Here is a 115,343-nt window from a genome sequence, read left to right as displayed (position 1 = left end):
GAGGGACGCAGCACCGTGACCGGGAAGCCGCGGTCGCGATAGGCGGCGGTGAGCAGGTCTTCACACGCGATCTTGTCTCGCGAGTACTGCCAGTACGGGTTGCGCAGCGGCGTCGACTCGGTGATCGGCAGGCGGGCGACGGGCTTCTGATAGGCGGATGCCGAGCTGATGAAGACGTACTGCCCCGTGCGACCCTCGAAGCGGTCGATGTCGCGCTGCACCTGGTCAGGCGTGAACGCGATCATGTCGGCGACGACGTCGAACTCGCGCCCGGCGAGCGCGGCGTCGACCGCGGCGGCATCCGTGATGTCGGCCGTCAGCACCTCGACGCCCTCCGCGGGCTCCCGGCGCGACTGCCCGCGATTCAGCAGCGTCACCTCCATGCCTCGGGATGCGGCGAGCGCACTCGCCGCCGAGGAGATGATTCCGGTTCCACCGATGAACAACACCTTCGTCGCAGCCATGCATCGACTCTATCGACGGGTCAGGCAGGGGGCTCCGAACCGCTGAGGTCATGCTCCCCTGATCTCCGCAACGAGCCGCGGATCAGACGAGGTGCTCGAAAAGGGCGCGAACGGCTGTCTCGACGGCATCCCGGTCGCCCGCGCGCATCGCGTGCGCGGCGGCTTCGGCCGCGACGGATCGCGCCTGAGCCACGCCGTCACCGCGGGTGATCCCGGAGAACTGCAGGGCGCACTGGGCCAGGATCGTTGCCTCGACGAGATGGATCGCCTGGCGAGGATGCTCGATGAGGTCGGTCACGGCAGTGAGGAACCCGATGACTGCCGCGTTGCGGCTGGTGTCCCCGACGGCGCCGCCGATCTCTTCGACGTGGACCGCGAGTTCTGAGCGCACGCCCTCGGCGGTGGTCGGCAGTGCCTTCTTGAGCGCTGTGCCCGCGAGCACCCCGGCATAGCTGAGGGCGGCGCAGGAATCGGACGCCGAGAAATCGGCGACCTTGGTGTAGCGGGCGGGAGTGACCTCGACCAATCCGATGTCGCGGAGCCGGATGATCGCTTCGCGGATCGGGTTCAGCGACATGTGCAGCTCCTGAGCGAAGCGTGCGGTGTCGAGCCGGTCACCGGACACGTACTCGCCCCGGAGAATCGCCGCGAGGATGTGCTGGAAAGCGAGTTCGGGCAGCGGAACAGGGCTGCGATGACTCCACTGGTGCGTCCGTAGCTCGACGTGGGCGATGGTCATCTGAGGCTCCTCGGGATCCGTTGCGGACGCTCCCGTTCGCAGGGGCGTCCACTAACCAGACCCGCTGGCGCACGGAATATTACGCGACGGCGTCAGAAAGGTCCGAGAAGCCCCGCCTGACAGCGTGTGCGGGGCAGCACGCCACCACGGAATCCCGATCCCTGCACTGTTCAGACCACGCTGGTGCCGGGTTCTGCGGCGAACTCCTCGAGAGCGGCGATGACGTCATCCGACAGCTCGACCTGGCTCGCAGCCACGGCGTCGTCGATCTGGCCGGTGCGCGAGGCTCCGATGATCGCGGTCGTCACCACGGGGTCGCGCAGCACCCACGCCACGGCGAGCTGCGGGATCGACAGACCCGCCTCCTTCGCGACGCGGTCGATGCCGCGGATGCGCTCGAGGTAGCTGTCGGTGAGGGCCGATCCGTCGAGGAAGTGGCTGTTGGCCGCGCGCGAGTCGGCGGGGACGTCGCCGTCGATGTACTTGCCGGTGAGCAGGCCCTGAGCGAGCGGCGAGAAGACCGCGCTGCCGACCTTCAGCCCACGCAACGCCGGGAACAGCTCGGCCTCGGGAGTGCGGTCGAACAGCGAGTACCGGGGCTGATGCAGCAGCAGCTTCACTCCCTGGTCCGCCAGCAGCTCATAGGCCTGCCGAGCGAGATCCGCCGGGTAGTTCGAGATGCCGACGTAGAGCGCCTTCCCGCTGCGCACGATGTCGACGAGCGCCGTCACCGTCTCCTCGAGCGGCGTCTCGGAGTCGGGGCGGTGCGAGTAGAACACGTCGACATAGTCGGTGTTCATGCGCTGCAGGCTCTGCTCGAGGGAGCGCGTGAGGTATTTGCGCGAGCCGCCGTCGCCGAACGGGCCCGGCCACATGTCGTACCCCGCCTTGGTCGTGACGAACAGCTCGTCGCGATAGCGGGCCAGGCCGCTGTCGAGCACGGCGCCGAACGTCGACTCGGCCGATCCGTAGGGCGGACCGTAGTTGTTGGCGAGGTCGATGTGCACGACCCCGCGGTCGAAGGCGTGCAGGACGATCTCGCGCTGGCTGTCGAACGAGCGATCGCGTCCGAAGTTCTGCCAGAGGCCCAGCGACACCTTGGGCAGCTGGATGCCGCTCGCGCCCGCGCGCTGGAACGGCACGTCGGTGTAGCGGGTGGACGCGGCCTCGTAGGCGTGCGTCAGGCGGGGGTCATCAGCGGCGATGGGCATGGACGATGCTCCTCTGCAGGCGGGGGAAGTTCTCCAGGATAGCGTTTTCTGGCGGCCGACCGAGGGCATGGATCGCGGTCGCCAGCGCCATCCGGGAAGCCTTCGTGCGACTCGGCTGATCGGTCCGCCTTCCCGATCGACCGACCGCTGTCAAGCACCCCCGCGAAGTCGACGGGCGGGGTAGCGTGGCGCAGAGACGGCGATCGCCGCATCCACCCCCGCTCTTCGCGGGAGACGAGAAGAGGTCCATGATGGGCAGGACCCTACCGTCGAAGCGCTCGGGCACGTCGAACTCCATCGTCGTGACCGGCGCACGTGTGCACAACCTTCGCGATGTCGACGTCGCGATTCCTCGTGACGCCCTCGTCGCCTTCACGGGCGTCTCGGGCTCGGGCAAGAGCTCGCTCGCGTTCGGCACGCTGTACGCCGAAGCCCAGCGTCGGTACTTCGAATCGGTGGCGCCCTATGCGCGGCGCCTGATGAGCCAGGTCGACATCCCCGACGTCGATGCCATCGAGGGGCTGCCCCCTGCCGTCGCCCTCCCCCAGCAGCGCACCGCCGGCAGCGCCCGATCGACCGTCGGCAGCGCCACGTCCATCGGCAACGTCGTGCGCATGCTGTACTCGCGCGTCGGGACCTACCCGCCTGGCGCCGACCCGCTGTTCGCCGAGGACTTCTCCGCGAACACCGTGCAGGGCGCCTGCCCGCGGTGCCACGGGATCGGGCAGGTGTATGACGTGCCCCTGCACCTCATGGTGCCCGACGAGTCGCTGACGATCCGCGACCGTGCTCTCGATGCCTGGCCCCGGGCGTGGCACGGCAAGCAGCTCATCGACAGCCTGATCTCCCTCGGCTACGACATCGACATCCCGTGGCGCGATCTGCCGGAGGAGCAGCGTGAGTGGGTGCTGTACACCGAGGAGTCCCCGCAGGTGCCGGTGTTCACCGACCGCGGCCCGGCGCAGGTGCGCAAGGCCGTCGCCGCCGGCATCGAGCCGTCGTACATGAGCACGTTCGTCGGGGTGAAGCAGTACGTGCTCAACACGTTCGCCCACTCGAAGAGCGCGAAGATGCGCGAGAAGGCGGCGGGCTTCATGGTCAGCGTCCGCTGTCCGATGTGCGAGGGACGCCGACTGAAGCCCGAGGCGCTCGCCGTGACGTTCGCCGGTCTCGACATCACACAGATGGCCGCGTTGCCGCTGGCCGACCTCTCGGCTCTCCTCGAGACGGCCCTCAACCCGTCCGACGGCGGGTCGGCCGCCGAATCCGACAGCGAAGCGCTCTCGCCCGAGAAACAGCTCGCCGCGCAGCGTCTGGTCGACGAGCTGCGCGATCGGGTCTCTCCGATCATCGAGCTCGGTCTGGGATACCTCTCGCTGGATCGGTCGACTCCCACCCTCTCGTCCGGGGAGCTGCAGCGCATGCGCCTCGCGACCCAGGTGCTCTCGCAGCTGTTCGGGGTCATGTTCGTGCTCGACGAGCCGTCTGCCGGGCTGCATCCCGCCGACGGCGAAGCGCTCGTGCGCATCCTCCGCTCGCTCAGGGACTCGGGCAACACCGTCTTCTTCGTCGAGCACTCACTCGACGTGATCCGGCATGCGGACTGGATCGTCGACATCGGCCCCGGCGCGGGAGCCACGGGGGGCGAGATCGTCTACTCGGGTCCGATCGACGGGCTCCGCGAGGCGGAGCACTCCCAGACCCGGCGCTACCTGTTCGCCGATGCCCCGCGCGCCGAACAGCAGACGCCGAAGGCGGGCCCTCGCGAGCCCGACGGCGAACTCGTGCTCACCGACGTCTCACGGAACAACCTCCGCAGCGTCTCGGTGTCGATCCCCCTGGGCTGTCTCACCGCCGTCACCGGCGTCTCCGGATCGGGCAAGACGTCTCTCGTCACCCAGGCCCTGCCCGATCTGCTGCAGAAGAGCCTCTCCAGCGAGGTGGACGGCTCGACGATCGACACGTCGGGAGACGAGCGGAGCGTCGCGTCAGCTGATCCGCTGTTCTCCTCTCCGACGGCGGAGACGGCGGGGCGCGCGTCCGGTCCCGCCGGCCGCGTGCGCCGGGTCGTGCAGGTCAGCCAGAAGCCGATCGGCCGCACGTCACGATCGAACGTGGCGACGTACACGGGGCTCTTCGACCGCGTCCGGGCTCTGTTCGCCGCGACTCCGGAAGCACGCCGGCGGCGGTACGCCGCGAGCCGGTTCTCGTTCAATCTGCCGAGCGGACGATGCCCCACCTGCAAGGGCGAGGGAACGGTGGAGGTGGAGCTGCTCTTCCTCCCCACCGTCCATGCGCCCTGCAGCACGTGCGGCGGCACCCGCTACAACCCGGACACCCTCGAGATCGAACTCCACGGGCACACCATCGCCGACGTGCTCGCCCTGAGCGTGAACGACGCGCGTGTTCTCTTCGCCGACGATGCCGACGTCGCTCGACACCTCGACGCGCTTCTCGACGTGGGACTGGGGTATCTGCCGCTGGGTCAGTCGGCGACCGAACTCTCCGGCGGCGAGGCGCAGCGAGTGAAGCTGGCGTCCGAGCTGCGGCGTGCCCAGCACGGCGACACCCTCTACCTGCTCGACGAGCCCACCTCGGGACTGCATCCGTCGGACACCGATCGGCTGCTCGTGCATCTTCAGCATCTGGTGGACGCCGGCAACACGGTCGTCATGGTCGAGCACGACATGCGCGTGGTCGCGCAGGCCGACTGGGTGATCGACATGGGCCCCGGCGCAGGAGACCTCGGAGGCACGGTCGTGGCGCAGGGGACCCCGGGCTCGATCGCCTCGGCGAGCGGGAGCACGACGGCGTCATACCTTGCGGATGCCCTCGCAGCACGGTGATTCCGGACCAGGTGACTGAAACAGAAAATCCCTGCGTGAGCAGGGATTTCTACTGCGGAGACGAGGGGATTTGAACCCCTGGTCCCCGTGAGGGGACTCCACCTTAGCAGGGTGGTGCACTCGGCCGGACTATGCGACGTCTCCAGGCATCCGCTCCGTGAAGATCGGATGCACCTTGCAAGCATAACGGGTTACCGCGGCAGTCACGAATCGCCGTACCGATCGTTGAGCGAGGCCCGCGAAGCGGCCCGAGACGAAACGTGGCAGGTTCCGCTGAAGGGGTCGCGACGTTTCGTCTCAGTCGACTTGGTCGTCTTCGCTCAACGACCGGGGTCGCGTCAGGCTGCGCCGGAGCTCGACTCCCGCACCACGAGTTCGGGCTGGAACCGCACGCGGCGGTCGTGCTCGACCCCGTCGAGCTCTTTCAACAGCAGGTCGACCCCGGTCCAGCCGAGCAGCCTGGCCGGCTGGCGCACCGAGCTCAGCGGCACGACGGTGGCGGAGGCGAAGTCGATGTCGTCATATCCGACCATCGCGATGTCGTGGGGCACGCGGATGCCGGAGCCGAAGCTGAACGCCTGCAGAAGCCCGACGGCGAGCAGGTCGTTCGCGGCGAAGACGGCATCTGGACGCGACTCTGCCGGACGCGCCGCGATCGCTTCACCCGCCGCCCGCCCCTGGAGAACGGAGAGAGCGGACTGCTCGACGATCTCGAGCGTCACATCGGGGTGGGCCGCGACCGCCGCCTGCACTCCGCGAAGACGATCGGCGACCTGCTGCACCGATTGCGGCCCGCCGACGAAGGCCAGACGACGACGCCCGGATGCGAGCAGGTGCTCGGCCGCGAGACGGCCGCCCTCGACGTCGTCGACGGAGACCGACGGAAGAAGCCCCTCCTCCACCTCACGGTCGACGAGGATCACCGGCATCCCCCCGGCGGCGAAACGATGCACGGCCGAGAGATCCTCGGAGGCGGGGGTCAGCAGCACGCCGTTGACCCGCTGCTCCTGGAAGAGCTCGAGATGCGCCAGCTGGCGCTCGTCTCGTTCGTCGCTGTTGCCGAGCAGCACGGTCATTCCGGCATCCGCTGCTCTGTCTTCCGCTCCCCTGACCACCTCGGCGAAGAACGGGTTGCCGATATCGGGCACCACGAGGCCGATGCTGCGGCTGCGACCGGCGCGCAACTGCCTGGCAGCGTCGTTGCGCACGAAGCCGAGCTCCTGGATGGCCCGCTGCACGCGTTCGACCGTCTTGGCTGACACGCGCTCCGGCTGATTGAGGACATTCGAGACGGTGCCGACCGAGACGCCGGCCGCAGCCGCGACGTCCTTCACCCCTACCGCCATCGCCTGCCTCCGTCTGTTCGCGCGTGCGCCAACGACTACCTTCTCATTCCGTGCGGTGCACTCCGCGCCTGCGACGCGCGGGCACGGCGACGACGGCGAGCGCCGCACAGCCGATCCCGGCGATGAACAGCGGCGCGAGCGCCCAGGTCACGACGCCGGTGAAGACCGCGGCGGCCGCGATGTAGGCGGCGCCTGCGGCATCCGCTCGGATGGCTGCCGGCACCTCGCGAACCGCTGCGCGCCACCCCTGCTGAGGAGACCAGGCACCCGCGGCCATCAGGATCGCGACGGCGAGAACGAGAAGCCCGGCCCAGCCGACGACCGCGATGACCTCACCCCCGGGCAAGGCACCAGACCCGGCCAGCACGACGTCGAGCGTGAGCACTCCCGCGATCAGCGCGGCCGCAACACCGACCACGAGCGAGGGCAGGATGCCGGCACGCACGTCATCCCAGAAGAGACCTGCCCGCGAGTCCTCCGCGGCGACGAAGCGACGCAGATGACGGATGCCGGCGGCGAGCGCGATCGGCAGGGTGACGACGCCGAGGGCCACGACGGTCATCATCAGACCGATCGTGAGCACCTCGCCGAACAGACCGAACTTGGCGGTCGCCCCGGGGTTGACGCCCGGTTCGATGCCGGCGACCGTCGGGCCGGCGCCCGAGCGCGCCTCGCGCTTCGCCGCCCGGTGCTCCCGGCGGTCTCCGCTGATGACCGACATGGCTATCCCTTCAGACCCTGCGTCGCCACACCGTCGACGAGGAAGCGCTGGAACACCACGAAGAAGAGCAGCACCGGCAACAGGGCCACGAACGAGGCCGTGACCGTGGCCCCGTAGTCCGACGTCGACGACTGGTCGTTGTACAGACGCAGCGCGATGGGCAGCGGATAGTTCTCGGGGCTCGTCAGGTAGAGCAGCGGCCCGAGGAAGTCGTTCCACGCCCAGATGAACGAGAAGATCGCGCAGGTGATCAGGGCGGGCTTGATCAGCGGCAGGATGATCGCCCAGAAGATCCGGAAGTGACCGGCGCCGTCGATGCGTGCCGCTTCGTCCATGTCGCGCGGCATCTGACGGATGAACTGCACGAGCAGGAAGACGAAGAACGCCTCGGTGGCCAGGAACTTCGGCAGGATCAGCGGGATGAAGGTGTCGACCCATCCGAGCTGATTGAAGATGATGTACTGCGGGATGATCACGACGTGGAACGGCAGCAGCAGTGTGCCGATCATCGCGGCGAACAGCACCCCGAGACCCTTGAACTGCACCCGGGCGAACGCGTAGGCGGCGAGAGCCGACGAGAGCACGGTGCCGACCACGGCGGATGCCGCGAGGATCAGCGAGTTCAGGAAGAAGCGCCACATCGGCACTCCGGCGATGCCCTCCATGACCTTGCCGTAGTTCTCGATCGTCGGCGCCTGCGGGAACAGACCGGGGTTCTGACCGAACTCGGAGTTCGGCTTGAACGTCGACAGGAACAGCCAGAGCAGCGGGTAGAGCACGACCGCGGTCAGCACGAGAAGGCCGACGAACCAGATGACGGTCTGCCAGGTCTTGCGCTTCACGCGCCGGCGAGGCGAGGGGGCGGATGCCGTGACGACGGCTTCTGTGATGCTCATTTGTCGTCTCCCGAGTAGTGCACCCACGACCGCTGGGTGCGGAACAGGATGAAGGCGATGATCGCGACGACGATCAGCAGGACCCACGCGATCGCTGCCGCGTAGCCCATCTGTCCGTCGGAGAATCCGCGCTTGTACAGGTACACGGTGATGAAGTTCGTCATGCCGGCGGGTCCGCCGGTGCCGTTGGAGATGATGTACGCCGAGGCGAACACCTGGAAGGCGCCGATCAGGCCCAGCAGCAGGTTGAAGAACATCACCGGGGAGAGCATCGGGATGGTGACGGCACGGAAGCGGCGGTAGGCGTTGGCCCCGTCCATCTCGGCCGCCTCGTACAGCTCCTTCGGAATCTGCTTGAGACCGGCGAGGAAGATCACCATCGTGGCCCCGAACTGCCACACGGCGAGCAGGATCATCATCGGGAGCACGAGGCTCGGGTTTCCGATCCACCCTCCGAGGTCGACGCCGAAGACCTGCAGACCGCTGTCGACCGGACCGTCGGACGAGAACATCGCGCGCCACACGATCGCGACCGACACGGAACCGCCGATGAGCGACGGAGCGTAGAAGGCCGAGCGGAAGAAGCCGGCGCCCTTGTCGCGATAGTTCAGGAGCATCGCGACGCCGAGCGCCGCGGCGAGGGTGATCGGGGTGCCGATGAACACGTAGACCAGGGTGATCTGCGCCGACTGGATGAAGTTCGGGTCGCTCGTGAAGAGACGGATGTAGTTGTCCAGCCCGATCCACTTGGGCGGCTGGAAGATGTTGTACTTCGTGAAGGAGAGGTACAGAGAGTAGATCATCGGCACGGCGGTCAGGCCGAAGAAGCCGATGAGCCAGGGGGTGAGGAACGCATACCCCGTCGCGGTCTCGCGGCGCAGACGTGCGCGCTGACCCGGTCGTGCCAGTTCCTTCTCGGGGCGTCGGCCGCTGCGCAGCGTTCGTCCTCGTCCGGACTTCTCGTCCGTGACGATCGTCCTCGTCGCCGTCGTGCTCATGACAGCTCCTTCCGAAGTGTGCGGGGTGCGGTGGGCCGGGTGGAGATCACCCGGCCCACCGACGGAATCACTGGTTGAGGACGACGTCCATCTCGGAGAAGAACTGCGTCACGGCCTCGTCGACCGTCGTCGTGCCGAAGTTGAGCTCGGTGCCCAGCACGCGGAACTTCTCCTCGAGGGTGCCGTAGCCGACGATCGGCACGGGCGGGGCGTCGCCGAGGCGGTCGGCGATCGACTCCTCGTAGTCCTTGACGATCTGGCTCATCGGGTCGAGCTCAGCTGCCTCGAGAGCGGTCTCGGAGGCGGGAAGACCACGGTTGGTTCCGAAGATCTCGCCGGACTCGGGCGAGTTGACCAGGAAGTTGACGAGCGTCGCGGCCGCCTCCGGGTGCTCGGTCTTGGCCGAGATCGTGTGCAGCATCGACGGCTTCAGGTAGAGGTCCTTCTCGCCTTCCTTCGTCACGGGCGGGGCGACGAGGCCCAGCTCGGTGTAGCTCTCGCCGAGGTTGGCGAGGTAGCCCGCACCGAAGTTGTCCCACGTCATCTCGCTGGCGTTCTTCGCCGCGTCGAATGCCGTGAGCGGGTTGAGCTCCTCGACGACCTGCTGCGGCACCACGACGCCGTCGCGGATGTCATCGCCGGACTCCCAGAACTCCTTGAGGCGGTCCTCGTCGAAGCCGGGGGTGCCGTCTTCGTCGAACAGGTTCTTGCCCTCGCTGCGCAGCTGCAGCTCGAAGTTCTGGATGCGGCCGGTCCAGTCGGACCCGCCCCAGAAGTCGCCAGCGCCCGCCTCGGTGACCTCATCCATCCAGTCGTCGTAGTCCTCCCAGTCGCCTCCGGCGAACTCCTCGACACCCGCGGTCTCGAGCAGCGTCGGGTTCGTGAAGACACCCCAGGCGTTGGTCGACGTGGCGATGCCGTAGGTCGTGTCGTCGACCACGCCGATGCTGAGGATGTTCTCGGGCAGCGGGTCGGTCTCGATGACGGATCCGAGGTAGGGCTCGAGGTCGAGCAGCAGTCCGTTCTCGGAGTACTGACGAAGGTAGGAGTAGTCGAACTGCATGACGTCGGGGAGACCGCCACCGGCCGCCTCGGTCTGACGCTTCTCCCAGAACTCCGGGAATCCGAGGAAGGTCGCGTTGACCGTGATGTTCGGGTACTCCTCGTTGAACGCCTCGATCGCCTGGTTGTAGAGGTCGGCGCGGACGTCGTTGCCCCAGAACGCGAGGTCGAGGGTGACCTTCTCGTCGGGGTCGTAGGTGGGCTCGCCCTCAGGGCTGCCGCCGCCGGCGCAGCCGGCGAGTACCAGCGCTGCGCTGGTGGCGACGGCCGCTGCGGCCGCCAGACGCTTCTTGCTGAACATCGTTGTCCTCTCTGGTGAACGTCCTCGTTCGGCAATGCCGCGGAACGCCTGTGTCCATGTGGTGCGGGGAGCGATCTCCATAGTGCGGGGAAAACGCTTACCTGCACGCTAATCCAGATTGAAACGTTTCGCAACCGGCAATTCGCGGCGCCAATTACATCGATTACCGCGGGATCTTCCAGTCTTTCACGACGAGGTTCCCGGCCTCGACCTCGAGACCCAACCGATATACCGCCGCGCGCCTCCGCTCACCCGTCGCGGCGTGCACCGGTGCTGCCTCCGCGGTGGCGAAGAGGTAGAACCAGAGGTCGTCTCCGTGGTGCACCTGAGCGCCGTGATTGCCGTGCCCTCCCCCGGGAGCATGGGCGAGGATGACGGCATCCTCACCACCCTGACGGGCCCACCGGATGCCGTCTTCGGAGCGGTACACACCCATCCCTCGCCATTCGTCGACGATCATCCACCAGAATCCGCCGAGGTCGAAGACCGTCGGCCCCTCATGGGGACGTCCGCCGATCGCGACGCCGTCGAGACGCCAATCGTCGAGGTCGACGGATGACGCGACCATCGTGACCGAGTCCGCCGCCTCATCCTTGTACCAGAGGCGCCACAGTCCGTCGGGGGTGCGCGCGACCGCTGCGTCGATGACCCGATCGCTGCTCAACGCGAGCGGACCGCGTCGTTCCCAATGACGGAGGTCATCTGAGAGGTACTCGACGATCGAGCGCGCGAAACCGGGCCAGCGATCGGGGATGCCGTCGATCTCGGTCAGGTACATGCGCCAGTGCTCACCGTCCCAGACGACCTCGGGCGCCCAGTGGGTGCGGTCGACCTCGCGGGGCGGTGGCCCGGGCACGAGACCGAGGCCGGATGCCGCCGGCTCCAGAGTGCCGTCGTAGCGCCAGTCCACTCCGTCTTCCGAGGTCGCGACGCCGATGCGACTTCCGTGGATCCATGAGACCCCCGGCCCGGCGTCCTCGACGCTCGCCCGGCGCTGTGTGTAGAACATCCACCACAGTCCGTCCGCGTCGATCACGACTCTCGGATCGGTGACGCCGTCGTAGACGGGGTCGCGATAGAGCTCTCTCATCGGCGCAGATCGGTGACCGGGCTCGCGAAACCGGCGCGGTGGGTGGGGTGTGCGGCCAGGATCTCGGGGGTGATCACGGCGCCGTCAGCCGCGGCCGAAGCGTAGATCCCCGCCACGATCTCGAGCGAACGAGCAGGCGCGTCCGCGGTCGCCGGCAGCGGCCCGCCGTCGAGCAGAGCGTCGAAGACGTCACGCAGCAGCGGCTCGTGATCGCTGCGCTCCTCGGCATCCGGGAATCCCCACCCCTCGGCCTCGGATTCGAAGCCCGGCGCCGGGGTGATCCGCCAGTTCTCGTGGCCGTGCCCGTAGACATGATCGACCGTGATCGTGGCCTTCTGCGTGTCGATGCGGATCGAGCTCGCCTCTCGGGGCGACACCGCACTGGTGATCAGCTGAGCGACCACTCCCCGGTCGAACACGATCGTCGCAGTCGAGACGTCTTCGGTCTCGGTCTCGCGGTCGAGGCGCCAGAGCCTGCCCTGCACCGACGACCAGTCGCCCAGCAGGTGCGCGAGCAAGTCGATCTGATGGATGCCGTGTCCGAGCGTCGTGCCACCGCCCTCGGTCGCCCATTTGCCGCGCCACGGCACCGCGAAGTAGTCGGCGTCGCGGAACCAGAGCGTCTGACACACGGCGACCAGGGGGCGTCCGAGCGCGCCGCTCTGCAGCAGCGAGCGCACGTGTGCGGCGGCCGTTCCGGTGCGCTGCTGGAAGACGACCGCAAGCTGTCTGCCGGCGGCATCGGCGGCGGCCCGCATGTCGTCGAGCTCATCGAGCGACGGCGCCGGCGGCTTCTCGACGATCACGTGCGCGCCCGATGCGAACGCGGCGAGCGACTGCTCGCGGTGCGGAGCCGGCGGCGTGCAGATGAGCACGACGTCGGGCTGCTCGGCGGCGAGCATGTCGTCGAGGTCGCCGTAGGCGGCAGCGATGCCGTATCTGCCGGCGAACTCCTGGGCCTTCTCGAGGCTGAGATCGGCGACGGCGACGAGCTCTGCGCGCGGGTACGCGGCGACGGCGCGGGCGTGCGAGTTGGCCACGGCTCCGGTGCCCACCAGGGCAGCGCGAAGTCTCTTGTCTGACGTCATGGGTCCTCCTCAGGACGGAGAGTCGGGGTCATCTCATGCCGTTCTGCACCAGGTGCAACCGAGCGTATCGCCCGTCTGCGGCGAGCAGCTCGTCGTGCGAACCCTGCTCGACGATGCGTCCGCGTTCGAGCACGACGATGCGGTCGGCCTGGCGGATCGTCGACAGGCGGTGCGCGACCACGAGCGTCGTGCGACCGCGCATGAGCCTTTCGAGCGCCTCCTTGACGAGTCCTTCGGACTCGGGGTCGAGGGCGCTCGTCGCCTCGTCGAGCAGCAGGATCCGCGGGTCGCGCACGAGGGCGCGGGCGATCGCCAGCCGCTGCCGCTGACCACCCGAGAGGCGCGCGCCTCGCTCGCCGACGACGGTGTGCCACCCCTGCGGCTGCTCGTTCACGAACTCCCACGCGTTGGCGTCTCGCAGAGCCCGTTCCACCCGATCCGGCGTGACATCCGGCATGCCGTAGGCGATGTTGTCGAAGACCGAGCCCTCGAACAGCACCGACTCCTGAGGGACGACCGAGATCGATCGGCGCACTGTCCGCAGGTCGAGCTCCTGCATGTCCTGACCGTCGAGCCTGATGCGACCGCTCGTGGGTCGGACGAACCCGAGCACGAGGTTGAGGAGCGTCGACTTCCCCGATCCCGACGACCCGACGAACGCGACCGTCTCGCCGGGAGCGATGCGCAGATCGATCTCGAACAGGGCGTCATCGTCGGCGTCCGCATACCGGTGGCTCGCCGCATCCAGCACGATCTCGCCCGCCACCGTCGAGACCATGCGCTTGCCGGAGTTCTGCTCGACGTCGGGCTCCTGAAGCACCTCGGCGATCGAGCGCACCGACTCGAGGCCGCGGGCTCCGACCGGAATGAGCATCAGCAGCTGGGTGAGCCCGCCGGTCAACAGGGTGAAGTAGCTCGAGAGCATCACGACCTCGCCGGGCGTGATCGGCAGGAAGCCGGTGAGCGCGCACACGGCCGCGAGCATGAGGCAGGCGACGCCGAGCAGCTGCATCGCCACCCACGAGATCGACGCCACTCTGCCGTTCAGAAGGTCGAGGTCGAGACCCGCCTTGCGGACTCCGTCTGCACCGCCCGCGACACGGCTGATCGCCGTCTCCTCGAGTCCGTGAGCGCGGGTCACCGGGATCAGCGACGCCATCTCGCCGACCCGGGCAGACAGCGTCTCGATCTCGCGGCGGAAGACCTCGTTGCGACTCTGCGAGCGATTGCGCATGCCATAGCGGATGCCGATGGCGATCGGCACGGCGAGGGCGTAGACGGGAAGGAACTGCGGCACCGTGATCGCCGTCATCCCGAGTGCACCGAGCATCACCATGGTCGATGACAGCAGCGGATGCGTGACCTGCTGCAGCATCAGCTCGACGTTCTCGACGTCGCGCACGACCTTCGTCTGCACGATCGACGAGCTCATCCGCGTGTGATATCCGATCGAGAGACTCTGCAGTCGGGCGGTGAGCGCGTTGCGCAGGTCGGCGCCGAGGTCTCGCACCACGGTCATGAAGTTGCGCGTGTAGATGATGTGGTTGGGGTAGTTCTGCAGCAGGAGCACCGCGGCGAGCGCGAACCACCACAGCACCTCGGTCACCTCGCCGTCGCTCGCCACCACGTCGATGATCGCCGCGGTGATCACCGGCAGGAACCAGAGCGGAATCTCCTTGATCGCGAACGCGGTGATCGCGAAGGTCAGCCGCCAGGGCCGGCGGGCGATGAGGCGCAGCACAGAGCGAGTCGGGTGATTCCCATCGATGAGCGCGGTCGGATGGGAAAGCGCTTTCTGTGCCATGGTCCTATCGTAGAGTCACCGCACCTCTCACGGAAGCGCGACCCCCGGATCGACAGGAGCACACATGACCTTCGACGCAGCATTCGACTGGGCGCGCCGTCACGTGCAGGCGGAACACCTGCCGACAGCGGTGCTCGGCATGGCGACCGCCGACGGGATCGTCGACCTCGAGGGATTCGGGGCAGCGACCGATGCCGTGTACCCGCTGTTCTCGATCACGAAGGTGCTCACCGGCATCACCGCGACGAGAGCCATCGAGCGCGGTCTGCTCACACCGGACACTGCCCTCACTGATGCGCTGCCCGATTTCGGATCGTCCCGCGACGACATCGTGCGACTCCGGCATCTCGCATCGCACACCTCCGGGATCTCCGAGCCCGCCCTCGACACGGCGCTGCCGCTGCGCCAGGAGCTGCTCACGAGAGGGCGGGACTTCGCTGCGGGAACAGCCTCGCGCTACTCGACGATCGCCTTCGAGGGCATCGCCGCGCTGATCGAACACGCGACCGACACGACGTGGGATGCCGGGACCCTCGAGTGGGCCCACCGCATCGGCGCGATCGGACTGACCCTCGACACCGCGCAGTCGGTCGGCGTCCCTGATGCCGCGGCGGGCGGGCTCGACCTCGACCGGTTCCACGCGACGCGTGCGCCCGGTGCGGGGATGCTGGGTCGCGCAGAGGACCTGCTCCATCTCGGCGCCGAACTGCTGCGCATCGGCCGCGGCGAGCGCGACGGCATCCTGTCTCCCCCCGGCCTGGCGATGATGCTGCGCCCGCTGACCGGCGACATCCCCCGCCTCGACCCCTACCCCGACGGGCGCGGTCAGGACTGGGGGTTCACGTTCAACCTGCGCTCGCGGGCGCCCGGGCTCGTCGACCGCGACGTCTACGGCCACGGCGGCTGGGCCGGCACCGAGTTCTGGGTGCACCCCGGTGCGGGGATCTGCTGGGTGCTGCTCACGAACGCGGCGGTGCGCCCCGGCGTCGACGCCGACGAGCTCGACAACGCGATCGTCGCGGCCCTGTAGGCCGCCGACCTTCACTTGACACGGCCATCGGCCCTGTCTAGTGTTGAGACATTGAATGAAACGATTCAAAACCTCGATGAAGAGAGACCACCCATGACCCGCGTCGCGTTCCAGTTGCAGGTGCGTCCTGAACTGCTCGACGAATACCTCGCCCGTCACTCCCCCGTCTGGCCGGAGATGCTGGAGGAGATCGCGGCCGCAGGCCGGCGCAACTACTCGCTGTTCCTGGCGGAGGGCGGCACGCTCGTCGGCTACTACGAGACCGACGACGATGCCGCAGCGCAGGCCTACCTCGCCGCATCCTCCGTCGCCGCGCGCTGGGAGGCCGAGATGGGGCGCTTCTTCGTCGATCTCGAGGGCCGCCCCGACCAGGCAGCCACCGCGCTCACCGAGGTGTTCCACCTCGAAGACCAGCTCGCCCACGCCGGCGGCTCCCCCGAACCCGACACCGACAACCGCAACGACACCGAAGGCAGCGCCTCATGAGCATCCTCTCGTCCGACAACCTCGCCGCTCTCGAGCAGCAGGGCATCGAACTCCCCAGCTGGGCGTTCGGCAACTCCGGCACCCGGTTCAAGGTGTTCGGCACGCCCGGCACGCCGCGCGACCCGTGGGAGAAGATCGCGGATGCCGCGCAGGTCAACAAGTACACCGCGCTCGCCCCCTCGGTGGCCCTGCACATCCCGTGGGACCTCGTCGACTCGTTCTCCGACCTCCGCAAGCACGCCGAAGACCTCGGCGTCACCCTCGGCACGGTCAACTCGAACACGTTCCAGGACGACGACTACAAGTTCGGAGCCCTGACCCATGAGGACCCCACGATCCGTCAGAAGGCGATCGACCACCACCTCGCCTGCATCGATGTGATGGATGCCACGGGCAGCCGCGACCTGAAGATCTGGCTCGCCGAGGGCTCGAACTACCCGGGCCAGGCCGACCTCCGCGGCCGTCAGGACCGCCTGCAGGAGTCGCTCCAGCAGATCTACGCGCGCCTCGGCGACGACCAGCGCCTCGTGCTCGAGTACAAGTTCTTCGAGCCGGCTTTCTACCACACCGATGTTCCCGACTGGGGCACGTCGTACGCCCAGGTCTCGTCGCTCGGCGACAAGGCCATGGTGTGCCTCGACACCGGCCACCACGCCCCCGGCACGAACATCGAGTTCATCGTCATGCAGCTGCTGCGCCTGGGCAAGCTCGGCTCGTTCGACTTCAACTCGCGCTTCTACGCCGACGACGACCTGATCGTGGGCGCAGCCGACCCGTTCCAGCTGTTCCGCATCCTGTTCGAGGTCGTCCGCGGCGGCGGCCTGAACAACCCCGACGTGGCGTTCATGCTCGATCAGTGCCACAACGTCGAAGACAAGATCCCCGGTCAGATCCGCTCGGTGCTCAACGTGCAGGAGATGACGGCCCGCGCGCTGATCGTCGACCGCGATGCGCTGACCGCCGCGCAGAAGTCGGGCGACGTGCTGGCCGCGAACGCCGTGTTCATGGACGCGTTCTACACCGATGTGCGCCCGGCCCTGGCCGAGTGGCGCGAGTCGCGCGGACTCGCCGCCGACCCGATGAAGGCCTACGCCGAGTCGGGCTACCAGCAGAAGATCGCTGCCGACCGCGTCGGCGGCGTGCAGGCCGGCTGGGGCGCCTGAGCGCGCATCCTGACTCGTCGGGGTGCGGGAGCCGATCCCCGCGCCCCGACGTCCCATCGACAGAACGGATGACGCTGTGAGAGACCAGGTGCTCGACGGTCCGCATGGACCGTTGCGCGTGCGCGTGTACGAGCCGGAGAACCGCGCGGGGCCCGGGCTGGTCTGGGTGCACGGCGGTGGATTCGCCGCGGGCGAGATCGACATGCCCGAAGCCGACTGGGTCGCGCGGAGCTTCGCCGATCGCGGCATCGTCGTGGTCTCGGTGGACTACGCCCTCGCTCCGTTCCCTCGTGTCTGGGCCGCTGCGGCGGACGCACCCGAACGCGAAGGCGTGCACTACCCCGTCGCCTCCGACGAAGTGGAGCACGCGTTCCGCTGGGCAGTCGCCTCCGATCTCGCGGAAGGCCCGTGGTCGATCGGCGGTGCGAGTGCCGGCGGCAACCTCGCGACCGGTGCGGCACTCCGTCTCAGCCATGGCGCAGGCCCTTTCGCGGCACTCGCAGTGCTCGCCTACCCGACGCTGCATGCCGTGCAGGGCGCACCGGATGCTGCACTTCGCGCCGCACTCGATGCCGACCCCGAGGCCGACACCTTCGGCCCCGAGGCCGTTCGTGGAATGTATGAGAACTATCTCGGAGGCCCGGTCTCGGCTGCCGAGGTCTACGCCGTTCCGGGCACGGCATCCCCCGCTCAGCTCTCGCACTTCCCCGCCACGATCATGATCAACGGCGAGGTCGACGAGCTCCGCGTCTCGGGCGAGGCGTTCGGCGCCTTGCTGCGCGACGCCGGCATCGCCCTCGACATCTCCACCGAGCCCGGCACCCGCCACGGCCACCTCAACCAGCCAGAACTCGCGGCGGCGACCGCATCGATCGATCGCTTCGCCGCCCGCATCCTCGCCACGTCTCCCGAGCACAAGGAACAGTCATGACCAATCCCACCGCCGCCGCCCTCATCGAGCGGTCGAACCGCCTGGGCGCCGATCCCAAGAACACCAACTACGCGGGCGGCAACACGTCGGCCAAGGGCACCGAGACCGACCCGGTCACGGGCCAGCCGGTCGAGCTGATGTGGGTCAAGGGATCGGGCGGAGACCTGGGGACCCTCACGGAGCAGGGCCTGGCTGTGCTGCGCCTCGACCGCATGCGCGCGCTCGTCGACGTGTATCCCGGCCTCGACCGAGAAGACGAGATGGTCGCCGCGTTCGACTACTGCCTGCACGGCAAGGGCGGCGCCGCCCCGTCGATCGACACCGCGATGCACGGCCTCGTCGATGCCGCACACGTCGACCACCTGCACCCCGACTCGGGCATCGCGATCGCCACCGCCGCCGACGGCGAAGAGCTGACCGCGAAGATCTTCGGCGACAAGGTCGTGTGGGTGCCGTGGCGTCGCCCGGGCTTCCAGCTCGGACTCGACATCGCCGCGATCAAGGCGAAGAACCCGCAGGCGATCGGCACCATTCTGGGCGGACACGGCATCACGGCCTGGGGTGACACGTCGGAGGAGGCCGAGGCCAACTCGCTGTGGATCATCGACACCGCCGCCGCCTACATCGAGGCCAACGGCAAGGCCGACCCGTTCGGCGGTGTCCGCGCCGGCTTCGAGGCCCTCCCCGAAGCCGAGCGCCGTGAGCGCGCCGCCGCCCTCGCCGGCACCGTCCGCGGCATCGCGTCGACCGACAAGCCGATGGTCGGCCACTTCACCGACTCCGACGTCGTGCTCGACTTCCTCGCCTCCGACCGGGCCCCCGAGCTCGCCGCTCTCGGCACCAGCTGCCCCGACCACTTCCTGCGCACCAAGGTCAAGCCGCTGATCCTCGACCTGCCCGTCACGGCATCCCTCGACGAGCAGATCGCCCGCCTGCACGAGCTGCACACCGAGTACCGCGCCGACTACCAGGCCTACTACGACGCGCACGCGACGGCCGAGTCTCCGGCGATCCGCGGCGCCGACCCGCTCATCGTGCTCGTTCCCGGCATCGGCATGTTCTCGTACGGGGCGAACAAGCAGACAGCCCGCGTCGCCGGCGAGTTCTACGTCAACGCGATCAACGTCATGCGCGGGGCCGAGGCGCTGTCGACCTACTCCCCCATCTCCGACGCCGAGAAGTTCGACATCGAGTACTGGGCGCTCGAAGAGGCGAAGCTGCAGCGCATGCCGAAGCCGAAGTCGCACCAGGGCCGCATCGCGTTCGTCACCGGGGCTGCCAGCGGCATCGGCAAGGCCATCGCCACCCGCCTCGCGGCCGAGGGCGCCTGCGTCGTCATCGCCGACCTCGACCTCGAGAAGGCCCAGGCCGCCGCGGCCGAGCTCGGCAACACCGACGTCGCGATCGGCGTCGCGGCGAACGTCGCCGACGCCGACGCGATCCAGGCCGCGCTGAACGACGCCGTGCTCGCGTTCGGCGGCGTCGACCTCGTCGTCAACAACGCCGGACTCTCGCTCTCGAAGCCGCTGCTCGAGACCACTGAGAAGGACTGGGACCTGCAGCACGATGTCATGGCCAAGGGCTCGTTCCTCGTGTCGAAGGCGGCAGCCCGCGTGCTGATCGACCAGAAGCTCGGCGGAGACATCATCTACATCTCGTCGAAGAACTCCGTCTTCGCCGGCCCGAACAACATCGCGTACTCGGCGACCAAGGCCGACCAGGCCCACCAGGTGCGACTGCTGGCCGTCGAGCTCGGCGAGTTCGGCATCCGCGTCAACGGCATCAACCCCGACGGCGTCGTGCGCGGCTCTGGCATCTTCGCCTCGGGCTGGGGCGCGAACCGCGCCGCGACCTACGGCGTCGCCGAGGAGGACCTCGGTCAGTTCTACGCCAACCGCACGATCCTCAAGCGCGAGGTCGTTCCCGAGAACGTCGCGGATGCCGTCTATGTGCTGACGGGCCCCGAGCTCAGCCGCACGACCGGTCTGCACATCCCGGTCGACTCCGGCGTCGCCGCGGCGTTCCTGCGATGACTGTCCGCGCCGTCGCCGCCGTCGACCTCGGGGCGACCAGCGGTCGCGTCATGATCGGGCGGATCGGCGACGGCCGGCTCGACCTCGAGCTCGTCTCACGGTTCCCGAACGGGCCCGTCGAGCGCGAAGACGGACTGCACTGGGACTTCGGCGCACTCTATGAGCACGTCATCGAGGGCCTCGCCGAGGCCGTGCGTCGCGAGCCGGGCATCGAGAGCATCGGCATCGATTCGTGGGCCGTCGACTACGGCCTCGTGAAGGACGGCGAGCTTCTCGCTGAGCCGTTCCACTATCGCGACGACCGCACCGTGCGCGGCGTCGCGGAGGTGCACGCCGAGGCGCCTTTCGCCGAGCTGTATCAGCGCAACGGGCTGCAGTTCCTGCCGTTCAACACGCTCTATCAGTACCGCGTCGACGCGCGTCTCACCGACGCCGACACGGCGCTGCTGATCCCCGACCTCATCGCCCTCCTGCTCACCGGAACGTCCGTCGCCGAACGCACGAATGCCTCGACCACCGGACTGCTCGGCGTCGAATCGGGCGAGTGGGACAGCGAGCTGGCCGAGCGCCTCGGCATCCCGTCGAGCATCCTGCCGACGCTCGTCGATCCGGGCGAGACGATCGGCACCCTGCGACCCGAGCTCGCTGAACGAGTCGGCAAGGAGCTGCCCGTGATCGCGGTCGGCTCGCACGACACGGCATCCGCCGTCGTCGCCGCTCCGCTGTCGACCCCGCACTCCGCGTACATCTCGTGCGGCACCTGGGGCTTGGTCGGCGTCGAGCTGACCGAACCGGTGCTGACGGATGCTGCGCGCGAGGCCAACTTCACCCACGAGCTCGGCGTCGACGGCCGCTACCGGTTCCTGCACAACGTCACCGGGCTCTGGCTGCTCAGCGAGACCGTGCGCGCGTGGGAGACGGAAGACGGAACGTCGATCGACCTGTCCGAGCTGCTGACTGCGGCATCCGCGGTCACGGGCGACGTGCCGATCTTCGACGCCGACGACTCATCGCTCAGCGCACCGGGAGACATGCCCGCGCGCATCACGGCGCTGCTCGGGTCGGAAGCGCCGTCATCGAGGCCCGCGTTCGCACGGTCGATCGTCGAGTCGATCGCCACGGCCTTCGCGGATGCCGTGCAGACGGCATCCGATCTGTCACGGCGCGAGCTCGACAGCGTCCACCTGGTCGGAGGCGGCTCGCTGAACCGCCTGCTGTGCCAGGCGACGGCCGATCGCACCGGTCTTCCCGTGCTCGCAGGCCCCGTCGAGGCGACCGCTCTCGGCAACGTGCTCGTGCAGGCGCGCGCTCTGGGCGCCGCTCCCGACTCCCTCGAGGAGCTGCGAGCACTCGTCGCCGCGACCCACGAGCCCGAGCGCTTCGACCCGCGCTGACCCGCTCGCACCTCTCGGGCGGCTGACGCCACTGTGCGCAGTCGGCTGCCCGGATCACGGATGGATGCCGAGAACACCCTTTCTCGGCATCCATCCGTGCTTTCGGCATGCACGTGTGTCGCGCGGGGCACTCGCAGGACGGGCGGAGAGCTGCGCCCTGCCCCCGGACACACGAAAGGGCGCCGGGCCGAAGCCCGACGCCCCCGACGAACCCGACTCAGAAGTCGAACTCGCCGATGTTCTCTGCGTTGAACTCGAACGGGTCGCCGAGCAGCACGACGCCGTCAGCGCCGACCGTGTACTCGCCGAGCTCGCCGGCTTCGAAGGTGTCGCCCTCTTCGCCGGTGATCTCGCCCTCGATCAGCGCCTTGGACGCGAAGGCCGCCAGGTAGCCGAGGTCGGCCGGGTTCCACAGCGCGAACGCGGTGACGGTGCCGTCTTCGACGTACTCGCGCATCTGGTTCGGGGTGCCGAGACCGGTGATCGCGACCTTGCCCTTGTAGTCCGAGGTCGAGACGTAGCGCGCAGCAGCCGCGATGCCGACCGTGGTGGGCGAGATGATGCCCTTCAGGTTCGGGTGGCTCTGCAGCAGGGCCGCAGTCTTGTCGAACGACGTCTGGTCGTCGTCGTCGCCGTAGACGGTCTCGACGATGGTGATGTCGGGGTACTCGCTGGCGACGTACTCCTCCATGAGTTCGATCCACGCGTTCTGGTTGGTCGCGTTGGCGGATGCCGACAGGATCGCGACCTCGCCCGCTCCACCGATCTGGTCGGCGATCAGATCGACCTGCACCTTGGCGATGCCCTCGGAGTCGGCCTGGTTGATGAACAGGTCACGGCACTCGGGGTTCGTGTCGGAGTCGAAGGTGACGACCTTGACGCCGGCGTCGCGAGCCTCGTTCAGCGCATCGCAGATCGCCTTGGGGTCGTTGGCCGAGACGACCAGCGCACCGACGGCCTGCTGCGTCGCGGTGTTGATGTAGCTGACCTGCGCGTCGGGCGTGGCCTCGGCCGGGCCGACCTCGGCGAACGTGCCGCCGAACTCGTCGACGGCCGTCTTGCCGCCCTCGCTCGAGGTGTCGAAGTAGGGGTTTCCGAGGTTCTTGGGCAGGAACGTGATCGACAGGTTGTCGGACCCGCCGCCTTCGCCCTCGCCCGAACCCGAGCCGCCGGTGCCGCCGCTGGTGTCGGCGCAGCCGCTCAGCACGAGCGCTGCGGCCACGGCGACCGCCGCGAACCCCGCGATCTTCTTGCGTGCAAACGTCATTGTTCTTCCTTTCGTGATGATCACCGCTGGCGGGTGCCGACGATGAGAGGCTGCCTCATGGTGCGGGAGAGGCCGCTACGCGGAGGGGCGGGCCGGCCTTCGACCTGACGCGCTGCGCCCAGGCGAGGACGCTGGCTGCGACGACCGAGAAGATCAGCAGACCGCCGGTGATGATGTTGATGACGTCGGAGGTGACGCCGGCGAGGCGCAGGCTGCTGCCGAGCACCCCGATCAGGAGCACCGCGGCGACGACGCCGTGCAGGTGACCCCGCCCGCCGAAGACCGAGACTCCGCCGAGCACGACGGCCGCGATCACCTGCAGTTCGAGGCCGGTGGCGTTGTCTCCGCGGGCGCTGCCGAACCGCAGCGTGTAGAAGATGCCGGCGAACGCGGCGACGACACCCGAGAGCACGAACAGGATGAACTTCGTGCGTTCGACATCGACGCCCGAGAAGCGCGCTGCGTCCTTCGAGAGTCCGATCGCGAAGATGCCCCGACCGAAGGGGGTGAGGTGCAGCAGCACGGCGAACAGCACCAGCAGGATCAGGAACGGGATGACGATGTACGGGATCGTCGTGCCGGCGATCTTCGCCTTCGCCAGCGCCGTCCATGTCTCCGGGAAGTCGGTGACCGCGGTGGTGCCGAGCAGGCCGACCGCGAGGCCGCGGAAGAGCGCGAGCGTGCCGATCGTGACGGCGAGCGAGGGCAGGCCGACGACCGTGACGAGGAAGCCGTTGAAGGCCCCTCCCACGACTCCGACCAACAGCGCCGCCAGGGCTGCGACCTCGAACGGCGCACCCGACTCGGTGAGCACACCGGTCACGACGCTGGCGAGTCCGACCATGGAGCCGACCGACAGGTCGATCTCGCCGGTGATCATCACGAGCGTCATCGGCAGCGCGATCAGCAGAATGGGCGCGACATCGAGCAGGAGGTAGTTCGCCGTGATCGGCTGCGCGAAGCCGCGGATCGTGACGGCCGCGACGATCGCCACCAGCACGAGCAGCGCGAGGATCGCGAACTCGCGGTTGACGAAGATGCGACGCCACAGGGGCCGGTCGTAGTCGCGGATGACGCGCGTCGACGTGGTCGTCGTTGCCGTGGTCATGATTCGTCCCTCGCTTCGATGAGCTGGCGTCTCTGTCTGACCGCGAGCACCCGGTCGAGCACGATGGCCCCGATGATGAGCACACCGACCACGGCGCGCTGCCAGAAGTCGGGGATGCCGAGAATCGGCAGTGCGCGGTTGATGGTCATCAGGAGCATGGCGCCGATGGCCGCACCCCAGACCGTGCCGACACCGCCGGTGATCGCGATGCCGCCGATCACGGCCGCGCCGACCGCATCCAACTCCCAGCCGCTGCCGGCCTGTGAGCTGATCGATCCGTAGCGCGCGGCGTAGAAGACGCCGGCCAGCCCGGCGAGCGCGCCGGAGAGGACGAACGCGGAGAGCACCCGGCGGGTGACCTTGAGGCCGTAGAGCTCGGCGGCCGAGGGGTCGGATCCGATCGCGTAGTACTCGCGGCCGCCCCTGGTGTTGCGCAGATACCAGGCGGCCAGTGCGAGCACGATCACCGCGACGATCGACAGCACCGGGATGAAGAGGATCTGCTGGGTGCCGAGCGCGAGGAAGTCCTTCGGCATGTCGGAGGCGTTGATGCGGTCGCTGCCGGTCCACAGCACGTTGATGCCGCGGTAGGCATAGAGCGTGCCGAGCGTGATCACCATCGCCGGCACCTTGGCGAATGCGACCAGGGCGCCGTTCACGAGACCGAGGAAGGCTCCGAGCAGCACGGCTGCGATCACGACGACGACGATCGGGATGCCGGGCACGTCGACGAAGAGGCGTCCGGTGAGATATGCCGTCAGGCCCATGACCGAGCCGACCGAGAGGTCGACGTTGCGGGTGATGATCACGATGGCCTGGCCGACCGCGACGAGCATGAGGATCGACGGCGTCAGCAGCAGATCGCGCCAGCCGTCGGCGCTGAACAGGAAGTTGGGGTTCTTCACCGTGGCGGCGATCACGACGAGCACGAGGGCGGCGAGGATACCGAACTCCCGTGCACGGCCGATGCCGCCCGGCTTCTTGGCGATCGCCGGAGCGGCGGCCGCCGGCGCGGTGGTGAGGCTCATGACTGCAGCTCCGATGAGTGGGTGGCGGCGAACATGACGTTCTCGCTGGTGGCGTCGTCGCGGGAGATCTCGGCGGTGATGCGCCCTTCGCGCATCACGAGCACGCGGTCTGCCATGCCGAGGACTTCGGGGAGTTCCGACGAGATCATCAGGATCCCGAGGCCCTCGCCCGCGAGCTGCGAGAGCAGGCGGTGCACCTCGGACTTCGTGCCGACATCGATGCCTCGTGTCGGCTCGTCGATGATCAGCACCCGCGGGTCGGTTGCCAGCCACTTGGCCAGCACGACCTTCTGCTGGTTTCCGCCCGAGAGGGTGGCTGCGACGGTGTCGAGCGCGTGCGTCTTGACCTCGAGGCGCGATGCCCACTCCTTCGCCGCACGGTTCTCGATGCCGCTGGTGATCAGACCCCACTTCGACAGGCGCCGACGGATCGCGAGAGTGATGTTGCCGCCGACACCCGCATCGATGACGAGCCCCTGCTTGCGGCGGTCCTCGGGGACGAGCGCGAGGCCGCTGCGCATCGCCGCGGTGGGGTTGCGGCGTGCGACGCCTGCGCCGAGCATCCGCACCTCTCCGTCGCTGTACGGATCGACGCCGAAGACGGCACGGGCGACTTCGGAGCGCCCTGCCCCGACGAGGCCGGCCAGGGCGACGATCTCGCCCGCGCGAACGGTGAAGGAGATTTCGTGGAAGACACCGGGGCGGGTGAGGCCGGTGACCTCGAGCAGCGGTTCGCCGATCGCGGCCTCCTGCTTGGGGAAGAGCTCGGTGACGTCGCGACCGACCATCTGCCTGACCAGGTCGTCGACCGTGGTCTCGGCGATCGGGGTCGTGTCGATGTAGGCGCCGTCGCGCATCACGGTCACCGTGTCGCACAGGTCGAACACCTCGTCGAAGCGGTGCGAGATGAAGAGGATCGCTCGGCCCTCGTCGCGGAGGCTCCGCGCGACGGCGAACAGACGGTCGACCTCGACGCCGCTGAGCGCCGCGGTCGGCTCGTCCATGATCAGCACGCTCGCGTCGAGCGAGATGGCCTTGGCGATCTCGATGATCTGCTGGTCGGCGATCGAGAGACCCTCGGTGATGCGGTCGGGGTCGAGCGTCACTCCCAGGCGACGGAAGATCTGGTCGACCTCGGTGCGCATGGCTTTGCGGTCGATGCGTCCGAGGAGTCCGGTGGGCTGACGCCCCATGAAGATGTTCTCGGTCACCGAGAGATCGGGGAACAGGGTCGGCTCCTGGTAGATGACCGCGATGCCTGCGGCCTTCGACTGGGCCGTGCTGGTGAAGTCGACGTCTTCGCCGTGCAGGCGGAAGTCCCCCGAGTCACGGCGGTAGAGACCGGCCATGATCTTCACGAGCGTGGACTTGCCCGCTCCGTTCTCGCCGATGAGGGCGTGGATGGAACCGGGGCGGAGCGTCAGGCTGCCGGAGCGGAGCGCGACGACGGGGCCGAAGGACTTCACGACCCGATGCAGCTCGAGCGCGGTGGGGGGAGCGCTGCGGGCGGAGGCTGCGTCTACCACTGGCTTTCCTCTCCGTTGAGGGGGATGATGATCGGAATGAACTTTACCTGAATCGATTCAAGCTCGTTTCAGGCTAGTGTATGTGATGCCGGTCTCAGGTCAACCCCCGATGCCGAAGCGTGATCCGCCCGACGACGAGAGGACAGCCGAATGCCGATCAGCATCCGCGATGTCGCCGTCCGTGCGGGCGTCTCCGTCGGCACGGTCTCGAATGTGCTGAATCGGCCGGACGAGGTCTCCAGCGACTCGGTCGAACGCGTCACGCAGGCGATCGAAGAACTCGGCTATGTGCGCAATGACGCGGCTCGCAAGCTGCGAGCCGGTGTCAGCACGACCGTGGGATTCGTGGTGCTCGACGGGCAGAACCCCTTCTACAACGACGTCGTGCGCGGGGCGGAGGACGAGGCATCGAGCCACGGCATCGCGATCCTCTACGGCAACACCGACGACGACCCCTCGCGGGAGAAGGTCTACCTCGATCTGTTCCGCGAGCAGCAGGTGCGCGGTCTGCTCATCGCCCCCTACGGCGACGTCATGACGCAGCTGCGCAGGTTCCGCGCGAGCGGCATCGCGACGGTGCTCGTCGACCGGTTCAGCGCCGACAGCGGGTTCTCGTCGGTCTCGGTCGACAGCGTCGCGGGCGGACGACTCGCGGTCGAGCATCTGATCGAGGGAGGTCGGCGGCACATCGCCTTCGTCGGCGGCCCCTTCGACATGCGCCAGGTCACCGACCGTCTCGCCGGCGCTCGTGCCGCGGCCGAGAACGCGGCCGTGCACGTCGAGCTCGAGGTCGTGCCGACTGCGGCGATGACCGTCGAGGAGGGCGTCGCCGCGGGCGCGCGCCTGCTCACCCGCCCGCGCCGCGAGTGGCCGGATGCTCTCTTCGCCGCGAACGACCTGCTCGCCCTCGGCCTGCTGCAGTCGCTCGTGGCCGGCGGACGCCTGCTCGTGCCGCAGGAGATCGCTCTGATCGGCTTCGACGACAACCCGTTCGCCGCGGCCGCCGCAGTCCCGCTGTCATCGATCCGCCAGCCCAGCCGCATGATCGGGCGCACCGCGCTGCGGATCGTGCTCGAAGAGGCGGCCGACCCTGAGAGCATCCCCCGGCAGACCGTGTTCCCGCCCGAGCTGATCATGCGCAGCTCGACGAGCGGCTGACGGTCCGTCCGCGGCGCAGCGTTGCGGGACGGATGGCTGACCGATTCCCGGTTGGCGGCCGCCTGACACGCGGATGACCAGCCGTCCGTGGTCCGCGCAGCCATCCGTCCCGCAGGAGCCGCCCTCAGCGAGCCTCGTACGCCCTCGCGACCGGACGCCGCAGTCCCTCATATTCGACGGACGGCCAGCGGTCGTCGACCGTCAGCACATCCCAGCCCTCCGCCGTGCGCAGCATGGTGTCCTCGACCTTGAGCCCCGGTGCGGTCGGGTTCCACGCGAACGCCTGATTCTCGACGAGACGATCGACCGTGGATGCTGTAGCGCGGGGGTCGCGTCCGGCATAGCCGCTCGGCCCACCCTGGTGGTGCCGCTGCCACTCGTCGGCGTCGAAGCCGAAGCGGGCGTACGCCGCCGTGCCCGCGGCGAACGCCTCGTCGAGGCGAGCGCCCGGCACCGATGCGTCGAGGAAAGCACGCTCCACGCCGAGCAGCGGTTCCTCGTCGACAGGTGCTCCGATCCAGCGGGTGGCGTTGGCGATCAGCCCGTCGCGGCGACCGCACACCACGACCATGGCCCGATCTCCGAGCACGCCCGCGGTCGGAAGCGGATGCTGGAACGCACCTCGATCAGCGCCGGCGACGAGCACGACGAGCGGATCGATCCCCCGGGCGATGAACTCCGCGGCGACCATCGCCGCGACCGCGCGCTCGGTCTGATCCGACCCGACGCGGCCCAGCACATCGGTCAAGGTCTCGGCCGTCTCGCGCCCGAGGACTCGGTACCTCTCGGTCTCGGCGGGCAGCATCCGCGCTCGCGCTGCGCGGAGCTCTGCCGCCACCTGCGACTCCGGAACGCCCGACCGCTCGGCCGCCACGACCGACGGCGGGATCCACCACGGCACCCGCACCACGCGCTCGGCATCCTCCGGCAGCAGCTCTTCGGCTATCAGTCGATCCGCCTCGTTCGCGGCGACGAACAGCACATCCCCGTGCGTCTCCGCGCGCACCGCGAGCACCGGCGGACCCGCGAGCGACACATGCGTGCGCGCTCCCTCGAGATACCACGACACCGCCTCGTGCGACGTGAGCACGAGCGTCGCACCATCGACGTCGCGCCGCACTCGCGCGAGACGATCCTGCTTCTCGATGCGGTCTTCGGATGCTCCGGCCACGCGACCCTCCTCGTAGAACGTTTTCTCGTAGTATGACGACAGCCGTGACCGATCGCGGAATGGAGGGATGCTGATGGCACGCGAATCCTCTCGCCCCGGCATCACCGACGTCGCGAAGCTCGCCGGCGTCTCGCTGTCGACCGTGTCGCGGGCGATGAACGGAAACCCCACGGTCGACCCCGCTCTCGCGGAGCGCGTGCGGGCCGCCGCCGCCGAACTCGGCTACACCGCGAACCCGGTGGCTCGGAGTCTGGTGCTCGGCCGCACCCAGACGGTCGCGGTCGTCATCCCGGATCTCGAGAACCCGACCTTCCAGGCGATCCTCCGTGGGCTCAGCCGTGCAGCGACTGCCGATGGATACCACGTGCTCGTCGCCGATTCCCGCGAAGATCTCGACGAGGAGCACGCGCTCGCCAGGGCGACACGACTGCGCACAGACGGCGTGATCCTGTGCGCTCCTCGAATGCCCGAAGAGGAGCTCGCGGCGCTGCTGCCCGCGCTCTCCCCCGCCGTCGTGATCAACCGCGGACCGCAGGCCAGTGGTCCCGTCGTCGGCGCCGACTACGGCTCCGGCATGCGCGAGATCGTCGACCATCTGACGTCTCTCGGCCACCGCCGGCTGGTCTATCTCGCCGGAGCGACGCGCAGCGTGACGCACAAGGCGCGACAGGAGGCGATCGCCGCGGCGGTCTCCCGGCTCGACCGGCTCGAGGTCGAGGAGATCACCGCGGGGGTCGACTTCGACAGCGGCACGGCCGTCGCCGATCAGGTGCTCGCGAGCGGTGCGACCGCCGTGATCGCCTACAACGACCTCGTCGCGATGGGCCTCCTCTCGGCGCTGACCGTGCGCCGAGTCGAGGTACCGGGCCAGCTGTCGATCACCGGCTTCGACGACATCCCGTTCGCCGCCTACACGTCGCCACCGCTCACGACCGCGGCGGTGCCGGCTGTCGATCTGGGCGCAGCAGCCTGGGCCGCCATGCACGCCCAACTCACCGGCGGCGAACCCACTCCGGCGCTCACGCTGACGCCGACCCTGGTCGTGCGCGGAAGCACCTCCGCCCCGCGCGAGGACTGAGCCGCCTCCGCCCGAGTGCTCGGCTTCCGCCCTGTGCTATCGTCGAGAAAACGTTTCCTGAGTTCGAGATCAAAGAAGGATCACGATGACGAAGACCCGTTATGCCCTGGCCGGTGCCGGAGTCCGCGCGCAGATGTATGTCGATGCGATCACCGGAGCGCATCGGGACCGCGCCGAACTGGTCGCGATCGTCGAGCCCAACCCCGTGCGCGCCGCCTTCCATTCCGGACGCGCGGTCGACGCAGGCGCCTCCGCTCCCCGCCTCGCGACCCCCGACGAGCTCGAACAGGTGATCCGCGACGAACGCGTCGACCGGGTCATCATCTGCTCGCGCGACGATCTGCATGCCGAGCTGATCGTCCGCTCGCTCGAGGCCGGTGCCGATGTCGTGGTCGAGAAGCCGCTGACGATCGACGCGGCGAGCGCGGCCCGCATCGAAGAGGTCGTCGAACGCACCGGCCGACAGGTGGTGCTGACGTTCAACTACCGGTACTCTCCCCGCAACAGCGCGCTGCGCCGGATCATCCAGGACGGCACGATCGGGCAGGTCACCTCCGTCGACTTCCAGTGGATGCTCGACACCAACCACGGCGCCGACTACTTCCGCCGCTGGCACCGGGACAAGAAGAACTCGGGCGGTCTTCTCGTGCACAAGTCGAGCCATCACTTCGACCTCGTCAACTGGTGGATCCGCTCGCAGCCGACCCGTGTCTACGCGTCGGGCGGTCTGCGCTTCTACGGCGCCGAGGCCGCGGCCAGCCGCGGCCTCGGCGAGCGGCCGGCGCGAGGAACCCACGACGGGGGCGACCTCTTCGAACTCGACCTCCGCACCGACGAACGCCTGACCGCGCTCTACCTCGATGCCGAGCAGCACGACGGCTACGTGCGCGATCTCGACGTGTTCAGCGAGGGCATCACGATCGAGGACAACCTCGCGCTCGTCGTCGACTACGTCTCGGGCGCGACCATGTCGTACTCGCTGAACGCGCACTCGCCGTGGGAGGGCTATCGCGTCGCCGTCAACGGCACGCTCGGCCGTGTCGAGCTCGAGGTCGTCGAACGCGGAGCCGTGCTGGCCGGTGAGGGCCTGCATCCCCACATCGACCCGAGCCTCTCGGGCGGCGACGGCACCACCGCACTGCGCCCTGAAGGCGAGCGCATACTCGTGCAGCGGCACTGGGAAGCGGCCTACGAGGTACCTATCGACGGCGGCGACGGCGGACACGGCGGCGGCGACGCCCTGCTCCTGTCCGATGTCTTCGAAGGTCCGGGCGATGACCCGCTCGCGCGGCCGGCGGACTGGACAGACGGCATCCGCTCCATCGCCGTCGGCATCGCGGGCAACCGCTCGCTCGAGACCGGACTCCCCGTGAGGGTCGACGAGCTCGGGATCGCCCTGCTCGCACGCCGATGAGGATCGTCGTCACCGGCGGGTCCGGGCGACTCGGGCGCACGCTCGTGACAGGACTCGCGGATGCCGGACACGAGCTCATCTCCGTCGACAGAGAGCCGATCGCACACCTCGACCGCGCCGGGATCACTCAGTTCTCCCTCGATCTGACCGATGCGGATGCCACGGCGTCGGCGCTCGCGGGCACACGAGCTGACGCGGTGATCCACCTCGCGGCGATCGCGGTGCCCTTCAGCGCACCCGAAGACGTGATCCTGAGCACGAACGCCGCCCTCGCGCAGTCGGTGCTCGGCGGAGCCATGCGTGCAGGCATCCGCCGCGTGGTGGCAGCGTCGAGCCCGACGGTGATCGGCTACGGCGCACCCCGCGGCTGGACTCCCGAGCGCCTCCCCCTCGACGAGACATCGCCCACCGAACCGTGGAACGCCTACGCCCTGTCGAAGCTGCTGATCGAGCAGACGATCGACATGCTGCGGCGCCAGGCGGGCGACGACGTGCGGTTCGCATCCTTCCGCCCCTGCTACGTGATCGCCCCCGAGGAATGGGCCGGCGCTCCGACCCAGCAGGGGCACACCGTGCTCGAACGCCTCGATGACCCCGCCCTGTCGGCACCGGCGCTCTTCAACTACATCGATGCCCGCGACGTCGCAGCCTTCGCCGACGCCCTGCTCGACGCCCTCGACGACATCCCGAACGGCGAGCGGTTCTTCGTCGGCGCCGATGACGCGCTCGCCCGCCGCCCGCTGAGCGAGCTGCTGCCGCAGTTCCACCCCGGCACCGCGCGGGCGGCGGCCGAGATCACCGGCACCGCGCCCGCGTTCTCCTCCGCCAAAGCCGCTCGCCTGCTCGGCTGGCGCGCCGCGCGCACCTGGCGCACGGAGCTCGCCGCAGGACGCGCGCTGCCGTGACCACCATCCGGAGTCTGACGTCGCGCCTCCAGCGGGTGCCGCTGACGCGTCCGTGGGCTGCAGACGTGACGTCGGTCGGTATCATCGCGACCCACGTCGTGCGCTCAGACGGCGGCGAAGGATGGGGTTTCTCGTGGAGCCCCCAGATCGGCGCACCCGCAGTGCAGTCGCTGCTGCAGCACGACATCGCTCCCGCTTCCGTGGGTCGACCCGCTCTTCCCGGCGAGGCCTGGCAGAGCCTGTGGGAGCACCTGCACGAAGCGGGCGGCGGTGGCATCACGACGATCGCGCTGGCAGGGCTCGACCTCGCGCTGTGGGATGCCGAGGCACGCGCTGCCGCCACCTCGGTGTCGCGCCTGATCGGCCGCCGCCGTGAGCGCGTGCGCGCCTACGGATCGGGCGTGAACCTGCACTACCCGCTCGACGAGCTGCTCGCCCAGGTGCAGCGCTGGATCGATGCGGGATTCGATGCCGTGAAGATCAAGGTCGGAAAGCCCGATCTCTCGGAGGACATCGAGCGCGTCGCCGCGGTGCGCGCGCTGCTCGGACCCGATCGCGCGCTGATGATCGACGCGAACCAACGCTGGGATCTCGACCGCGCGACGACGTCGATCGACGCACTGTCGCGCTTCGATCTCGCCTGGATCGAGGAGCCGCTGCGGGCCGACGACCTTGACGGCCACACCGAGCTCGCCCGTCGCATCGACGTGCCCATCGCCGTCGGCGAGAACCTGCACACGGTGCACCGCTTCGCAGACTTCCTCCGGGCAGGCGCCGCGCAGATCGTGCAGCCCAACATCGTGCGCGTCGGCGGCATCACCCCGTTGCTCCGCATCGCCGGGCTCGCCGCCTCGCATGGCGTCGCCCTGCATCCTCACCTGCTGCCAGAGCTCTCGGGCCAGCTCGCCCTGACGCTGCCCGACACCGCGTTCGAACCACTGGTCGAGGATGTGGAGGATGCCGGATTCGGTGCGCTCGGCGCTCTGGTCGATCCCTCGCCCGTGACCGTCGCCGACGGCTTCCTCACGGAGAACGAGCATCACGGCCTCGGCATCCGCTTCTCCCCCGTTCTCGGAGACGAGGGTGGACGCGACCTGACGACCTGACGCACAGCCCCGCACACGACAGCGCCCTCCCCGTCGCAGGACGGAGAGGGCGCTTCGTCGTTCGGACGGTCTGAGATCAGGCCGGCGTCAGCACTCCTGCGTTCGCGCCCTCGAGCAGCTGCTCGACCTGCTCGTGCGTGACGTCGACACCGGGGAATCCGATCAGTCGGCCGATCGGGAACGACGCCATCATCTTCTGCATCGCCTCGTCGTTCGGCATCATCGAGGCGGCCGACGAGTCCGCACCGGTCAGCTCTCCCAGGAATCCGCCGAGGGCGCCCATGACGGTCGGGCCAGCTACGGGGTGCGCGAGGACATCGCCGATCGACGAGTTCATCGTGAGGGGAAGCGAGACGGCATCGCCCTCGACCTGCACGGTCGCGGAAGAACGGATGTCGCGGCTCGACGCGGCGACCTCGACCGTGTACTCGCCGCTCTCGACGATCCAGCGGTCGACGCGCACGTCCCAATAGGCGAGGTCCTCTCGGCGCACGACGAGCTCGACGGTACGGGTCTCACCCGCAGCGAGCGCCACCGATGCGAAGGCCTTGAGCTCGCGCGGCGCGCGCTGCACGGCGGAGGCGACCGGGGCCGCATACACCTGCACGATCTCGCGGCCGTCGCGGGCTCCGGTGTTGGTCACATCGACCCGCACGACGATGTCGCCGCTCTCGCTCGCTGCGACCGACGCCTCGCCATATGAGAACGTCGTGTACGAGAGGCCGTACCCGAAGGGGAAGGTGACGTCGAGGCCCTTCGCGTCGTACCAGCGGTAGCCGACCAGCACGCCCTCGCCGTAGCGGACGTGACCGAACTCACCGGGGAAGCTGCCGAACGAGGGGTTGTCCTCCAGCCGCACCGGAACGGTCTCGGTGAGCTTTCCCGACGGGTTCACCGCTCCGTAGAGCACGTCGGCGACAGCGCCGCCGCCGGCCTGGCCGAGCAGCCACGTCTCGACGATCGCCGGCACCCGCTCGGCGAAGGGCAGCGCGACGACGCCGCCGTTCGAGAGCACGACCACCGTGGTGGGGTTCGCCGCGATCACGGCATCGAGCACCTCCAGCTGCGCAGCGGGCAGATCGATGTGCTCGCGGTCGAAGCCCTCGGATTCCTCGGCAGCGGGAAGGCCGAGGAACACGACGGCGACGTCGGCTGCGGATGCGACGGCGACGGCCTCGGCGCGCAGGTCGTCGGCCGAACGGCCGGATGCCGCGATGTCGCCACCTTCGACCACGAAGCCGGCGGCGTACGTGACGTTGTCTCCGCCCACGGCACGCAGCTCGTCCCACGCGGTGTCGACGCGGGTGGGGTTGATGAGCGAGGATCCGGCTCCCTGGAAGCGCGGCTCGGTCGCGAAGGCTCCGATGACGGCGATCCTCTGCTCGGCGGCGAGCGGCAGCACGTCGCCGTCGTTCTTCAACAGCACGATCGAGCGTCCGGCCGCTTCCCTCGCGAGCGCATGGTGCGCGTCGACGTCAAGGGGGCCTGCGACGGCAGGGCGCCGCTGCGCCTTGCGCACGAGATCGATCGCACGGTCGGCTGCGGTGTCGAGCACGCTCTCGTCGAGCTCGCCGGCGCGCACCGCAGCCACGAGCTGAGCATCCGTCCGCCCGCCCGACGACGGCATCTCGAGGTCGAGACCGGCGGCGACGCCGGCCACGCGGTCGTTCACAGCACCCCAGTCCGAGACGACCACGCCGTCGAAGCCCCAGTCATCGCGCAGCACCTGTGTGAGCAGCCACGGGTCCTCCGAGGCGTAGACCCCGTTGATGCGGTTGTACGAGCACATGACGGTCCACGGCTCGGCATCCTTGACCACGCGCTCGAAGCCGCGCAGGTAGATCTCGTGCAGCGGACGCGGGTCCACGTCGGAGCTCGCGCGCATGCGATCGAACTCCTGGTTGTTGGCCGCGAAGTGCTTGAGCGAGGTGCCGACGCCCTGCGACTGCACTCCACGCACCGAGGCCGCACCGAGGATCCCCGAGACGATCGGGTCTTCGGAGAAGTACTCGAAGTTGCGACCGCACAGGGGCGACCGCTTGATGTTGATGCCGGGACCGAGCACGATGGCGACGTCCTCGATGGCCGCCTCGACGCCGATGGCCGCGCCGACGCGCTCGACGATCTCGGGATCGAACGACGAGCCGATGCCGACAGCGGGAGGGAAGCAGGTCGCCGGCACACTGCTCGAGAGACCGAGGTGATCGGTGCCGCCTGCTTGCTTGCGCAGGCCGTGCGGGCCGTCGGTCATCATGATCGACGGCAGACCGACGCGCTCGATGGCCTTCGTCGTCCAGAAGTCCGCACCGCTGGTGAGCGATGCCTTCTCCTCGAGGGTGAGATCGGATGCCGATGTATCGGTCATGATGTTCCTTTCGCGGCGACGGCGGTGTCCTGCGAAAACTATATGCCAGTAAGTATTGGATCTCAAACGTCGTTCAGGATTACTCTCGAGGGATGGCACGACGAGGTTCATACGCGAAGGGCGTCGCCAGACGCGAGGAGATCCTCGAGAGCGCTCTCGATGTGATCGGCCGCAAGGGCTACCAGAACGCCTCGCTCAGGCAGATCGCCGAGCTGGTCGGCGTCACCCCCGCCGCGCTCCTGCACTACTTCGGCAGCAAGGAGGAGCTCTTCACCGAGGTGCTGCGCAAGCGCGACGAGCACGACGGCATGATGCCGCAGACGCTGAATCCGGTCGACGGCAAGTCCGCGTTCATCGATGTCATCCGCCACAACACCGAGGTCCCCGGAGTCGTCGAACTGTTCTCACGCCTCTCGGTCGACGCCGTCGACCCCGCGCATCCGGCCCATCGGTACTTCCTCGAGCGCAGCGAGAAGCTCCGCGAGAGCATCACCGACAGCTTCGTCCACGACGCCGCCCACCGGGCGACGCTCGACCCGGACACCATGGCACGGGTGATCCAGGCGGTCGCCGACGGACTGCAGCTGCAGTGGATGATCGACCGCTCCGTCGACATGCCGGGCATCATCGGAGCCCTCATGGACGTGCTCTACCCGCCGACCGATCAGCCGGAGACGCCTACGCGCTGAACGCGGAGAACCGCCCACACCCTGACAGGCAGGAGGGGCGGTTCTTCGGGATGGTCCGTGCGGTCGGCGTGGACGTCAGCGGACGTTTCCGTTCGAGCAGGTCTGCTGCGCGGCCGAGTTGCCCTTGATCGTGTCAGGCAGCGCCACGACGTTCTCAGGTGTCGCCGCAGGATCAGGCGTCGCCGCCTCGGCACCCGCGTCGGCGGGCGTCTGCGTGGCCGGATCCGTCACGACGACTCCGTCGTTCTCGGTGTTCTGATGCGTGACCTGCAGCTGGGCGTTCTCGTTGATCGCGTTCCACATGGCCTCGGCGGACTCCTTGTCCGGCACGACGCGGTTGGGGTCGGCCGGGTCCGCGAACGTCGGGTACTGCAGGAAGACGATGTCCTCGAACGGCACGGACTTCACCGCGAGCGCGATCTGCACGATCTTCATCGGGTCGGCGAGCGAGGTGCTCGCCTCGACGTTGTCGAGACCGGTGGTCGCGAGCTTCAACATCATGGGGACGTTGCCGAGCGTCTCGCCGCTGATCAGCGTGCGCGCCAGGCTCGACATGTACTGCTGCTGGTTGCCGATGCGTCCGAGGTCGCTGCCGTCTCCGACGCCGTGGCGGGTGCGGAGGAACTGCAGAGCGGTGATGCCCTCGATCACGTGGTTTCCGGCTGCCAGATCGAGGCCCGTGTAGCGGTCCTTGATCGGAGAGGCGAGGCACACCTCGACGCCGCCGATCGCGTTCGTGATCTCGATCACACCGCCGAACGTGACCGATGCCGCGAACTGGATCTCCTGCCCGGTGAGGTCGGAGACGGTCTTGGCGACGCAGTTGAGTCCGCCGTCGGTGTAGGCGGTGTTGATCTGCTGCTTGCTCATCGCGGAGTGCACGTCGCCCTCGGCGTCTTCGCACTCGGGGATCGGCACCATCATGTCTCGGGGCAGGCTGACGACGGTGATGCGGCGGGGCTCCTCCGACACGTGCAGGAGGAGATTCACGTCATTGAGCGTGCCTTCGGAGTCGGCGCCGGTGCAGCGTTCGCCGAAGTACTGCGCATAGGCCTCTTCGCACGTGTCGACACCGGTGAGGAGCATGTTGAATCCGCCCTCGTACTCGCTGATGTCCGGCGGCAGCTCCTCGGTGCTGTCCAGCTCGACCGCGTTGGCCGAGACCGTGCTCGAGAGGTCGTAGACGATGTACGAGACGACGCCGAAGCCGCTCACCAGGACGACGGCGAGACCGATCGCGATGAACGTCAGAAGCTGGCTGACGGGGCCCGGCGAGTGGAGCTGTCCGTGTCGCGCGATGGTACGACGGCGTCGGGTGTGAGGACTCACTCGGTGCCTTTCGGTTTCAGCGTGCGGTGCGGGGGGACACCGTTCCCTGGAATGCGGAGGGTGTGGGATTCGAACCCACGAGACATCTCTGCCCACTGGTTTTCAAGACCAGCTCCATCGGCCACTCGGACAACCCTCCCGACAGACGAATCTGCCGACAAGCCGTGAGTCTAGCCGAGTTCTATTCTCTCGCGCTGACCTGGGCGGCCGCTGGAAGCGTGTTCAGTGCCATTGCGAGCCCGCCGTCCTCGACGTCGCCGGTCACCTCGCCCGCGGCATCCTTGACCTCTGCGGGCGCCTGCCCCATGGCGACGGCACGGCCGTCGAGCCCCAGCGCCCACCCGAACATGCCGATGTCGTTGCGTCCGTCGCCGGCCACGAAGACCTGCCCGCGCTCGAAGCCGAGCTCGGTGCGCACGCGCTCGAGCGCCGTGCCCTTGTCGACGCCCTGCGGCGCGATGTCGAGCCACGCCGTCCAGCCGATCGCGTACGAGACCTCGTTGAGTCCTGCGTCCGCGACGAGGCGGTGGAAGTCCTCCTCGTCGTGCCCCGGCGACACGACGACGACACGGGAGACCGGCTCGGCGACCAGCTCTTCGAAGCCGACCTGTCGTCCGCCGTCGAGCGTCCAGTCGTCCAGGTGCTCGGTGTACAGCCTGAGACCCGAGCCGAGCTCGACCATGTACCGGGCCTCCGGCAGGCGGTCGCGCAGAAGAGCGAGCACAGGAGACGGATCGAACGTCTCGATGTGCCACCGCTCCCACTCGTCGCCCACCCGACGCATGGTCACCGCTCCGTTCGAGCACACCACGAACTGCGGGGTCAGCTCGAGCTGCTCGACCCAGCGACGCGTGGCCATCCAGCTGCGTCCGGTGGCGATCGTCACCTCATGACCGGCATCCCGCAGCCGCGCGACGGCCTCGGGCACCCCGGGGCTCATCGTCTCGTCCTGCAGGATGATCGTGCCGTCGACGTCGAGCCCGACGAGCCAGGGGGCCGTCACGCGGTCGGCTCCAGAACCTCGAGTCCGCCGAGGTAGGGCCGAAGCACCTCCGGCACGCGCACAGAACCGTCGGCCTGCTGATGCGTCTCGAGCAGCGCGACGATCCAGCGGGTCGTCGCGAGCGTGCCGTTGAGGGTCGCCACCGGCTGCGTCTTCGCGGTCTGGCCCTCGTGAGCCTCGGGCCGGTGTCGGATGTCGAGGCGGCGCGCCTGATACGTCGTGCAGTTCGAGGTGGAGGTGAGCTCGCGGAAAGCACCCTGCGTCGGCACCCACGCCTCGATGTCGTACTTGCGCGCTGCACTGGAGCCGAGGTCGCCTGCTGCGACGTCGATCACGCGATAGGCGAGGCCGAGCGAGGTCAGCATCTCCTCCTGCAGCGCCACGAGACGCAGGTGCTCAGCTTCCGCATCCTCCGGGGTCGTGTAGACGAACATCTCGAGCTTGTTGAACTGGTGCACCCGGATGATGCCGCGGGTGTCCTTGCCGTGCGAGCCCGCCTCGCGGCGATAGCAGGTCGACCAGCCGGCGTACCGCAGCGCGCCCTTGCCCAGATCGAGGATCTCGTCCTTGTGGTATCCGGCGAGCGCGACCTCGCTGGTGCCCACGAGGTACAGGTCGTCGTCCTTGTCGAGGTGGTAGACCTCGTCTGCGTGCTCGCCGAGGAATCCGGTGCCCTGCATGATCTCCGGCCGCACCAGGGTGGGCGTGATCAGCGGGACGAAGTCGTTCTGCAGCGCCTTGTCGAGCGCGAGGTTCATGAGCGCGATCTCGAGACGAGCCCCGACGCCGCGCAGGAAGTAGAAGCGAGCACCAGACACCTTCGCGCCGCGCTCCATGTCGATCGCACCGAGTATCTCACCGAGCTCGAGGTGATCACGGGGTTCGAAGTCGAATGCGGGCACCTCACCGACTCGGCGCAGCTCGACGAAGTCGGCCTCGCCCCCGGCGGGGACGCCGTCGATGACGACGTTCTCGATGCGTGCGAGAGCAGCGGCCAGGGCCTCGGCAGCCTCATTGGCCGCCTGCTGCGCCTGCTTGACGCGCTCGGCGAGATCCTTGGCCTGCGCCACGAGCGCCGCCTTCTCGTCTTTCGGCGCCTTCGCGACCTGCTTGCCGAACGCGTTCTGCTCGGCCCTCAGCTCCTCGAACGCGGCGAGCGCCGCGCGGCGCGATCGGTCGGCCTCGAGCGCGATGTCGACGGTGCCCTGGTCGTTGCCACGGGCGGCCTGAGAACGGCGGACGATCTCCGGATTTTCGCGGAGGAGTGCGAGGTCGATCATCCACCAAGTCTATGGTGCGGCCCGGGCGCGTCCGCCGCGACCGGGTGGGTCGACGCCCGGGTTAGAGTAGCGCCATGACCACGAGCGCCACCGGCCGACGCCAGGCGGCGCTCATCTACAACCCGATCAAAGTCGACGAGAAGCATCTGCGGGCCAGAGTCCGCGCGCTCTCGAGCGAGGCCGGGTGGGAGCACCCGGCCTTCTATCCGACCACGATCGAAGACCCCGGCCAGGCTGCGACGGCCCAAGCCCTCGCCCGCGCCGTGGATGTCGTGCTCGTGGCCGGCGGCGACGGCACGGTGCGCGCGGTCTCCGAAGCCATCGCGAACACCGGGGTGCCACTCGCGATCCTGCCGAGCGGCACCGGAAACCTGCTGGCGCGCAACCTGGGGCTCCCGCTGGCCGACCCGGACGAGATGATCCGCGCGGCGCTGGGCGAGTTCCGCCACGCGATCGACATCGGCTGGGCGCGCCTGACGCGGGAGAACGGCGAGCACGAGGAGCACGCCTACGTCGTTCTCGCGGGCGTCGGGCTGGATGCCGACATGATCGCCAACACCCGCCCAGACCTGAAGAAGTCGGTGGGATGGATCGCCTACGTCGACGGAGCCGCGAGGTCGCTCGTGACCGCCGAGCCGTTCCGCTCCGTGTTCCAGATCGACGACGGCCGCCTGCACTCGACCAAGGTGCACAGCATCCTGTTCGCCAACTGCGGCACTCTGCCGGCGGGCATCTCTCTGATCCCCGACGCGTCGATCACAGACGGCGTCCTCGACGTCGCCGTGATCCAGCCCACCGGCATGTGGGGCTGGCTCGGGGTCTGGCGCAAGATCTGGTGGGACAACTCGGTGCTGCGGCGCTCACGCGCCGGTCGCCGGGTGCTCGAACGTCGGGGCCGGGATGCCTCGGTGCACTACTTCCGCGGAGCCGCCGCCGAAGCGGCCGTGACCGCCCCCACCCCGATCGAACTCGACGGCGATGAGTTCGGGACCGCGGTGCGCATCACCTGCCGCGTCGACCCCGGGGCGCTCCTGCTGGCCCTTCCCGCCGACCATCCGGTCGCGTCGTTCTGATCGCTGCGGCTCGGGCGTCCGAATGCTGCGTCAGCCCCGAACGTCGACCGTGCCGTCGAGGCCGCCGCCGACGAGCGTGAGAGTGAAGGCGTCGTCATCGACGGCATCTTCGCCGAACTCCAGGATCGTCGCACGCGGCGCCATGTCCATGGTGCACACCTGGTCGTCGTCGGTCGCGAAAGTCGCCGTGCCCGAGGCGCCAGAGCCCTCGAGATCCTCGACCACGGGGGCGCAGCTCGACGAGCCCCAGGTGAGCAGGACCAGCGAGCCGTCGTCGAACCAGCCGGCGGTCGGCGCGTACTCGGTCGATGAGCCGGGAGTGCCGGTGAACGAGGGGTCGCCGTCGAGATCGACGTCGTCGACGACGTCGCCGTAGGTCACCTGCAGGGTGATCTCCTTCGTCGGGTCGACACCTTCCGGCAGCGCACCGACGCTCGCACGCGACGCCAGGTCGGCCGTGCATGCCTTCTCGCCGTCTCCCTCGGACTCCGGCTCGACGAGTGTCACCGAGACGGTCTGCCCTTCGGCCGTCACCGTGTCGACCTGCGGAACGCAGGTGGAGGATCCCCAGGTGACGACGGCGAACATCCGGCCGTCGTCGAGCAGCGTGCCTTCGACGTCATCCGAGTCGTCCGTGCTCTGGCCGGGCCCGCTCGAGGGGTTCGAGGTCGCCTGCGACCCGGTGGCCCCAGGACCGATCGTGCACCCTGCGACGAGCAGCACGGCGGCCAAGGACGAGAGTGCGGCGATGACACGCGATGGGGATTCCATGCACACAGGGTACCGGCCGCGGTCTGCGGAGGGCACCCCCGCCGTGCCGCCCTACTGCAGCGCCGAGGTGAGGCGCGCGAGGTTGTCGAGGACGGTCGAGCGCAGAGGCTGCTGCATCCACTCCTCGAGAGTCAGCTCCCTGCTGAGGGAGCGGTAGACGTCTTCGACGGCGCGCATCTCGGAGACGAACTCCTCGCCCCGCACCAGCATCGACACCTCGAGGTTCAGACCGAACGAACGCATGTCCATGTTGCTCGAGCCGATCACGGCGACCTGGTCGTCGATGGTGAGGCTCTTCGTGTGCAGGATGTAGGGCTTGCGGTACATCCAGATCCGCACCCCGGCCTTGAGCAGCGCCTCGTAGTAGCTGCGCTGCGCGTGATAGACCATCGCCTGGTCTCCCTCTTCGGAGACGAACAGCTCGACCGCGACTCCACGGTCGACCGCGGCGGTGACGGCGAGCAGCAGCGCCTCATCCGGCACGAAGTACGGGCTGACGATCATGATCTTCTCTTTGGCCGCGTAGAGCAGCCCGAGGAAGAGACGCAGGTTGTTCTCGACCTCGAACCCGGGCCCCGACGGCACGACCTGGCAGTCGAGATCTCCCGACCCGGTCTCGGCGTGCGAGATGTCGATCTCCTGCAGAACCTCGTCGGTCTCGCTGTACCAGTCGCTGAGGAAGATGGCGTTCACACTCAGCACGACGGGGCCGTCGATGCGGACCATGAGGTCGACCCAGTGCAGACCGCGCTTGATGTTCTTGGGCAGGTTGTAGGTCGAGTCCGTGACGTTCTGCGAGCCGAGGAAGGCTACTTTGCCGTCGACGACGAGGAGCTTGCGGTGGTTGCGCAGGTCGGGCCGCTGCATGCGCCCCTTCAGCGGCTGCACCGGCAGCATCAGATGCCAGTTCGCGCCCATGCGATCGAGCCGCCTGACGGTCTGCCGATACTTCGGCTTCCATCTGTTCGCCCAGTGGTCGAGGAGCACGCGGACGTGCACGCCGCGCTCTGCGACCTCTTCCATCGCGCGGAAGAAGTTGTCTGTCGAGGCGTCGGCCTGGAGGATGTAGAACTCGATGTGGACGTAGTCCTCGGCCTTGCGGATCTCGTCGGCCATCGCGTCCAGCGACTCCTGATAGTCCGCGATCAGATGCGCGCCGTTGTCCCCCGAGATCGGCAGTGCTCCGAGCCTGTGGTTCATCTCGACGAGCGGGGGGAACCAGCTCGGCGCATCCGGTCGCAGGGTGCCGAAGTGCAGGTGCTCGCTCGTCTCGGCGATGTACTCGTTGATCTGATCCTGCTTGCGGCGGCGGGCGCGCGGCAGGCGCGGGTTCCCGATGAGCAGGAAGAGGAAGACGCCGATGAACGGGATGAAGAAGACCGCGAGCAGCCACGCCATCGCCGCAGTGGGTCGCCGGTTGCGCGGGATCACGATGATCGCCGTGATGCGGATCGTCAGGTCGAGGGCGATCAGGAACGCCGCGGTCCACCAAGCCCAGATCTCGGGCGTCATCCCTCGTCCTCTCGGCCGGTCGGCACTGCGACGCCGGGCGCGTCAGTGGGCACCGCGGACGGTGCGCTGGCTACACAGTAGCCGATGGTGCCGACGCCGCTCAGGAGCGCGGCGGCAGACCGCGCGCGGCCCGCTCCTCGGCCTCGATCCGTGCGTGCACCTTGCGTTCGGTGCGATCGAACCGCAGGATTCCGCGGAGCACGAAGAAGAACACGACGCTCACCCCGATGGTCGGGATGATCGACCATGCGGCTGCGAGCCAGAAGTTCTCCATGGCTCCATGGTACGCGACCCACTGCTCCTCCACACTCGGGGGCCTGCAGCGGATCGACGATCGGCGCTGTGGAATCGGACCGTCACGACAGTGGTGCGATGAGACTCGCCGGATGACAACACTGCTCCGTGCTTCCGGCTCCGCTGAGTTCCTCAGCATCGTCCCCTCCCTCGCAGGCTTCACCCCGACCGAGAGCCTCGTCCTGCTGCCGTTCCGAGGCACACGCACCTACGGTGCGATGAGACTCGACCTCCCCCGCGACGACGTCGTGCTCGAGGACTACGCGGATGCCGCGGTCGGTCTGGTCTCACGAGTCGAGCGAACGGATGCGGTCGCGCTCGTCGTCTACACGGACGAGGCTGCGCAGCAGACGCGCGATGGGCTCGTCCTCCCTTTCGCCGTGGAGGTCGACGAACTCCTCGGGCGCGCGGAGGACGCGGGACTGCGAATCGTGGACGCGCTCTGCGTGACCCCCGGCGGCTGGTCGAGCTATCTCGTCGGCGACCCGCAGCTCCGCGCTCTCGATCGCACGGCCCCTGAGGTGCCCGGCGTCGGCGACGTCTCAGGCGACCAGCGTGCCGGCGCAGTTCTGCCGACGGCAGGCTTCGCCGATAAGGAGAGGGTGGGGCGAGCGCTGCGTGACGTCACCGACCTCCTCGCGCGGGGCGGAGAGGCCGGGCCGACGGGCGCCGAGAACCCTCAGGCGATCGCTGCGCTCGTGCTCCTCGAAGACATCCCGGCATTCTTCGAAGCCGTGCTCGCGTCACCCGATGATCTGCCGCCCTTCGCCACCGCCGCACTCCTCTGGTGCCTCGAGCGCCCGCTGTTCAGAGATGTGGCACTGACGCAGTGGGCGACCGATGTCCGCGGCGGCGAACGCACACTCGAGGCGCAGCTCACCTTCGCCGACTCGGGTTCCACGGTGCCGGACGACCTCGGCGAGGTCTTCCTCGGTCGAGGGCCCACTCCCGATCCGGAGCGGCTCGGGGTCGCCCTCTCACTCGTCCGGACCGCCGCAGCGCTCGCGCCGCGAGACACCAGACCCGCACCGCTCACCGCTGCGGCATGGCTCTCGTGGGCGCTCGGCCGATCGAGTCACGCCGGGCAGTACCTCGATCTCGTGCGGGCGATCGACCCCGAATACGGCCTCGCCGCCCTGCTCGAGACGATGATCAGCGCGGCGATGCTGCCGGAGTGGGCTTTCAGACGCGGCGCGACGCCCGCTACTTGACCAGCGGGAACAGGATGGTCTCGCGAATGCCGAGCCCCGTGATCGCCATGAGCAGGCGATCGATCCCCATGCCCATTCCCCCGGACGGCGGCATGCCGTGCTCAAGTGCCCGCAGGAACTCCTCGTCGACGGGCATCGCCTCGACATCTCCCCGAGCGGCGAGCTTCGCCTGTTCGACGAAGCGCTCGCGCTGGATGACGGGGTCGACGAGCTCGGAGTATCCGGTCGCCAGCTCGAAGCCGCGGATGTACAGGTCCCACTTCTCCACCACGCCCTCGATCGAGCGGTGCTCGCGCACGAGCGGCGAGGTGTCGACGGGGAAGTCCATCACGAAGGTGGGGCGCACGAGGTCACCCTTCACGAAGTGCTCCCACAGTTCTTCGACCAGCTTGCCGTGCGTCGCCTGAGCGGGCAGGTCCACACCGTTCGCCTCGGCGAACGCGATCAGGTCCTCGACCGAGTCGCTCGGCGTGATCGTGCGACCGGAGGCCGCCGACAGCGACTCGTACATCGAGATGCGATCCCATTCGCCGCCGAGGTCGTACTCGGTGCCGTCAGCCCAGGTCACCGTGGTCGAACCGGCCACCGCGATCGCCGCCTGCTGCACGAGCTCCTGCGTCAGGGCGGCCATCTGGTTGTAGTCGCCGTAGGCCTGGTAGGCCTCGAGCATCGCGAACTCCGGGCTGTGCGTCGAGTCAGCGCCCTCGTTGCGGAAGTTGCGGTTGATCTCGTACACCCGCTCGATGCCGCCGACGACGGCGCGCTTCAGGTAGAGCTCGGGCGCGATGCGCAGATAGAGCTCGGTGTCGAAGGCGTTCGAGTGCGTGACGAACGGACGAGCGGATGCTCCACCGTGCTGCACCTGCAGCATGGGCGTCTCGACCTCAAGATAGTCGTGGCTGCCGAACGTCGCCCGAAGGCTCGCGTTGACCGCGGCGCGGGCGCGCACGGTCGTACGCGCCTGCTCGCGGACGATCAGATCGAGGTAGCGGCTGCGCACACGCCCCTCCTCGCTGAGCTCGGAGTAAGCATTGGGCAGCGGCAGGATCGCCTTCGAGGCGATCGCCCACGCATCGGCCATGATCGACAACTCGCCTCGGCGGCTGGAGATCACCTCGCCGTGCACGAACACGTGATCACCGAGGTCGACGTACTCCTTCCAGTCGGCGAGCGACTCCTCCCCGACGTTCGCGAGCGAGATCATCGCCTGGATCCGCGAGCCGTCGCCGGCCTGCAACGTCGCGAAGCACAGCTTGCCGGTGTTGCGGCTGAAAACCACGCGACCGGCGACGCCGACGACGACACCCGTCTCGGCACCGGCTTCGAGCTCGCCGTACTCGGCGCGCAGCGCGGGGATCTGGTGGGTCACGGGCACACTGACCGGGAAGGCTCCCCCGCCGGCGTCCGCTCGGTTCGCGACCAGACGCTCGCGCTTGGCCAGGCGCACGGCCTTCTGCTCGTGCACGTCTTCTTCGGTGGCGGCGGTGGTCGTGTCGGGCGCGGCAGACGCGTCAGTCATTCGGGGCTCCTTGAAAAGTCGTGTCCAGTTTACCGAGGTCGCGTCCCTCGCCCCGCGGTCGAGTCTGGGTAGCCTCGAAGCATGGCAGCCTCCAGACTCGCCCACGTTCTCGTCACGACCGGTCTCGCCGCCGCTGCGCTGCTCATGTCAGCGGCTCCCGCTGCCGCAGCAGCGCCACCCGCGGCCCCCGCGTCCGGTGCGACGGCGGTCCGCGCCGATGTCGACGACTTCGCGTACGCGTCGTGGGACGCGCGCTACGAGGTGGGACTCGACGACGACGGGCGCGCCCGCATGCACGTCACCGAGACCCTCACGGCGCGCTTCCCCGACATCGACCAGAACAAGGGGATCGTCCGCGGACTGCCGACCAGCTACGAGAATGCGTGGCTCGATCCGCGTGTGCTGTCCGTGACCGACGAGACCGGCGCCGACGTGCCGTACGAGACCGAGAACGAGGACGGACTGCTGCTGGTCCTCACCGGCGACGACGACTACGTGCGCGGACTCACGACCTACGTCATCGAATACGAGATGCGCGACGTGATCCTCGCCGCCGACTCCGGCGTCGACGAGTTCTACTGGGACCTGCTGCCGCTCGACAGCACTCAGCGCATCGAGGCCTTCCATGCTGAGGTCGCGTTCGACGAGGCGATGACGGATCGGATGACCGGCGACGCGCGCTGCTACGCCGGCTACCAGGGCTCGACAGACGAGTGCGACCTGGTCGCATCCTCGGACGGCTCGCAGCTCGGTGTCGAGGCGACGGAGCTCTCCCCCGGCGAGGGCATCACGATCGCCGTCGGATTCGAGTCGAACACCGCCGCGCAGCCCTCGGCTCGGCAGCCCAACCCCGTGACCGACACAGTGCCCGCTGTCGCCGCGCTCGGTGGACTCGCGCTCTCGGTCGCCAGCTGGTTCACCGTCTCTGCCTTCAAGAGGAACCGGCGCAAGGCCAGCGGCATCATCGTGGCCCAGTACGACGTGCCGGACTCCCTGCCGCCGCTGCTCGCCGCCGCGATCGTGCCCGGAGCCAAGGATCCGATCCCGGCCGAGATCATCCACCTCGCTGTGCGCGGCACGCTCCGCATCGAAGAGGGGACGGACGCCGAACAGCCGCGGCTGCGGCGCCTTCCGGGAGGCCGGATCCCCGACCAGCTCGATGTCGAGGCGCTGGACGCGCTGTTCGCCGGCGCGGACTCCTCGGGTGTCGCCGAACTCCCCCACGCGAGCGAGGAGTTCGCCGCTCGCATGAAGACCCTGTCGCAGCACGGCATCGAGGCGGCTGTCTCACGCGGGCTCACCACGAAGGCCCGCAGCAGGGGCGCGATGATCGTGCAGTGGTGCGCGATCGGCATCGTGCTGGTCGGCTTCGCCCTGGGCATGTCGGGGATCATCGCGGGGAGGGTCTCGGCGATTCCCGCGTTCGTGGCGATCGCCTTCGGCGCGTTCCTCGTCTTCCTGTCATCCTTCTACAGCTTCTCGAGGCACACGGTGCTCTCTGCCGAAGGGGCTCGGCAGTACGAGTACCTCATGGGCGTGCGGGAGTTCATCCGCGTCGCTGAAGCCGATCGGCTGCAGATGCTCCAGTCGTACTCCGGCGCCGAGCGGCGGCAGGACGGCAGCGCGAACGTGATCGTCGTCTACGAGCGCCTGCTCCCCTACGCGATGCTGTTCGGCATGGAGAACGAATGGGGAGCCCTGCTCGAGCAGGTGTACGCCTTCGAGCAGCGCGGGGCGACGTGGATCGGCGACCCCAGCACACCGTTCGTCCACGGCCAGCTCATCGCATTCGCCGCCTCTTCGCAGGCTTCCGCGACGTACTCGGCGCCGAGCGCCAGCAGCTCGTCGAGCGCAGGCGGATCGTTCGGCGGCGGCTTCTCGGGCGGCGGCGGGGGCGGCGGTTTCTCGGGCGGTCGCTGACCTCAGAGGAGCGGCTGCGGGCCGGACGCGTCTCGGAGCGCCCGCTCGACGGTCGATTGCACGAGTGCAGAGAGATAGCCGCCCGGGTTCTCGATGCCGAGTTCGCCGAGGCGCGAGGTGGACTGCGCGATGATCGAGCGCGAGAACTCGGTGACGGTCTGGATCGCGTCGGCATAGGCCTCACGATCCGCCTCCGATATCACCACCGGCTCGCACCCCATCTCGACGGCCAGTGCCTGCGCGATGGGCAGCACTGCGGCGGGAGCGGTGACCGCCGCATAGCTCGCCTGCAACTGACGCAGATCGACCGAGGTGCCCGTGAAGGCGATCGCCGGATGCACAGCGAGCGGGATGGCTCCGCTCGCGGCCGCAGGTCGCAGCACCTCGATGCCGTGACCGGGATCGGTGTGCAGCACGAGCTGGCCGAGCTGCCAGCCTCCGACCTCGGCGATGCCTGTGATCAGAGCGGGCAGCTGGTCATGCGGCACGGCCACCACGACGAGCTCGCTGCGACGCACGACCTCCAGAGCATCGAGGATCGGCACGTCCGGCAGCACCGCTGATGCCCGGTCATCGTCCGAACCGCTGGTGATTCCCGTGATCGCGTGTCCCGCTCCGGCGAGAGCCGCACCGATGACGGGCCCCACGCGCCCGGCCCCGATGATGCCGACCCCGAGGCGCCCGTCACGGCGCAGCGGATCACTCACCGTTCGGAGCCGGCGGCGCCGGAGGTGCCGGAGAGACGGGCGGCGCAGGAGGCGGCGAGACCGGCGGCGCGGGAGGCGGCGAGACCGGTGGCGCAGGAGGCGGCGAGACCGGCGGCGCGGGCGGTGCCGGAGCCACGGCCGGCCGAGCAAGAGGCGCCTGCGGAGCCGCAGGAGGTGCCGGAGGTGCCGGAGGTGCCGGAGGCCCAGTCGGAGAACCGACCGGAGCAGCAAGCGGCGCGGGAGGCGGAGGAACGGGAGCCGCGAGATCGGGAGCCGCGGTGTCCGCCCCGGCGCCCGGGTACCCGGGAACCTGCGCCCCCTCGGCATCCGTCACGTACTCACCCCATCGATGGGTGTGATCGCGCGCTGCGGCGGCGACCGCTGCCGAGCTCACGCCATCGAGGAGATACAGGGCGTCGTCGCGCTCGAGACCTGACAGATACCCCGTGATGAGGCCCTGCACGGAGTGCACCTGCGCACCTGAGACACGCTGCGCGCGATCGATCGGCCCCTGAGAGAGCGACACGCCCTGCAATCGTGCGAGCGGGAAGATGGCCAGCTTGCGCCAGACGACTCCGCGCCTGAGCAGCAGTCCGAACTCGGTCAGCGCGAAGCCGTGCCGCTTCCACGACACAGGTCGGCGCCACCATGCGCGCCGCGGCATCGTCCGATAGGGATCGCCCTCGACCGGACCGAGGATGCCGTGCTCCCAGACGAGCGGGATGTCGGCGACCGGAGCATCCGGCAGGATGAGTGCGAGCACCCGTTCGACGTCGGCGCGCTTGCCGACAGGCAGCACGACGTTGAACTGCTGTGCGGAGCCCGACGACTGCTGCGCGGCGCTCTTGCCGCTCATGCGGTTGATCCTGATGGTCCACCAGCCGAACGGACGCCACAGCAGCGACTGCGTGACCTCCACGGCGAAGATGCGCCCCGGAGGCAGCGTCTCGGTCACGGTCGTCAGCAGACCGTAGGTGATCCGCACGCCATCGGGCGTCGGAGCGATCGAATAGCGCAGCGACTTCGAGATCTGCGCCCAGGTGATTCCGACGATCGCGATGATCATGGGGATCCCGATGCCCAGCGTGATGCCGAGGCCGAGGAACCCGCCGATCGGATCGCCGTCGATCAGGGATCCGATCGCGACGCCGCCGACCGCCACGCCGAAGATGATCCCGAAGAAGACGAACCAGATCACACTCGAGATCAGCTGCGACCCGACCAGGCGACCGGTCGGGATCTTGACCACGCTCTCGGGCTCGACATCGGCGAGGTCGACGCCGCTGATCAGATCGTTGACCCCGGCGTTCACCGACCCGACGAGCTGCGCTCGCGCCGAACCAGGCGCACCGCCGGCGGCACCCGCGGCATTCGAGGGCCGCACTCCGGCTGCGGCATCCGCAGCTGTCAGTCTCGCCGCGCGCGCACCTGAGGCGAGACGCAGGATGTCGGTCCGCACCGCCTCTGCGCGCGGCGTCGCGAGGTACTCGAGCTCGACGTTGGAGTCTGTGCCCGCCCCGACGACCTCGAGCTTCGCGAGTCCGATGATGCGCGCGGGGAACGGGCGGGTGAGGTTGACGCCCTGAACCCGATCGAGCGGTGCGCGCCGGTGCGAGCGGAAGACGATGCCCTTGCGCACCTCGACATGATCGCCGGTGATCCGGAACTGCTGGAACCGCCACACGAACCAGAAGACGAGCACGAGCACGGCGACGAGCGCCAGCACGCTGAGCAGCACCACGATGAGCAGGTTGTTCTCGAAGACCCAGTCGACGGGATCACCGCCCGAGTAGTCGTCGTAATGCACCTCATCGGGAGTGAAGAACTCGACGAACCAGGCGATGAGCCGATCACGCAGGTTGGCGATCGCGATACCCGCGATGATGATGAGCGCAAGCCCGCCCTTGAAGAGCGGGGTGAGCGGGTGCATCCGGTGCCACTCGCCGTCGGCGAGGGTCGCGTCCCGCGCCGGGGATTCGGCCGGTGCCGGGGGCGATGGGAAGGACTGATCGCTCACAGGCCCGTCCGGCGGGTCTCGGCGACGGCGATCAGGGTGTCGCGCAGCGCCTCGGCGGCAGCCTGGGCGAGTCCGGGGATCTGCACGCCTGTCGTCGCGGCGGCGGTGACCATCTTGAGCTGCGAGACGCCGAACGCCCGGTCGAGGGGCCCCTGCGTGATGTCGACGAGCTGCATGCGGCCGTACGGCACCGCGATCATGCGCTGCCAGAGGATGCCCTTGCGGAAGACGATGTCGTCGTCGCGGAGCATGTACCCGATCGCCTTGGCCTGCCGTGGGAGGATCACCAGCGTGATCAGAGTGATGAGCACGATGACGCCTGCCGGGATCCACACCCAGGTCTGGTCGAGCACCAGCGCCAGCACGAGGGCGGCCGCCAGCACGAACGCGACGAAGATCAGATTCTGAAGGACCTGCGAGACCACGTAGCGCGGCGAGATCTGATGCCAGGTGCCGTCGAGCTCCAGCCTCGCCTCGTTGCGCACGGTGCGCAGCTGCGAGTAGGTGCCCTGGTCGAGGGCAGCGAGATCGGTGACCTCCGTCGAACTAAGCGGTGCCGGGGTCCCCGGCTCGATCTCTGGGTTCTGAGTCATCAGGATCCTTCGGCAGGGTGCAGAACTGTTCGGCGATGAGCGCGACGACCGCGAGCACGATCGCGCTTCCGATCAGTGCCACCATCGCCACAGTCGACCCTACCGGGGGATCGATCGGCCTGGAGAGAAGGAACGCCAGCAGCCCCGCGCCGAACCCGGCCATGATCGCCCCGACCAGGCTCGATGCGCGGGCGAGCGTCACCGCGCGGGTCGCGCGGAACGGATCGATGCGGATGCCGTTGCGAACGCTCGCACGCACCGGCCAGGCGACCCCCAGCGAGGCCCCCGCGATGAGCAGCAGCAAGACGGGCAGGAGCAGCGACGGCGTGAAGGTCGTGCGGCCCATCGCCGTCAGCATGTGGTCGAGGACGAAGCCCCCGGCCGCGGCGAGCACAGCGAGGACCGCGAGGAGTCCGAGGGAGGTGCGCTTCATGAGCGCTCCCGGCGACGCAGCCCGGCGACGAGCTCGGCGACGGGACCTCTGCCTGGCAGCACGGCGTCACTGTCGAGCTCGAGCCACGGTTCGAGCACGAACAGCCGCTCGAAGGCACGAGGGTGCGGCAGCTGCAGACCATCGCGGTCGGCCGACTCGTCGCCGTATGCGATCAGGTCGAGGTCGAGGGTTCGATCGCCCCAGCGCTCATGGCGCTCACGTCCGTGCTCGTCCTCGATCGCGTGCAGCATGCCGAGCAGGATCGACGGGGCGAGGCGCGTGGTCACCAGCGCGACCGCGTTCACGTATCCGGGGGCCTCCGGATCAGGCCCATCGAGCCGCAGCGCCACCGTCTCGAACAGCGACGACAGGCGCACGTCTCTGACCAGCGGCAGCCGCGCGATGCGCTCGGCTGCGGCGCGGATCGTGTCCTCGCGATCGCCGAGATTCGCGCCGAAGGCGACGACGGCCACGGCCTCCTCCCGCCCGGGTCGCGGGCCAGGCAGGCTCGGCGGGTTGGCCAGGTTGCGACTCATCGCGATGCCTCCTCGGCGGATCGCTGCCGCGCCCGGTGCACCGTGACGGCGACATCGGAGAACGTGAGCGGGATCGGGGCGTGCGGCTTGTGCACGGTGACGGTGACCGAATGCACCCGAGGGTCGGTGAGCGCGACGGCGGCGATGCGCTCCGCGAGCGTCTCGATGAGGTTCACCGGCTCGCCCGCGACGACCTCGGCGACCTTCTCTGCGAGCTCTCCGTAGTGCACGGTGTCGGCCACATCGTCCGATGCGGCCGCGTCGTTCAGCGGCATCCTGAGGCGAAGATCGATCGTGAACTCCTGGCCGTTCTCGCGCTCGTGGTCGTAGACGCCGTGCCGACCGAACACGGTGAGTCGTGTCAGGGCGATCTCGTCGAGGACATCCATGGTCTACCCCTCCCAGGCATGCACGATGGCCAGGGCATCGCGAGTGGCGCCGACATCGTGCACCCTGACGGCCCAGACTCCGGCGCGAGCGGCGAGCGCGCTCGTGACGGCCGTCGCGAGGTCCCGTCGCGCTTCGGAGACGGTCGCCGGGTCTGCGGCGATGCTCTCCGCGAGGAACCTCTTGCGAGAGGTGCCGACGAGCACGCGGGGTCCGAGGGCGACGATCTCGTCGAGACCGCGCAGCACGCCCCAGTTCTGGTCGCCCTTCTTCGAGAACCCGATGCCCGGATCGACGATCAGTCGCGACGGCGCGATGCCGGATGCCGCGGCCTCGCCCATGCGCTCGTGCAGCTCCCCCGCGACCTCGCGGGCGGCACGACGGTATTCGGCGTGCGCATACATGTCGGATGGGAAGCCGCGCCAGTGACCGATCGCGTAGTCGGCGCCGGATTCTGCGACCGCCGCGAGCATCTCGGGGTCGGCCAGTCCACCGGAGACATCGTTGACGATCCGTGCCCCCGCACGCACGGCTGCCGCGGCGGTGGAGGCGTTGATGGTGTCGATGCTCACGGGCGCTCCGGCCGCGACGAGGCGTTCGATGACCGGGAGCACGCGCTCCTGCTCGACCTCGACTCCCACCCGCTCGGCGCCGGGCCTGGTCGACTCGCCGCCGACGTCGAGCACGGTGGCTCCGTCGGCCCGCAGCCGCAGGCCGTGCTCGACTGCCCGATCGACGTCGAGATAGCGGCCGCCGTCGCTGAACGAGTCGGGCGTGACGTTGACGATGCCCCAGATGCCTGTCATCCGTGCGCCATCCCCGAGCCCGACGCCCCGATCAGCGCGATGAGCTCGGCCCGTGCGATCGGCTCGGTGTATTCGCCCCTGGCGGCGATCGTGAGCGTCGAGGCCTCCGGCTGTCGTCCACCGCGCATGGTCACGCAGCCGTGGCTCGCGTCGAGCACCACGAGCACGCCACGGGTGTCGAGATGCTCGGCGATCGTGTCGGCGATCTGCTCGCCCAGGCGCTCCTGCACCTGAGGGCGACCGGCGAGTATCTCGACCACGCGCACCAGCGCTCCGAGTCCGACGACCTGCTCCCCCGGCAGATAGGCGATGTGCGCACGCCCGGCGAACGGCAGCAGGTGGTGCTCGCACACCGACCGGAAGCGGATGTCTCTCAGCAGCACGGCACCCGACGGGAGGGTGTCGGGAGCAGGACCCCGAGCGACGCTGATCGTGTGCGCGAGAGGAGCCGCCGGGTCCTCGCCCACGCCTGCGAAGAACTCCGCATAGAGATCCCCCAAGCGGGTCGGTGTCTGCTTCAGGCCCGGACGATCAGGGTCTTCGCCGATCGCCTCGAGCAGTTCCCTGGTGAGCCGTTCGACACGCGCGCGGTCGACAGACACGGGTCAGGCCGTCGCGGGTCGAGCCTGGCCGGCTCCCGCCGATCCGGGCTGCGTGCGGGGAGCCGATGTGGGCGCTTCGACCGAAGCCACCAGTGAGACGTCCTTCTTCGGGACCTCGATCGGAGGCCGCTCCGAGACGGGGCGGTCCTCGCTCGAGAGCCACAGCGGACGCTCGGGGAGCTTCTTCACCTCGGTGAAGATCTCCGCGATCTGGTTGTGATCGAGGGTCTCCTCCTCGAGCAGCGACAGGGCGAGGCGATCGAGGATGTCGCGGTTGGCGCTGATGACCTCGTAGGCCTCGTTGTGAGCCTGCTCGATGAGCGCGCGCACCTCTGCGTCCACCCGCTCGGCGACCCTCTCGGAGTACTCGCGTCCCCTGCCCATGTCGCGACCGGCGAAGGGCTCGCCGCCCTCGCTGCCGAGCTTGACCGGTCCGACCTGGGTGGTCATGCCGTACTCGAGCACCATCTTGCGAGCGATCGACGTCGCCTTCTCGATGTCGTTCGAGGCGCCGGTGGTCGGATCGTGGAACACGATCTCCTCAGCGACGCGACCGCCCATGGCGTAGGTCAGCTGGTCCTGCAGCTCGTTGCGCGTGATGGAGTACTTGTCGTCGAGCGGCAGCACCATCGTGTAGCCGAGAGCCTTGCCCCGGGGCAGGATCGTGATCTTCGTGACGGGGTCGGTGTAGTTCATCGCCGCGGCAGCGAGAGCGTGACCGCCCTCGTGGTACGCGGTGATGAGCTTCTCCTTGTCCTTCATCACGCGGGTGCGACGCTGGGGGCCGGCGATCACGCGGTCGATGGCCTCATCGAGGGCACGGTTGTCGACCAGCTGCGCGTTCGAGCGAGCGGTCAGCAGTGCGGCCTCGTTGAGGACGTTCGCGAGATCCGCTCCGGTGAAGCCGGGGGTCTTGCGGGCGACGACCTCGAGGTCGACGCTCTTCGACAGCGGCTTGCCCTTGCTGTGCACCTCGAGGATCTTCTGGCGCCCGCGCAGGTCGGGGGCGTCGACGCCGATCTGGCGGTCGAAGCGGCCGGGGCGCAGGAGAGCCGGGTCGAGGATGTCGGGGCGGTTGGTCGCCGCGATCACGATGACGTTCGCGTTCGGGTCGAAGCCGTCCATCTCGACGAGCATCTGGTTGAGCGTCTGCTCGCGCTCGTCGTTTCCGCCGCCCATGCCGGCGCCGCGGTGGCGACCGACGGCGTCGATCTCATCGATGAAGATGATCGCCGGCGCGTTCTCCTTGGCCTGGTTGAACAGGTCACGGACGCGGGAGGCGCCGACACCGACGAACATCTCGACGAAGTCAGAACCCGAGATCGAGTAGAACGGGGCTCCGGCCTCTCCGGCGACGGCGCGGGCGAGCAGCGTCTTTCCGGTTCCTGGAGGGCCGTACAGCAGCACGCCCTTCGGGATGCGGGCGCCGATGGCCTGGAACTTGGCCGGGTCCTGCAGGAACTCCTTGATCTCGTGGAGCTCCTCGATCGCCTCGTCTGCACCCGCGACATCGGCGAAGGTGACCGTCGGGGTCTCCTTGTTGACGAGCTTCGCCTTGGACTTGCCGAACTGCATGACCTTGCTGCCGCCGCCCTGCATCGACGAGAGCAGCCACCAGAACAGCAGGCCGAGCAGCACGAGGGGAAGAAGAAGGGAGAGGATGCCGTCGAACCACGTCGCGCGCGGCACGGCGTCGTTGAAGCCGTCCTTCGGTTCGGCGGCGTTGATCGCCGAGACGACCTCTTCGGCGCGCGCCTCGACGTAGTAGAACTGAACGTTCTCCGAGCCCTCGAACGCCTTCGACAGGGTCATGTCGACGCGCTGGTCTCCGTCGGTGTTCACGACCTCGGTGACCGTCTTGCCGGAGAGCAGCTCCAGACCCTCCTGGGTCGTGATCTGCTTCGGCGCGCCGAGGTTCGAGATCAGCAGGAAGCCGCCGAACAGCAGCAGACCGATCAGAGCGACGTAGATCAGCGGATTCCGAGTGAGCTTCTTGACATCCATGGTCGGATCAGCGTATCGCGCGGGCCCTAGGTGGCCGCTGTGCGTTCACCCACGGCGTAGCGGTGCGCCCCGAGCGGCCGATCAGCTGTAGACGTGGGGAGCGAGCACCGCGACATCGCGCAGGTTGCGGTAACGCTCGTCGTAGTCGAGGCCGTAGCCGACGACGAAGTCGGTGGGGATGTCGAAGCCGACGTACTTGCAGTCGATGACGACCTTCGCGGCCTCCGGCTTGCGCAGCAGTGCGAGCACCTCGATCGACTCCGCACCGCGCGACTCGAAGTTCTCGAGCAGCCAGCTGAGGGTGAGGCCAGAGTCGATGATGTCCTCGACGATCAGCACGTGCTTGCCGTTCAGGTCGGTGTCGAGGTCCTTGCGGATCTGCACAACGCCGCTCGACTTGGTGCTCGCGCCGTAGCTCGAGACCGCCATCCAGTCCATCGGGGCGTGGAAGGGAAGAGCACGTGCGAAGTCCGCCATGACCATGACCGCGCCCTTGAGCACGCCGACGAGGATGATCTCCTTGCCCTCGTAGTCGGCCGCGACCCGAGTCGCGAGCTCATCGAGCTTGGCGATGATCTCCTCCTCTGTGACGAGGATCTGAGCAAGGTCGTCCTGGATCTCCGCGGCGCGCATGGATTGATTTTAGGTGACGCACCGGCATGGTCCCGCACAGGATCCGCAGATCGTCCACCAGAATTCCGGGTACAGGCTAGGCATCCGCACGACTGTGGCGCATGAACGGGCGTGGGCCCGCAGACGGAAGGATTCACCCATGGCACTCGACGACATCCTCACGCAGGTCCCGATCGACGACATCGCCGCGAAGCTCGGAGTCTCCCCCGACGTCGCCAAAGAGGCAGTCGAACAGGGCGGCGCCGTGCTGCTCGGCGGCCTCGCCAAGAACGCGTCCACCGCGGAGGGCTCTGCGGCGATCGAGAACGCTCTGAAGCGCCACCAGGGCAAGGCCGGGGCGGCGAAGGTAGACGACATCGATCAGGCCGATGGTGGCAAGATCGTCGCGCACATCCTCGGCGACGACGAGAAGCAGGTCACCGAGAAGCTGACGGAGTCGAAGGAGACCGCCGGCATCGACTTCGGCAAGCTCCTCCCGATCCTCGCTCCGATCGTGATGGGCCTGATCGCCAACGCCACGAAGGACAAGTCCGCGAAGCCCGACGCTGCAGAGACGCAGTCGGGTGGCGGCGGCATCGGCGATGTGATCGGCGGGATCCTCGGCGGCGGCAGCTCGTCGGGTGGCGGCGGCATCGGAGACCTGCTCGGCGGCATCCTCGGCGGCGGAAAGTCCTCGGGTGGCGGCGGCATCGGAGACCTGCTCGGCGGCCTTCTCGGCGGCAAGAAGTAGCAGCCGCCCCCGCTTGACCAGAACCCCTGCGGCCCTCGAGGACGGGACCGCAGGGGTTCTCTCGTCGCTGCGCGTCGCGGGGGGCTGCGACTCAGCGCGCGGTGAAGACGATGCGTCCGCCCACCCGGGCCGCCGAGCAGGACGGCAGGTCGATGGGTCCCTGACCCGCCCAGTCCGTGGCGAGCCGCGCGACCTCGAGAGTCTGCAGGCGCGTCAGGCTCACCCCGAACTCGCTGTCGACCACCAGTCGGATGATCCGATTGCGCAGAGCCGCCGGATTGGCGGCGAGAGCGGCGACGCTGACCGAGATCCCTGCCTCGGCATGCTCGACGATGTCCTCGATCGTCTCGTGGATCATCTCGTCGAACGCCTCGGCGTCTTCCCGCAGCTGTTCGGCCGTGCGCGCCAGAGCCTCGGCGATGCCGGGGCCGAGTTCCGCTTCGAGCACCGGCAGCACGCGGTCGCGCACACGCACCCGCGCGAATCGCTGCTCTGCGTTGTGCGGGTCGTCCCAGACCTCGAGGTCGGATGCCGTGCAGCACGCTCGTGTGGTCTCGCGCCGCACCGCGAGCAACGGCCGCACCCAGCGCAGCCCGTCGTCGTCTTCGCGCACCGGCGCCATCCCCTGCAGGCTCGCCGCGCCGGATCCGCGGGCGAGGCCGAGCAGCACCGTTTCGGCCTGGTCGTCGAGCGTGTGTCCGAGCAGCACGGCTGAAGCGCCGGCGTCCGCGGCAGCGTCCTTCAGCACCCGGTACCGCGCGTCGCGGGCCGCGGCCTCCGGACCGCCGTCCTCGCCCACCTCGGCCCGGACGATGAGAGCGTCGAGCCCCAGCGCCGCCGCCGTTCGCGCGGCGCGCGCCGCGACAGCATCCGATCCGTCCTGAAGACCGTGGTCGACCGTGAGACTCCCCGCTCGGAGTCCGAGCTTGGGGGCTTCGAACGCGGTCGCCGCGGCGAGCGCGAGCGAGTCCGCTCCCCCGGAGAGAGCGACGACGACGGTCGATCCCGCGGGCAGATCGGCGAGCGCGGTGCGCACGGCGAGGCGGATCTCGGCGATGGCGGGTGATAGCGACGGCACAGACCAACGGTAGATCACGAGGATGGATCGCCGCGCAGGTCTCGCGCTCTGCGGGCTCTGCGCCCTAACCTGGCGCCGTGACGGATCACCCAGTACGGTTCAGGGCAGTGCGGTTCAGGACAGAGCGGTTCAAGGCGTTCGTCGATGCCGTCGTCGCGATCGCGATGACCCTGCTGATCCTTCCGCTCATGGAATCCGTGTCCGAGGCCGCCTCCGGCACGCTCAGCACGGCCGAGTTCTTCGTCGAGCATTCGGGTCAGCTGCTGAGCTTCGGGCTGAGCTTCGTCCTCATCGCGACGTTCTGGATGGGCCACCATCGGCAGTACCGCGACGTCGAGTGGGTCACGGGCCCGCTGCTCTGGATCAACATCGCCTGGATGGCGACGATCGTCTGGCTGCCCGTGCCGACCGCGATGATCGGACAGATGGAGACCGACTCTCTGCAGCCGGTGGTCTACATCGGCACGCTGATCCTCACGCAGATCACGACCCTGGCGGGGTGGCTCTATCTGCTGCGTCATCCCGACTTCACGACGACGCCCGTCGAGGTTCTGCGAGCGGGCGTGATCGGCGACCTCGCCGCGATCATCCTGTTCCTGATCGCCCTCGCGATCGCGGTGTTCGTGCCGTCGCTCGGCTACGCCGGGCTCCTCGTGCTGCTGCTGACAGGGGTCGTGACGACGCTGCTGAGCCGGGCGTCGCGGCAGGCGCCCAGGCCATCCACCGGCCGCGGGTAGGCTAGTGCGCGGCATCCAACCGTCATTTCTGAGGAGCACACGCATGGGCGCACACGACGCCGTCATCGAGATCCCGCGCGGCAGCCGCGTGAAGTACGAGGTCGACCACGAGACCGGACGAGTGCACCTCGACCGCGTGCTCTACACGACCTTCGGGTACCCCGCCGACTACGGCTACTTCGACAACACCCTCGGAGAGGACGGCGACCCGCTCGACGTGCTCGTGCTTCTCGACCACGCGATCTACCCCGGCGTCGTGGTCGAGGTGCGCCCCGTCGCCGTGCTCAAGATGAGCGACGAGGCCGGCGGAGACGACAAGCTCGTCGCCGTGCTGTCGAAGGACCCCCGTTGGGCACACATCCAGGACATCGGCGACGTCGCCGAGTTCACCAAGAAGGAGATCGAGCACTTCTTCGAGCACTACAAGGACCTCGAGCCCAACAAGTGGGTCAAGGTCGACGCGTGGGGCGACGCCGCAGAGGCGCAGCGCATCCTCGACGAGGCGATCGTCCGCTTCGGCGAGCAGGGTCACTGACCCCTCGCTGCAACGAGGAAGACCCCCGGATCCGCACAGCGGCCGGGGGTCTTCCTCGTCGTGGACGCGGAACTCAGACCGAGACGCCGCGATCGGCGAGGAAGGTGATGGGGTTGGTGTACGCGCCGTTGATGTAGACCTCGAAGTGCAGGTGGCAGCCGACGGATGCTCCGGTGTTGCCGGCGTAGGCGATGACCTGACCGGAGTTCACCCAGGTGCCGCTGCGGACCGCGAATCCACCGTCCCTGATGTGCGCATAGCCGGAGGAGACTCCGCCTCCGTGCTGGATGCGGATGTAGTTGCCGTAGTTGCCCCTGGGGCCGGCGTAGTCGACGGTGCCGGACTGCGCCGCGTAGATCGCCGCTCCGCAGCCGTTCGCGAGGTCGACGCCGTAGTGGTAGCCGGAGCATGCCGCGCAGGGCTTGGGACGAGGGCCGAACCCCGCGCTGCGGTGGCCGCCGTGCGGTCGGACCCAGCCTCCCGATCCGGGTGACCCGCCGACTCCTCCGCCTCCACCGCCACCGCCGCCATTGCCTGCGGCGGCAGCAGCGGCCTCGGCCGCTTCGCGACGCTTGCGTTCTTCCTCCGCGACGCGCACGCCCTCCTGGTAGCCGGCCACGGTCGTCGCCGTGGCGTCCTTCAGGGCGGCGAGCTGCGCCTGCATCGTCGCGAGGTTGGCCGACTGCTCGTCGAGCGCCGCCTGGGCGGCGTCGGCTGCGGCCTGGGCCTCGATCATCTGCTGCTCGGCGATCTGCTGCAGACGGTCGCGCTCGGTGCGGGCGACGACGGCCTGATCGGTGAGCGCCTGGGCCGAGTTGCGTGCGGCGACCGCGTTGTCGTGCACCGTCTGGTTGTACTGGTAGACCTTGTCCATCGTCCCGAGACGAGAGAGCAGCTGGTCGGCGTTGTCGGCCGAGCCGGCGAAGAAGAGTTCGAGGGCGGTGTCATCGCCTCCGTTGCGATAGAGCTGAGCGGCGAGCTGGGCGGCCTTCTTGGTCGCGTCGTCGGCGACGAGCGCCTGCTCGTCGGCCTTCGACTGGAGCTCATCTGCGACGGCGATGGCGTCGAAGTACGCCAGCTGTGCGGCGTTGTACTCCTCGCCGGCGAGGACGGCCTTGGCCTGCGCGTCCGCCACCCGCTGCTTGAGCGACTGGATGAGCCCCTCGATGCGCGTGACCTCGCCTGCCTTCGCGGCCTCGTTGTTCATCGCGTTCTGGACGTCGTCCCAGCTGGGATACGTCGCCGCGTACGCGGCGGTCACGCCATTCGAGACGCCGAAGGCGCTGAGGGCGACGACGCTGAGCGCGCCGAGAGTGAGGGCGCCGCGACGGGTGACCGAGCGGTCCTTCCAGAACGCACGGCTCTCCGCGGGCGTCGGCGCGCAGCCGCAGTCGTCGGATGCCGCCGCAGCAGCATTCGTCGTCGAGTCCTTGTCGTTCACTCGGCCCCTTCCGCCGGTTTCACAAATGCCACACTAACAACTTCTTTCACATCCGCACCAGGAGGCGGACAGCGCGAGAGGACACAGTGATACGGGTCCATCGTCCTCCCGAACACGCCCGGGGTACAGCAGGCTCGCCCTCGATTCGCGTTTTGCTCAGATCTTCCCTTATGCTTGAGCGTCGGCAAGGAAGTCCTCCGGGACAGACTTCGGCCCCATCGTTTAGCGGCCTAGGACGCCGCCCTTTCACGGCGGTAGCACGGGTTCGAATCCCGTTGGGGTCACTCCTTCCGGTATAATTGAAAACAAGTATGGCCCTGTAGCGCAGTTGGTTAGCGTGCCGCCCTGTCACGGCGGAGGTCGCGGGTTCAAGTCCCGTCAGGGTCGCTCTAAGCGACGGGCCTTTCTCTTCGAGAAGGGCCCTTTCGTCTAGATGCGACAGGTCTAGCCCGTCGCACGGCTCTGTAGCTCAGTTGGTAGAGCGCACGACTGAAAATCGTGAGGTCACGGGATCGACGCCCGTCGGAGCCACAGGGTGATCATTACAGTCACCTTAGGAACCCTCGCCTAGCTTCTACATGGCGGGGGTTTCCGCTTTTCCCGCGCGGAGGCGATCTGCTCGCCGGACACCGCACTTGATACCGTCGATGACATGTTCGTCTTCGGAATCGCTGCCGCTGTCGTCGGGATCGCGATCTTCCACACCGCTCTCGGGATGACTCTTCGAGCCAACGCGACCACGCGAGTTCCGTTCGGCGGCAAGCCTCGGACGACGCCTGAGCGCTCGATCGCACTGCGGGCCGTGGGCGCCGGACTCATCGTGCTCGGCGCCGCGCTCGTGAGCACCGCGGGATGGCACTGGACGATCATGGTGGTTCTGGCCGGTCCCGTCGCAGCGCTCGTCGTGCTGATCCTCCACAACCGGCGCGTCAGCCGCGAGGCCTCGTTCACACGAGAGTGACGACCGCATAGATGCAGTCCATGAGTGCGGCTGCAGCACGGTAGACACGCAGGTCGTCTCTCGCGGTCGATATCCCACCCGACGTATGCGAAGTAATATATCGATATGGGACCTGACCTGCCGGTTGTGCCTGGGGCGCAGCGGAACCTCGGAGCTGAGGAGCTCTTCCGCCGACTGGCGACGTCGATCGCCGACGGCACTTATGCTCCGGGCGCGAAACTGAGCGACAAGGCGATCGCCGACGACCTCGGCGTCACCCGCACCCCGGTGCGAGAGGCAGTGCAGCGACTCGCGCGAGCCGGGCTGATGGAAGTCCACGCGAATCGCTATTCGATGGTCACCGACATCACCGACGAACGCTCACGCATCACCCGCGAGTTCGCCGCGTCTCAGGGCGGCGAGATCATCCGCGAGGCTGCACTCGCGCTGTCCGAGGCGGACCTCGCCATCGCGTGCGAGCTGATCGGCGAGGCTATCGAGTCGGTCGAGTCCGGCAAGGGCTGGATCGAGGCCCATGTCGAGCTCTTCGAATTCCTGACCGACCGTGCGCTGAACGATCTCTATCGACTGATGCTGAGCGACTTCTGGTATCTCGTGTTCCGCGATCTCTACCTCGGAGAGCCGCGAGTGAACACGCGGGAGTCTCTCGAGGAGCTCGAGTCCGCGATGCGCGCTCGCAGCGCGACCGCCGGCGTCAAGGCCGTGCAGAGGATGCTCCGCCTGAAGTAGCGGATCCACTCCGAGGAGTTGGTTCCGGTCCCCCGCGCCCGAACGGGGGGACCGGATCAGTCGATGAGAAGGTCCGCAAGCGCACCCACCCCCCAGTGGGCGCTCAAGACCGAGAGACTCGAGGGCACGTCTGGTTCGACCGACGGAGAGCAGCAGACTGCGGCTCGTCGTATTGCCAGCGTATTGGCGAGACGGGCACTGACGCTGATCGGGGCTCAACCATTGACGCCGAGACGCTCGAACTGCTATGCCGAGACACCCTGCCCGAGCCGCCGGTGACGACGGGGGGAGTCCGGGCTGGATACGCTCGAACCATGCTCGAGACGTTCACCGGATTCGCGGTCGTGGGGGTGGCGATCGCCCTCGGGTACCTGCTCGGGCGGATCGATCTGCTCGGCCCGCACGCCCGGCATGTGCTCGGCCGCCTGATCTTCTTCGTGCTGTCGCCGTTCCTGCTCTTCACCGTGCTCGCCCATGCCGATGCGAAGATGCTCTTCTCCTCGCTGCTCCCCGTCTCGGCGATAGCGGCCGTCGCGATCATCGCGATCTACACGCTGGTGGCGCGACTCTGGTGGAAGCGCCCCGTCGGAGAGACGCTGATCGGCGCCCTGTCGGCCGGGCAGGTCAACTCGAACAACATCGGCATCCCACTGTCTCTGTACCTGCTCGGCAGCGCCGCCTACCCCGCGCCGGTCGTGCTCATGCAGCTGCTGGTCTTCACGCCGGTCTCGCTGACGATCCTCGATGCCGTCACGAGCGACCGGGTCTCGCTGCGCAAGACCTTCGTGCGCACGGCGACCAACCCGATCATCATCGCCTCCCTCCTCGGAACCCTCGTCTCGGTGCTGGGCATCACTGTTCCGCCCATCGTCATGGAGCCCGCGCAGCTGATCGCCGATGCTGCCGTGCCGGTGCTGCTGATCAGCTACGGCATCTCGCTGCACGGCCAGCGCGTCCTCGGAGCCCCCGGACACCGCCGAGACATCATCGTCGCCACATCGCTCAAGCTCATCGCGATGCCCCTGATCGCCTGGGTCGTGGCGGAGTTCGTCTTCGGACTCTCTTCGGCCGAGGTGCTGATCGTCGTCATCCTCGCGGCGCTTCCGACCGCCCAGAACGTCTTCAACTACTCGCAGCGATACGACATCGGCGAGACCATCTCGCGTGACACCGTGTTCCTCACCACGCTCGGCTGCCTGCCCGTGCTGATCCTCATCATGTTCCTGCTGGGGTGAGCACCGCAGCATCCCGCCGGCCGCCGACGCCGGAGAGGGTCAGCGGGAGATCGCGCATCACGACGACGCTGTCGAAGACCGCGGCCCCGGCGGGAAGCGCCTCGAAGAACGACGACCGAAGGTGGTGCAGACGGGCACCTTCGACCTTCCACGAGTCGGACGCGAGCGCGACCGGTTCGACGGTGCGTCGGTCGCGCGCCAGTGACCACCCGATGCGACCGGAGCGGTAGAAGTCGGAGGCCTCGTCGACAGACGCGAACAGCGCACTCGACCACTCGCCGCCCACTTCGACATCGGCGTCGAGGCTGTGCCCGGCCGCTTCCATCGCGAGCGCGTAACGATCGCCGGATTCCTCGATCCGGAATCGCGCCCTCCGATGCACCCCGGGGAACAGTCGTCCACCGAACAGCACCGGATGCCATGCCGAACTGTGGCGTTCGAAGATGAAGACCCCCTGCTCGACGCCGTCGGGGCCGTCCCACTCGACGGCGATCCGATGAGCGGCGTTCTCGGAGCGGAGGCCCCATCGACCGCTCGACCAGCCCGGGCGGATCGATTCCAGACCCAGCACGCACACGCCGGCGACCGCAGAGCCGTCGACGATTCGAGGGCGGAACCCCGCAGGCAGCAGCGAGACGGCGACGTCAGGGTCCACCCGGTAGCTGATCAGAAGTCGTCGGCGCAGCTGCGCCCGTACGTCGCGAATGATCCTCATATTGTGAATCTAGCACTGTAGCTAAATTACTCCAAGGGTGTCGGCTTATCCGCCTCCCGTAGGTTGTATGCGTGGACAACGCGCTCATCTACGTCGCCGTGATCGCCGCGATCCTCGTGCTGGCGATCTTCCTCCCCCGCTGGGTGCGCCGCTCGACCGACGCGGCTGGAGGAAGAGAAGGGCGGCGCTACGCGACGACCCGCCTCACCGGGATCCTCGACGAACTGGACACGACCCTGGTGCTGCATGCGCCGGAAGCCACAGCACGCGAGGTCGTCGACGGTGTCGTGCTGCAGCAGCCGCGCAAGTTCACCCGGCTCGGGGACGGGGGCTACGGCATCCGATTCATCGAGCCCGACGACGCGATCGTGCGGCTCGTCGATGATGAGCGCGGAACCCGGCTGGAGGTCGAGAGGGTCCGCGAGCACCTGGGCGTGCCGAACACCTCGGAGTTCTGGGCAGACCTGCGCTCCGGCGTCTCCGCGGCCGCGCACGTGAGGGGCATCGATGTCTCCCCGGGACGGCCGACCCAGCACCGGCGCGACGAGGCGACGGGAACATGGATGCCGGTCTAGACCGACCGCACGTCGCGTACCGGAACACCGGGTGCATCTCACAGCCGCCGCAACTAGGCTGTGGTATTGCTGATGACGCACCGGCCCCACCACAGCCGGCCTCGCGACGGCACCATTTCTCATCACAGCCCTCAGTCCCTCTGTGACCTGCGCCGGAAAGGCCGACCAATGAGTGAATCCCCCAATAACGACCGGACTCCCGATTTCTTCGACAAGCTGATTGAAGAGACGCCCCGTGAGCAGTCCGGCTTCACAGCGTCGTTCCGCGGCTACGACAAGGCCGAGGTCGACTCGGCTCTGAGCGCGCTGCGCAATCAGCTGCAGCAGGCGAAGGCGGACCTCGCCGCCACCGAGGCGCGCCACGAAGACGCCGTCGAGGCGCTCCGCGAAGAAGAGCGCATCGCCCGCGAAGAACTCGAGGCCGAGCTTCTCGCCACCAAGGCGAAGGCCGCGGAGACCGAGCAGCAGGTCGCCACCCTGACCAACGAGCTCGTCGACACTCCGCGGGCGGACGGCCAGGAGGCGCCGTCGCGCGAGCAGTTCGAGGCCATCCTCCGTGTCGCCGAAGAGCAGGCGAACGTGCTCATCCAGAACGCCGCAGTGCAGGCAGACCGCCTGATGGCCGCAGCTCGCGAAGAGGTCACCACGCAGCGTGCCGAGGCGGATGCCGATGTCACCCGCATCATCGCCCACGCTCAGCACGATGCCGACCAGGTGCGCCTGAAGATCGACACCGAGTACACCGCGCACCAGGCGACTCTCGAGCGCGAGGCCGCGCACGCCGCCGAGCGGGTGCACCAGGCGACGCAGGAAGCCACGGCGATCCGCACCGAGGCCGAGAAGGGCGCTGCGGCGCTTCGCTCGCTCGTCACTCGCGAGACGACCCAGCTGCGTGCCGAGGCGGAGCGCGAGGTGCGCGAGATGAACGCGCGCGTGCTCGAGTTCGAGGAGACGCTCACCCGACGCCAGGACGACGCCCAGCAGGAGTTCCTCGTGCTGCACAACCAGGCCGTCGCCCACGCCGAGCGCATCACGAACGATGCCAACGAGCAGGTCGCCGCGTCGCTCGATCATGCACAGCGCATCTCCGCGAAGGCCGACGACTACGAGCGGCTGATGCGCTCGCAGGCGCAGACCATCGAAGCGGATGCCCAGGTGCGCGCCCGCGACACGCTCGACCGTGCGCGCGTGAAGTCGCAGAAGATCGTCGACTCTGTGACGAGTCACACCTCCGCAGTACTGCGGGATGCCGAAGACCAGGCGCGCCAGCTGCGCTGGCAGCAGCAGCAGCTCGCCAGCTTCATGGCCGAGGTGCGCGAGCTGATCCGCCCGGAGGGGATCTTCAGCGACCAGCAGAAAGAGGACGCCGTCGCCCCGGCGGCCGACGCTGACGACGACGTACTCGACGTCGACACCCTCGATGCCGAGATCCTCGAAGACGACCAGGACGACATTGTCGAGCCCGTCGAGGAGTTCCGCGGGGACGAGGCCCTCGACGATGAGCTCCTCGATGACGACGCCGAGACCATCGACGGCAAGATCACCATCGAGGTCGTCGAGACCGATGAGAAGGCCTCACGCTGACCTCGATCTCCTGACGAACAGGGGCGTGGGCGGACATTCCGCTCACGCCCCTGTTCCGTCCTCAGCGGGCATCAACCGATCGGTGGATGCCGGAGTCCGTCGCTTCACGGCTACCGCTCGCGCTCTTCCGCGGGCACGCTGGGAACATGACAGACAGCGTGATCGAGGTGCGGGATCTCCGCAAGGACTACGGCGGGTTCGCCGCCGTCGACGGCATCAGCTTCGACATCGGCCGGGGCGAGACGTTCGCGCTGCTCGGCCCGAACGGTGCAGGAAAGTCGACGACCATCGAGATCCTCGAGGGATATCGACACCGCACGTCCGGCGAGGTGCGTGTGCTCGGCGTCGACCCGCAGCGCGGCGGGCTGGACTGGAAGGCACGCCTGGGCATCGTGCTGCAATCCACCGGCGAAGCGGGCAACTTCACCGTACGTGAGCTGCTCACCGAGTTCGCCGGGTACTACCCACGCCCTCGCGACATCGACGAGGTGATCGCCGCGGTGGGCCTCGAGCAGAAGCAGCGCTCCCGTGCAGGGAAGCTCTCCGGCGGACAGCAGCGCCGCCTCGACGTCGCACTGGGGATCATCGGTCGACCCGAGATGCTGTTCCTCGACGAACCGACCACGGGTTTCGATCCAGAGGCACGCCGCCAGTTCTGGGATCTCATCCGCTCGCTCAAGGCAGAGGGAACCACCATCCTGCTGACCACCCATTACCTCGACGAAGCGGCTCAGCTCGGCGACCGCGCCGCGGTCATCACAGGGGGGCGGATCGCCGCGATCGGACCGATCGACGAGATCGGCGGCCCGGACGCACGCACACCGCTGGTGCGCTGGCGGGATGCGACGGGCACGCGTCATGAGCAGCGCACCCCGACTCCTGGAGCGTTCGTCTCGGGGCTGCAGACGACGATCGGCGAACCCGACGCCCTGGAGGTCGTCCGCCCGACCCTCGAGGACATCTACCTCGGCCTGATCCGAGAGCACGACGCCGCATCCGCCGCGGACCCCACGGCAGACGACAGCCTCACCGACCTGAAGGAGCCGGCATGAGCACCATGACCGCACCGACGCGCTTCGGCCTCCCCCGCACGATCCGACTCGGCGTGCGTCGCATCGGCTTCGAGCTGCGACAGTACTTCCGGGCGGGAGATCAGGTCTTCTTCACGTTCCTGTTCCCCACCGTGATGTATCTGATCTTCGCGACCATCTTCACCGGCGACGTCGGCGAAGGCGCTGACAAGGTGAGCATGGCGACGTACTACCTCCCCGGACTCATCGCGGGCGGCATCTTCCTCTCCGGAGTGCAGGGCCTGTCGATCGAGATCGCAGTCGAGAAGAGCGACGGCACGCTGAAGCGCCTCGGAAGCACCCCGATCTCGCCCGCGACGTATTTCATCGGCAAGATCGGCGAGGTGTTCGTGACCGCGATCCTGCAGATGGCGCTGCTCCTCACCGTCGCGGTCGTGCTCTACAAGGTGCAGCTGCCCGCGGATGCAGAGTCGTGGGGCCTGTTCGCCTGGGTGTTCGTGCTCGGTCTGCTCTCGTGCACGCTGCTCGGCATCGCCCTGTCGGCGCTCCCCCGTTCGGGCAAGACCGCGTCGGCCGTGGTGATCCCGGTCGTGCTGCTGCTGCAGTTCATCTCGGGCGTCTACATCGCCTTCTCAGCCCTGCCCGAGTGGCTGCAGAACGTCGCCGCCGTGTTCCCGCTCAAATGGATCGCTCAGGGGATGCGCGCGGCGATCCTGCCCGACTCGTTCAACGTCGCAGAACCGGGCGGCGAATGGAACCTCGGTCTCGTCGCGATCATGCTGGCGATCTGGCTCATCGCAGGCTTCATCCTCAGCCGCGCGACCTTCCGCTGGATCCGACAGAGCGGATGACATCGGCATCGCGGTCGCCCCGGCGCACGGTTCGACGTCATCGCGGCGTCGGGCTGTGCGTCGGGCTGTGCCGAACAGTGGAAGAGTGGTGCGCATGAGCCGCGTGATCCGCCGAGAGCGCCTGGGGTGGGACATCGCCGCGACCGCGCTGCTGCTCGCGGTGGCCGGCCTCTCCCTCACCCTCCCGCAGAACGTCCCCGGGTCACGCTGGGTGCTCGTCGCCATCACCGTCGGGGTCTTCCTCGTCTACGCGTTCGGCGCCCGCGCCTATGTCGGGATTCATGAGGGCGTGGAGGATCCTGCGCCCGCTGTCTCGGCGCTGCTGCAGGTCGCGATGATCTCGCTTCTCGCGGTGGGCGTCGCTATCGAGCCGAACATGCTGCTGCTGCAGACCCTGGTGCTGCCGCTCATCTGGATGACGTCACGATCGACCCTGCAGGCCGTGCTGGTCACGGTGGGCAACGGCGTCGTGCTCGGTCTCGCCTACGGCTACTGGGGCGACTTCACCGCCGATGCGCTCAGCACCGGTTTTCTCTCGTCCGGTCTGTCGACCGCGTTCAGCCTCGCTCTCGGCCTCTGGATCACGCGCATCGCCGAGTGGGGCGTCGAGCGCCAGAATCTCCTGGCGGATCTGACCGACGCACAGGCGGGCCTCGAGACGGCGAGCCGCGAAGCCGGTGCGATCGAGGAGCGCGCTCGTCTCGCTCGCGACGTGCACGACACGATCGCCCAGAGCCTCGCGAGCATCGTCATGCTCGCAGAGCGCGCGCGTCTCGACGGCTCGCCCGCCGCGATCGAGCTGATCGAGAGCGCGGCACGAGAGGCGCTCGTCGAAGCCAGGGCTCTCGTGGCCGTCACCTCGCCCGCGCCGTCCGCCGGCTCGCTCGGAGACGCGCTCCGCCGCCTCGGCGCCCGCTTCGCGAGGGAGACCGGCATGCGCGTGGATGTGTCGGCATCGGATGCTGTGCTGGCGCGAGACGTGCAGGTCGTCCTGCTGCGTTGCGCGCAAGAGGGCCTCGCGAACGTGCGCAAGCACTCCGGCGCCGCATCCGCTCGGGTCACCCTCGCGATCGCCGATTCCGCGGAGCTCCGCATCCGCGATGACGGCCGCGGACTCGGAGGAGTCTCGATCGACGATGACCGCGGATTCGGTCTTGCCGGGATGCGCGAGCGGGTCTCCCTCGTCGGCGGCACGTTGACCGTCGCAGACGGAGCGCAGACCGGCACAGACCTGACCGTGCGCATCCCGCTGCACGCCGAGGCCGCGACCGTGGCCGACTCCACGACCGTGGCCGAGTCCGAGGCCGAGGCCGAGAAGGAGACGACGCCATGATCCGCGTCATCGTCGCCGACGACCATCCGATCGTGCGGTCCGGCATCGTGGGACTCATCGCCCTCGATCCGGGGCTCGAAGTCGTTGGGCAGGCGGCTAACGGCGCCGAGGCGGTCGACCTGGCCGCTCGTCTGCGCCCGGATGTCGTGCTGATGGATCTCCGGATGCCCGGCACCTCCGGCATCGAGGCGACGTCGCGCATCGCTGCACAGCTGCCCGAGGTGCGCGTTCTCGTGCTGACGACGTACGAGACCGACGACGACATCCTCGGTGCGATCGAGGCGGGGGCGAGCGGTTACCTCCTCAAGGCCGCCCCGCAGGAGGAGATAGTCGCGGGGATCCGCGCCGTCGCTGACGGCCATACGGTCCTCGCCCCGACGATCGCCGCCACGCTCGTCACGCGTATGCGCGGCGACCGACCGGGCAGACCTCAGCTGAGCCCGCGGGAACGCGAAGTGCTCCGCCTCGTCGCGGCGGGTCGCAGCAATCCGGAGATCGCCCGCGAGCTGTTCATCGGCGAGGCCACTGTGAAGACCCACCTGATCCACGTCTTCGAGAAGCTCGAGGTCTCCGACCGCACGCGCGCCGTGACGCGGGCGCTCGAACTCGGCCTGATCTAGACGACGACGGAGAACGCGAACGGCCCCCATCCCGAGGGATGAGGGCCGTTCGAATCGACGCCGAGGCGTGTTACGCGCGGACGAACTGTGTGGCTGCGGGGCAGTCGAAGGGATCAGCACCGGCAGCGAGGCCGACCCGGTTGAGGTACTCGATGACGATCGCGTACGAGCGCAGAAGGCTCGTCTCGGTGTAGGGCACGTCGTTCGAGACGCAGTAGTCGCGGACGATCTCGCGGGCCTTCGAGAGGTGCGGACGCGGCATGTTCGGGAACAGGTGGTGCTCCACCTGATAGTTGAGACCGCCCATGAGCCAGGTGGCCCACCATCCGCCGCGGATGTTGCGCGAGGTGCGCACCTGCTTCGAGAAGAAGTCGAGGCGGGCGTTCGGGTCGATGATCGGCATGCCCTTGTGGTTCGGGGCGAACGACGCCCCCATGTAGACGCCGAAGACGGCGAGCTGCACGCCCATGAAGGCGAATGCCATGCCGAGCGGGAGCATCAGGAAGACCGGGATCAGAACGATCGCGAACCGGAGGGCGATCAGCCCCAGCTCGATCCAACGGCCCTTGGCCTTCTTGCTGGTCACCAGGTGCTTGACGCCGAGATAGTGGAGGTTGAGCCCCTCGAGCGTCAGCAGCGGGAAGAACAGCCATCCCTGCTTGCGCGTGATCAGGCGGACGATGCCGCGCGACTGCGCCGCATCCGTCTCGAGGAACGAGATCGTGTCGACCTCGATGTCGGGGTCCTTTCCGACCTGGTTCGGGTTTCCGTGGTGCTTGGTGTGCTTGGAGTCCCACCACGAGTAGCTGATGCCGACGACGCCGGCGGCCAGGATGCGAGCGAGGCGGAAGTTCGCCGGGCCCGAGGTGAGGATCTGGCGGTGCGCCGCCTCATGGGCGAGGAACGCCACCTGCGTGAGGACGAGGCCGAGGCCAGCGGCGATCAGCAGCTGGAACCAGCTGTCGCCGAGCAGGATGAAGCCGGTGATGAGTCCTCCGAGGGCGACGGCGAGGCCGGCGGCGACGAAGATGTAGAACCATCCGGCGCGCCGGAGAAGGCCCGTCTCCCGGACGACCTGCGACACCTGCTTGTAAGCGTGCGTCATCGGGGGGATGTCTGCGTTTCCGGAATACGTCTGGCGTACCGGTCCGAGCGTGGCCGCGGTCTTTTCGACCTGTGAAATGGAGATGTTGCTCTCCCGTCGATTGGAGCCCTTGAGCTGTGATAAGCCCAAGGCAGATCGCCCAACGCTTAACTCAACCTAACCCCCCGCACATGCGCCGTGGGGAATACATCGGCACCCCTTGACGATTCACAGGTCCTGTGAATGAAACGGTCAGGCGCGGGCTCGCCGAGGGCGTCTTCTCAGGGCCCGCGGGAGCGCGAACGAGAAGGTGCGTGCGCGGCGTTTCGGGGCGCACGCGCCCTCGAGTGCCTCGCGCGCGTCGTCGAGAGAATCGAAGGCGCCGAGCTCGGTCCCGCGCTGATCACGGGCGAGGTGGGTGGTGCCGTCGAACTCGATGAAACCGGCGAATTCGCCTGATCGGGTCGCGACGTGCACGTCTGCGTCGGCCTGTTTCCAGGTCAACGGGTCAGAAGGAGGAAAAGTGGTCATGCTCATGGTCATACTCATTGCTGTGTGACGGGCACGCGATATCGCGACCCGCAAGATGTGAGATCAAGGGCGGATGCCGCGCGCATCGATGCACGTGGTCCGTAATGGCCCTGATCAGTGGCTCCGTGGACGGCCTAGATAGGGCCAGAACACACGGTGCTCCATCAGTCTAGCAGGTCGGCTTGGCCGGTGCTCGTTTCAGCTTTCGGCCGGGACCCACACACGCCGCGGGTGGCCCGACGACCCCGCCATGATCCAGGCCCCCTCGGGCTCGGGCCGCGCGTCATCGGCCGCATCCGCCGTCGCCGAGTCCTCCGTCACAGCGTTCTCCGTCACAGTGTTCTCCGTGACGATCGGCACCTGCTCCCTCGGCTCCGCGCTCTCCCCCGCCGCCCACGCGTCGCGGATGATCCGCCGAGGGTCGTACTGCCGAGGATCCAACGCCGTCCAGTCCTGGCGGATGCTCGCCACACCGGTCTCCTGCTCGGCTCGCCGCGCCGCGTCGCCTGCGAGCAGGGTGACACGGCGGACGAGCGCCCCGAGACGGCGCGCGTACTCGGGCAGCCGTCGAGGACCGATGATCACCGCCGCGATCAGCGCGACGAGGAACAGCTTCTCGATCGTGAGTCCGAACATCGTCATCCCTCCGTCGCGCCGGCGATCATCGCAGCCGCGCTGCGGCGTGCTCTGCGGTCATGGAGCCAGGCGATGAGCAACGCCACCAGGAACAGCACGGTCATGGGAACGGCGATCAGGAACATCGACAGCACGTCGGCCGCCGGGGTCACGACCGCGGTGAACAGGACGATGGCGACGATGACGATGCGCCAGCTCCTCGCGATCGCCCCGGACGACACGACGCCCAGCAGATTGAGCATCACGAGGAACACGGGAAGCACGAAGGCGATGCCCGTGGCGAGCACGATCTTGAGGATGAAGTCGACGTAGTACGAGGCCTGCAGCAGGGTGCTGTCTTCGGCCGCGGCGAAGCTCGCCAGCAGTTCGACCATGTGAGGGAACAGGAGGAGACCCGTCAGGCAGCCGCCGGCGAACAGGGGGACGGATGCTCCGAGGAACCCGAACGTGTACTTCTTCTCCTTCGTGGTGAGGCCCGGGGCGAGGAACGCGAAGAGCTCGTACATCCACACGGGACTCGACAGAGCCACACCCGCGAAGAGTGCGATCTTGAGCTTGAGGTCGAACGCCCCGGTGATGCTGTCGTAGTTCAGGCTCGCATCGCGCGACGCGGCGAGCGCAGTGATGGGTGCCCGCACCACCTCGAGGATCTGGTCTGACAGGACATATCCGGCGGCCACCCCGACCAGGAGCGCTGCCGCCGCGCGGTACGAGCGCCTGCGCGCCTCCCGCAGGTGCGACGACAACGGCATCCCGGTCGGAGCGGACGACGTGCTCGCCTCGACGGCGTCAGCGACGAGCGCGGACACGTTCTACTCCGCGGCCCGCAGGGCAGGCCTGACGACGTCGGCGGAATCGCGAGCATCCGCAGGGTCACCGACGCCCGATGCCGGATCCGCCCGCGCGTCGCTCGAGGTCTCTGCGACCTCCGACTTGAGGATGCGCATGGACTGGCCGACGCTCCTGGCGAGGGCGGGGAGCTTCGCGGCGCCGAAGATGAGGACGACGATCGCGAGGATGATCAGGGCGTGCCACCCTGTGAGGTTCTGAAGCATGTCTTCCTTCTTTCTCGTATGAGGTGCGTGGTTCGTGATCAGTCGGACGGCGGCTCACCACCGCCGCCTGGGCCGCCCTCGCCGCCCGACGGGGCGGAGCCCGCGCTCGGCGTCGTGGTCGTGTCGACGCCCACCACGAGCGATGCGGAGTACCCGCTGCCGGCGTCACCGGTGACCGTGGCCAGTTGAAGGGCGCCGGAGTCGTCGCCGAAGACGTTGTCGGAGGAGAGGCTCGTCTGCGCGAGGTTCTGCGAGGACCCCGGGTACCGCGAGTCGGCATAGACGGTGACGCAGACGTCTTCCGGCAGCGCCAGCTGGGAGGTGGCGATGGCGTTGGCCGAGTCCGTGATCGAGTCGACGTCCGGATAGACCTCGAAGTGGATGTGCGGCCAGCGGCCCGAGTAGCATCCGGGGAAGATCGACGTGAACGAGACCTTGCCGTCGGCATCCGCGACCTGCACTCCGCGGAGATAGGTGACGTCCTCGAGGCCCGAGGAGTACATCGAGTACTCACCCTCGGCCGTGCAGTGCCACGCGTAGACCGCGACTCCCTCGAACGGGACGCTGCCGTTCGCGAGATCCACGACCTGCAGCTCGAAGGTCAAGGGGATGCCGTCTGCGGTCGCCGAGCCGTCGATCGAGGTCGTGATGTCCTGACGCACGATGCCGGACTCCTCGAGGACATCCGGCCCGTTCGAGCCGTCGCCGGGGTACGGCCCTGCGGTCTCATCCGGGATCTCGCCCGTCGCTGTCGTGGCCGTCGATCCGGACGAGCCACCCGTGTCGGTCGTCGCCGTCGAGTCGCTCGTGCTCGACGTGCTGCTCTGCGACGGCGCGCATCCGGCGAGCACCAGCGCACCCACCCCGAGCCCGGCGAGTCCGAGCACGCCGCGGCGGCTCACCAGCGTGCGGATGTCGAAGGCGGCGCCCTGATCGACGACCTCCTCGTCGGCGCGGTCGAGCAGTCGCCCCTCGTAGGTCGGGCCCTCAGGGGTCTGGACGGGTTCGGGGATGCGGCTCATGATCGTGCTCCTCTCGGCGTGGATGGGTGTCGATGTACCCATGGTCACGGAGGGCCCGATCAGCGAGCTATGTCTCGTCTATGCGAAGACTAAGACTCCCGGCGGACGGGCGGGTGCAGGACGAGCACGACGACGATCACGACGAGGACGGCGGCCGTGATCGCCACCGGGATCGGCAGGATCGGGTCGAGCAGCACCACCGCCGCACCGAGCGGGATGACCGTGTTCACGACGCTGTCGGCGTGCTCGCGGATCGCGATCCACCAGATGCCGAGCAGGAACAGCGCGATGGGGATGGCCACCGTGAGAGAACCGACGGCGTGAGGGAGATGACTCTCGCCGGTCAGGACGTCGAGCTCGACCTCGATTCCGGCCGAGAACGCGGCGGCCGCGGCGAAGACGAAATAGTGCGAGTACCCGTAACGGAGCGACCGCCCGAACGTCGTGATCGCCTTGTGATGCGGCGGCCAGAAGTAGATCCACCACAGCGAGGCGGTCACCACCAGGGTCAGCACGGAGATCGAGATGAGCGGCACGAAGGAGTCGAGCTCGTTCCTCGCATCGATGATCGCGTTGGCGGAGGCGAGGAGGCTCTCGCCGAGCACGATGAGCGTGAAGAGGCCGTAGCGCTCCGTGATGTGATGCGGATGCCAGGGCGTCTGCCTGCGGTGCTCGGCGAACACCGGCACGCTGATCTCGACGAGCGCGAAGACGACGAAGGCCACGATCTGGAAAGGTCCCGACGGGATGAAGAGGAACAGCACCCACAGCGCCTGCACACCGGCGATGCCGAAAGCGTACCTACGGGTCGCGGCTTTCAGCTCTCCCGCACCACGAGACGCGCGCAGCCATTGCCCGATCATCGCGAGACGCATCACGATGTAGCCGATCACCGGCAGCGTGAAGTCACCGCGCTCGAACGCCGCGGGGATCCCGGCCGCCAGCACGAGGACTCCGCCCATCTGCACGATCGTCGTGACGCGGTAGAGCCAGTCGTCGGTGTCGAATGATGTGGCGAACCACGTGAAGTTCATCCACGCCCACCACACCGCGAAGAACACCAGCGCATAGGAGGTGATGCCGTGGACGAAGTCGCCGTGGCTCAGCGCATGGTGCAGTTGGGCCGAGGCGATGCTCACCGCGACGACGAAGACGAGATCGAAGAACAGCTCGAGCGTGCTTGCGGTGCGATGCGGTTGCGCCGGATCCCTGGGCAGCATGCGGCTGAGATGGAATCGGGTCGCTGAGGTGGTCGTCACGCGGTCAGAATATCGGCGCCGCTCGCCCCGGAGCGCATGTACTGGAATAAAGGTTGATCCACTCGCGTGAATTACCTTCCGCTGAACGTCCGGTTCCGCTAGAGTGAACGAAGTCTGCAGTGCCTGCTGCCAGCACCACCGTGTGGGACGGTGACCGCAACTCGTGATTTGGGATCACGGATGCAGCAGGACCCGAGGGGTCGGGACGCAGACGATGCCATGGACGTGGGGTCCGTGGTCTGGGGAATATCTGGGGAAAACTATGGCGCACTGGGGAATTTTGCGTACATTCACGGCTCAAGGGGCCTCGGCATGACTTCCGTCGAGGATGCTCTGAGCATCACCCGCACGGGTACGGTCTTCACGCCGGTCGCTGCTCCGCGAGCCGCCAAGTCGGTCACGCGCACGGTGGTCACACCTCGCGTGTCCGCAACGCTGGAGCGACGCCGTCAGTGGGAGCGGCGTTATCGGATGCGACTGCGGATCACGGATGCCGGGGTCATCCTGTTCGCAGTCGGAATCACAGCAGCGGTCCAGGTGATGACCGGTGTCGCAGGGGAAGAGGCCCTGCGAACCGGCACTCTGCTGGGCACGCTCTGGTATCTGATGCTCGGCGCGCTGCACACCCGTGACGCAGCGCTGTTCCGCGCCAGCGCCACCGAGTACCGCGGTGTGGCACACGCCAGCGGGCTGGCGTTCGGGATCATCGCCATGCTCAGCGTCGTGCTCGGTTGGCAGACGACGCAGCTCGTGCTGCTCGTCGGCCTGCCGCTCGGTGTTCTCACGCTGCTCGTCACCCGCTGGGCGTGGCGGCACTGGCTGACGGCGCAGCGTGCGCGAGGGCGTTTCGCCTCGCGCACGCTCGTCGTCGGCAACCGCGACGACGTCGAGTACGTCATCCGCACCCTGCACCCGATCGGCGCCTCCGGGTATCAGGTCGTCGGCGCGACGCTGCTCGACGGCAACGCACGCGACGTCGAAGCCCGCGGCGCGCAGTTCCCGGTGCTCGGCAACGTCAACTCGGTGTCGACCGTGGCAGCCGAGCTGGGCGCGGACACGATCATCGTCGCGAGCCGTCCCGACGGCGAGCCCGATTTCGTGAAGCACCTCAGCTGGCAGCTCGAGGGCACCGCAGCAGAACTCGTGCTCTCCAGCCGCCTCACCGACGTCGCCGGTCCGCGCATCTCCTTCGCACCGGTCGAGGGGCTTCCGCTCATCCAGGTGCAGATCCCCTCGTACGAGGGCGGTCAGCACGTGCTCAAGCGTGCACTCGACATCGCCGTCGCATCCGTCGCGCTCATCCCGATCGCGCTGATCACGCCGATCCTCGCCCTGCTCGTGAAGCTCGACTCGCCGGGGCCCCTGTTCTTCTCTCAGGAGCGCGTCGGCCGAGATGGCCGCACCTTCCAGATCATGAAGTTCCGCTCGATGAAGACCGATGCCGAGCAGCAGCTCGCGACGCTCAAAGAGCAGAACGAGGGCGCCGGCCTGCTGTTCAAGATGAAGGACGACCCGCGTGTCACCCGAGTCGGCCGGATCCTGCGCAAGCTGTCGCTCGACGAGCTGCCGCAGTTCTGGAACGTCCTCATCGGAGACATGAGCGTCGTGGGTCCGCGCCCGCCGCTTCCCTCCGAGGTCACCGCCTACGACGGCACCGTGTTCCGTCGTCTCTACATCAAGCCGGGCATCACGGGTCTGTGGCAGGTCTCCGGCCGCAGCGACCTCTCGTGGGACGAGAGCGTTCGTCTCGACCTGCGATACGTCGAGAACTGGTCGGTCATGAACGACCTGCAGATCATGTGGCGCACTGCCAAAGTCATGGTGCGGCCCAGCGGGGCATACTAGTCACAGAACACTGTGGTTCGGTCCGCCGGGGAGGCGGATGCAGAACCGTGACGCAGTGAAGTGGGTGCGGAAGCACCCGACATGAGGGGAAAATCACCGTGCCATCAACCGTCCGGATACTTGGCACCCATGGCGTTCCCGCCGCCTACGGCGGCTTCGAGACGGCCGCCGAGAACGTCGGCCTGTACCTGCGCGAGCAGGGGTGGAATGTCATCGTCTACTGTCAGATCCCCGGGGAGGGGCCGACGACGGTGGATGAATGGAACGGCCTGCAGCGCGTCCTGATCCACGAGCCCCGCGAGGGCTGGAAGGGGACCTCCGCGTTCGACCTGACCTCCATCCGTCACGCGATGCGAGCGCACTCGGACGGCGATGTCTGGCTCACCTTCGGCTACAACACCGGCGTGTTCGACGTGATCCCCCGGCTTCGCCGGATCCCCAATGTCATCAACATGGACGGCATGGAGTGGACCCGCAAGCGGTGGGGTGTCGTGAAACAGGGGATCCTGCTCGCCAACGAACGCCTGGCCGGCCTCGTCGGAGACGTGCTGATCGCAGACCACCCGGTGATCGCGACGTACCTCCGTCGGCACTTCGGGAAGAAGCGGGTGCAGACGATCACCTATGGCGCGCACGAGGTCACCGAGGCACCGACGGGCCCCGTCGGGGCGCTCGGCCTCGTCCCCGATCAGTACGCGACGATCGTCTGCCGCCCGATCCCCGAGAACTCGGTGCTCGAGATCGTGAAGGCGTGGTCGTCCGCGAAACGCGGCATGCCGCTCGTGGTCGTGGGTCCCTACGGAGATGATGATCCATACCATCTCGCCGTGCGCGCCGCAGCCTCCGATGAGGTCCTGTTCCCGGGGGCGATCTTCGAACCCGAGCGTCTGCAGTCGCTCCGCTTCCACTCCGCTCTCTACCTGCACGGGCACACGGTGGGCGGCACCAACCCGTCACTGGTCGAGGCGATGGCCGCGGGCAACGCCGTGATCGCCCATGACAATCCCTACAACACCTGGGTCGCCGGACCCGACAACGCCTACTTCACCGGAACCGACGATCTCGCCGGCCTGCTCGACGATGTGCTCTCCGATGACAGCAGAAGGCGGCGCATGGGCGCCGCCAGCCGTGACCGCTTCCACGCTGAGTTCACGTGGACCAAGATCGGCTCCGAGTATGAACACGCTCTTCGCACCGCGCTCGCGCGTCGCGGGCACGTACAGCAGCAGACAGGGGTAAACGCATGATCGATGTCGCAGTGGTCGGACTCGGGAAGATGGGGCTGTCTCATCTTTCGATGATCAAGGCCCACCCCGACGTGAATCTGGTGGGGGTGTGCGACGCCACCGGCTATCTGCTCGACATCCTGGCCAAGTACACCGGGGTCAAGCCCTACAAGGACCTCGACAAGATGCTCGACGAGGCCCGCCCGCAGGCCATCATCATCGCGACGCCGACGCATCTGCACGCCGGGATGATCCGGAACGCACTCGAGCGCGGCATCCACGTCTTCTGCGAGAAGCCGCTCGTGATCGATCCGGCCGACAGCATCGAGCTCACCGCGCTCGCCGAGCAGAAGGGACTCGTCACGCAGGTCGGCTATCACAACCGCTTCGTCGGTGCTTTCAGCGAGGTCAAGCGCCTGCTCGACCTCGACGCCATCGGCACCGTCAACACGGCCCTCGCCGAGGCGTACGGCCCCGTCGTGCTGAAGCCCGCCGGGCGCACCTGGCGCAGCGAGCGCGCGACCGGGGGCGGCTGCCTCTACGATTATGCGGCCCATCCGCTGAACCTCCTCACCTGGTATCTCGGCACGCCGGACTCGGTGAGCGGAAGCCAGTTGACGAGCATCTTCTCGGCGCAGATCGACGATGCGGTCGCGAGCACGCTGCACTACCCGAACGGCACGGCGCAGATCATCTCGAACTGGTCCGACGAGTCGCAGCGCAAGATGACGACCAAGATCACCCTCTGGGGAACGAATGGGCGGATCTACGCCGACCGGCAGGAGATCCACGTCTACCTGCGCGACACCGCGACCATCCCCGACGGATATCGCGTCGGCTGGAACGTGCGGTACACGACCGACCTGACGGAAGCGCCCTGGTTCTATCTTCGGGGCGAGGAGTACAGCGCTCAGCTCGACTCGTTCGTGCAGCGCGCTCAGGCGGGCGCGTCCGCCGGGCTCAACAACTTCGCCTCAGCGGCGGTCACCGACAGGGTGATCTCGATGATCAGCGAAGATGCTCTGCGCGACGGTTCACGGCTCACCGCCGACGCCGCGTCCGATCTTGCAGTGAACACGGCACCGAAGGGGCGCATCGCGGCAGCACTGACCGCACTGCGCGGAGGGAAATGACCATGACGACACCCACGCGAACCATGGACCGGCTTCTGTTCGGTGACAACCAGTTCTTCGGCGTCAATCACATGTCCGAAGAGAAGGCCCGCGCTCAGCAGATGCGGTTCCAGGACACCGGTGCGATCATGGGGGTGCTCGATGCCGCGTACGACGAGGGCGTTCACACGTTCATGTGCACCACGCATGATCGCATCTCGGAGGTGACCGACCACGTCCGCGCACATCCGGACCGTTATGCGGACATGACGTTCTTCCCGTGCATGCCGTATGCGCACAAGTACGCGAACGCTGTGACGGAAGACGGGTTCCTCGGCGCGATCCGCAAGTTCCTCCCCGAGGAAGGGCTGCTCGACAGCATCGCGCGCGGCACGTCGTCGCTCGCTCGCAAGGACATCGAAGGCGTGACGACCCTGCTCATCGACGCCGAGATGAAGATGTTCGAGGGGCTCGACACCCCCGTCATCTGGCTGCAGAACGTGGTCGTCGATCTGCTGTCGGGCCTGGGATTCACCGACGCCTTCCGGATCTTCGCCGACCACGTGCGCAAGCGCTACAACGCGGAGCCCGGTTTCATCACCATGAACCTCCCTCGATTGCTCGATGACCTCGACAAGGCCGGCGTCGAGAACCCGATCGTGTGCTCCAACATCAACAAGCTGGGGTTCCGCATGTCCGGCGGCGTCGAGGCGTACCGTGACGCCATGGAGAAGCGCCAGTTCCGTGCCGTCGCGATGTCGGTGTATGCGAGTGGCGCGATCCCGCCTCGCGAAGCCATCGAGTGGGTGACCTCGCTGCCGAACCTCGAGTCGATCGTCTTCGGCGCATCCAGCCGTGCGAACATCGCATCGACGGTGAGCCTGGTCGACGAGTACTGGCCTCAGCGCTGACATGCCGAAGGGTGACCCGAACGTCGTCCTGATCGCCAACCCCGGCTCCGACCTGTACGGCTCGGATCGGATGGTTCTCGAGACCGTCCGCGCGCTCGTCGGCACGGGGCGGAGGGTCGTGGTGACCGTGCCGATGGCAGGGCCCCTCGTGCCGCTGCTCGAGGAAGCCGGAGCCGAGGTCGTCGAGTGCGCGACGCCGATCGTCCGCAAGGGCCTGCTGAACGCGCGGGGACTCGTGGAGCTGGTCGTGACGACGGTCAAGGCCGTCGGCCCCGGCCTCAGACTCATCCGACGCGTCGACCCCGGCGCGGTGATCGTGAACACCATCACTCCCCCGCTGTGGATCCTCCTCGGCCGCATCAGCCGACGCCGCACGGTCTGTCACGTGCACGAGGGCGAGGGCTCCGTCGCCGGGATCGTGCGCCGCGCCCTCTACCTGCCGCTCGTGTTCAGCGATCGCGTCATCGCGAACAGCGACTTCACGCGTCGCGTCCTGGCGTCCTCCGCTCCTCGGGTCCGCGACAGGACGATCGTGGTGCACAACGCGGTCCCCGGTCCAGGTGAGGTCGTTCCACCGCGAATCGCGCTCACCGCCCCGACGCGCCTCCTCTACGTCGGTCGACTGTCGCATCGCAAGGGCGTGCATGTGGCGGTCGATGCGCTCGACGCGCTCGTCCGCGAGGATCGCGACGTTCGTCTCGACGTGGTCGGCGCTGTCTTCCCCGGCAATGAGGCATACCTCGATGAGCTTCGCGCCCAGGTCGCCCGCTGCGGACTCGAAGATCGGGTGTCCCTCCTGGGATTCAAGTCGTCGGTGTGGGACGACCTCGCGCGCAGCGACATCGCCGTGATCACCTCCCTCGTCGACGAGACGTTCGGCAACACCGCCGTCGAGGCCGCTCTCGCCGCGCGTCCTGCGGTGGTGAGTAAGGTCGGTGGTCTGCCGGAAGCAGTGAGTTCGTCGCAGAGCGCGACGCTCGTGGCCCCCGGCGACGCTGCTGAACTCGCGGCGGCGATCGCTGCCAAGATCGACGATTGGCCCTCGCAGGCGGCTCTCGCCGTATCGGATGCCTCGGCGGTCGCGGACGCGTTCTCGGTCGATCGGTACACCGACGGAATACTCGCCGCACTTCTTCGCTGAAGGTCTAGCGAGATCTATCCACAGGACTCTTGTCCCCCATCCGGCGGACATGATAGGATCGCGCTCACTGGGGATAGCGTCATTTGGGGATGACGCAAGCCGATCGACTCGTTCTGAACGGGTCGACATCGGCAACCCTGATTGGGGAATCTGGGGAATCGACAATCATGGTGATTGCGCGTACAAGCATGTCCATCGCGGCCCTCGCGCTCTGCGTGAGCCTGGTCGCCTGCAGCGGCACCGGGGAGCCGTCGAGCGGAGCGGATCCGACGGTCACATCGTCGGCGACTCCCGCTCCTGAACCGTCCGCGAGCTCCGCGCCGTCGGCGAACTCGGGAGCGACCACCCCCGACGAGCCTGTCGCGAAGATCGAGCGTGCGGGGCACTCGGATGCACCGACCGTGAAGGCGGATCCGGCGGACACCTCGGATGCCGTGTCCTACGGCGACGGCGTCAGCGTCCGCATCGACGACGTGTCGTTCGGCAAGGAGACGTCGCAGGGACCGGGGAGCTTTCCGGGCCGCGAGTACGCCCGACTGACGATCACGATCGACAACGGCTCCTCCGACTCGATCGACCTCGGCACGTCGGTGCTCACGGTGCTCGATGCGAGCGGCACGACCGCGGTGCGCGTCTACGCCGCCGAAGCGGAGGTCACCGACTTCGCCGGCACGGTGGCCGCAGGCAAGAGCGCCACCGCGACCTACGCCTTCGCGCTCCCCGTGGATGCGCGCGACGAGGTCACCGTGGTCGTCGACTTCGACGGCGACCATACATCCGCCGTCTTCCGCGGAGGGCTCGGCTGACATGTCCACGCTGAGCCCGTCCGCGACCACCGATTCCGACCGCTTCCCGACACGAGGAACCTCCATGACACGCACCGCTCGCGGAGCAGACCGTCTCCGTCGCGTGATCGCCACGATCGCCACCGCCGCGACAGCCCTGGCCGCGATCGCATTCATCGCTCTGCCCACCGAGTCAGCGTCCGCCGACACACCAGGACAGCCCAACACCGTCACCGCTGACGTCCTGCCCACCTGGCAGATCAACGGTGTCGTGTGGAGTCAGGTCGTGGCCGGGAACACGGTGTACGTCACGGGCAGCTTCACGAAGGCACGCCCGCCGGGGGTCGCCGTCGGCGGGCCGGGCGAGATCGACGCGAACAACGTGTTCGCGTTCGACATCACCACGGGAAACCCCGTTCCGAACTTCAGCCACTCCTTCGACGCTCAGGGACTCGTCGTACGAGTCACCCCCGACGGCAAGACCGTCTACTTCGGCGGCGACTTCACGGCCGTCGACGGTCAGGCCCGCGCGCACGTCGCGGCCTTCGACGTCGCCACCGGCGCGATGCTCGACTGGGCGCCCCGCACGGACGGACAGGTGAGAGGTTTCGCCTTCGCGGGCGACACCGTCTACGTGGGCGGCAACTTCCGCTCCAGCGGCGGTCAGCCGCGCAGCGAGCTGGCGGCCTGGAACACCACCTCCAAGACGATCACGTCGTGGGCTCCGTCTGCGGCCGGCGACGGATTCGTGTGGGACATGCTGATGTCGCCCGACTCCTCCCGCGTCATCATCGGCGGCTCGTTCACCACTCTCAACGGGGCACCCGCATACGGCATGGCCTCTGTCGACACCGCGACCGGGGCCGCACTCCCCTGGGCCGCCACCGACAAGATCAAGACCGCCGGGCTCAACGGAGCGATCTCGAGCCTCAGCACCGACGGCACGCAGGTCTACGGCACCGGGTACGCGTTCGGTGCAGGAGCATCATTCGAGGGGACCTTCGCGGCTGACCCCTACACCGGGCAGATCAACTGGCTCAACGACTGCCTCGGTGACACGTATGCGAGCTTCCCGCAGGGCGGCGTGCTCTACTCCGTCTCGCACAAGCACGACTGCAGCGTTGTCGGCGCCTTCGGCGACACCAACCCGCGCTCGCGCTGGGTGAAGGCGATCGCCGAGAGCACCACGCCCACGGGTGGCGTGATCACCAAGAAGGACGCCTACGGGTGGGACTTCACCGGTCTTCCCTACACGGAGCAGCTCAACTGGTACCCCGATCTCGAGTTCGGCACCTACACGAGCGCGCGTCAAGCCGCATGGTCGGTCACCGGAAACGCGAACTACGTCGTTCTGGGCGGCGAGTTCCCGAAGGTGAACAACGTGGCGCAGCAGGGCCTCGTCCGGTTCGGCAAGACGAACGTCTCGCCGCACGCCGTCGCCCCGGTCTACAACGCCGGCCTCACCCCCGCGCCGTACTCGAACGAGTCCGGAGTGGTGAGGGTCCCGTTCACCAGCGTCTGGGATCGCGACAACGCCACGATCACGTACGACGTGTTCCGCAGCCCCTCCGTCAAGATCGCGACCTTCACCCGCACCGACGGCCGGTTCTGGAACCTGCCGAGCCTGAGCATCACCGACAGCGGCCAGACGCCGGGAGCGCAGGTGCGCTACCAGGTCAGGGCCAAGGATGCCGACGGCAACGTGCAGTGGAGCGCCTGGTCGCCCTATGTGACCGTGTCGAGCACGCCGACCGCCACGTACCGCGCAGCGGTGAGGGCAAGCGGTGCCAGCCACCTCTGGCGCCTCGACGAGACGACCGGAACGCGGCTGTACGACGACGTGGGGAACGCACCCGGTACGGCCACGAGCCTCACGCTCGGCTCGTCGGGCGCACTGCTCAACGACTCCAACGCGGCGATCACCTCTGCCGGGGGAAGCACGCCCAAGATGACGACGCAGGATGTCAGCACCGCGACGCCGGCCGCGACGGTCGAGGCGTGGGTGAAGACCACCAACACGAGGGGCGGGCGGATCGTCGGCTTCGGCGACTCCGCCACGGGCACGTCGACGTCGGGGATCACCGACCGAGTGCTCTACCTCGACAACTCGGGACGCGCGAACTTCGCGATCAACGACGGCTCCTACCGCACGATCTTCAGCCGCACCGCGGTGAACGACGGCAACTGGCACCACATCGTGGGCACCGTGGGCGCCGAGGGCATGCAGCTCTTCGTCGACGGCAAGCGCGTGGATCGCGATCAGGCACGCACCTCGCCGAAGATCTACGACGGCTACTGGCGCATCGGCGCAGACCAGACGAACGGCTTCACCAACAAGCCGACCAACGCCGGTCTCGCGGGCACGATCGACGACGTGGCGGTGTACCCGTCCGCCCTGACTCCGGCCGACATCCAGTCGCACTACCTCGCGAGCGGGCGTTCGGCCGCGTGGACCGCAGCTCCGACCGATGTCTACGGCGCCGCGGTGTCGACGGACAAGCCCGATCTCTACTGGCGTCTCAACGAGACGGCGGCAGGCACCATCGTCGACTCCGCCTCCGGCGGGACGACGGGCAATCTCGCCGGAACCGTGACCCGCGGGCAGACGTCCGCGATCGGGACCGGAACCGCGACCACCTTCAACGGCACGACCGCGCTCGTGGTCGCGCAGGAGCCCTGGACGGCGCCGACCACCTACAGCGCAGAGCTGTGGTTCAAGACGACGAGCAACAAGGGCGGCACGCTGATCGGATTCGGCAACGCCACCAGCGGGCTCAGCACCCAGTACGACAGACACGTCATCATGCAGAGCGACGGAAAGGTGCAGTTCGGAAGCGGTCAGCCGCAGACGACCCTGGTCACCCCCACCTCCTACAACGACGGCCAATGGCACCACGTGGTCGCCACTCAGGGCGCCGATGGGATGAGGCTGTGGCTCGATACGCAGCTCGTCGGCAGCAACTCGATGGCGGGTTCGGAGAACTACCGCGGATACTGGCGCATCGGCGCGGACAGGACGTGGGGCAGCACGTCCAGCAACTACATCGCCGGAACGCTCGACGAGGTCGCCGTGTACCCCTCGGTGCTCTCGGAGCAGCGGGTTCGCGATCACTTCGCAGCGAGCGGCCGCACCGTTCCCGGGCGTGCACCGGTGGCGGCATTCACCTCGGTGGCCGACAAGCTGAAGATCGACGTCGACGCGAGCACGTCGACCGATGCCGACGGGGGGCCGCTCGCCTACGCGTGGGACTTCGGTGACGGCACGGTCGCGACGGGGGCGACGGCGTCGCACGTCTACACCGCCGGGGGCACCTACACGATCACGCTGAAGGTGACGGACAGCACCTCGCTCGTCAACACCCTCACCCGGTCGGTCACGGTCGCCCCTAACCAGGCTCCCACCGCGGCGATCAGCGCCACCACGGATCACCTCGACGTCGCGCTCGACGGATCGGCATCGTCCGACCTCGACGGCACGATCGCGTCGTACGAGTGGGACTTCGGTGACGGCACGACCGGCACCGGCGCCACCACGACCCACACCTATACGACGGCAGGCGACTTCACCGTGACTCTCACGGTGAAGGACGACAACGGCGCCACTGCCACCAAGACGCGGGCCGTCACGACGACGCTGGCGCCGAACCAGGATCCGACAGCGGCGTTCACGACCGCGGCGAACCTGCTCGCAGTGACCGTGGATGCCACGACATCGACGGACCCTGACGGGACCATCGACATCTACGCCTGGGACTTCGGTGACGGCGGCACCGGATCCGGAGCGACGGCGTCCCACACCTATGCGAGCGCCGGCACCTACACCGTGAAGCTCACGGTGACGGACAACCGAGGTGGCACGGCGACCGTGACGCATGACGTCACCGTGGCGCCGAACCAGGCACCCTCTGCGGCCTTCACCACCTCGGTGGCGAACCTCGCTGTGGCTGTCGACGGCTCGGGCTCAGCGGATGCGGACGGAACCGTCGCGTCCTACGCCTGGGACTTCGGCGACGGCGGCACCGCTTCGGGAGCGACGTCTTCCCACACCTACGCAGCCGGGGGCACCTACACCGTGACCCTGACGGTGACGGACGATCGGGGGGCGACAGCCACCACGACGAAGTCGGTCACCGTCGCGGCACCGCAGGTGTGGGCGCAGGATGCCTTCACCCGGACGGGCACCAACGGATGGGGCACCGCGACCACCACCGGCGGCGCGTGGACCATGTTCCCGACCAGCGCGACGGCCCTGAGCAAGTTCGCCGTCAACGGCACCGGCGGAACCGTCACCCTGTCGGCGGGGAACAACTACTCGGCCTCGCTCGCCGGCTCGACGCCGTCGACGAACACCGAGGAACGGTTCACGGTGGCGTTCAACCAGCCGTCCACCGGTGGCGGGTTCTACTTCTCCGCTCTCGGACGACAGATCGACACTGCCAACGACTACCGGGCGAAGTTCCGCGTGGCGTCGAACGGCGTCGTGTCCCTCTGGCTGACGAAGACGATCGCCGGGGTCGAGACGGTCCTCTCGTCGACGACCGTCCCCGGTCTGACGATCACGAGCGCCGACCAGCTGAGCGTGAAGTTCCAGGTGACGGGCACCAACCCGACGACCCTCAAGGCGAAGGTCTGGCGCACCGCCACCGCAGAACCGACAGCGTGGACCCTTTCGGCGACCGATGCCACGGCCTCGCTGCAGGCCCCCGGCTACGTGGGCGTGAACAGCTACCTGTCGTCCAGCGCGACGGCCGTGCCTGTCGTCTACACGTACGACGACTTCTGGGCAGGACCCGCACAGTAGTCAGTCATCCGTGACACGAAGGGCCGAGGCGATCACCGCCTCGGCCCTTCTGGGTTGATGACACGCCCTCACCGAAGGTCGGGAGTCGCGATGAGGGGCACCGGTCCCCGATCAGGGGAACCGGATCGCGATCAGGGGAACCGGGCCCCGATCGTGGGTGTCGTCGATCCGAGGATCGTCGCCACGATCGCCGGAAGACCTCTGGCGGGGGCCGTCACACCCGCGAGCAGCCTTCCCGAGGCATCCGTCGCCTTCCTGCCCTCGACCGCGGTGGAGTTCGCGTCCTGCCCTGTCGTCGTCCGGTAATCCGCCCACGTCGTGAACACATACGGGTTCACATTGGCCGTGCCACGCGACCAGATGACGAACCAAGTGGGCGCCGCAGCGCTGTTTCGCTGCACCACATTTCCGTCCGAGCGGATGTTGAGGTCGGCCGGGGTGTACCGGTGCGTGTAGTCCTCGACGCACACCGTGCAGTTTCCGGCGCTCTCACCGATGACGTTGTTCCCCATCGAGATGTCGCGGATCAGCCACGGCATCGTCGAATCCGGGAACGGGCGCCGAGCATTGTGTCCCGGGACGGACGAATCCGTGGAGCTGCGGCTGTCCTGCACGATGTTCACAGCCCGGTCGCCGCCGATGATCGTGTTGTTCCACAGGTTCACGCCGCCGGTGTTGTTGATCTTGACGCCGTTGCCCGCGTTCCGAAGGACGAGGTTGTTGACGAAATCGATCTTCTGGGACAACTCGAGGAAAGCGCCGGCACCCCTGTTCTCGACGAGGTCGGATCCTGTGATGCGAACGTCGTAGACCGATTGATCGAGCCACACCCCTGGGCCGTCGTTGCGCAGCAGGGCGGAATCGCTCACGGTGACTCCCCGCGACTTCGCGATCTTCACGCCGCCGGACACGGGCGATGTGTTGAAGTGCTCGGCGTTGTTCTCGACGGCGAGGAGGTCATCGATCGTCAGCGCGTCAGCGTAGTTGGCGCCGAGCCCCATCAGGCCGTTGCGAGCCAGCGTCACATCGCGCACCGTCGCGTTCGAGGCGCCGACGAAGAGTCCGGTCGACGCCGTGTCGTAGATCACGACGTTCTCGATCGTCGCCTTCGGCGCTTCGACGGTGACGGCGCCCATCATCCAGACGGACGTCGCGTAGTTGCGGACGCCGATGCCTCGGACGACCGCGCCTTCCCCGCGCAGCGAAAGCGCCTTGGTCAGAGTCGACGCGCGCACCGTGCGGCCTGCAGGGTCGCTCCCGAGATAGAGCCGGTCGTTCGCCACGTCGGTGAAGAAGGTGCCCGGCTTCAGCGCCGCCAGCGAAGAGACCTCGGCCTGAGCGGCGCCGTCGATCCAGACCTGCTCGGGGTGCGCGGCCATGGGATACGCCGCGTTCAGCCACCGCCAGCCGGGTTCTGTTCCGTCGGCCTCGCCCTTGGTGAAGGACGGCGTCGAATCGAAGTCGTACTTCCAGTCCGCGCTGAACCAGCGACCGCTGGAAGCCTGCCAGTTCTTCAGGGTCGAGGCGCCGTCGAACCAGACCGCCTCACCCGGATAGGACTGGATCGTGATCTTCTTGCCCGCGGGGATCACGACCGTCTCGTGATACGAGCCCGCGCGAAGCACGAGCGTCGAACCTGAAGGCGCCCGGTCGACCGCGGCCTGGACCGTGGCGAAGGGGGCCGCGGAGGTACCCGAGCCGGCCGCTGTGCCGTTCGGGCTGACGAAGAGCGCTCCAGCGGGAACCGGATACTTCGTGGTTCCGACGAGCGCCGACCCCGCGCCTGTCCTCGCGCCGGCGACGTTCCAGACCGGGGCCGCTCCGGCCGCACCGGCGGGAGCCGTCGGTGTCGTGGGAGTCGTGGGAGTCGTGGGAGTCGTGGGAGTCGTCGGAGTCGTCGGAGTCGTCGGAGTCGTCGGCGGAGCAGGCGTCGTCGTCGCCTTCGCGGTGACGGTGAGGTCATCGAAGAGGGCTGCCAGCGCGGGTGTGCTCCGCGAGACATAGAGCCGCACCCCCACGCGCCCCTGGGCCGCGAGGCGCTTCGCCGAGCGATCCGTGACAGAGAGCTTCCACGTGGTCGGCTTCGTTCCTGCCGCGGTCACCCGTGCATCGACCGTGACTGCGGTCGTCCCAGCGAGGCGGGTCTCGAGGACGAACGGGACGCCAGCCTTCACACGGAGCTCGGGAACCCACGCGTGGCCGAGGCTCGTCTGCACCCCCGCGTTCACGCGGAGCGTCTCGAGAAGAACCACGCCCTTCGGATCCACGCGGACCTGCGTCTGATAGAAGCCGTCGGCCGTGAGTCGCGACTGCAGGCTCACGTACACACCCGAACCGGACTTGGGCAGCTGCGGAAGCGTGAAGACCGTCGACTGAGTGGAGTCGCGGACGGAGAGACCGACGGGTCGCGCGGTCACGGTGGCACCCGGCGCGGCGGCGGACAGCTTCGCCTTGCCGTTGGCGACCGAGATCGAGGTCAGCGGTGAGGCGTCGTACGTTCGGCCGTCGGGCGCGGCCCCTAGGCCCTTGGCGACGGTTCGCGTCATCGAGTCCTGGATGAGGACCACGCCTGAGCTCTCTGCGGCGGCGGCGGGGGCCACGGAGGCGAAGGGAAGGAGTAGTGCGGATAAAGCTGCGATCAGGGGGAGGGAGTTTTTACGCATGGGGGAGGGTCTCCGATGTGCTTCTCGTCACTGCAGGGTCGGGTGTGGCAGCTACGACATCCGACTTCGGTGGCGGATTGTCGTAGACAATAGCCTGAATTCCCTGCGCAGTGGCTGAGGATTCGCTGATACTGGTCTACAGACTGTCAGCATTCGGAGCGCGTGCGGGCTCAGCCGAGCGCTGACATCTTCCGGAACCATATGGCCAGAGCGGCGGCCAAGTACAGCAGCGCGGCGAGGGCCAGGAGGCTGTATATCAGCATGAAAGCCTGCGGCCAGCCCCACAGCACGAACGCGAAACAGAGGATGCCGTAGTCCGTCGGAAGCCCGAGCAGAGAGCGCCCGAGTGAGAACCCACCGGCCTGAGCCGCCTGCGCAACGCCCTTCTTGCCGCGCAGCAGGTCGTTCAGGATCATCCCGAAGAACGTCACCGTCGAGATGACCGCGAAGCCGAGCGGCACCAGAAGCCAGAGGTCCGACGGCAGCGGGAAGAACCGGTACCAGCCGATGGCGACTGCGAGCGGAAGAGCGACGAGCTTGGTGGAGTCCAGCACGTGGTCGAGCCACTCCCCCGCGAGCGAGCCTCCTCCACGGAGCCTCGCGACCTGACCGTCTGCGCTGTCCCAGGCATAGCCGACCGCGAGGAGCAGCCAGACGATGATCCCGAGCACGATCGACGGCGGGACCGTCGCCAGGAGCACGATCCCCGTGAAGGTGAAGGCCGCGCTGATCAGAGAGACCTGATTCGGCACGAGCCCTGCGGTGAATGCGCCGGCTGCGATGACCCGGCCGACGGGACGGTTGATGAAGACCGAGTACGCAGGAGCCCCGCGTGCACGCCCCTTCTGGGCGGCCGCGAGGCTCCGGTACGAATCTGCGAAAGTCAGGGCGTCACTCCTCGTGCTCGGAAGTCGTCGAATGTCAGGGTGTACGGAACACTGGTGAAGCCGGATCCCGCGTAGGTCGAGATCCCGACGTAACCGGCGGTCTGCAGTGCTGCGGTGGAATCGGTCGTGGACAGCTGCCAGGCAGCCGGCTCCGTCGTTCCCGCCGCCCAGAGCTTACTCCGGAGCGTCGTCGTACCCGTGCCGAATGCCTGCACCCGCACGTTATATACCGTTCCGGCGGCGAACGTGAAGCCCGCCATGTTCTGCGAGACCAATGCCGTGCCACCGCGGGCGAGCTGTGCCGTCACCGATCCGTCGGCACCGATCAGCCACCGCGCCCGGTAGTCATCCGACCCGACGACCCGAGCGAGTGCCGCGACGTAGACGCGCGCTCCGGCCGGCATCGCCGGCGCGGTCACGGTGAACGTCAGATCCGTGCTCGTCGAGGTGGCGGAGTTCAACGATGCCGTGCGAGTCTGCCCCGCCGCCTGCGTCGTGAACTTCGCTGCCCCGTTGTCGATCGCGACGTTCGCCGCTCCGCTCGTCTGCGTCCAGACACCACCGGTCTGGGCCGTCCCGAGCGTGCCGTTCGCCCGACCGAAGTCGTCGGCGGCGAAGGCCGCACCGGCCGGAGCGACCACCGTCACGGACTTCGTCACGGTGTTCACCGCGCCGAGGTTGTCGGTCACCGTCAGCGTCACCGTGTATGTGCCCGCTGCGGCATACGGGTGCGAAGCGGTCGACCCGGTGGCGGTCGCCCCGTCACCGAAGTTCCACGCATACGAGGCGACAGAGCCGTCAGGATCCGTCGATGCCGTGCCGTCGACCGCGACCGTGAGATCGGTCGGAGTCGCCGTGAACGATGCGACAGGGTTCTGGTTGACCGGGCCCGCCGTCACCGTGACCGCCTTGGTGACCGTTCCGGTCGCACCCTTGTCGTCCGTGACCGTCAGCTTCACCTGGTACGTGCCTGCGACAGCATATGCATGCGCAGCGGGCGTGACGCCCGTGGCCGTGGCTCCGTCTCCGAAGTCCCAGGCGTACGAGGCGATGGTGCCGTCGGCGTCGGTCGAGGTCGATCCGTTCACCGTGGCCGAGAGCCCGCTCACCGAACTGGTGAATGCGGCGACCGGCGCCTGGTTGGCGGGAGGCGTCGGGCCGCCCGTCGTGGATCCTGCCCAGAAGTTGTCGAACCGGGTCTGGAACGGCACGTTGGTGACCGAGCCGCCGAGATACACGCCGAGACCGACGTGTCCGGCCGACTGCAGACCAGCGGTGGAGCTCGTCGTCGACGAGGTCCAGTTCGCGGGCTCAGCCGTGCCGACCTTCCACACCTTGGCCCTGACCGTTGTCGGCGAGGTGCCCGTGGCCTCGGTGCGCACGTGCAGTGCGTCACCGGCGCTCACGGTCAGCCCGGTCGAGGCGGTCGTCAGGACGGTAGCCGTCTGCTGCAGCTGCAGCTGGACCCCGCCGGTCGGCGAGACGATGACGCGCGACCGGTAGTCCTCCGTGCCCACACGACGTGCGGCCACCGTGTAGTACGCGCTGCCCCCGGTCGGGAGCTGCGGCAGCACCACGTCGACGTCGACTGCGGTGTCGGTCGAGGAGACGCCCGTGAGGTACGCGTACCGCTGCGCTCCTCCGGCCGGCTGCTGGAACGCCGCGTAGGCGCCGCTGACGAGGTAGTTGGATGCCGTGTTCGACAGGGTCCACGCTCCCCCGGTGTTCGCGGTACCGAGGCCGCTGGCGACCGTGCGGTTGAACGAGTCGGTGGCGTAGGTCACCGCTCCCACCGGCGCCGTGACCGTGATCGACGCCGTCGTCTGCGACGTCGCTCCCTCGTCATCGGTCACGGTGAGCGTGATGGTGTACGTTCCCGCTGCCGCGTACGTGTGGGTCGCGGTCTTGCCCGATCCTGCGGCCGACCCGTCACCCCAGTTCCACGAGTAGCCGGCGATCGTGCCGTCGGTGTCCTGCGAGGCGCTCGCGTCGACATCGGCCTTCAGGTCGGTGGCGGCGGAGGTGAACGAGGAGACCGGCGCCTGGTTCGCGACGGCTTCGACGACGGACGTCGACGTGCCCGTCGCGCCCTTGTCGTCCGTCACCGTGAGGGTCACCGTGTAGGAGCCCGCGACCGCGTAGGTGTGCGTCGCCGTGGCTCCGGTGCCCGCAGGCGTTCCGTCGCCCCAGTTCCAGCTGTAGCTCGCGATCGTGCCGTCGGCATCCGCGGAGGCGCTCGCGTCGACCGCGAGGCCGAGCTTGGTCACGGTGTTCGTGAAGCTCGCCGTCGGTGCGATGTTCGCGGGCGCTCCCGTGGTTCCCAGCGCGTAGTGCTGCGAGACGGTCGTTCCGGACAGCGGCGACAGGTAGACCGCGACCTCGTCGATCGATCCGTCGAACTCCCAGTCGCCCGGACCCCACGTGACGTCGCCGCCCACGTGCCAGTACCCGGTGTAGTCCTGAGCGTTCGTCTGGCCGTTGGACCCCTGCTCCACGCCGTCGACGTAGAGGCGCATTCCGGTGGCGCCCTGCGTGGCGACCACCTGGTGCCACTGGCCGTCGTTGTACGACGCGGAGGTCTGCAGCGTGTCGGCGAAGCCGACCCACACTCCGTAGATGAGCTTGCCGTCCGGTGTCATGTAGACGTGACGGTCGTAGCCCGAGGAGTTGCCGTTCGAGCTGTTGCCGAAGCCGATGATCTTGCCACCGGTGGTCGTGCTCGTCTTGAACCATGCCTCGAGCGAGTACGAGCGGGGGTTCGTGTAGGAGTTCTGGCTGATGACCTGGCCACCCTCGAACGAGGCCGCCTTGTTGGTCACACCGGCGAGGGCTCCGTCGGCGCCCTTGCTGACGCTGCCGAAGTAGGTGCCCTTCTGGTTGTAGCCCGAGGCATCCGCTGCGGTGTCGCCCGTCGACTCGCCGAGTCGCCAGTACAGCGCCGGGTCTGCGGCGTACACGGCCGCGCCGTACGCGTCAGCCGGAGCGGTCGATCCCTCGAGCTCACGACCGGATGCCGTGTAGTGCGAAGCGACCTGCTCGCGGGTCAGCGGGGCGCCGTAGATGGCGACGTCGTCGATCTGACCGGGGAAGAAGGCTGCTCCCGACCACGGGCTGTCGCCTCCGACTCGCCAGTAGCCGTTGTACGACTGCGCCGACGTGACATCGGTGCGCTGGGCGACGCGGACGCCGTCGATGTAGAGCACCATGCCGCCGTCGCTCAGACCCGCCGACACGTAGTGCCACTGCCCGTCGTTGAACGCGCTGGCCGAGCTGATCGTCTGCGACGACCCCGGGTAGACACCGAAGGTGACCTGTCCGCTCGGCTCCATGTAGACGTGGCGGTCGTAGCTGCCGGAGGTGCCGGTGGAGCTGTTGCCGAATCCGACGATCTTTCCACCGTTGGTGGCGGTCGTCTTGAACCAGGCCTCGATGCCGAACGTGTTCGGACCGGCGATCGCCGATGTCGTCGACGCGAAGCCCTCGCCGGAGCCGTCGAAGCTCGACGCGCTGCGCGAGTCCGAGAGCATGGCACCGGTGGTTCCGCGGGTCACGCCGCTGCGCACGGCGAGGTCGGATGCACCGGCCCAGTCGTACGAGAGCGTGGCCGACGAGTCGTCGAGGGGCCAGTAGTTCAGCGGTGCGTCATCGAGCACCGCGGTGCGGTACGCGCTCGGGGCCGCGGATCCGGATGCCGTCACGGTCGTCGTCCCACCGAGGATCGAGTGTCCCTCGTTGTCGGTGGCACGCACGCGGTACGTGTACGTGGTTCCGTTCGTGACGGTGGTGTCGACGAACGCCATCGGAGGGAGCCCCCAGTCGGCGGACTTCGACCGGACGTTCTCATAGGTCTTGACGACCGCGTTGTCGCGCAGCACCTCGTACTTCAGGTACTCGCTGTCACGGTCGTAGTTGAGCGGCCAGCTGACGCGGACCGATCCGCCCGTGAGGGCGATCGACGAGGCAGGCCAGGCCGTGTTCCAGAGGATCGGACCCTGCGCGTTGGGCGCCTTCGACGTCACCGCGAAGCGGGCGAGACCCTGCTGACCGGTGTTGTTCACCCGGGTGAACTCACCGCCGTAGACGAGGTACTCGCTGTTGGAGCTGACCGACCACGGGCCCTGCGATGCGCCGCTGACGTTTCCCGCGTTGAAAGCGGGGAACCAGTGCAGCAGCTTGGGCGCCGGGTTGCCGCCGAAGTCGTAGTATCCGAGGTTCAGTCCGTAGGGCGTCGTCCGCGCGACGTCTTTCGAGACCGCGAGACCGCGGTAGAAGGACCAGGGGTCGCTCTGCGGGAAACCGCCTTCGAGGCTGCCGCAGTAGTGCGAGTGACCGGCCGCGTACACGGTGTCGCCCATCGGCTCCACGTCGTACTGGTCGCCGTGGCAGTCGTTGACCCAGACGAGGTCGCCGCTCGACCACGATGCGCGGAAGGAGCCCTCGAGGTTGCCACCGGCGCCGAACACGTAGCCGGTGCCGTAGATGTCGTCGCCGGACGACTTGAGCGAGAGGATCGCCGCGTCGAGTCCGGCGTTGCGGATGACGTTGTTCGCCGAGAACGGCAGCAGGGAGGCGTCGGATGCCGAGACCATGGCCAGGCCGTAGCCCGGGTTCGAGCTGCCGTTGAGAGTCTGGAAGTTGCCGCCGAGGACCACCTTGTCGCCCGCGGGAGAGACGGTCACGACACGACCCTGCCGGCCTTCGAGCGCCGGGGCCCAGGGCAGCAGAGCGCCGGCGCGGGTGAACGCTGCGGCGCCGGAGCGGTCGTTGCCGGAGACGCGACCGAACGTGCCGGTGATGTACACGGTGTCGTTGGTCGCGGCGACACCCGAGGTGACGCCGTTGGAGTTCGGGTTGAACGCCGCGAGGTTTCCGCTGGGCAGGTCGAACGCCGCCACGCGGTTGCGGGTCTGGGTGTTCACGGTCGTGAAGTCGCCGACGATGTAGAGGCGAGTGCCGTCTGGCGATGCCTCGACCTGACGCACCTGGCCGTTGATCGACGGCGCGAACGACGCGATCAGCACCCCGGTGCGGATGTCGTAGGCCAGGAGGTTCGACCGCGGCGTCTCATTCGTGCCGGCGGCCGCCCCTGCGGGGCGTGCGCTGGTGAACTTGCCGGCGGCGTACACGACGTTGCCGACCACGGCCTGATCCCAGACGATGCCGTTGATCTGCACCGTCGGCAGCGAATCAGCGGTGACCGTCGAGGCCTCTCCGGCCGGTGGACTCACGTCCGCCTGCGCGGGCGACATCGTCACCAGCGATCCGAAGGCGACGGCGAGCGTCACCGCGATCGCGATCAATGCACCGCGTCCGCGGCGTCCCCAAGACATTGCTGTAGTGCCCATCGTTCATCTCCCCAGATGATGGACCGTTCGTGCGCGACCCCTACATCGGCACCGAACGATGATTCCCCAGTATTACGTCGCTCGGTGCTGACGACCTAGGGTCGTGGGCCTACGAAGATGACGTTTGGCGCAGAGGCCAATATATCGACGGTAACACGCAGGTCCCCCTCAGGAGAAGAGGGAACTGCAAACTGGAATATCGCTTCTGCGCTGTCGCCCGCTGCGATCGATGCCGGCCAGACCGACGAAGCGTCTCCCGTGAGACCGGCCGCCGGAAGTCTGTCGTCACCGCCATACGTGAGGGTGACGTTCGCGCCTGCGGTATCGACAGCCTCGTCCGACTCGTTCGTCAGCCGCACCGTCACCTGAATCGCCGGCCCGCTCGGCTCTCCCGGGATGTCGTTGCCGGCAGTGATGGCCTCGAGCGCCGTGACCTCTGAGACGACGCCCTGCACGGGCGGCGCCGGCTCGTCGATCGGCACCTCATCGCCCGCGTCGGGTTTGACGACCGCGTCGGTGGAGCCGGGCGACGGCGTCTCGAACTCAGTGGGCTGAGGCGTCGGTGTCGGCCCCGGGCTGCCCGTGGCGCCGGGGGATGCCGAAGCGCCGGGATTCCCCTCGCTGGAGTCGCTGTTCGCCAGCACACCCCAGACCGTTCCGCCGATGAGGAGCGCCGCGATCACGCCGGCGATCGCCCATCCTCGCCACCCCATCCGCCGACGCGGCTCGTTGAGCGACTCAGACACTGGTCCCCTCCTCCGCGCACCGGTTCTCCGCGTCGATGACACGGATATACCGACATTCTAGGTGAGACTCAGGTGGTGCGACCTGCGCCCGTCGACCCGATCGTATTCGGGTCCCACGGGGTCGTCCGCATGTCGCGACCGATGTGTGAGCAGCGAGGCCACCACGAAGAACAGGATGAAGGCCGTAGCGCTGTCGATCAGCCCGCTCTCGGTGACGGAGCGGATGATGACGAGCGTCAGCAACGGCGTGATGAGCCACCGACGCCGAGACGAGATCAGCGCGCTCGCCACGCACCACACGATGAGTGCCGCGATCAGCGCCGTGCCGATGAGGCCGGTCTGGGCGAGCAGCGACGCCCAGCTGCTGTCGAGCACCTGCTCGTCACGCCACTTGATGTCGACAGGGATCTTCTTGGCCGAGAGCCCGATGCCGATCCACTTCTGCCATTCACCCCAGTCCCAGCCGAGCACGACCCTCCACACGTCGAAGCGCGAGTCGAGCGCGGTGGACGTGTCGTTGGAACCCGCTCTCGTGGCCAGGCTGCCGAACACGTCGGTGAACGAGCCGATGGCGTAACCGAGCGGGAGAGCTCCGAGAAGCAGATAGAGCACGCTGCGGTCGCGGATCCCGTTGACCAGAACGGCGACGCCGATTCCGACGACGATCGCGAGCAGCCCGGTCCGCGATCCGCTGGCCACGGCGATCCCCACCAGGACGACCGCGGCGAGCAGGCGCCACACCCGCACGCCGTTGCGCAGCATCAGGATCACCAGTCCGATGATCGGCGCGGCCACGAGTCCCGCGAGCTCGTTCGGATGGATCTCCGGGATGCCGCCACCGAGGCGACCACTGGCCGCGAGGCTCGGCAGGCCCGTGACGGCGGCGACGACCGCCACCGAGGCCATCGCTGCGAGGAGGCACACGATGCTCGTCACCCAGGGGACTGTCGTGAGCAGGAAGAGGATCGTGGCCATCACCAGGAACATCCTGCCGACGAGGATGATCGTCGCGGAGTCGTTGCCCGCGAGAACCGAACCCAGCACACTCACCAGCAGAGCGAGGGCGATCACACATGCAGGGGCGATCCCTACGGCGACCCGCTCGCGCGTCCGCGCGGCCAGGGCGAGGGTGGCGGCGAACGCGAGCACAGCGATGAACGCCTTGGCGACCACCACACCATCGGCACCGCCGGAGTAGATCGTCGCGCTTCGCCACGGGATCACGCTGACGATGATCAGCACGTAGAGAGCGCCCACCGCCGTCACCCGCGCGGTGCTCGGGTGGTGAGCGGACTGCTGCCGGGGTTGGCGACGGGTGTCAGTCAGAGCGGGCATGCGAGCCTCCGGCGCCCGCGAGAACCTGAGCCGGATCACGGTCGGAGATCCGCCATGACTCGGCGATCGAGCCGAGGGACCTCGAACCCGTGTGCAGCATCACCACGCCCACCGGGCGCACGCCCATGACCCGCAGGCGCGTCGTGACGGCCACCAGATCGGTCGCGGACGTGGAGTTGTGCTTCACGTTGATGATGACACCCGCCCCCGGACCCACCAGCTTCTCGATGAGCGCTGAGGCCCCGGGATCGCATACGACGACCACCACGTCGAACGCCTCATGCATGGCCGCGATGATGCCGGGAAGCTCCGAGACCAGCTTCTCGAGCGGGATGGGATCGTCGGCGACGAAGACCGCGTCGGTCTCCTCATCGGTCGAGATCGGCTCGCCCTCGAGCACCTCGTTGAGCGTGTGACCGTGGCCCTTCACGTGCGATTCTCTCGTGTCCACGACGCATGCGGTCGCACCGATCAGCCGCTGGGCCTCGAGCATCCCCGTGATCGCCTCGTCGTCAATCGCGTCGTCTGTGGCCGGGACGACCACGTGTGTGCGCACGCCGCCTCCGGCGAGCGCGACGAGGTTTCCTGCCGCTTCCTCGTAGGCGACCGCCGCTCCGGAGTTCGCGTCCTGGCGCAGACGGCTGCGTCTCGGTATCTGCCCGATGACGGGAAGGCCGGACGAGCGTCGGACATCCGAGATCGTGCGCAGACGCCGGTTGGTCGTGGTGCGGTATACGGCGACGATCGCTCCGAGCGCGAGACCCGCGATGCCGCCGAGCCCTGTGATCGCCGTCACCTGCGGCGAGATCGGAGCAAGCGGTGCGACCGCCGGCAGCACCTGATCGAGCGCCACGGTGTAGCGCGCGTCATCCTCGTCGTTCTCGGTCTCACCGATCAACTCGGACAGGTGGGTCGCGGCCGAATTGGCGATGTCCGTTGCGAGCTGGGCGGTCGGCGCGTCGGCGCGGACCACGAGCAGCACGGTGTCAGCCGTGTTCTCGGCCGATACCATTCGCCGGATGTCGCGGTCGGGGTACTCGTCGTCGTCGAGGTCGAGGTCGTCGCGTACGGCGTCGATGACCTCCGGACTGTCGACCAGCGGCGGATACGACTTGATGCGCGCCAGGCTGAACTGGTTGCGCTCGAACAGCGATGCCTCGGTCGAGTCGACGCGCAGCAGGAGAGTCGACGTCGCCGCATAGGTCTCTGGAAGCATCTTGGTCACGAGCCACCCCATGCCGGCCCCGAACACCGCGAGCACGACGATGACCACCCATCCCTCGCGCAGAATACGTCCGTAAGGAACATCTTCCATCGCCAACCCCCTCAGTCGAAGACAGGGCCTAAACCTACCATTCGCCCCGCGGCCACCTGTTACCGCGGCGGCCTCTCGGTTCGACCGTCGGCGACGACGAGCCACCGCAGCCCCAGACCGCCGAGCATCGAGGCCACCGCGAGCGCGAACGGGAGAGTCGACGGTTCCGCTCCCCACGCGAGCATCACGATCACGGCGATGATCGCGAGGATGGTGTCCGAGAGGCGGATCAGGAACACCGCCACCTGCTTGCCTCCGACCGCTCCCAGTGCGCCGTACGGGGTGACGATCGCGACGGACATCCCATACGCGAGCCAGGCGACCACCGCGAGCGGATCGACCTCGACGTCGAAGAGAAGCGGACTCACCCAGGGAACCAGCGCCACGGCGACGACGCTCATCAGGACCGTGCCGATCAGGAGGAAGCCCACGACGCGGTCCGCCTCACGGACGGAGCCTCCCGCGCCTGCCCTGTGCTGGTCGGCGAAGCGCACGAACAGGAACGACGAGAGCCCACCGATCACCAGGATCAGTGGCGATGTGTACGTGCGCGCAGCTTCGAGCAGGCCGACCGCGGTGAGTCCGGCGCCCGCAAGCACCAGCAGACGCAGCACCGTGAACAGGCTGGGGCGCAGCACCTGCTGCAGTCCCCGCCACATGCCATAGCGCCAGACAGGGGCGATCGCGGCACCGCGGAGTCCGACGAGATGTCGATCGGAGCGGGGCACAAGCAACCAGCCGATGACTGTCGCGACGATCTGCCCCGCAGCGATGCCCGCGAGGAACACCCCCAGCGAGAGGGTTCCGGTCGCATTCACAATGAGGATGATCGCGATCGCGACGAGGAAGCCCGAGACATCGGTGGCGGCGGTGCGCACGAACGACATGTGCGCGATAAGGAGCCGCCGCACGATCTCCTCGACGGCGAATGCGGCGAGGGCGACCGCGAAGATCGCGGCTTCGAGCGCATCCGAGAAGCCCGTCAGCCAGGCGGTCAGGAACGCACCAGCCGCGAGCACCGCCGACGTGATGAGCAGCATCGCCTGCAGACCGGCCCGGATCGCACGCTGCGAACGCTCCAGCACGACGAGTGAATCGCCGATGAGCCCCGTCACCACGGCCGTCGCGACGATCACGACCCCGTACAGGATCGCGAAGCGCCCGTACTCGTCGATCCCGAGCAGTCGCGCGACGAGTATCTGCAGAAGCAGACCCATTCCCGCCTGCGCCGCTTGCGCGATCACGGCCCCCAGAGCCTTGCGTTTCATCTCGCCTCCCCGCCAGACATCCTCGCACGCACGACCGGATCACGAGTTCGGGTCTACCGCGGGCACCCGGCGCGCCGCACAGTGATCCGACTCGACACGACCTCAGAGCTCGCCGGGCTTCATCGCCTCGGCGTCGATCGCCCGGATGATGCGCACGGTCGCGGTGTCCGGCTTCGGCTCGCCCGTCGTCGCGTCCGCCTTCACACGCCGTTTCGGCGCATATACGACCAGGGAGTGGAAGAGGAAGCGCGCGAAGAACGCGACGATGAGCGACAGTCCCGTCGCGAGGACGCTCGAGATATGCCAGGTCTCGACCATCAATGCCATCACCGGGATGCGCAGCGCTGCCTCGACGTTGTTGAAGGTGAACGACGCGGCGAAGCGACCGCCCAACCCTCGCGCATCCGTGCGCATATCCGCGAAGACGAATCGCTCCTGCAGGATGAAATTGCCGATGATGGTGACCTCGGCGCCGATGATCGCCGCCCAGATATAGGGCACACCGGCCAGCGTCAGCAGCCACATGATGCCGAGATTGGCGACCGCCCCGATCACACCGATCATCGCGAAGAGCGACATCTTGCCGAATCGCAGTCTGGCCAGGTGCGCGACGAAGGTCGCCCCCTGACGCAGGCTCGCCTTGGAGGTGCCGTGGCGGCGCTCGCCGAACTCCATCGGCACCTCGGCGATGCGCAGATCGGTGCGGGCGAGGATCTCGAGAAGGATCTTGAAGCCCTGCGGCCTGAGGGCGGAGAGGTCGAGGCGCGAGCGGTCGACCAGGAAGAAGCCGGTCATGGGATCGGTGCTGCGCGCGAGACGGATCGGGAACATCGCTCGCGTCAGCCACGTGGCCGACCGAGAGACTCCGAACCGCACGGCAGTGCCCAGACCGCTCATGTCGCCCCCGCCGATGTAGCGCGAGGCTGCCACGACATCGGCATCGCCTTCGTCGTGCCGGCGCACCAGTGCAGGAAGCAGTTCGGGCGGATGCTGCAGGTCGCCGTCCATGACGATGCAGAGATCGGATGCCGCGGCCTCGAGGCCCACGGCGACCGCTCCCCCGAGTCCGCCGGTGTTGTCCGTGCGGTGGATGACCCTGACCGGCAGCGGGGCGTCGGCGGCCACCCGCTCGACCTCGGCGGCGGTGCTGTCGGTGCTGTCGTCGACGAAGAGGATCTCCGCGTCGTATCCGGCGAGCGCGACGGCGGTGCGTGCGACGAGCTCGGCGACGTTCTCGCGCTCGTTGAAGGTCGGCACGATGACGGTGACCGATGTCCCCACTGTGCGCCCCTCCCCTGTGCCGACAGCACTGCGGACTCCATAGTTCCATGTGTTCCTATGCATGAGGAAACGACGACCTGCTAGAGTGACGGGATGCGGCTGTGGGAGTCGCTGGGCGGATGGGGATCCGCCTCTGGGGAAATACTGATCTGGGGAGATCATGGGGACGCGCATCGGCTATGCCGTGGGTGCTTTCGACCTGTTTCACGTCGGGCATCTCAACCTTCTTCGTCACGCCAAGCAGCACTGCGACATCCTCGTCGCCGGTGTCGTCAGCGATGAGATGCTGCGGCAGGTGAAGGGCATCGAGCCCGTCATCCCGACCGCTGAGCGGGCGGAGATCGTCCGGCACATCTCGTTCGTCGACGACGTCTACGTCGAGACCACTCCGTCGAAGATGGATTCGTGGCGAGACGTGCAGTTCACGCACTTCTTCAAGGGCGACGACTGGCGCGGCACCGACAAGGGCCTGCGGCTCGAGCGGGAGTTCGCGGAGGTGGGCGTCGAGGTCGTGTACTTCCCGTACACGGCGCACACGTCGAGCTCGTCGCTCCGCCGCGCGCTCGATGCGATCAGCGCCGGCGCGACCGTCGGCGCTCCGGCGCTCGCGACCCGCTGAATCGGGCCCGCGGAGCCCGCGTCCCGGCCCGCTGACCGCTGACCGCTGACTGCTGACTGCTGACGCTGCGCCCGCGGCGTCAGTTCGCGACGCCGAGCAGACTGCGTGCCATCCGCGCCACGTGCGGAGGCGTATGCGCGCCGAGCCAGACCGTCCACTGCAGCGCGGGCTCCGCGCACGTCCACTCGATGCACCACGAGTGCACGGCATTCGCGAGGCGTTCGCCTTTCGCATGCTGACGGATGCCGTCGCCGCGCAGCAGCCAGCGCACGGACACCCCCTCGGGCACGTCGATGTGGCGGAGCTGGATGCGTGCGGCCGCCTCGAGGAGGATGACCCCCTCGGCATCCCAGGGCAGCCGTGCGGCGATGGCGGCGATGGCTCCGGCGTCGGTCGAGTCGCCGGATGAGCACGACCCCCTCGATGTTCTCCCAGTCGGGGTCTTCGAGATGCTCGCACGCGCTGTTCATGCCCTCAGTATAGGTAAGGCTACCCTTAGTGAGCAATGATCTATCGATGGCGTCCCTCCGCTCGGCGCCCGCCCAGCCAGGGCGCTCTACGCTGGAAGCATGACTTCTCCCGCAGACTCCGCGATCACCGTGTTCGGCGCCGACTGGTGCCGCGACTGCATCCGCACCAAGAAGCAACTCGACTCCCTCGGCGTGGAGTACACCTATGTCGACCTCGTCGCCGACCCCTCGGCGGCCGACATCGCGAAGGAGATCTCGGGCCGCATGAACATCCCCGTGGTGCTCTACCCCGACTCCTCGCACCACGTCGAGCCGTCGAACGCGGACGTCGAGTCGAAGCTCCGGGAGCTCTCGCTCATCTGACCTGAAGCAGGCTCTTCGCGCACCGATACACTGGCGCGATGAGCACCGCGGCTCGGCCCGAAGCAGCCTCCGTCCGCCTGTCCGCCCGCACGGTCGCCCTCTACGCGATCGGCTCGCTCGGCACAGGCGGGTACGCGACCCTCCCCGGGCTGGTTCTGACGTACTTCCTCACCGACAATCTGGGTGTCGCCGCCCTCACCGCCGGCCTCATCGTCACCGGGGCGAAGATCTGGGACGTCATCATCGACCCGGTGATCGGCGCCGCGTCGGACCGTCAGTACGCGAGGACCGGCTCGCGTCGAGGATTCATGGTCGCAGGCGGCCTCACTCTTCCGGTGTTCTTCGCGCTCACCTTCGCGGTGCCCCCGTCCTGGGGCCCGACCGCCGGCGCCGTCTGCGTGCTCCTCGCGTTCCTCGCCACAGCGACGTCCTTCAGCCTGTTCCAGGTGCCCTACGTCGCACTGCCCGCCGAACTGACCTCGGGCTACGACGAGCGCACCCGGCTGCTCGGGTGGCGCGTCGTCGTGCTCACCGCAGCCATCCTGCTCTTCGGCGCCGGCGGCCCCGAGCTGAGGGGCGCCACCGCCGACCCCGTCGCGGGATACCTGCTGATGGGCGTGGTGGCGGGCGTGGTCATCGGCGTCGGCATGCTCATCGCGTCACGGACAGCGGATGCCGCCGCCCATCACATGGCCGCGGACGAACGTCCCACGGCGGTCGCTCCGGCAGGACTCCGTGAGCAGTATGCCGCCGGCGTGCGCACTCTACGACGCAGTCAGCCGTTCCGCGCCCTCCTCGGCACCTTCGTGCTGCAGGCGCTCGCGACCGGGACCATGCTCGCCGGCGCGCAGTACGTCGCCACATGGGTGCTGCGCTCCGAAGACGCCGTGACACTCGTGTTCCTGGCGCTCGTCGGGCCCGCCCTGCTCGCGACGCCGGGCTGGACGGTCGTCGCCCGGCGCCTGGGCAAGGAGCGGGCGTTCGCTCTCGCGAGCATCCTCTTCCTGATCGCCGCCGCATCACTCGTCCTCGCCGTCTGGACGCCGGGCCCCTGGATGTACGGCTCGATCGCGGTGGCCGGCATCGCCTATGCCGGGCTGCAGTCGCTGCCGATGGCGATGCTGCCCGATGTGATCTCACACGACGAGCGCCGCACCGGAAGAGGCCGGGCCGGCACCTTCACGGGCGTCTGGACGGCGGGAGAGACCGTCGGGTTCGCGCTCGGAGCGAGCGCGGTCTCCCTCACGCTGGCCGCGACGGGATACGTCTCGAGCGTCGCGGGCACGACCACGCAGCAGCCGGACGCCGCGATCACCGGCATCGTGCTCGCATTCAGCATCCTGCCCGCCCTGCTGATGGCGGCGAGCCTGCTCACGCTTCGCCGCTACCGCCTGCGCCGCGCCGACATCGACGCCTGACGGGAGTGCGCGACATAAGCTGGGATCCCGCCCGAAGGAGACGCCGATGACTTCTGCGACAACGCCCGCCGCTTCGACGAAGACCCCGGAGCTCGGAGAGGCCGAACGCGATCGCCTCGACGCCGCGATCGACGACCTTCAGGGCGGCAGCCGCACGTGGTCGGCCCTGACGCTCGCCCAGCGGGTCACCCTGCTGCGCGCCGTGCGCGCGAGCGTCGCCGCCGCTGCGGAGGACTGGGCCGACACCGCAGCCGCGTCGAAGGGTCTCGACGGCCGGCATCCGCTGCGCGGGGAGGAATGGCTCAGCGGACCCTACAGCGTGCTCGGCGCCCTCGATGCCTACATCGAGACGCTCACGCGCCTCGCGAACGGCACCAACCCGCTGGACGGGATCACGATCGACCGGGCTCCCGGCGGACGCACCCGCGTGCACGCCTTTCCCCTCACCGGCATCGACCGGTTCCTGCTCTCCGGCTACACGGGAGAGGTCTGGCTCGAACCCGGCGTCACCCCCAATGGCGCGCGCGCCGCGGCAGGGCTCGCGCAGCGCACCCCGTCGGACTCGGGGGGCGTGGGACTCGTGCTCGGCGCCGGCAACATCACCTCGATCCCCGTGCTCGACGTGCTCTACGAACTGCTCGCTCACAATCGCACGGCGCTGCTCAAGGTCAATCCGACGCAGGACGCGCTCGTGCCCGTCTACAAGCGAGCGCTCGCGCCGCTCATCGGTCCTGGGCTGCTGCGCATCACGCGCGGCGGGCCCGATGTCGGCACCTACCTGACCGGCCACCCCGACCTCGTGCACGTGCACATCACGGGGTCGGCCGCGACCTTCGACGCCATCGTGTGGGGCACGGGGGCTGCGGCCACGCGGCGGCGCCGTGAGAACCGTCCGCTGCTGAAGAAGCCCATCACGGCAGAGCTCGGCGGGGTCTCGCCCATCATCATCGTCCCGGGCGAGTGGACGGACGCCGATCTCACGTATCAGGCGGAGCACGTCGCGACGATGCGTCTGCAGAACAGCGGACACAACTGCATCGCCGGCCAGGTGGTGATCATGTCGTCGGATTGGGCGCAGGCCGACGACTTCCGAGCCGCTCTGCGCCGCGCCTACGCGAACGCTCCGGACCGGCCGATCTGGTACCCCGGTTCGCCCTCGAGGATGCACCTCGCGACCGATGCGTACCCCGACGCCCTCGTGCTCGGCGATCGTGTGCTGGTCGAGGTCTCCGACGGCGACGACGCGACGGCGCTGCAGAGCACCGAGTACTTCGCTCCGGTGCTGGGCGTCGTCTCGGTGGCGGGCACCGGCCAGGAGTTCCTCGACGCGGCCGTGGCCTACGCGAACGACCGGCTGCAGGGCACGCTCGGCGCGAACCTGCTGATCGACCCGTCGACCGAGAAGGCACTGGGCGCGGGATTCGACCGGGCGATCGCGGCCCTTCGCTATGGCTCGATCGCGATCAACGGCTGGACGGCCTTCGGCTTCATCACCCCGACCATGACCTGGGGAGCGTTCCCCGGCAGCACGATCGCCGACGTCGGCAGCGGCATCGGCGTCGTCCACAACGCACTCCTGCTCGATCGCGTCGAGCGCTCGGTGATCCGCGGACCCTTCCGGCCGTTCCCGCGTTCTCTTCCGGTCGTCAACGGTGGCGGGCGCCTCACCATCCTGCCCAAGCCGCCGTGGTTCGTCTCCTCCCGGACGGGCGCAGCGGTGAGCGAGGGCCTCACGCGGTTCCGTGCGCACGGCGGCACGATCGGGCTGCTGAAGACCCTGACCGCGGCGCTGCGCGCCTGACGCGCGACCGGCCGCCGCGGGCTCAGCCGGCGAAGCGGTCGGTCGCGGCGCGCAGCGCGCGCTGGATGCCGGGCTCGGTCGCCGAGTGTCCGGCATCGTCGACGACGACGAACTCGGCCTCCGGCCAGGCGGTATGCAGGTCCCAGGCGGTCATCATCGGAGTGCACACGTCGTGACGCCCCTGCACGATGACGGTCGGGATGTGACGGATGCCGTCGACACCGGCGATGAGCTGCCCCTCGGTCCACCATCCGCGGTTCACGAAGAAATGGTTCTCGATGCGGGCGAAGGCGGTCGCCGTGTGCGGGTCGGACATCGCCTCGATCTGCGCGGCATCCGGGCGCAACGTGACCGTCGAGGCTTCCCACCGCGACCAGGCGACAGCCGCCGGTTCGTGCACGGCCGGATCGGGGTCGAACAGACGCCGGTGATAGGCCTCGATCATGTGCGAGCGCTCGAGCACCGGGATGGGCGCGATGTACTCCTCCCAGAGATCGGGGAACAGAGCGGCGGCGCCGCCCTCGTAGAACCACTCCAGCTCTGCCCGACGGAGTGTGAAGATGCCCCGCAGGATCAGCTCGCTGACGGCATCCGGATGAGCCTGCGCGTAGGCGAGCGCGAGTGCACTCCCCCACGACCCGCCGAACACCTGCCACCGCTCGACGCCGAGGTTGCGGCGAAGCAGCTCGATGTCGGCGATCAGGTGCGCGGTGGTGACGAAGCGGAGGTCGACATCGGGGGCGCTCGCGTGCGGAGTGCTGCGCCCGCACCCGCGCTGGTCGAGGAGCACGATCCGATACACCTCAGGGTCGAAGAACCGACGCTGCCACGGCGACGTGCCGCTGCCGGGGCCGCCGTGCAGGAACACCACGGGTTTGCCGTCGGGGTTGCCGCTGGTCTCCCAGTACATGCGGTGCCCGTCGCCGACGAGCAGTTCACCGGACTCGTACGGTTCGATGGGCGGATACAGCGCGTCGAGTTCCATGGTCAGAGTTCTCCGGGCGCCGCCGTGAGCGGGTCGGCGCACACATCGAGTCCGTACTTGTAGCCGCTCGCGAACCACCCCTGCCGCTGCTCGCTGGTGCCATGCGTGAAGCTCTCGGGGTTGACCGAACCGGACGACTGCTCCTGGATGTTGTCGTCGCCGACCGTGTTCGCGGCGTTCAGCGCGTCGGTGATCTCCGCCTCGGTCGGCTCCAACAGGTAGGGGACACCGTCCGGGTCCTTCTCCTGGGTCATCTGCCCGATCCAGGCGCCCGCATAGCAGTCGGCCTGCAGCTCGATGCGCACCCCGTTGCTGTCCGGGCCGGTGCCGTTGTTCGGATACTGATTCATCACGTCGGTGATGTACTGGATGTGGTGGCCCCACTCGTGACCCACGATGTAGAGCTGAGCGAGATCGCCGGCGGATGCCCCGAACTGCTGCTGCATGAGGTCGAAGAACGTGGGATCGATGAAGACCGTCTCATCGGGCGGGCAGTAGAACGGGCCGACCGCGTTCGACGCGGTGCCGCACGAGGTCGAGGTGGCTCCGTCGACGATGATGAGCTGCGGCGGGCGGTAGCCCTCGACGTGGTCCTCCCAGTAGCCGTCGAGCGCCAGCTGCGAGGCCGCCACTCGGCAGTCGACGTTCTCGTTGGCGTCCTCGCCGGTGAGGCAGTTCTCGATCACGCTGCCGCCCGCAGGCTCGGTGCCCCCGCCGGTGCCGCCACCGCCGCCCAGCAGGCCGGTCAGGTCGATGCCCAGCAGTGGTCCGGCGATCAGGGCGATGATGCCGAGCAGGCCGACACCGCCCGCTCCGGCGACGACGGCGCCGCGGCCGCGTCGGCGGGCGGTGTTGCCGGAGACATCAGCGTCAGGGTTGAAGGTCATGCCACGAGGGTACTCTGCACGGCGGCCTCTTCACGGTCGTAGGCTCGAGTCATGACGACCACCATCACGCTCACGGGTGCGGGCGGACAGATCGGCTACGCACTGCTGTTCAGAATCGCCGCAGGAGACATGCTCGGCCCCGACGAGAAGGTGCGACTGCGGCTGCTGGAGATCCCCCAGGGGCTCGGCGCCGCCGAGGGAGCGGCCCTCGAGCTGCAGGACGGCGCCTTCGGCCTGCTCGAGCACGTCGAGGTCACGGACGACCCCGCCGTCGGCTTCGACGGGTGCGACCTCGCTCTGCTGGTCGGCGCTCGTCCACGAGGACCCGGGATGGAACGCGGAGACCTGCTCGCGGCCAACGCCGGCATCTTCGGCCCGCAGGGCGCCGCGATCGCGGCCCACGCGTCGTCCGACGTGCGCGTCACCGTGGTGGGCAACCCGGCGAACACGAACGCGCTGATCGCCGCGGCCGCGGCAGACGGCATCCCTGCAGAGCGATTCACCGCTCTCACCCGGCTCGACGAGAACCGCGCCAGGGCACAGCTGGCTCAGACGCTCGCAGTGCCGGTCGACACGATTCGTCGTGTGCCCATCTGGGGCAACCACTCGGCGACGCAGTTCCCCGACGTCTCGCACGCGACAGTGGCCGGAGAACCGGTCGCGAAGGCTCTCGAGGCCATCGTCGGCGATGTGCCCACGTGGCTCGATGAGACCTTCATCCCTCGTGTCGCGAAGCGAGGGGCCGAGATCATCCGGGTGCGCGGCTCGTCTTCCGTGGCGTCTGCCGCGAACGCCACGATCGAGCACGTGCGCGACTGGGTGCACCGCACCGACGACTGGACCTCTGCCGGGGTCGTCTCGCACGGCGAGTACGGCGTTCCTGCTGGTCTGATCTCGTCGTTCCCGGTGCGGTCGATCGACGGAGAGTGGCAGATCGTCGAAGGGCTCGAGATCAGTGAATGGGCCCAGGCTCGCATCGACGCCTCCGTGGCCGAGCTCGTAGAGGAACGAGAAGCGGTACGCGCGCTCGGGATGCTCTGAAAGGTCACCGCGCCGGCTCCGATCAGGGCAGAATGGATGCCGGAGGTGCGCGATGAGCGAGACGATCGATCCCATGAAGGCGACGGCATCCGTCGACGAGGCCCTGACGAGTCCGCTGCATCTGCCGCACGCGGCCGCGGAGTGCCCCAAGTGCTTCACCGAACTGCAGCAGAACCGCGACTTCTGGCTCGCGCGCCCCGACGGGTCACGCCTGGTCGGACTCGTCGTCTCCCGCGAGGGCATGCCGTCGGTGGTCGAGCAGCGCGACGACCTCACCCGGTTCGGGGTGCCGATCGAGGGGTTCCGTCACCCCGCTCCCGACATCCTCGAGAGCTGGAGCGATCGACTGTCGCGCCTGATCGGCACGCTGAAGACCGGAGACGTTCTCGTCGTGGCGAACATCAACGCTCTGGGGCGCGACGCCGAGGAGGGTGCTCGCACCGCCAAGGAGCTGCGTCGCCACGGCATCATCGTCAAGGTGCTGAGCCACGACGCACGTCACCTCGCCGACGCGACCCGCTGAGCTCAGGCGGCCAGTCGGCGCACTCGCCCACTGACCGCCCCCCGCCAGATCACTGATAGCTCGGCGGCACCCACAGCAGCTGTGCGGCGACCAGCCCGCGGTCGCGGCTGACGATCTGGGCACGGCCGGGGATCGCCGGGATCGCCTTGACCTTGCCGATCAGCTGTCCCTCCTCGGGGTTTCCCGAGAGCAGGATGCCGGTGGCGCCCAGGTCGGTCATGCGCTGGATGATCGGATCGTAGGCGGCACGGCTCGCTCCACCGGTGCGACGCGTGAGGATCACGTGAAGACCGAGGTCTGCCGCCTGCGCGAGCAGCGGGGCGAGCACCGCGACGGGGTTGCCCTGCGATGTCGACACGAGGTCGTAGTCGTCGATCAGCACGAAGCCCTCTGCGCCCTTCCACCACGACCGTGAGCGCAGCTGGTCGGGCGTGACGTCGGGGCCGGGGATGCGGCTCTGGAAGAACTGGGCGAGCTCGCTCATCCCACCCTCGGTCATCTCGTGCGAGGTGAGGTAGGCGCCGAGGTAGTCCTGCGGGATCTCACCGAGCAGCGCGCGACGGTAGTCGACGACGAAGATCTTCGCCTCGGTCGGACCGTAGAGACGCGTGATCTCGTGCACGACACCGCGGAGCATCGACGACTTGCCCGAATCTGCGTCGCCGTAGAGATAGAGCAGCGGCTCTTCGAGCGGGTCGATCGAGAACGGCGCGAGGTTCGCCTCGTCGATGCCGAGCAGGATCTCACGCGGCTCCGAGCCGTCCGCCGACGCGGCGGCGGCCACTGCCCGGAGGTCGGCGTGGCTGATGCGCGAGGGCAGCAGACGCAGCTTGGGCCCGGCGGGGCCGTGCCACGCGGAGGCGACGCGGGTGACGAGATCGTCGATGCCGCCGGCGAGCGAGGATGCGTCGTCGACGCCGTCGATGCGCGGCAGCGCCGTGAGCATCTGCAGGCCGTTCTCGTTGAGACCGCGACCAGGGATCGCCGTGACGTTCTCGGCGGCCTTGCGGTTGACCTCGGAGTCCGTCGGGTCGCCGAGCCGCAGCTCGATGCGGGTGCCGATGAGGTCCTTGATGTTGGCACGGACCTCCATCCAGCGCGACGCCGTGATGACGATGTGCACGCCGTAGGTGAGTCCTCGCGCGGCGATCGCCTGGATCTGCGGTTCGAGCATCTCGAACTCCGCACGCAGGGTTCCCCAGCCGTCGACCATGAGGAAGATGTCGCCGTATCCGTCATCGGCGAGCCCTTGGGCGCGGCGCTGCCGGTAGGTGTCGATCGAGTCGATGCCATTCTGACGGAAATACACCTCGCGCGCGTTGAGCAGGCTGGTGACCTCGGCGACCGTGCGGCGCACGATGTCGGGCTCGGAGCGCGTCGCCACGCCGCTGATGTGCGTGAAACGCTGCAGTCCCGTGAAGCTGCCACCGCCGAAGTCGATGACGAAGAACTGCACCTCCTGTGGTGTGTGCGTGAGGGCGAGGGCGACCAGCGCGGTGCGGGCGAGGGTGCTCTTGCCGCTGAGCGGCGCACCGACGATCGCCATGTGACCGGCCGCGCCCCCGAGCGAGATCGCGAGATTCTCGCGCCGCTGCTCGAGCGGCACATCGACGATTCCGAGCGGCACGGTGAGCGCACCAGCACCTCTCCACCGCGGAGAGATGAGTCCGAGGGCGGGGTCTTCGACGAGATCGCCGAACAGCTGATCGAGGGTGGCAGGGGTCTCGAGCGGCGGCAGCCACACCTGGTGGGCCGCCGGCCCTCGTCCGCTCATCATCTCGACGGCGATCTCGAAGCTGTTGCGCTTCTCTTCGGGCTCGGCGTCGACGACGACCTCGGGCTCCTCGACCGTCGTCTCGGCTCGCCACACCGGCGCCGCGGTGAAGAGCTCGACCGCTGTCGAGCCCGTGCTCTGCGCAGAACCGGATGCCGCACGGCGCCGACGGCGGGGCGGGGGTCCTGACACGTAGGCGGCACGGAACTGCGTCATGGTCTCGGTGTCGGACTTCAGGATTCCGGCGCCGGGCTGCGTGGGCAGGTGATAGGCGTCGGGGACTCCGAGGACGGTGCGCGATTCGGCGGCGGAGAAGGTGCGCAGACCGATGCGGTACGACAGGTGGGTGTCGAGTCCGCGGAGCTTGCCCTCTTCCAGACGCTGCGACGAGAGCAGCAGGTGCACCTGCAGCGAACGGCCGAGTCGGCCGATGTTCACGAAGGTGTCGACGAACTCGGGCTTCGCCGACAGCAGCTCCGAGAACTCGTCGGCGACGATGAGCAGCGCAGGAAGCGGCGCGAGGTCGGTGCGGCCGCCACGACGGGCCTTCTCGTAGTCGGCGACGTTGGCGAAGGGTCCGGTCGCCCGGAGCAGTTCCTGACGCCGAACCATCTCACCCTGCAGCGCATCCTGCATGCGGTCGACCAGCGAGATCTCCTCGCCGAGGTTCGTGATGATCGCCGACACGTGCGGCATGTCGGCCATGCCTGCGAAGGTGGCTCCACCCTTGAAGTCGACGAGCACGAAGTTGAGCTGCTCGGGCGAGTGGGTCATCGCGAGCGCGAGCACGAGCGTGCGGAGGACCTCGGACTTTCCCGAACCGGTCGCACCGATGATGAGGCCGTGCGGGCCCATGCCCTGCTGAGCCGACTCTTTGATGTCGAGGATCAGCGGGCTGCCGTCTTCCGTCTGCCCGATGGGCACACGCAGCCGATCCCGCTCGAGACGCGGCGACCAGGCCGCATCGAGATCGAGATCACGGACGTCGGGGAGGCCGAGCAGCTCGACGAGCTCGGCCTGATCGGTCGCGCTCTTCTTCTTCGTGATCGTCGTGCCGCCAGAGTAGAGGGCGATGAGTCGCCGGGCGGTCGCCTCGGCTTCGACGATGCTGATCGCGTCGGCTTCGAAGGGGCGAGCCGGCACCTGCAGACTGACGAGCTCGGCTCGGCTGCCCTTGTCGCCCGGCGCGAACGCGATGCGCAGGGCGTTCGGGTCGTCGAGATCGCCCCACCGGGAGGGGAGGTCGATCACGGTCACCCCCTGCACGCCGTCGCCGCTCGCCAGCACGTCGTTGAACGAGGTGGTGATGCCATCCGTCAGGATGACGATGTGCGGCGCCTTGACGCCGGAGCCGTCGCGGGCGAAACGCGGCCGCTCACGCACCTCGGCGGGGAGCATGTCCTCGAGCTCTGACAGCTGAGAGCCGATCATGCGTGCGGCGCCGAGACCGTCCCTGACCGTGCGCGAATGCGTGTGCGGCATCCACTTGGCCCATTCCCACTGGGGCAGGACGGCCGCGTCAGCGGCGATCACGATCTGCACCGTGTCGGGGTCGTGCATGGTCGCGAGGTGCAGCAGCATGGCGCGCGCGAGGCCGCGGGATTCGGTCTCGTCTCCCGTGATCTCGACACGGGCGTAGTCGCGCAGCGTGATGCCGAGCGAGAGGTTCTTCTGGATCTCGTGCGTCAGCATGAAGCGATGCGCGGCCGATGCGGCGACCGGATCGAGCTGCGCGAGCGGGGGCAGCTCGGGCGCCTCGAGCGAGATGCACAGCGGCTGGTCGCTCGTGCCGACGCGCACGGAGAGGAAATCGGGGTCGTTCACGCCGCGCTCCCACACCCTCGTGCGCTCTTCGGCGATGTAGGGCAGGGCCGAAGGCGCAGGAAGGTGCCAGTTCGCCGCGCGGCGCTGCTGCCGCGCCGCGACCCGCACTGTCTGGCGCAGCTCGGTCAGGTACGCGAGGTACTCCCGACGCTCGCCGAGAGTCGCGGCCTGACGCTGCGATCGCTGA

Annotated in this window: 97 protein-coding genes and 5 tRNA genes (2 of these 102 only partly in view); 44 read left to right on the top strand and 58 right to left on the bottom strand. The window is 68.2% G+C overall.

Features of this window, described 5'->3' with window-relative positions; genetic code table 11:
- The 3 genes from MRBLMI13_RS11400 to MRBLMI13_RS11390 form a co-directional block, all read right to left on the bottom strand.
- Positions 1–464, bottom strand: the 5' end (the start) of a protein-coding gene (locus tag MRBLMI13_RS11400) for an NAD-dependent epimerase/dehydratase family protein (RefSeq protein ID WP_367822593.1). The gene continues 511 nt to the left of window position 1, outside the view; the window shows 464 of its 975 coding nt (coding positions 1–464); its start codon is at positions 462–464; its stop codon lies beyond the left edge, outside the window.
- Between the two features lie 82 nt (positions 465–546).
- Positions 547–1,203 carry a GntR family transcriptional regulator gene (locus tag MRBLMI13_RS11395; RefSeq protein WP_367822591.1) on the bottom strand — a complete coding sequence of 219 codons (657 nt, stop codon included), beginning with the start codon at positions 1,201–1,203 and terminating at the stop codon, positions 547–549.
- Positions 1,204–1,373: 170 nt separating this feature from the next.
- Positions 1,374–2,414, bottom strand: a complete 1,041-nt coding sequence (locus MRBLMI13_RS11390) for an aldo/keto reductase (RefSeq protein WP_367822589.1) — start codon at positions 2,412–2,414, stop codon at positions 1,374–1,376.
- 248 nt (positions 2,415–2,662) lie between these two features.
- On the opposite strand from MRBLMI13_RS11390, the gene MRBLMI13_RS11385 reads away from it, so the two are divergent.
- A complete protein-coding gene (locus tag MRBLMI13_RS11385; RefSeq protein ID WP_367822588.1) occupies positions 2,663–5,260 on the top strand; it encodes an excinuclease ABC subunit A in 2,598 nt (865 codons plus the stop codon).
- Positions 5,261–5,315: 55 nt separating this feature from the next.
- On the opposite strand, the gene MRBLMI13_RS11380 is transcribed toward MRBLMI13_RS11385, so the two are convergent.
- From MRBLMI13_RS11380 to MRBLMI13_RS11340, 9 genes are all read right to left on the bottom strand, one after another.
- Positions 5,316–5,404 (bottom strand) — tRNA-Ser (locus tag MRBLMI13_RS11380).
- 194 nt (positions 5,405–5,598) lie between these two features.
- Positions 5,599–6,606, bottom strand: coding sequence for a LacI family DNA-binding transcriptional regulator (locus tag MRBLMI13_RS11375; protein ID WP_309694128.1), 1,008 nt, complete (start codon positions 6,604–6,606; stop codon positions 5,599–5,601).
- 43 nt (positions 6,607–6,649) lie between these two features.
- Complete coding sequence (locus MRBLMI13_RS11370; RefSeq protein ID WP_079112235.1) at positions 6,650–7,327, bottom strand: hypothetical protein; 678 nt, start codon at positions 7,325–7,327, stop codon at positions 6,650–6,652.
- Positions 7,328–7,329: 2 nt separating this feature from the next.
- Positions 7,330–8,223 (bottom strand): carbohydrate ABC transporter permease, encoded by an 894-nt coding sequence (locus MRBLMI13_RS11365; protein WP_042537055.1) that lies wholly within the window; start codon positions 8,221–8,223, stop codon positions 7,330–7,332.
- Positions 8,220–9,221, bottom strand: a complete 1,002-nt coding sequence (locus tag MRBLMI13_RS11360; RefSeq protein ID WP_042537052.1) for a carbohydrate ABC transporter permease — start codon at positions 9,219–9,221, stop codon at positions 8,220–8,222. The genes MRBLMI13_RS11365 and MRBLMI13_RS11360 overlap by 4 nt, the downstream gene beginning before the upstream one ends.
- A 67-nt stretch (positions 9,222–9,288) precedes the next feature.
- The gene (locus MRBLMI13_RS11355) at positions 9,289–10,584 is read right to left on the bottom strand and encodes an ABC transporter substrate-binding protein (RefSeq protein WP_367822585.1); all 1,296 of its coding nucleotides are present in this window, start codon (positions 10,582–10,584) and stop codon (positions 9,289–9,291) included.
- A 163-nt stretch (positions 10,585–10,747) separates the two neighbouring features.
- Positions 10,748–11,674 carry a hypothetical protein gene (locus MRBLMI13_RS11350; protein ID WP_367822583.1) on the bottom strand — a complete coding sequence of 309 codons (927 nt, stop codon included), beginning with the start codon at positions 11,672–11,674 and terminating at the stop codon, positions 10,748–10,750.
- Positions 11,671–12,762: a Gfo/Idh/MocA family protein gene (locus tag MRBLMI13_RS11345; protein ID WP_367822581.1), complete on the bottom strand. Its 1,092-nt coding sequence runs from the start codon at positions 12,760–12,762 to the stop codon at positions 11,671–11,673. Before MRBLMI13_RS11345 ends, MRBLMI13_RS11350 begins: the two co-directional genes overlap by 4 nt.
- A gap of 28 nt (positions 12,763–12,790) precedes the next feature.
- On the bottom strand, positions 12,791–14,566 hold the full coding sequence (locus MRBLMI13_RS11340; RefSeq protein ID WP_367822579.1) for an ABC transporter ATP-binding protein: 1,776 nt from the start codon (positions 14,564–14,566) through the stop codon (positions 12,791–12,793).
- Positions 14,567–14,630: 64 nt separating this feature from the next.
- On the opposite strand from MRBLMI13_RS11340, the gene MRBLMI13_RS11335 reads away from it, so the two are divergent.
- From MRBLMI13_RS11335 to MRBLMI13_RS11310, 6 genes are all read left to right on the top strand, one after another.
- On the top strand, positions 14,631–15,596 hold the full coding sequence (locus MRBLMI13_RS11335; RefSeq protein WP_367822577.1) for a serine hydrolase domain-containing protein: 966 nt from the start codon (positions 14,631–14,633) through the stop codon (positions 15,594–15,596).
- A gap of 93 nt (positions 15,597–15,689) precedes the next feature.
- The gene (locus tag MRBLMI13_RS11330; RefSeq protein ID WP_367822575.1) at positions 15,690–16,082 is read left to right on the top strand and encodes an L-rhamnose mutarotase; all 393 of its coding nucleotides are present in this window, start codon (positions 15,690–15,692) and stop codon (positions 16,080–16,082) included.
- Entirely contained in the window at positions 16,079–17,245 is a 1,167-nt protein-coding gene (rhaI, locus tag MRBLMI13_RS11325; RefSeq protein WP_042537037.1) for an L-rhamnose isomerase, read from the top strand. The genes MRBLMI13_RS11330 and rhaI overlap by 4 nt, the downstream gene beginning before the upstream one ends.
- Before the next feature lie 76 nt (positions 17,246–17,321).
- Entirely contained in the window at positions 17,322–18,176 is an 855-nt protein-coding gene (locus MRBLMI13_RS11320; RefSeq protein ID WP_367822572.1) for an alpha/beta hydrolase, read from the top strand.
- A complete protein-coding gene (locus MRBLMI13_RS11315; protein WP_367822570.1) occupies positions 18,173–20,209 on the top strand; it encodes a bifunctional aldolase/short-chain dehydrogenase in 2,037 nt (678 codons plus the stop codon). The genes MRBLMI13_RS11320 and MRBLMI13_RS11315 overlap by 4 nt, the downstream gene beginning before the upstream one ends.
- A complete protein-coding gene (locus tag MRBLMI13_RS11310) occupies positions 20,206–21,603 on the top strand; it encodes a rhamnulokinase (RefSeq protein WP_367822568.1) in 1,398 nt (465 codons plus the stop codon). The genes MRBLMI13_RS11315 and MRBLMI13_RS11310 overlap by 4 nt, the downstream gene beginning before the upstream one ends.
- Positions 21,604–21,820: 217 nt before the next feature.
- Here the strand turns inward: MRBLMI13_RS11310 and rhaS are convergent, their stop codons facing one another.
- Genes rhaS through MRBLMI13_RS11290 form a run of 4 tightly spaced genes read right to left on the bottom strand, consistent with a single transcriptional unit; the run spans position 21,821 to position 26,532 of the window.
- Positions 21,821–22,870 (bottom strand): rhamnose ABC transporter substrate-binding protein, encoded by a 1,050-nt coding sequence (rhaS, locus tag MRBLMI13_RS11305; RefSeq protein WP_042537028.1) that lies wholly within the window; start codon positions 22,868–22,870, stop codon positions 21,821–21,823.
- Positions 22,871–22,925: 55 nt separating this feature from the next.
- Complete coding sequence (locus MRBLMI13_RS11300; protein ID WP_367822565.1) at positions 22,926–23,978, bottom strand: ABC transporter permease; 1,053 nt, start codon at positions 23,976–23,978, stop codon at positions 22,926–22,928.
- A complete protein-coding gene (locus MRBLMI13_RS11295; protein ID WP_042537024.1) occupies positions 23,975–25,006 on the bottom strand; it encodes an ABC transporter permease in 1,032 nt (343 codons plus the stop codon). Before MRBLMI13_RS11295 ends, MRBLMI13_RS11300 begins: the two co-directional genes overlap by 4 nt.
- A complete protein-coding gene (locus MRBLMI13_RS11290; protein ID WP_367822563.1) occupies positions 25,003–26,532 on the bottom strand; it encodes a sugar ABC transporter ATP-binding protein in 1,530 nt (509 codons plus the stop codon). Before MRBLMI13_RS11290 ends, MRBLMI13_RS11295 begins: the two co-directional genes overlap by 4 nt.
- A 150-nt stretch (positions 26,533–26,682) precedes the next feature.
- On the opposite strand from MRBLMI13_RS11290, the gene MRBLMI13_RS11285 reads away from it, so the two are divergent.
- Complete coding sequence (locus MRBLMI13_RS11285; protein ID WP_367822561.1) at positions 26,683–27,690, top strand: LacI family DNA-binding transcriptional regulator; 1,008 nt, start codon at positions 26,683–26,685, stop codon at positions 27,688–27,690.
- A gap of 124 nt (positions 27,691–27,814) precedes the next feature.
- On the opposite strand, the gene MRBLMI13_RS11280 is transcribed toward MRBLMI13_RS11285, so the two are convergent.
- Positions 27,815–28,861: a M24 family metallopeptidase gene (locus MRBLMI13_RS11280; protein WP_367822558.1), complete on the bottom strand. Its 1,047-nt coding sequence runs from the start codon at positions 28,859–28,861 to the stop codon at positions 27,815–27,817.
- A 73-nt stretch (positions 28,862–28,934) separates the two neighbouring features.
- Here MRBLMI13_RS11280 and MRBLMI13_RS11275 point away from each other — a divergent pair, with 73 nt between their 5' ends.
- The 4 genes from MRBLMI13_RS11275 (at position 28,935) to MRBLMI13_RS11260 (ending at position 33,364) form a co-directional block, all read left to right on the top strand.
- Positions 28,935–29,939, top strand: coding sequence for a LacI family DNA-binding transcriptional regulator (locus MRBLMI13_RS11275; RefSeq protein ID WP_367822556.1), 1,005 nt, complete (start codon positions 28,935–28,937; stop codon positions 29,937–29,939).
- 85 nt (positions 29,940–30,024) lie between these two features.
- On the top strand, positions 30,025–31,353 hold the full coding sequence (locus MRBLMI13_RS11270; protein WP_367822554.1) for a Gfo/Idh/MocA family protein: 1,329 nt from the start codon (positions 30,025–30,027) through the stop codon (positions 31,351–31,353).
- Positions 31,350–32,258 carry an NAD-dependent epimerase/dehydratase family protein gene (locus tag MRBLMI13_RS11265; protein WP_367822552.1) on the top strand — a complete coding sequence of 303 codons (909 nt, stop codon included), beginning with the start codon at positions 31,350–31,352 and terminating at the stop codon, positions 32,256–32,258. Before MRBLMI13_RS11270 ends, MRBLMI13_RS11265 begins: the two co-directional genes overlap by 4 nt.
- The gene (locus tag MRBLMI13_RS11260) at positions 32,255–33,364 is read left to right on the top strand and encodes a mandelate racemase/muconate lactonizing enzyme family protein (protein WP_367822550.1); all 1,110 of its coding nucleotides are present in this window, start codon (positions 32,255–32,257) and stop codon (positions 33,362–33,364) included. Before MRBLMI13_RS11265 ends, MRBLMI13_RS11260 begins: the two co-directional genes overlap by 4 nt.
- 76 nt (positions 33,365–33,440) lie before the next feature.
- On the opposite strand, the gene MRBLMI13_RS11255 is transcribed toward MRBLMI13_RS11260, so the two are convergent.
- Complete coding sequence (locus MRBLMI13_RS11255) at positions 33,441–35,729, bottom strand: glycoside hydrolase family 3 C-terminal domain-containing protein (protein ID WP_367822548.1); 2,289 nt, start codon at positions 35,727–35,729, stop codon at positions 33,441–33,443.
- Positions 35,730–35,821: 92 nt separating this feature from the next.
- Here MRBLMI13_RS11255 and MRBLMI13_RS11250 point away from each other — a divergent pair, with 92 nt between their 5' ends.
- Complete coding sequence (locus MRBLMI13_RS11250; protein ID WP_367822546.1) at positions 35,822–36,418, top strand: TetR/AcrR family transcriptional regulator; 597 nt, start codon at positions 35,822–35,824, stop codon at positions 36,416–36,418.
- A gap of 75 nt (positions 36,419–36,493) precedes the next feature.
- Here MRBLMI13_RS11250 and MRBLMI13_RS11245 read toward each other — a convergent pair whose 3' ends face one another.
- The 4 genes from MRBLMI13_RS11245 to serS form a co-directional block, all read right to left on the bottom strand.
- Positions 36,494–37,747, bottom strand: coding sequence for an LCP family protein (locus MRBLMI13_RS11245; RefSeq protein WP_052492826.1), 1,254 nt, complete (start codon positions 37,745–37,747; stop codon positions 36,494–36,496).
- 54 nt (positions 37,748–37,801) lie between these two features.
- Positions 37,802–37,886 (bottom strand) — tRNA-Ser (locus tag MRBLMI13_RS11240).
- 42 nt (positions 37,887–37,928) lie between these two features.
- Positions 37,929–38,750: an HAD family hydrolase gene (locus MRBLMI13_RS11235; RefSeq protein WP_042537005.1), complete on the bottom strand. Its 822-nt coding sequence runs from the start codon at positions 38,748–38,750 to the stop codon at positions 37,929–37,931.
- On the bottom strand, positions 38,747–40,030 hold the full coding sequence (gene serS, locus MRBLMI13_RS11230; protein WP_367822544.1) for a serine--tRNA ligase: 1,284 nt from the start codon (positions 40,028–40,030) through the stop codon (positions 38,747–38,749). The genes MRBLMI13_RS11235 and serS overlap by 4 nt, the downstream gene beginning before the upstream one ends.
- A 74-nt stretch (positions 40,031–40,104) precedes the next feature.
- Between serS and MRBLMI13_RS11225 the strand changes: the two genes are divergently transcribed.
- The gene (locus MRBLMI13_RS11225) at positions 40,105–41,103 is read left to right on the top strand and encodes a diacylglycerol/lipid kinase family protein (RefSeq protein WP_367822542.1); all 999 of its coding nucleotides are present in this window, start codon (positions 40,105–40,107) and stop codon (positions 41,101–41,103) included.
- A 30-nt stretch (positions 41,104–41,133) separates the two neighbouring features.
- Here the strand turns inward: MRBLMI13_RS11225 and MRBLMI13_RS11220 are convergent, their stop codons facing one another.
- The 3 genes from MRBLMI13_RS11220 to MRBLMI13_RS11210 form a co-directional block, all read right to left on the bottom strand.
- Positions 41,134–41,874: a hypothetical protein gene (locus MRBLMI13_RS11220; protein WP_367822540.1), complete on the bottom strand. Its 741-nt coding sequence runs from the start codon at positions 41,872–41,874 to the stop codon at positions 41,134–41,136.
- 51 nt (positions 41,875–41,925) lie between these two features.
- A complete protein-coding gene (gene cls, locus MRBLMI13_RS11215; protein ID WP_042536999.1) occupies positions 41,926–43,386 on the bottom strand; it encodes a cardiolipin synthase in 1,461 nt (486 codons plus the stop codon).
- A 100-nt stretch (positions 43,387–43,486) separates the two neighbouring features.
- Positions 43,487–43,660, bottom strand: a complete 174-nt coding sequence (locus tag MRBLMI13_RS11210; protein ID WP_164481682.1) for a hypothetical protein — start codon at positions 43,658–43,660, stop codon at positions 43,487–43,489.
- Between the two features lie 112 nt (positions 43,661–43,772).
- Between MRBLMI13_RS11210 and MRBLMI13_RS11205 the strand changes: the two genes are divergently transcribed.
- Entirely contained in the window at positions 43,773–44,891 is a 1,119-nt protein-coding gene (locus MRBLMI13_RS11205; RefSeq protein ID WP_367822537.1) for a DUF4192 family protein, read from the top strand.
- Here MRBLMI13_RS11205 and lysS read toward each other — a convergent pair.
- A complete protein-coding gene (gene lysS, locus MRBLMI13_RS11200) occupies positions 44,884–46,410 on the bottom strand; it encodes a lysine--tRNA ligase (protein WP_309694049.1) in 1,527 nt (508 codons plus the stop codon). The two genes, MRBLMI13_RS11205 and lysS, sit on opposite strands and share 8 nt — an antisense overlap.
- Before the next feature lie 81 nt (positions 46,411–46,491).
- On the opposite strand from lysS, the gene MRBLMI13_RS11195 reads away from it, so the two are divergent.
- Positions 46,492–48,330, top strand: a complete 1,839-nt coding sequence (locus MRBLMI13_RS11195) for a DUF2207 domain-containing protein (protein WP_367822534.1) — start codon at positions 46,492–46,494, stop codon at positions 48,328–48,330.
- Between the two features lie 2 nt (positions 48,331–48,332).
- Here the strand turns inward: MRBLMI13_RS11195 and MRBLMI13_RS11190 are convergent, their stop codons facing one another.
- From MRBLMI13_RS11190 to hpt, 10 genes are all read right to left on the bottom strand, one after another.
- Positions 48,333–49,037 carry a DUF2520 domain-containing protein gene (locus MRBLMI13_RS11190; RefSeq protein WP_042536992.1) on the bottom strand — a complete coding sequence of 235 codons (705 nt, stop codon included), beginning with the start codon at positions 49,035–49,037 and terminating at the stop codon, positions 48,333–48,335.
- Entirely contained in the window at positions 49,030–51,054 is a 2,025-nt protein-coding gene (locus tag MRBLMI13_RS11185; RefSeq protein ID WP_367822532.1) for a PH domain-containing protein, read from the bottom strand. The genes MRBLMI13_RS11190 and MRBLMI13_RS11185 overlap by 8 nt, the downstream gene beginning before the upstream one ends.
- Positions 51,051–51,647: a PH domain-containing protein gene (locus tag MRBLMI13_RS11180; RefSeq protein WP_079112210.1), complete on the bottom strand. Its 597-nt coding sequence runs from the start codon at positions 51,645–51,647 to the stop codon at positions 51,051–51,053. The genes MRBLMI13_RS11185 and MRBLMI13_RS11180 overlap by 4 nt, the downstream gene beginning before the upstream one ends.
- The gene (locus MRBLMI13_RS11175; protein ID WP_056375564.1) at positions 51,601–52,080 is read right to left on the bottom strand and encodes a DUF3180 domain-containing protein; all 480 of its coding nucleotides are present in this window, start codon (positions 52,078–52,080) and stop codon (positions 51,601–51,603) included. The genes MRBLMI13_RS11180 and MRBLMI13_RS11175 overlap by 47 nt, the downstream gene beginning before the upstream one ends.
- Positions 52,077–52,616 (bottom strand): 2-amino-4-hydroxy-6-hydroxymethyldihydropteridine diphosphokinase, encoded by a 540-nt coding sequence (gene folK / locus MRBLMI13_RS11170; protein ID WP_367822529.1) that lies wholly within the window; start codon positions 52,614–52,616, stop codon positions 52,077–52,079. Before folK ends, MRBLMI13_RS11175 begins: the two co-directional genes overlap by 4 nt.
- Positions 52,613–53,005: a dihydroneopterin aldolase gene (gene folB / locus MRBLMI13_RS11165; RefSeq protein ID WP_367822527.1), complete on the bottom strand. Its 393-nt coding sequence runs from the start codon at positions 53,003–53,005 to the stop codon at positions 52,613–52,615. The genes folK and folB overlap by 4 nt, the downstream gene beginning before the upstream one ends.
- A gap of 3 nt (positions 53,006–53,008) precedes the next feature.
- A complete protein-coding gene (folP, locus tag MRBLMI13_RS11160) occupies positions 53,009–53,809 on the bottom strand; it encodes a dihydropteroate synthase (protein ID WP_309694027.1) in 801 nt (266 codons plus the stop codon).
- On the bottom strand, positions 53,806–54,411 hold the full coding sequence (gene folE, locus MRBLMI13_RS11155) for a GTP cyclohydrolase I (protein WP_309694025.1): 606 nt from the start codon (positions 54,409–54,411) through the stop codon (positions 53,806–53,808). Before folE ends, folP begins: the two co-directional genes overlap by 4 nt.
- Positions 54,412–54,414: 3 nt before the next feature.
- On the bottom strand, positions 54,415–56,415 hold the full coding sequence (gene ftsH / locus MRBLMI13_RS11150) for an ATP-dependent zinc metalloprotease FtsH (RefSeq protein ID WP_042536976.1): 2,001 nt from the start codon (positions 56,413–56,415) through the stop codon (positions 54,415–54,417).
- An 81-nt stretch (positions 56,416–56,496) separates the two neighbouring features.
- The gene (gene hpt / locus MRBLMI13_RS11145) at positions 56,497–57,048 is read right to left on the bottom strand and encodes a hypoxanthine phosphoribosyltransferase (RefSeq protein ID WP_042536974.1); all 552 of its coding nucleotides are present in this window, start codon (positions 57,046–57,048) and stop codon (positions 56,497–56,499) included.
- Between the two features lie 139 nt (positions 57,049–57,187).
- On the opposite strand from hpt, the gene MRBLMI13_RS11140 reads away from it, so the two are divergent.
- Positions 57,188–57,778, top strand: a complete 591-nt coding sequence (locus tag MRBLMI13_RS11140) for a DUF937 domain-containing protein (protein ID WP_042536972.1) — start codon at positions 57,188–57,190, stop codon at positions 57,776–57,778.
- A 91-nt stretch (positions 57,779–57,869) separates the two neighbouring features.
- Here the strand turns inward: MRBLMI13_RS11140 and tilS are convergent, their stop codons facing one another.
- Positions 57,870–58,856 (bottom strand): tRNA lysidine(34) synthetase TilS, encoded by a 987-nt coding sequence (tilS, locus tag MRBLMI13_RS11135; protein WP_367822523.1) that lies wholly within the window; start codon positions 58,854–58,856, stop codon positions 57,870–57,872.
- A 107-nt stretch (positions 58,857–58,963) separates the two neighbouring features.
- On the opposite strand from tilS, the gene MRBLMI13_RS11130 reads away from it, so the two are divergent.
- Together MRBLMI13_RS11130 and MRBLMI13_RS11125 are read left to right on the top strand one after the other, a co-directional pair.
- A complete protein-coding gene (locus MRBLMI13_RS11130) occupies positions 58,964–59,593 on the top strand; it encodes a TMEM175 family protein (RefSeq protein ID WP_367822521.1) in 630 nt (209 codons plus the stop codon).
- A 43-nt stretch (positions 59,594–59,636) separates the two neighbouring features.
- Positions 59,637–60,128 (top strand): inorganic diphosphatase, encoded by a 492-nt coding sequence (locus tag MRBLMI13_RS11125; RefSeq protein ID WP_042536967.1) that lies wholly within the window; start codon positions 59,637–59,639, stop codon positions 60,126–60,128.
- A 73-nt stretch (positions 60,129–60,201) separates the two neighbouring features.
- Here the strand turns inward: MRBLMI13_RS11125 and MRBLMI13_RS11120 are convergent, their stop codons facing one another.
- The gene (locus MRBLMI13_RS11120) at positions 60,202–61,569 is read right to left on the bottom strand and encodes a peptidoglycan DD-metalloendopeptidase family protein (protein WP_367822519.1); all 1,368 of its coding nucleotides are present in this window, start codon (positions 61,567–61,569) and stop codon (positions 60,202–60,204) included.
- Positions 61,570–61,780: 211 nt separating this feature from the next.
- Between MRBLMI13_RS11120 and MRBLMI13_RS11115 the strand changes: the two genes are divergently transcribed.
- From MRBLMI13_RS11115 to MRBLMI13_RS11090, 6 genes are all read left to right on the top strand, one after another.
- Positions 61,781–61,853 (top strand) — tRNA-Glu (locus MRBLMI13_RS11115).
- 29 nt (positions 61,854–61,882) lie between these two features.
- Positions 61,883–61,956 (top strand) — tRNA-Asp (locus MRBLMI13_RS11110).
- Positions 61,957–62,027: 71 nt separating this feature from the next.
- Positions 62,028–62,100: transfer RNA gene (locus MRBLMI13_RS11105), tRNA-Phe, on the top strand.
- Positions 62,101–62,221: 121 nt separating this feature from the next.
- Positions 62,222–62,530, top strand: coding sequence for a hypothetical protein (locus tag MRBLMI13_RS11100; RefSeq protein WP_367822517.1), 309 nt, complete (start codon positions 62,222–62,224; stop codon positions 62,528–62,530).
- A 105-nt stretch (positions 62,531–62,635) separates the two neighbouring features.
- Positions 62,636–63,259, top strand: a complete 624-nt coding sequence (locus MRBLMI13_RS11095; protein WP_367822515.1) for a GntR family transcriptional regulator — start codon at positions 62,636–62,638, stop codon at positions 63,257–63,259.
- Between the two features lie 314 nt (positions 63,260–63,573).
- Entirely contained in the window at positions 63,574–64,494 is a 921-nt protein-coding gene (locus MRBLMI13_RS11090) for an AEC family transporter (protein WP_367822513.1), read from the top strand.
- Here MRBLMI13_RS11090 and MRBLMI13_RS11085 read toward each other — a convergent pair.
- Entirely contained in the window at positions 64,475–65,209 is a 735-nt protein-coding gene (locus MRBLMI13_RS11085; protein ID WP_042536960.1) for a DUF2071 domain-containing protein, read from the bottom strand. The genes MRBLMI13_RS11090 and MRBLMI13_RS11085 overlap by 20 nt on opposite strands.
- A 71-nt stretch (positions 65,210–65,280) precedes the next feature.
- Here MRBLMI13_RS11085 and MRBLMI13_RS11080 point away from each other — a divergent pair, with 71 nt between their 5' ends.
- The 6 genes from MRBLMI13_RS11080 to MRBLMI13_RS11055 all read left to right on the top strand — a co-directional run bounded on the left by MRBLMI13_RS11080 (position 65,281) and on the right by MRBLMI13_RS11055 (position 71,203).
- Positions 65,281–65,784, top strand: coding sequence for a hypothetical protein (locus tag MRBLMI13_RS11080; protein WP_367822511.1), 504 nt, complete (start codon positions 65,281–65,283; stop codon positions 65,782–65,784).
- A 168-nt stretch (positions 65,785–65,952) separates the two neighbouring features.
- Positions 65,953–67,368: a cell division initiation protein gene (locus MRBLMI13_RS11075; RefSeq protein ID WP_309693748.1), complete on the top strand. Its 1,416-nt coding sequence runs from the start codon at positions 65,953–65,955 to the stop codon at positions 67,366–67,368.
- Positions 67,369–67,514: 146 nt separating this feature from the next.
- Positions 67,515–68,420 carry an ABC transporter ATP-binding protein gene (locus MRBLMI13_RS11070; protein ID WP_042536953.1) on the top strand — a complete coding sequence of 302 codons (906 nt, stop codon included), beginning with the start codon at positions 67,515–67,517 and terminating at the stop codon, positions 68,418–68,420.
- Positions 68,417–69,250 carry an ABC transporter permease gene (locus tag MRBLMI13_RS11065; RefSeq protein WP_367822508.1) on the top strand — a complete coding sequence of 278 codons (834 nt, stop codon included), beginning with the start codon at positions 68,417–68,419 and terminating at the stop codon, positions 69,248–69,250. Before MRBLMI13_RS11070 ends, MRBLMI13_RS11065 begins: the two co-directional genes overlap by 4 nt.
- Positions 69,251–69,344: 94 nt before the next feature.
- Positions 69,345–70,583, top strand: coding sequence for a sensor histidine kinase (locus tag MRBLMI13_RS11060; protein ID WP_367822506.1), 1,239 nt, complete (start codon positions 69,345–69,347; stop codon positions 70,581–70,583).
- Positions 70,580–71,203, top strand: coding sequence for a response regulator (locus MRBLMI13_RS11055; protein ID WP_367822504.1), 624 nt, complete (start codon positions 70,580–70,582; stop codon positions 71,201–71,203). The genes MRBLMI13_RS11060 and MRBLMI13_RS11055 overlap by 4 nt, the downstream gene beginning before the upstream one ends.
- A 70-nt stretch (positions 71,204–71,273) precedes the next feature.
- Here the strand turns inward: MRBLMI13_RS11055 and MRBLMI13_RS11050 are convergent, their stop codons facing one another.
- From MRBLMI13_RS11050 to MRBLMI13_RS11020, 7 genes are all read right to left on the bottom strand, one after another.
- Positions 71,274–72,392, bottom strand: a complete 1,119-nt coding sequence (locus tag MRBLMI13_RS11050; protein WP_042537176.1) for a fatty acid desaturase family protein — start codon at positions 72,390–72,392, stop codon at positions 71,274–71,276.
- Positions 72,393–72,539: 147 nt separating this feature from the next.
- Positions 72,540–72,824 (bottom strand): hypothetical protein, encoded by a 285-nt coding sequence (locus tag MRBLMI13_RS11045; RefSeq protein WP_311879854.1) that lies wholly within the window; start codon positions 72,822–72,824, stop codon positions 72,540–72,542.
- A gap of 192 nt (positions 72,825–73,016) precedes the next feature.
- Positions 73,017–73,460 carry a Sec-independent protein translocase subunit TatA/TatB gene (locus MRBLMI13_RS11040; protein ID WP_367822502.1) on the bottom strand — a complete coding sequence of 148 codons (444 nt, stop codon included), beginning with the start codon at positions 73,458–73,460 and terminating at the stop codon, positions 73,017–73,019.
- On the bottom strand, positions 73,457–74,263 hold the full coding sequence (gene tatC, locus MRBLMI13_RS11035) for a twin-arginine translocase subunit TatC (RefSeq protein ID WP_367822500.1): 807 nt from the start codon (positions 74,261–74,263) through the stop codon (positions 73,457–73,459). Before tatC ends, MRBLMI13_RS11040 begins: the two co-directional genes overlap by 4 nt.
- 3 nt (positions 74,264–74,266) lie before the next feature.
- Positions 74,267–74,509: a twin-arginine translocase TatA/TatE family subunit gene (gene tatA / locus MRBLMI13_RS11030; protein ID WP_367822498.1), complete on the bottom strand. Its 243-nt coding sequence runs from the start codon at positions 74,507–74,509 to the stop codon at positions 74,267–74,269.
- 38 nt (positions 74,510–74,547) lie between these two features.
- Positions 74,548–75,531 carry an intradiol ring-cleavage dioxygenase gene (locus MRBLMI13_RS11025; RefSeq protein ID WP_367822496.1) on the bottom strand — a complete coding sequence of 328 codons (984 nt, stop codon included), beginning with the start codon at positions 75,529–75,531 and terminating at the stop codon, positions 74,548–74,550.
- Positions 75,532–75,620: 89 nt separating this feature from the next.
- Positions 75,621–76,751: a low temperature requirement protein A gene (locus MRBLMI13_RS11020; RefSeq protein ID WP_079113896.1), complete on the bottom strand. Its 1,131-nt coding sequence runs from the start codon at positions 76,749–76,751 to the stop codon at positions 75,621–75,623.
- Between the two features lie 351 nt (positions 76,752–77,102).
- Between MRBLMI13_RS11020 and MRBLMI13_RS11015 the strand changes: the two genes are divergently transcribed.
- The 7 genes from MRBLMI13_RS11015 (at position 77,103) to MRBLMI13_RS10985 (ending at position 88,611) form a co-directional block, all read left to right on the top strand.
- Complete coding sequence (locus MRBLMI13_RS11015; RefSeq protein ID WP_042536941.1) at positions 77,103–78,635, top strand: sugar transferase; 1,533 nt, start codon at positions 77,103–77,105, stop codon at positions 78,633–78,635.
- A 98-nt stretch (positions 78,636–78,733) separates the two neighbouring features.
- Complete coding sequence (locus MRBLMI13_RS11010) at positions 78,734–79,882, top strand: DUF1972 domain-containing protein (protein WP_367822493.1); 1,149 nt, start codon at positions 78,734–78,736, stop codon at positions 79,880–79,882.
- The gene (locus MRBLMI13_RS11005) at positions 79,879–80,994 is read left to right on the top strand and encodes a Gfo/Idh/MocA family protein (protein WP_367822491.1); all 1,116 of its coding nucleotides are present in this window, start codon (positions 79,879–79,881) and stop codon (positions 80,992–80,994) included. The genes MRBLMI13_RS11010 and MRBLMI13_RS11005 overlap by 4 nt, the downstream gene beginning before the upstream one ends.
- A 2-nt stretch (positions 80,995–80,996) precedes the next feature.
- A complete protein-coding gene (locus MRBLMI13_RS11000; RefSeq protein WP_197065936.1) occupies positions 80,997–81,884 on the top strand; it encodes a hypothetical protein in 888 nt (295 codons plus the stop codon).
- Position 81,885: 1 nt separating this feature from the next.
- Positions 81,886–83,025 (top strand): glycosyltransferase, encoded by a 1,140-nt coding sequence (locus MRBLMI13_RS10995; RefSeq protein WP_367822489.1) that lies wholly within the window; start codon positions 81,886–81,888, stop codon positions 83,023–83,025.
- A gap of 188 nt (positions 83,026–83,213) precedes the next feature.
- Entirely contained in the window at positions 83,214–83,831 is a 618-nt protein-coding gene (locus MRBLMI13_RS10990) for a DUF4352 domain-containing protein (RefSeq protein ID WP_367822487.1), read from the top strand.
- Positions 83,832–83,895: 64 nt separating this feature from the next.
- Positions 83,896–88,611: a PKD domain-containing protein gene (locus tag MRBLMI13_RS10985; RefSeq protein ID WP_367822485.1), complete on the top strand. Its 4,716-nt coding sequence runs from the start codon at positions 83,896–83,898 to the stop codon at positions 88,609–88,611.
- A 131-nt stretch (positions 88,612–88,742) separates the two neighbouring features.
- On the opposite strand, the gene MRBLMI13_RS10980 is transcribed toward MRBLMI13_RS10985, so the two are convergent.
- From MRBLMI13_RS10980 to MRBLMI13_RS10945, 8 genes are all read right to left on the bottom strand, one after another.
- Positions 88,743–91,211: a right-handed parallel beta-helix repeat-containing protein gene (locus MRBLMI13_RS10980; protein WP_367822483.1), complete on the bottom strand. Its 2,469-nt coding sequence runs from the start codon at positions 91,209–91,211 to the stop codon at positions 88,743–88,745.
- A 233-nt stretch (positions 91,212–91,444) separates the two neighbouring features.
- A complete protein-coding gene (locus tag MRBLMI13_RS10975) occupies positions 91,445–92,026 on the bottom strand; it encodes a CDP-alcohol phosphatidyltransferase family protein (RefSeq protein ID WP_327037341.1) in 582 nt (193 codons plus the stop codon).
- A gap of 131 nt (positions 92,027–92,157) precedes the next feature.
- Positions 92,158–97,506, bottom strand: a complete 5,349-nt coding sequence (locus MRBLMI13_RS10970) for a PKD domain-containing protein (RefSeq protein WP_367825008.1) — start codon at positions 97,504–97,506, stop codon at positions 92,158–92,160.
- Between the two features lie 95 nt (positions 97,507–97,601).
- Complete coding sequence (locus MRBLMI13_RS10965; protein ID WP_157550032.1) at positions 97,602–98,252, bottom strand: hypothetical protein; 651 nt, start codon at positions 98,250–98,252, stop codon at positions 97,602–97,604.
- Between the two features lie 57 nt (positions 98,253–98,309).
- Positions 98,310–99,587, bottom strand: coding sequence for an O-antigen ligase family protein (locus tag MRBLMI13_RS10960; protein ID WP_156145974.1), 1,278 nt, complete (start codon positions 99,585–99,587; stop codon positions 98,310–98,312).
- Positions 99,571–100,902, bottom strand: coding sequence for a YveK family protein (locus tag MRBLMI13_RS10955; RefSeq protein ID WP_367822479.1), 1,332 nt, complete (start codon positions 100,900–100,902; stop codon positions 99,571–99,573). Before MRBLMI13_RS10955 ends, MRBLMI13_RS10960 begins: the two co-directional genes overlap by 17 nt.
- Before the next feature lie 59 nt (positions 100,903–100,961).
- A complete protein-coding gene (locus MRBLMI13_RS10950) occupies positions 100,962–102,170 on the bottom strand; it encodes a lipopolysaccharide biosynthesis protein (RefSeq protein WP_367822477.1) in 1,209 nt (402 codons plus the stop codon).
- Between the two features lie 102 nt (positions 102,171–102,272).
- Entirely contained in the window at positions 102,273–103,514 is a 1,242-nt protein-coding gene (locus MRBLMI13_RS10945) for a glycosyltransferase (RefSeq protein WP_396654546.1), read from the bottom strand.
- A gap of 97 nt (positions 103,515–103,611) precedes the next feature.
- Between MRBLMI13_RS10945 and MRBLMI13_RS10940 the strand changes: the two genes are divergently transcribed.
- The gene (locus MRBLMI13_RS10940; protein WP_042542251.1) at positions 103,612–104,070 is read left to right on the top strand and encodes an adenylyltransferase/cytidyltransferase family protein; all 459 of its coding nucleotides are present in this window, start codon (positions 103,612–103,614) and stop codon (positions 104,068–104,070) included.
- Between the two features lie 79 nt (positions 104,071–104,149).
- Here the strand turns inward: MRBLMI13_RS10940 and MRBLMI13_RS10935 are convergent, their stop codons facing one another.
- On the bottom strand, positions 104,150–104,521 hold the full coding sequence (locus tag MRBLMI13_RS10935) for an SIP domain-containing protein (RefSeq protein WP_367823112.1): 372 nt from the start codon (positions 104,519–104,521) through the stop codon (positions 104,150–104,152).
- 118 nt (positions 104,522–104,639) lie between these two features.
- Between MRBLMI13_RS10935 and MRBLMI13_RS10930 the strand changes: the two genes are divergently transcribed.
- Genes MRBLMI13_RS10930 through MRBLMI13_RS10920 form a run of 3 tightly spaced genes read left to right on the top strand, consistent with a single transcriptional unit; the run spans position 104,640 to position 108,122 of the window.
- Complete coding sequence (locus MRBLMI13_RS10930; RefSeq protein WP_042542249.1) at positions 104,640–104,903, top strand: glutaredoxin domain-containing protein; 264 nt, start codon at positions 104,640–104,642, stop codon at positions 104,901–104,903.
- Between the two features lie 38 nt (positions 104,904–104,941).
- Complete coding sequence (locus MRBLMI13_RS10925; protein WP_367822474.1) at positions 104,942–106,321, top strand: MFS transporter; 1,380 nt, start codon at positions 104,942–104,944, stop codon at positions 106,319–106,321.
- Between the two features lie 46 nt (positions 106,322–106,367).
- Entirely contained in the window at positions 106,368–108,122 is a 1,755-nt protein-coding gene (locus tag MRBLMI13_RS10920) for an aldehyde dehydrogenase family protein (protein WP_367822472.1), read from the top strand.
- A 22-nt stretch (positions 108,123–108,144) separates the two neighbouring features.
- On the opposite strand, the gene pip is transcribed toward MRBLMI13_RS10920, so the two are convergent.
- Positions 108,145–109,107 (bottom strand): prolyl aminopeptidase, encoded by a 963-nt coding sequence (gene pip / locus MRBLMI13_RS10915; RefSeq protein WP_367822470.1) that lies wholly within the window; start codon positions 109,105–109,107, stop codon positions 108,145–108,147.
- 2 nt (positions 109,108–109,109) lie between these two features.
- Complete coding sequence (gene ypfJ, locus MRBLMI13_RS10910) at positions 109,110–109,994, bottom strand: KPN_02809 family neutral zinc metallopeptidase (RefSeq protein ID WP_042542245.1); 885 nt, start codon at positions 109,992–109,994, stop codon at positions 109,110–109,112.
- Between the two features lie 51 nt (positions 109,995–110,045).
- Between ypfJ and MRBLMI13_RS10905 the strand changes: the two genes are divergently transcribed.
- Both MRBLMI13_RS10905 and MRBLMI13_RS10900 read left to right on the top strand, forming a co-directional pair.
- Positions 110,046–111,035, top strand: coding sequence for a malate dehydrogenase (locus MRBLMI13_RS10905; protein WP_367822468.1), 990 nt, complete (start codon positions 110,046–110,048; stop codon positions 111,033–111,035).
- Between the two features lie 52 nt (positions 111,036–111,087).
- Complete coding sequence (locus MRBLMI13_RS10900) at positions 111,088–111,558, top strand: recombinase family protein (RefSeq protein ID WP_052493032.1); 471 nt, start codon at positions 111,088–111,090, stop codon at positions 111,556–111,558.
- 49 nt (positions 111,559–111,607) lie between these two features.
- On the opposite strand, the gene eccCa is transcribed toward MRBLMI13_RS10900, so the two are convergent.
- Positions 111,608–115,343 carry the 3' portion of a type VII secretion protein EccCa gene (gene eccCa, locus MRBLMI13_RS10895; RefSeq protein WP_367822466.1) on the bottom strand. It continues 239 nt past the right edge of the window, so only the last 3,736 of its 3,975 coding nucleotides appear in the window; the start codon falls outside the window, past its right edge — the gene reads right to left on this strand; it ends in the stop codon at positions 111,608–111,610.

Source organism: Microbacterium sp. LMI13-1-1.1 (assembly GCF_040815625.1).
GTDB lineage: Bacteria > Actinomycetota > Actinomycetes > Actinomycetales > Microbacteriaceae > Microbacterium > Microbacterium forte.
The sequence above is the reverse complement of the archived record's forward strand: the minus strand, read 5'-3'. Positions and strand labels throughout refer to the sequence as shown.

Coding starts and splice junctions, on each gene's coding strand:
- lysS (WP_309694049.1), bottom strand. CDS start 46,410: ATGACTGACGCGTCTGCCGCGCCCGACACGACCACCGCCGCCACCGAA.
- MRBLMI13_RS11015 (WP_042536941.1), top strand. CDS start 77,103: ATGACTTCCGTCGAGGATGCTCTGAGCATCACCCGCACGGGTACGGTC.
- MRBLMI13_RS10985 (WP_367822485.1), top strand. CDS start 83,896: ATGACACGCACCGCTCGCGGAGCAGACCGTCTCCGTCGCGTGATCGCC.
- MRBLMI13_RS11315 (WP_367822570.1), top strand. CDS start 18,173: ATGACCAATCCCACCGCCGCCGCCCTCATCGAGCGGTCGAACCGCCTG.
- MRBLMI13_RS11275 (WP_367822556.1), top strand. CDS start 28,935: ATGGCACGCGAATCCTCTCGCCCCGGCATCACCGACGTCGCGAAGCTC.
- MRBLMI13_RS11065 (WP_367822508.1), top strand. CDS start 68,417: ATGAGCACCATGACCGCACCGACGCGCTTCGGCCTCCCCCGCACGATC.
- MRBLMI13_RS10925 (WP_367822474.1), top strand. CDS start 104,942: ATGAGCACCGCGGCTCGGCCCGAAGCAGCCTCCGTCCGCCTGTCCGCC.
- MRBLMI13_RS11210 (WP_164481682.1), bottom strand. CDS start 43,660: ATGGAGAACTTCTGGCTCGCAGCCGCATGGTCGATCATCCCGACCATC.
- MRBLMI13_RS11335 (WP_367822577.1), top strand. CDS start 14,631: ATGACCTTCGACGCAGCATTCGACTGGGCGCGCCGTCACGTGCAGGCG.
- MRBLMI13_RS11390 (WP_367822589.1), bottom strand. CDS start 2,414: ATGCCCATCGCCGCTGATGACCCCCGCCTGACGCACGCCTACGAGGCC.
- MRBLMI13_RS11285 (WP_367822561.1), top strand. CDS start 26,683: ATGCCGATCAGCATCCGCGATGTCGCCGTCCGTGCGGGCGTCTCCGTC.
- MRBLMI13_RS10930 (WP_042542249.1), top strand. CDS start 104,640: ATGACTTCTCCCGCAGACTCCGCGATCACCGTGTTCGGCGCCGACTGG.
- MRBLMI13_RS11365 (WP_042537055.1), bottom strand. CDS start 8,223: ATGAGCATCACAGAAGCCGTCGTCACGGCATCCGCCCCCTCGCCTCGC.
- MRBLMI13_RS11255 (WP_367822548.1), bottom strand. CDS start 35,729: ATGACCGATACATCGGCATCCGATCTCACCCTCGAGGAGAAGGCATCG.
- MRBLMI13_RS10955 (WP_367822479.1), bottom strand. CDS start 100,902: ATGGAAGATGTTCCTTACGGACGTATTCTGCGCGAGGGATGGGTGGTC.
- folB (WP_367822527.1), bottom strand. CDS start 53,005: ATGGATGTCCTCGACGAGATCGCCCTGACACGACTCACCGTGTTCGGT.
- MRBLMI13_RS11295 (WP_042537024.1), bottom strand. CDS start 25,006: ATGAGCCTCACCACCGCGCCGGCGGCCGCCGCTCCGGCGATCGCCAAG.
- MRBLMI13_RS10950 (WP_367822477.1), bottom strand. CDS start 102,170: ATGAAACGCAAGGCTCTGGGGGCCGTGATCGCGCAAGCGGCGCAGGCG.
- MRBLMI13_RS11175 (WP_056375564.1), bottom strand. CDS start 52,080: ATGAAGCGCACCTCCCTCGGACTCCTCGCGGTCCTCGCTGTGCTCGCC.
- MRBLMI13_RS10920 (WP_367822472.1), top strand. CDS start 106,368: ATGACTTCTGCGACAACGCCCGCCGCTTCGACGAAGACCCCGGAGCTC.
- rhaS (WP_042537028.1), bottom strand. CDS start 22,870: ATGACGTTTGCACGCAAGAAGATCGCGGGGTTCGCGGCGGTCGCCGTG.
- MRBLMI13_RS10990 (WP_367822487.1), top strand. CDS start 83,214: ATGTCCATCGCGGCCCTCGCGCTCTGCGTGAGCCTGGTCGCCTGCAGC.
- MRBLMI13_RS11020 (WP_079113896.1), bottom strand. CDS start 76,751: ATGCTGCCCAGGGATCCGGCGCAACCGCATCGCACCGCAAGCACGCTC.
- MRBLMI13_RS11340 (WP_367822579.1), bottom strand. CDS start 14,566: ATGGCACAGAAAGCGCTTTCCCATCCGACCGCGCTCATCGATGGGAAT.
- MRBLMI13_RS11250 (WP_367822546.1), top strand. CDS start 35,822: ATGGCACGACGAGGTTCATACGCGAAGGGCGTCGCCAGACGCGAGGAG.
- MRBLMI13_RS11005 (WP_367822491.1), top strand. CDS start 79,879: ATGATCGATGTCGCAGTGGTCGGACTCGGGAAGATGGGGCTGTCTCAT.
- MRBLMI13_RS11360 (WP_042537052.1), bottom strand. CDS start 9,221: ATGAGCACGACGGCGACGAGGACGATCGTCACGGACGAGAAGTCCGGA.
- tatA (WP_367822498.1), bottom strand. CDS start 74,509: ATGCTTCAGAACCTCACAGGGTGGCACGCCCTGATCATCCTCGCGATC.
- hpt (WP_042536974.1), bottom strand. CDS start 57,048: ATGCGCGCCGCGGAGATCCAGGACGACCTTGCTCAGATCCTCGTCACA.
- MRBLMI13_RS11040 (WP_367822502.1), bottom strand. CDS start 73,460: ATGACGATGTTCGGACTCACGATCGAGAAGCTGTTCCTCGTCGCGCTG.
- MRBLMI13_RS11205 (WP_367822537.1), top strand. CDS start 43,773: ATGACAACACTGCTCCGTGCTTCCGGCTCCGCTGAGTTCCTCAGCATC.
- pip (WP_367822470.1), bottom strand. CDS start 109,107: ATGGAACTCGACGCGCTGTATCCGCCCATCGAACCGTACGAGTCCGGT.
- MRBLMI13_RS11265 (WP_367822552.1), top strand. CDS start 31,350: ATGAGGATCGTCGTCACCGGCGGGTCCGGGCGACTCGGGCGCACGCTC.
- MRBLMI13_RS11090 (WP_367822513.1), top strand. CDS start 63,574: ATGCTCGAGACGTTCACCGGATTCGCGGTCGTGGGGGTGGCGATCGCC.
- MRBLMI13_RS11085 (WP_042536960.1), bottom strand. CDS start 65,209: ATGAGGATCATTCGCGACGTACGGGCGCAGCTGCGCCGACGACTTCTG.
- folK (WP_367822529.1), bottom strand. CDS start 52,616: ATGAGTCGCAACCTGGCCAACCCGCCGAGCCTGCCTGGCCCGCGACCC.
- MRBLMI13_RS11225 (WP_367822542.1), top strand. CDS start 40,105: ATGACCACGAGCGCCACCGGCCGACGCCAGGCGGCGCTCATCTACAAC.
- MRBLMI13_RS11355 (WP_367822585.1), bottom strand. CDS start 10,584: ATGTTCAGCAAGAAGCGTCTGGCGGCCGCAGCGGCCGTCGCCACCAGC.
- MRBLMI13_RS11045 (WP_311879854.1), bottom strand. CDS start 72,824: ATGAGCATGACCACTTTTCCTCCTTCTGACCCGTTGACCTGGAAACAG.
- MRBLMI13_RS11095 (WP_367822515.1), top strand. CDS start 62,636: ATGGGACCTGACCTGCCGGTTGTGCCTGGGGCGCAGCGGAACCTCGGA.
- MRBLMI13_RS10970 (WP_367825008.1), bottom strand. CDS start 97,506: ATGGGCACTACAGCAATGTCTTGGGGACGCCGCGGACGCGGTGCATTG.
- MRBLMI13_RS10900 (WP_052493032.1), top strand. CDS start 111,088: ATGAGCGAGACGATCGATCCCATGAAGGCGACGGCATCCGTCGACGAG.
- MRBLMI13_RS11025 (WP_367822496.1), bottom strand. CDS start 75,531: ATGAGCCGCATCCCCGAACCCGTCCAGACCCCTGAGGGCCCGACCTAC.
- MRBLMI13_RS10995 (WP_367822489.1), top strand. CDS start 81,886: ATGCCGAAGGGTGACCCGAACGTCGTCCTGATCGCCAACCCCGGCTCC.
- MRBLMI13_RS11000 (WP_197065936.1), top strand. CDS start 80,997: ATGACGACACCCACGCGAACCATGGACCGGCTTCTGTTCGGTGACAAC.
- MRBLMI13_RS11055 (WP_367822504.1), top strand. CDS start 70,580: ATGATCCGCGTCATCGTCGCCGACGACCATCCGATCGTGCGGTCCGGC.
- ftsH (WP_042536976.1), bottom strand. CDS start 56,415: ATGGATGTCAAGAAGCTCACTCGGAATCCGCTGATCTACGTCGCTCTG.
- MRBLMI13_RS11075 (WP_309693748.1), top strand. CDS start 65,953: ATGAGTGAATCCCCCAATAACGACCGGACTCCCGATTTCTTCGACAAG.
- MRBLMI13_RS11270 (WP_367822554.1), top strand. CDS start 30,025: ATGACGAAGACCCGTTATGCCCTGGCCGGTGCCGGAGTCCGCGCGCAG.
- MRBLMI13_RS11220 (WP_367822540.1), bottom strand. CDS start 41,874: ATGGAATCCCCATCGCGTGTCATCGCCGCACTCTCGTCCTTGGCCGCC.
- MRBLMI13_RS11350 (WP_367822583.1), bottom strand. CDS start 11,674: ATGAGAGAGCTCTATCGCGACCCCGTCTACGACGGCGTCACCGATCCG.
- MRBLMI13_RS11385 (WP_367822588.1), top strand. CDS start 2,663: ATGATGGGCAGGACCCTACCGTCGAAGCGCTCGGGCACGTCGAACTCC.
- ypfJ (WP_042542245.1), bottom strand. CDS start 109,994: ATGACCTTCAACCCTGACGCTGATGTCTCCGGCAACACCGCCCGCCGA.
- MRBLMI13_RS11375 (WP_309694128.1), bottom strand. CDS start 6,606: ATGGCGGTAGGGGTGAAGGACGTCGCGGCTGCGGCCGGCGTCTCGGTC.
- MRBLMI13_RS11180 (WP_079112210.1), bottom strand. CDS start 51,647: ATGACTCAGAACCCAGAGATCGAGCCGGGGACCCCGGCACCGCTTAGT.
- MRBLMI13_RS11345 (WP_367822581.1), bottom strand. CDS start 12,762: ATGACGTCAGACAAGAGACTTCGCGCTGCCCTGGTGGGCACCGGAGCC.
- MRBLMI13_RS11060 (WP_367822506.1), top strand. CDS start 69,345: ATGAGCCGCGTGATCCGCCGAGAGCGCCTGGGGTGGGACATCGCCGCG.
- MRBLMI13_RS11300 (WP_367822565.1), bottom strand. CDS start 23,978: ATGACCACGGCAACGACGACCACGTCGACGCGCGTCATCCGCGACTAC.
- cls (WP_042536999.1), bottom strand. CDS start 43,386: ATGACGCCCGAGATCTGGGCTTGGTGGACCGCGGCGTTCCTGATCGCC.
- MRBLMI13_RS11310 (WP_367822568.1), top strand. CDS start 20,206: ATGACTGTCCGCGCCGTCGCCGCCGTCGACCTCGGGGCGACCAGCGGT.
- MRBLMI13_RS10945 (WP_396654546.1), bottom strand. CDS start 103,514: ATGCATAGGAACACATGGAACTATGGAGTCCGCAGTGCTGTCGGCACA.
- MRBLMI13_RS11195 (WP_367822534.1), top strand. CDS start 46,492: ATGGCAGCCTCCAGACTCGCCCACGTTCTCGTCACGACCGGTCTCGCC.
- MRBLMI13_RS10905 (WP_367822468.1), top strand. CDS start 110,046: ATGACGACCACCATCACGCTCACGGGTGCGGGCGGACAGATCGGCTAC.
- MRBLMI13_RS11070 (WP_042536953.1), top strand. CDS start 67,515: ATGACAGACAGCGTGATCGAGGTGCGGGATCTCCGCAAGGACTACGGC.
- MRBLMI13_RS11395 (WP_367822591.1), bottom strand. CDS start 1,203: ATGACCATCGCCCACGTCGAGCTACGGACGCACCAGTGGAGTCATCGC.
- MRBLMI13_RS11140 (WP_042536972.1), top strand. CDS start 57,188: ATGGCACTCGACGACATCCTCACGCAGGTCCCGATCGACGACATCGCC.
- rhaI (WP_042537037.1), top strand. CDS start 16,079: ATGAGCATCCTCTCGTCCGACAACCTCGCCGCTCTCGAGCAGCAGGGC.
- MRBLMI13_RS11125 (WP_042536967.1), top strand. CDS start 59,637: ATGGGCGCACACGACGCCGTCATCGAGATCCCGCGCGGCAGCCGCGTG.
- serS (WP_367822544.1), bottom strand. CDS start 40,030: ATGATCGACCTCGCACTCCTCCGCGAAAATCCGGAGATCGTCCGCCGT.
- MRBLMI13_RS10940 (WP_042542251.1), top strand. CDS start 103,612: ATGGGGACGCGCATCGGCTATGCCGTGGGTGCTTTCGACCTGTTTCAC.
- MRBLMI13_RS11370 (WP_079112235.1), bottom strand. CDS start 7,327: ATGTCGGTCATCAGCGGAGACCGCCGGGAGCACCGGGCGGCGAAGCGC.
- folP (WP_309694027.1), bottom strand. CDS start 53,809: ATGACAGGCATCTGGGGCATCGTCAACGTCACGCCCGACTCGTTCAGC.
- MRBLMI13_RS11100 (WP_367822517.1), top strand. CDS start 62,222: ATGTTCGTCTTCGGAATCGCTGCCGCTGTCGTCGGGATCGCGATCTTC.
- MRBLMI13_RS10960 (WP_156145974.1), bottom strand. CDS start 99,587: ATGCCCGCTCTGACTGACACCCGTCGCCAACCCCGGCAGCAGTCCGCT.
- MRBLMI13_RS11330 (WP_367822575.1), top strand. CDS start 15,690: ATGACCCGCGTCGCGTTCCAGTTGCAGGTGCGTCCTGAACTGCTCGAC.